Here is a 115343-nt window from a genome sequence, read left to right on the forward strand (position 1 = left end):
TGAATATTTGCACATTCAAGGCGCCTGATACAAAGCTCCTCCGCTCAAGCGTCGAGGAGCTTTTTTGCGTTTCTGCCAAGTGTCCAGCTCGACGGATGCGATCCTGGTCATCAAATCATTCTGTGCGGCGGTGATGAACTGCTGCTCCATCAGGTCCAGAACCTCCATCGAGGCCATGATGTTGGCGATCGAGCCGTGCACCTGCAGACCGGCCGGCTGATGGCCCGGGGTCTTGCCGATCACGGTACCCGGTTCAGGCTGCCAGCAGCCAGGGGAGACGAGTTTACTCATGGTGGCGGGCCGGATCCACGCGATGCATCGAAGCCGATCGTGCGACCGAAGGCGATGGATGAGCCCGATCTGAGGATCGAAATGCTGAAGGTCAAGGCGCGGAATTTTCACTAGTGCCCTCGCGGCGGACGGCGAGCTACGGCTGCCTGAAGACAATCATTTTTTCTGCCGTCATCTCACGCGCAGTATATGGAATACCGCCGACCCCATAGCCTGATGTCCGCCGACCGGCAAACGGCATCCAGTCGGTCCGAAACGCGCTGTGGTCATTGACCATAACAGTCGAGGCATCAAGGCGCTCGGCCGCCTTGAGCGCAACGGCGAGATCACGCGTGAAGATGCTGCTCTGAAATGAGACCGGCAACGAATTTGCCTCATGAATGGCCTCATCGAGACTGGAAAATGAAAAGATGCAGGTGACCGGGCCGAACGCTTCTTCGTGTGATATCGTCGATTTTTGGGGCGGCTCCATGAGAACAGCAGGCGCCAACGTTGTGCTGCTGAGGCGTCCACCTCCGACAAGGCGCGCACCGTCCGAGGCGGCTTGCGCGACCCAGTCTGCGACCCGGTCGGCTTCTTCAGGCGTAATGAGTGGGCCGACTTCGGTTTGGGCAAGCAGGGGGTCTCCTACGCGCAGTCGCCCGACACGCTCGGCGAACCGTTCGACGAAGGCATCCTTGAGAGACCCATGGACATAGATGCGTTGGACGGAGACGCAAACCTGACCCGCATGATAGTAGCCGCCCTTCGCGAGCGGTTCGATGATTGCGTCGATATCGGCAGTCTGGTCGATGATAACGGGGGCCACGCCGCCGTGCTCGAGTGCGCAGCGGGTTCCCGGCGCCAGATTGGCGCGCAGATGCCAGCCCACCGCGGCTGAGCCGATGAAGCTCAGGAAGGCGATCCGCGGATCGCTTGCAAAGGCGCTCGACAGATCGCGGCTCTCGGGGAGCAGGGTCTGGACCCAGCCATCCGGTATGCCTGCTTCATGGACGAGCTTGACCAGCTCCAGGCAGCTAAGCGGCGTGGTGGCGGCGGGCTTGACGATGACAGGACAGCCCGTGGCGATCGCCGGCGCGATCTGGTGAACAATGAGATTGAGAGGATGGTTGAACGCCGAAATTGCGGCAACCACGCCGATGGGTTCCAGGATCGTCCAAGCGCGGCGGCCCTCGCTGGCCGGGGTGACGCCCATCGGTATCTCGGAGCCACCTCGGCTGCGAAGCAGTTCGGCGGCGTTTTGAATCCCATCGATCGCCCGATCGGTTTCAACCAATGCATCGGTGTAGGGCTTGCCGCCTTCTCGTGCGATGCGTTTTGCGAACGTCTCGCGTTGCTGCAAAACCAGATCGGCAAGGCGGAGGAGAACCGCCCGACGCTGGTGCGGCTGCAGCCAGCCGCGCCTGTCCTCGAAGCGTTTGCGGGCGAGGGTCAGCTTGCTTTCAAGTGCTGTGGCGTCGTCCGTCGGAAGATCGGCGATATGTTCGCGATCATAGGCTTGCACGACTTCAAGCATGAGATCCTCCGTTCCAGTTACTCTCCGAGCGCGACAGCTTCGAGGACAAGCGCCGAGCGATCCGCCAACGCCGGAACACGGGCGAGATAGGCCTGGTAGTGCTGCGTCTGGCGATGGGCTTCGACCGCCTCCGCGTCACGATAGAGCTCATCGAGCACGTAGCGCGTGGGCATTGAGGTGTCTCGCCATATGTCCCAGCGCAGATTGCCCGGCTCTGCCCGGCAATGCGGGATCATGCCGATCAGCAACTCGCGCAGTTCATCCGCCTTGCCGGGATGTGCAGTCAGGCTGGCGGTGATTTTCACGAATGATTGCGGCATGATGGTTCTCCCGTTTGACGTTGCTGCCTAGGCCAAAGAGGCGCGGTCTCGCAGGGCCGCAAGCAGCTTCTTTCCGAGTTCGCCTGCCGAAGCGGGATTCTGGCCCGTGATCAAACGTCCGTCGACGACGACATGCTCCTGCCAATTGGCAACCGACGAATAGTCGGCGCCCTCGGTTCTGAGCGCGTCCTCGAGTTCGTAGGGCACGTCCTCGCGGGCATAGTCATATTCCTCTTTCGTGGAGAAGCCCGTGAGCTTTTTGCCATGGACGAACGGTTTGCCGTCTCCGACGTCCACACCGAGCAGCGCGCAGGGTCCGTGGCACACGGCGGTCACCAGCTTGTTCGTCGTCCAGGCACGCGCGACCGCCTGCTGCACCTGCGCATTGCGCTGTATGTCGACCATCGGCCCCAGGCCGCCGGGCACAAGAATGGCATCGTAGTCGGCCGCATCCACCTCGCTGAGTTTACGACTGCGATTTAGCCGCCGAAAAGCCTTGCTCTCGAAGAACGCCTTCTGGGCGAGGTCCTTTTCGTCATAGGCGTCGTAAGGAGTCCAACCGCCGGCAGGAGAGGCGAATTCCACGGCGATGCCGGCGGTGTCGAGGACATCGAACGGATGGGCAACTTCCGCAAAGAAGAAGCCGGTTTTCCGGTTGTGCGGTCCGATCACGGCTGCGTTGGTGACGATGAACAGGACATGCTGGGTCATGATTGTCTCCTAGACATATGGTTCGGTTGGTTCTCGCGGGCCGTCCCGTCAGAATGTGACCACGGCACGCCCGACGATCTTGTTGTCCCGCATGAGATCGATGTATTCGTTGATATTCTTGAACGAGATCGTCTTGATCGTGTGCTGGATCTTGCCCGCGGCTGCCAGCGCCATGACCTCGATCAGATCCGCGTTGCTTCCCCAGAACGAGCCGTGAAAGGTTTGCTCGCCGGAGACACGTGGAAACAAAGGAATGTTGATCCGGTCGCCGATGAAGCCGACGTCGGCATAGTGCCCGCTGATCGCCAGGCGTGAGAAGGCTAGTTGCATCATCTCCGTAGCACCGGCGCAGTCGATGATCGCGTCGAACTTGTCCTGGCCGGTCGCCTTCTTGAGCTCTTTTCCGACATCCTCCGACGACTTGCCCTCGATCGCGATGATATGGTCGGCACCGTATTTCTTGGCGACCTGAAGCTTTTCCTCGTTCCGCGCGACGGCAACGACCGGGCCGCCCGCGCCCAGCAGCTTGGCATATTGGACGGCATAGGTGCCAAGGCCGCCGATGCCGAATACGCCGATGACCTTATCGGGTCCCAGGCCACCGGCATCGCGGATCTTCTTGAGTCCGCGATAGGGGGTCAGTCCGGCATCCGTCAGTGGTGCCAGCTGCTCGAACTTGAGATGTTTGGCAACTTTGATGGCATAGCGGGCTGGCACCGGGATGTATTCGGCAAAGCCACCATAGGTACCGAAGCCCGGCCAGCGGACATTGGGGCAGATATGCGTATTGCCGACCTGGCAATGCTTGCAGACACCGTCACCCCATCCGGGCGAGACGACGACATGATCACCTTCCGAAAGGCCAGAGGCTTTGGCCACCACGCCGCCGATCTTCTCGACCGTTCCGGTGATTTCATGACCAGGAATGACGGGGGGCGGGATATCGCCATAGCCCTGGAAGAAGCCATCGATGAGGAGCACGTCCGAGCGGCACATGCCACAGGCGGCGACCTTCACGAGCACCTCGTCGGGCTGAATATCGGGAACCTTGATGTCCTCAAGAACGAGGGGCTTGTTGTATTCGAGAATACGCGCGGCCTTCATAACAGGTCTCCTTCACCGTGTTGGATTTCTCATGATCGCGGCTGCCGCCGCCTCGGCGACCGCGATGTCCTGCTCGACAGAACCGGCGCTTGCGCCCACCGCACCGACGATCTGATCGCCAATCGTCACAGGCAGACCGCCGCCGAAAATCACGACACGGCCATCGTTGCTCTGCTCGATCCCGAACAGCGGTGCGCCGGGCTGTGCCAATTCAGCGAGATATTCGGTCGTCTTGTTGAACATCCGGGATGTCTTTGCCTTGCCGATGGCAAGATCGATGCTGCCTTCGAGCGCACCGTCCTGGCGTGCGAAGGCGATCAGCGCGCCACCCGCATCGACCACGGCGATGTTGTAGGGAATGCCAATTTTGGCCGCCTTGACCTCAGCTGCTTGGAGCATCTGCTTGGCGTCCGACAAAGTTAGCGTGCTCAGCGCGCGAGGCATGGTCCCTCCTCGATCCGATAGTTCCTCGACCAGTCACGTCCAGGCGCAAGCAGGCATGGCCAACAACGACCACCGAAAGCTAGAACCTGTTGATGCTGTCGGGCCGTAACCTGTGGGATTTCGTTATCCGACGACCCCCACCTTGATATCACCGCTCAAGGAAGGTCGCCGGTTAAAAAAGGTAAATCTCCGATCAGGGCGAGCGGGCTCGGTTGGGATGGCCGCAATTCGCCTTCATATCCGTTTTGGACATGGTGGCCGTCGTATCAACGCAGCGGCCACTGTGGAGACAGCCCATTTCTCATCCGATCGGCCACCTTCCAATAGGTTCCGCTGGTGTTACGACTGTGGTCAACCGTGCATGAGTTGCAGACATAGATAGGTTGCCCATACACTTTTGCGCCGTGACGCGGTTGCCGGACAATTGGTTTCGACGAGGGAAGTCTTTATGAAGGGAACGGACTTCTCCGAATTCAGGAGCGGCTGGCGGATCGTTCTGGCCAGCCTGCTTGGAACGGCTTTTGGCTTGCCTGCCGTAGTGTTTTACACGATCGGCGTTTTCGCTCCGATCTTTGCGCGGGAATTCGGCTGGTCGTTCGCGACAATTTTTGGCGGCCTGTCGTTGTTGGCCGCTTCGGTCCTGGCTGTCGGGCCATTTTTTCGCGATCTTGATCGACAAGTTTGGAGCACGGCTGGTGGCGTCGACCTCTCTGTCGTGCCTGGGCCTGAGCTATATGACGCTTGCGGCATCGAGCGGCTCGATTGGACAGTATTATCTCTCGTGGCTGGCCATCGCGATCTTCGGGCTGGGGGCGACGCCAGTCGTCTTCACGCGGGTGATCAACGGCGTATTCGAGGAACGCCGGGGGCTTGCCCTTGGCATCGCGTTGTCAGGCGCGGGGCTGTTCGCCTTCGTGGTGAAGCCGCTGGCGCAATTTTTGATCGAGACGGGCGGCTGGCGTGTCGCGATCCTCATCGTGGGCACAATGCCGATAGTCATGGCATGTCCGATGGTGCTTTGGGGCTTTGCCGGATTGCGCAGCAGGAATGTCGACGCGGGGTTGGCACCAAGGATTGCGTCGGAAGGCATGACCGCACGCGAGGCCTTCCGCTCACGCTCGTTCTGGCTTCTGGCCATCGTCTTCATTCCGATGTCCCTTGCCGTCGCGGCTCCGCTTCCCAACATCGAGAACATCCTTCGCTCGCTGCATCTGTCGCCGACCGAAGTCGTCCAGCTCGCCTCGCTCGTCGGCATAGCGGCTGTAGCCGGTCGGCTGCTGGGCGGCGTTCTGGTCGACAGGTTCTGGGCGCCGGCTGTTGGTACGGTCATATTGACGCTCGGCGCGGTCGCCTGCTTCACCCTGTCACTGGACGATGTGAGCTTCGCCATGGCTTGCATCGCCATTCTATTGCTTGGCCTGGTATCCGGGGTGGAATTCGACCTGATGGCCTATCTGGTTTCCCGCTATCTCGGGATGCGGAGCTACGCCACGACATATGCAACACTATACGGTATCTTCGTGGTCGGGGCTTTCGTGGGCCCCAGCCTGTTTGGCTACGCGTTCGACAGCACCGGCACCTATTCGGGCATCCTCAAAGCCTGTGCGCTGCTGCTCATCGGCGGCGCGACAGTGGTTCTTTTCCTGGGGCCTTATCCAACCCGGAAAGCCTAGCAGCGCCAGCGGGCCGATCCCGGTGGTTGTGTGACCGCGTTCGATTTTTACGTCTTTTAACCAGCCGAGCCGCAACCCTCACGATATCATCTCCGCAGTTTCCAGGACGGCCGGCATCGGTCCGCCGCCCATCGCGAGACATCAGGAGTTCGACACGATGAAACCCACAATCTGGATATTGTCCGCGGCCATGACTGCTTTTGCTCCAGCGGCCTCTGTCGCCGCCGAAAAACCCGTCTCGATCGTTCTGGTGCACGGCGCGTTCGTCGACGGCTCCGGCTGGCAGGCGGTGTTCGACACCCTGAGCAAGGATGGGTATGAGGTGCTGGTGGTTCAGAACCCGACGATCAGCCTCAGTGGCGATGTCGCGGCCACGGAGCGTGTGATCGCTAAGGCGAAACATCCGGTGGTCCTCGTTGGCCACTCCTACGGTGGGATGGTCATTACCGAGGCCGGCGATAACCCCAAGGTGCAAAGCCTGGTCTATGTCGCGGCGTTCGCGCCCGACGCCGGGGAGTCGGTGGCATCGCTTGCGGAACAGCCGGTTCCGGCCGGAGAATCGGCCGCACCGCTGTTGCCGCCCAGTGATGGCTACCTAACCGTCGACCCGTCGAAATTCCCGAAGGCATTTGCCGCCGATGTCGATGCCTCAATTACAGGCTTCATGGCCGCAGCCCAGGTTCCCTGGGGACTGGACGCTGTGAAGACCCCAATCAGCAAGGTCGCGTGGAAGGCCAAGCCCTCGTATTTCATGGTCACCACGAAAGACATGATGATCCCCCCAACCTTCCAGAGGGGATTTGCCAAACGGGCCGGCAGTGTGACCACCGAGATCGACAGCAGCCATGCCGTCATGCTTTCGCATGCCAAAGAGGTCGCAGCCTTCATCGAAACTGCGGATAAATAGCGGAACCGGATCATGCCCTACATCAAGATCATGGCCAACTTGCTTGCCAAGCCGGGCAAAGCCGAAGAACTTGAGGCGCTGCTCTTCGCCATGGCACCCGAGTGCAGGATGGAGCCGGGGAACCTGAGATGGGATGTCTGGCGGGATCAGGCGAAAGCCGACCGCTATGTTCTGGATGAACTCTATATCGACAACGCCGCGGTGGCGGCGCACCGCGAGACGCCGCATTTCAAGAATTACCTCGCCAGCATCCATGATCTCGCCGAACGGAGCGCCTTTGTCCTCGACCCCGTAATGGTTGCGAGCAAGAATGGCTAGGGTCAAAACTCAATCAGGATAGGTGTTTTGCCGGAGAGCTTCGAGAAGTTGACGCGCCTTCACCACGGTCACGCAGGGTAGTACGTCATCGAACTCGGCGCAGACGGGCGACAGCAGTTCGGCCGCGGCGTCGCGCCGGTCGGCTTCGACCCATAGTTCCGCCAATGCCGTCGATGCCCGAAGCCGGAAGAAAAGCGCGCCGCTTTCCCTTGCTGTTTCCGCCGCGAGCAGCAGCGTTTCCGACGCGCCCGACAGGTCGCCATCCAGTCGCTGCAGCATGGCGCGCACGCGTAACAGCTCCGGTCGAGACCAGTGTTCACCCTGTCGGTCGGCGCGGTCGAAAGAGGCACTCAGGCTGTCGCGGGCCAGCGCGATGCGCCCTTCGCGCAAGGCAGCCTCGGCGAGAGTGGCGAGATAGAACGGCACCCGAACAAGGAAGTTGTTGGCGACGAGTTGCTCGATCGCGAGTTTCATCGTGTCGACCCCTTCCGGGTCGCCGTCCGTGCTCCCGACGACGCCGCGGTAGAACAGGCAGACCGGCCGCCAGATCGCGATTTCGCGTAGAGTAAGATTGCGGGCAAGCGCCGCGACATGCAGGCGTGCGATTTCGGTATCGCCGGACCAAAAGGCGATAGGCAAGGCGGCCTGCGCCAGAGCGTTGGAATGCGAGACCGTGTGGTTGAGTGCGACACTATGGTCGAGCGCGTCCTGCAATGCTGCCGCCGCTTCACGGCGATCTCCGGCTACCCAGGCCGTCATCGCCAATGCCACCCGGATCGACACGAACCGGTCCATCTGGAAGCGGGCAACAGCCGAGCGCTTTGCCGAGGTGGCATTGTCGCGCGCGAGCCGTTTCAGGCCGGAATGCGCGCGCCCGATATCGCCGCGATAGAAGACGGCCGTGAGCCTTACCCGTTCTCCCTCTACGATAGCCAGCCGTTCATCATCGCCGCCTGCGAGTTTGGCAAACTGCTCAAGCGTCGCGATCGCCTGCCTGTGTCGCCCGGTGAAGCTCTGCAATATGCCAAGCCCCCACAAGGTGCGAAGTTGATAATCGACATTGCCGATCTCGCGCGCCAGTCGGTTTGCCTCCGTCCACGCCGCGTCGGCTTCGGGACCGAGATTATCGGAGAAATTGAGGCCCGAGGCATAGGACGCGATGAGCTTCATCTTGATAGCGGGGTCGCAACGCGACAGTGCTTCCGTGCATCTCAGCGCACGCTCGACACATTGCCGGCTTTCAGCGACGGTCGACAATTCGTCCCAAAGCGGAATTGCAGCGGCGGTAAGGCGCACGCCCACCTCCGGCTGGGCGCCGTGACCGAGTGTCCAGTCGATCGCCTTGCGCAAGTCGTTCGTCCGCTGTGCGTAGCACGCGGTCCATTCATTTCTCGGCCTCCACAGCCACTCCGCTTCGGCTTGCTCGAAAAGCCGGAGCAGGTAGCGCGCGTGGCTGGATCGGGCATTGGCGGCTTCTCCACTCCTGTCCAACTGCTCGGCCGCAAAGCTGCGAGTGCAGTCGAGCAGACGATAGCGTAGTCCTTCGACGTCGTGCGCGGCCGACAAAAGCGATTTTGCCGCAAGGTTTTGCGTACAAGCGGCGATCTCCTCGATTGCTAGGCCAATGTGGTCGGCCACGCCGATGACATCGGAGAAAGAGAAGCTTGCCGAAAAGACCGACAGGAAGCGTAGAAGCTTGGCCTCCTCCTTGGACAGGAGCTGATAGCTCCACTCCAGGGTCGCGAGCAGGGTCTGGTGTCGTGGCGGGGTCCCCGCGGAACTGGCGACAAGTGGCTCAAAACTGTGCTCGAGCAGAAAGAGCAGGGTTGTCGGTTTCAATAACGGCAGCCGCGATGCTGCGAGCTCGATTGCAAGCGCAATACCGTCCAGACGCCGGCATATTGCTGCCACGACTGGTGCGTCAGCGTCATCGAGTTGGTATCCGCAGGCTTCGTTGACGCGTTGAACAAAGAGTTGGACCGCGGGGAAGGTCAGGGCATCTGCTCGGTTCTCTCCGCGGTGTTCGTCTGGATAGGGAAGCGGAGACAGGCGATAGACGCTCTCCGACCGTGATCGAAGCGGCTCCCGGCTTGTGGCGATGATGTGAAGGCCCGGAAGCGCAAGCGTAAGGTGTTCCGCGATCGCCGACGCGGTGCTGAGAACATGCTCGCAGTTGTCCAGCACGAGCAGCATTTCGTGACTGCGCAATGCCTCGACGATCCCGGCAAGCGTATTCGCCGATCTGCCGCCGATGCCCAGCGACGTCGCTATCGTCACCTCCACAAGCTGGGGATCGCCGATGACGGCAAGATCCACAAAACAGACACCGTCCCGATAGTTGTCCAGAAGGCTTTTTGCCGTGGCGACAGCGACAGTCGTCTTGCCGACTCCCGCTGGTCCGACAACGGTTACCAGTCGGCTTTCCGGAAGCCTGGCGGCGAGCTCCGCAACGACGTCGTGGCGACCGACAAGTTGCGGCAGGCGGGGCAACTCGCGGATGAAAGCGTTGGCCGCATCGAAGGAGAGGTGCGGCTGGCTTCCACCATAGATGCGCAGGGGCGCAACGAAGCGGTAGCCGCGGCCGGCCACGGTGGCAATGCACGACAGGCCTGAGGCCGTTCGTGGAAGGGCCCGGCGCAGCGCGGCGATGTTGACTTTCAGGTTGCTTTCGTGAACGAAGGTGCCCGGCCAGGCGAAACTCATAAGCTTGTCCTTGCCGACGACCTCTCCCGGGTGGCTCACGAGCAGGTGGAGCAGATCGACGGCCCGGCTTCCCAACCGCAACGGCTTGTCGCGAAACATCAGTAGTTGCCGGTCCGGAATGAACCGATAGTCACCAAAGCAATATGTCTTGCCGTCTGATTTGCCGGATCGTTCCATGCGCTCTCAGATGATTTCGCTGTGACCGTGCTGTCATGAGTTGCGCCGAACGAATTCAAGGCTCAAACTGGCGCTTGCCAGCGAATTTAGCCGCTTTTCGCGCCAGGGTCACCCACCCGTGTTGGCTCAACAAGTGAAGACGTTCATCATGACTGAGCGCACGATCATGCCGCACTCGGGCGACAATATCACCTCGCGGTAAAGTGCTGGCATTGCTGGACCTGTTGCGCCGTGGCAGCAATAACGACGCAAGGCATGCAACCTCGCAGCCGAAATTGAATTCCGTCTGATTGTGACGTTGTGAAATATATTTCACAATATGAATTATATTGACAAGTATTTCATCTTCGCCTTTATTGTTCCCATCGAACTTCGAGGAGGAAGTTCGGTTTCAACGCGATCAGCGGCGTCGGTTTGACGCCCTCGGGCTTTTGGGAGGGGCTTCGGCCTCGAGGAGGAATCTTGCGCAAATTTTTAGGCTCGACCGCATTGGCGGTCCTTGCAACAACGCTTTTTGCCGGCACGGCGTCGGCGGAGACCGACAATCCGTTCCGCTGTAAGCCGGGTGAAAAATACGTCATGAACGTCATGGTTTCGGGCGTCGAATACTGGTTCCCGGTCTATGAGATGTTCAAGCAGGCCGGCCAGCAGTTCGGCTGCGAAACGGCCTATACAGGCACGCCGGAATATGACGTCAACAAGCAGATCGCCACCTTCGACCAGGCGCTGGCCCAGAACCCGGCCGGCATCCTCGTCCATCCGATGAACTCCGATCCGTTCATCGAGCCGATCAACCGCGCCATCGACCAGGGCACGGCCGTCGTCACCTTCGCCGCCGACTCGCCGCTTTCCAAGCGCGTTTCGTTCATCACCTCGGACAACAACCGCGAAGGAGTCTATGCCGCCGATGCGATTGCCGAGAAGATGGGTGGCAAGGGCGAATATGCGGTTCTGGAAAATCCTGGTCAGGACAACCACGACAAGCGCATCACCGCCTTCATCGGCCGCATGGAAGAAAAGTGGCCGGACATGAAGCTGGTTGGCCGCGCCGCTTCCAACCAAGACCCGACCAAGGCCTATCAGGGGCTTTCGAGCCTGATTCAGGCCAATCCGAACCTCGGTGCAGTCTTCATGCCAGAGGCGAACTCCGCGATCGGTGCCTCGCAGGCGTCCAAGGAAAACGGCGGCAAGGTTCTCGTGATGTGCGCCGACGTCAACGCCAACATCCTCGACATGATCAAGGCCGGCGAAGTCTTCGGATCGATCAACCCGAACCAAGGCATGCAGGGCTATATGGGCTTCATGCTGCTGTGGCTTGCAAAGCACCCGGAACTGATCGACCCGATGAATGACGCCAAGCGCTCGGGCTTCAACCCGATGAGCATCCCGGTGGTGGACAACGGCCTTTCGATCGTCACCGCCGAAAATGCCGACGACTTCTATTGGGACAAGTACCTGAAGCGGCGTGGCACGAAGGGAATCGAGGAATAAGGGGCTCTTCTCCCCGGGTGGATGAGGGGCTGGCTCTGAGCATGCCGCACTGTCCCTGTCCCGTCATCGCCTCGCAAACTTGGCACTTCTCCCCGCTGGGGGAGAAGCGTCAGATTACAGCGGCCGCCTCGATCTGTTGCCGGCTATGAAGTAAGGGAAAATGACCAATGACGGAGCCGGTGCTTACCATTCACGGCATGACCAAGCATTTCGGGGCGGTGAAGGCCTTGACCGATGTCAACTTCACGCTCGAACGCGGCGAGGTTCATGCGCTGTGTGGCGAAAACGGCGCCGGAAAGTCGACCCTGATGAACATCATCGCGGGCGTGCTGCAGCCGACCGAAGGCGAGATCCGCGTTGATGGCAAACCCGTGCGTATTGCTTCGCCGGCTGCCGCGCAATCGCTGGGCATCGGTCTCGTGCATCAGGAAATCGCACTTTGCCCGGATGCGACAGTGGCCGAAAACATGTTCATGGCGGCGACCAACCGGCGACGCACCCCTTTCATGAATTACCGTGCCCTGGAGCGCGATGCCCAGGCAGTGATGAACCGGCTCGCCGCCATCGATGTGCGCCAGAAGGTCGCGGACCTGCCGATTTCCAGCCAGCAGCTTGTCGAGATCGCCAAGGCGCTGACGCTAGACTGCCGCGTTCTGATCCTCGATGAGCCCACTGCTGCGCTTACCGAAACGGAGGCGCAGCGGCTCTTTTCCATCATCCGCGACCTCAAGGCGAACGGCATCTCGATCATCTATATCAGCCATCGCATGGCGGAGATCTTCAGTCTCTGCGACCGGGTGACCGTGTTCCGTGACGGCCGTTATGTCTGCACCGACAACATCGCCGATGTCACGGCTGACGACGTGGTGAGCCGCATGGTCGGTCGCGAGATTACGCAGCTCTATCCCGACAAACTCGGAGCGGGCGAGGCATCCAGCGAGACGATCCTTGAAGTCGATGGCATCAGCGACGGTGCGCGTTTTCATGACATCAGCTTCGATTTGCACAAAGGCGAAATCCTCGGCATTGGTGGCCTGATCGGCTCCGGCCGCACGGAAATCGCCGAGGGCATTTGCGGCCTTCGTGCGCATACATCCGGCGAGGTCCGCCTGCATGGCAAGTCTCAGGCGATCCGCGCCTATGCCGATGCCGTTAAGGCCGGTATCCTCTATCTGTCGGAGGATCGTAAGGGCGCGGGCATTTTCCTGGAAATGTCGATCGCCCAGAATATCTCGGTGCTGAACCTGAAGGCGCTCACCAATCATGCCGGTCTGCTCAACGGTCGCGCCGAGGCGACGGTGGCGGAGGATTTCGCGCGGCGGCTGGCGGTGCGCATGCTCGGCGTCGAGGCGCCGGTCAAATCGCTTTCGGGCGGTAACCAGCAGAAGGTGGCGATCGCCAAGCAACTTGCCGTCAATCCCAAGGTGATCCTGATGGATGAGCCGACACGCGGCATCGATGTCGGCGCGAAAGCCGAAATTCACCGGCTGCTGCGCGACCTTGCGCGCGGCGGTATCGGTATCGTCGTCATCTCTTCGGAAATGCCCGAGCTGCTCGGGCTCTGCGACCGCGTGATGGTCGTGCGGGAGGGGCGCATCGCGGGCGAGCTTGGCCCGCAAGACATGACGGAAGAAGCCGTGATCCGCCTTGCATCGGGGGTCAGCGCGGCGAGGACGGCAGATCATGCCGCTTAAGGAGGGGGAGACGGGAATGGCAATCGACACGATGGCGGCGGACATGCCGAAAACGGGGCATTGGAAACGCATCGGCACCATGCGCGAGGCGGGGCTGATCGCTATCATCCTAGCTCTCTGTGTGATCATGAGCTTTGCCTCTCCGCACTTCCTCACGTTCGGCAATTTCCGCGCCATGCTGATGAGCTTTTCTGTGGAGGGCATCGTCGTCGTCGGCATGACGATCCTCCTGATCGTCGGCGGTATCGATCTCGCCGTCGGCTCGGTGGTCTGCTTTGCTATGGTGCTCTCCGGCTCGCTGTTCCTTGCCGGATTGGACCCGTGGACGTCCTCGCTAGTCGGCATTCTCGCCAGCGGTTTCATTGGGGCGATCATGGGCTTCTTCGTGACGGTGGTCGGGCTCAATCACTTCATCACCTCACTTGCGGGCATGGTGATCGTACGCGGGCTTTGCCTGATCATAACCAAGGGCACGCCGCTCTCGCTTTTCACGCTGCCGGCAAGTTTCAAGGCCGTGGGGCAGGGCACGTTCTATGGTGTTCCCTACGTGATCCTGATCTTCGTCGCTGTGGTCATCCTGTTCGATTTCCTGCTGCGCCGGGCGACTGCCTTCCGCAAGGTCTTCTACACCGGCAGCAACGAGAAGGCGGCACTCTATTCCGGCATCCGCACCAACCAAGTGAAGTTCTGGGTGACGGTTCTCTGCTCAACGCTGTCAGGTGTCGCAGGTGTCATCTATATGTCCCGCTTCGGTGCCGCGACGCCCACTTTCGGCGTCGGCATGGAGCTGAATATCATCGCGGCGGCGGTTATCGGCGGGGCTTCACTGAACGGTGGCTCGGGCACGATCTTCGGCGCCATCCTTGGCATTGCGCTGCTCTCGGTCGTCACCTCGTCGCTGATCCTGCTCGATGTCTCCGTCTATTGGCAGGACATGATCAAGGGGTGCATTCTGCTCGCCGCCGTTTCCATCGATCATTTCCTGCACAAGCGGAAGGCCGTCTGATATGCCGATCGCCAAACTGAAACCCAAGACCACAGCGCCACGCGAGGAAATCGTCATCGCGCGCCAGATGCACCAGGCGCTCGTGCTGCACTTCCTCGAAGGTTTGACGCAGTCGCAGATCGCCGACCAGCTCGGCATCTCGCACGCCACCGTCAACCGGCTGATCAAGCGCGGCCGCCAGCTCGGCCTTGTCGAGATCAAGATCAAATCGCCGGTCGAACCGCTGGTGGACATGGAAGAACGCCTGCTTTCGCTCGGCGGCATCCGCCGCGCCGTGGTGGTGCCGACAGTCTCCGACAATCCGCAGACGGCGTTGCAAGCGGTTGGGGAAGCGGCGGCTCGGCTGCTGCTGGAGGAAATCGCCGATGGCGACACGATCTGCATCACCGGCGGCAAGGGTGTCGGGGCAGTCGTCGCCGGCCTGCAGCCCGCCCGCCGTTTCGACGTCGAGGTGATCCCCGCGACCGGCTGCGTTCAGGGCAAGCACTATACCGACGTCAACCACGTCTCGACGCTGATGGCCGACCGGCTCGGCGGACGCTCCTACCAGATCCACGCGCCGCTCTTTGCCGATGATGCCGTGCAGCGGGACATGCTGCTCAACATGCGCGCCGTCGCGGATGTCTTCCGGCGGGCGCGGGAAGCCAAGGTCGCGGTGGTTGGTATCGGCTCGATCCTCAGCGCAGACTCGACGTACTACGATCTGCATCCTTCTTCGAGCGAGGACCGCAAGGCCATTGAACATTCCGGCGCGAGTGCGGAACTGCTCGCCCATCTGCTCGATGGCGAAGGCCGGGTCTGCGATTACAGCCTGAACCGGGCGCTGGTTTCGCTGACGCTGGAAGAGTTCGCCTCGATCCCGACGAAGATCGGCGTGGCAAGCGGCCTCAACAAGGCCAGCTCGATCCTGAGCGTCCTACGCGGCAACCATCTCGATACGCTCGTCACTGACGAGGCCACCGGGGCGCGCATTCTTGAAATTGCATCCGGGGAAGGGTTTTCGGCATGAGCGGCGAACAGTTGATCCGCGAGATCGGGCGCTCCGGCGTCAGGGCCTCGGCCGTAGGGCTGGGCACGTGGGCGATCGGCGGTTGGATGTGGGGCGGCACCGACGAGGCGCAATCCATCGCCGCCATCCACGCCTCGCTTGATGCCGGCGTGACCCTCATCGACACGGCCCCGGCTTATGGCCTCGGCCGCTCTGAGGAGATCGTTGGCAAGGCGCTCACCCGCCGGCGCGACAAGGCTGTCATCGCCACCAAGTGCGGCCTCGTCTGGCATACACAGAAGGGAAAGCATTTCTTCGACCAGGATGGCAAGCCGGTTCACCGCTATCTCGGGCGTGACTCTATCATTCACGAAGTCGAGGAAAGTCTGCGCCGGCTCGGCACGGATTATATCGACCTCTACATCACCCACTGGCAGGACGTAACGACACCGATCGAGGAGACCGTGCGGGCGCTTGAAGAGTTGAAGTCGGCTGGCAAGATCCGTGCCATCGGCGCAAGCAACGTCGATAAGGCCGGGCTTCAGCAATATGTTCAAACTGGATCGCTCGATGCGATCCAGGAGCGGTTCAGTATGATCGATCGCGAAATCGAGGCGGACCTGCTGCCACTTACTGTTCAAAGCGGGATTTCGACGCTCAGCTACTCCTCGCTGGCGCTCGGTCTGCTGTCGAGCACCATCGGACCGGATCGCATCTTCGCAGGCGACGACCAGCGCAAGGGCAATCCGCGCTTCTCCGTCGCCAACCGGCAGAAGGCGAAGGCGTTTTCCGACGCGATCGGGCCGATAGCGGAGCGGCATGCGGCGAGCGTCGCGCAGGTGGTGATCGCCTGGACGCTTTCGCAGCCGGGCGTCACCTTTGCTCTCTGTGGCGCACGCAATCCGGCGCAAGCACTCGACAATGCACGAGCCGGAACGCTCAGGCTTTCTGCGGACGATCTTTCGGCCATTGACGCGGCGCTGGCCGCGAAACTGGCTAACATGGACGGATAACAGGCTGTCATCATGAACCGTGAAGAGACATTGGACGGGCTCCGCAAGAGCCCGAAGGTGGACGTGTGCGTCCTCGGCGGCGGTATCAACGGGCTCAGCGTCTTTCGCGAGCTGGCGCTGCAGGGCGTGAATGTGCTGCTGGTCGAGAAGGGCGACTATTGTTCCGGTGCCAGCGCCGCGCTCTCGCGCATGGTGCATGGTGGGCTGCGCTATCTCGAAAACGGCGAGTTCAGCCTGGTCCGGGAATCGCTGGTCGAGCGCGACCGGTTGTTGCGCAACGCCCCCCATTACGTCGCACCTCTGCCGACCACCGTTCCGATCTTCGACGTTTTCTCGGGTCTCGGTAATGGCATCGTGCGTTTCCTCGGCCTCACCCGCCGCCCGAGCCGCCGCGGCGCCATCGCCATCAAGGCGGGGCTCAGCATCTATGATTTTCTGACACGCAAGCGCGCCCTGATGCGGAAGCACCAGTTTCGCGGCCGCCGCAGCACGCTTGCCAAATGGCCGGCGCTCAACCCGGCGATCCGGAGCGCCGCTACCTATTACGACGCCTGGGTCAGCCACCCAGAGCGCGTCGGTATCGAGATCTTACGCGACGGCCTCTCAACCGACACGAATGCCTCCGCTCTGAACTATGCGACGATCGAGCAGGCTCCAGCCGGAGGTTTTCTGCTGCGTGACGGGATTTCGGGCGAGACGCTGACAGTCAAGCCATCCCTCGTCATCAACGCCACCGGCGGCTGGATCGATATCGCCAATGACACGCTCTTTCCGCAAGAGGCTCCTTCCGCGCCGCTGATGGGCGGCACCAAGGGGTCACATCTGATCATCGACCATCCCGGTCTGCGCGACATGCTCGACGGCCACATGATCTATTATGAAAACGAGGACGGCCGCATCTGCATTCTCTTTCCCTATCTTGGAAAGGTGCTGGTCGGCTCCACCGATATCCGGGTGGATGACCCCGAAACGGTGCGCTGCGAGGCAGACGAGCGGGATTATATCCTACAATCACTGGCATTCGTGCTGCCGGGCATTTCGATCCGGCCCGAGGAGATCGTCTTCCAGTTTGCTGGCGTTCGGCCCCTGCCGGCAAGCAATGACAGCTTCACCGGCCGTATTCCGCGCGATCATTTCTGCACGATGCTTGAAGGCCGCGACGGCGAGCCGCCGGTCCTCTGCATGATTGGCGGCAAGTGGACCACTTTCCGTTCCTTTGGGGAACTGGCAGCCGATATGACGCTGGAACGGCTCGGCCGAAAACGTCGCATTGATACCGCCGAGCGTACCTTCGGGGGTGGGCGCGGCTTTCCAGGCAAGCCGAACCTCTGGGTCCATCAGCTCGCTGAGGCGACGGGCATCACCCTCGATCGCACGGAAACGCTCTTTGAACGCTATGGCACGGACGCGCAGGAGGTCGCCCACTTTATTGCGCTGGAACCGGACTATCTTCTGCCTCATGCCGGCTACAGCACCCGCGAGTTCATCTATCTCATGCGTCACGAAGCCGTGGAGCATCTGGACGACCTGCTCTTGCGGCGCACAACACTCGCCATCAGTGGTGAACTTTCGCTCGACATGACCGACGCCGTGCTCGCCATCCTCTCGGTGGAAAAAAGCTGGCCGCCCCAGCGCGCCGCCGAGGAGCGAACCCGTTTTCTGACCCTCCTGAACGACCGTCACGGCGTTTCGGAGGAAGCCCTTTCCGCAAGGAACGAACAAAGGAGTGAATTATGCGAGACAACCGCAAGGTCCGGATGAACCGGCTGTTCGGCAACGGCCGTTGCCTGGACGTGGCGATCGATCATGGCGTCTGCAACGAGCCGTCCTTCCTCGATGGGCTGGAGAACATGCCCGCCGTGCTGAAGGCGCTGGTCGACGCGAAGCCCGATGCGATCCAGATGAACTATGGTCAGGCCGACCTGTTGCAGGACCTGCCCGGCAAGGACAAGCCGGCACTCGTCATGCGCATCGACATGGGCAACCCCTATAACCGCATCCGCCACCGGGATATGTGGGCCGTGTTGCAGAACGAGGCCGAGCCGCTGATCGGCGCGCTGCAGGCGGATGCGGCCTGCGTTGTCGTCAATCTGTTCATGCTGCCGGATGAGCCTGATCTTTTCCGCCAATGCGTCCAGAACATTGCCCGTGTTCGCGCCGATTGCGAGAAATACGGCATGCCGCTGATGATCGAGCCGCTTGTGATGCAGCCGGTGACTGAGCACGGCGGCTACATGGTCGATGGCGATGCCGACAAGATCGTGACGCTGACGCGGCTTGCCCGCGAGATGGGTGCCGATATCGTCAAGGCCGACCCGACGATCAACCCGGAGGATTTTCACCGCGTGGTCGAGGCGGCACGCTGCCCGGTTCTCGTGCGCGGCGGCGGCAAGGAGGACTTGTCCGCCGTCTTCGCCAAGTCCGCCGCCTTGATGCGGCAGGGTGCGGTGGGCATGGTCTATGGGCGCAATGTCTACCAGCATGCCAATCCGAGCGCCGTCGTGCGCGGCCTGCTGGCGATCATCCACGAGAATGCGACTGGCGAAGAGGCGTTTGCACTTTATCGGAAGGGGTGATGGAGCTGGGCCTGTGTTTTCAGCCAGAATCACGCAAGACTCTACCAGAACCTTGGGAGGGGTTCGGAATGGAAAAATATCTGTTGGGGCTCGATGCCGGAAACACGGTCATCAAGGCTGTAATCTTTGATCTCAATGGCCGGGAGGTGGCTTACGCCGGGGAGGAGGGGCATAGTCGTATGCCGTACCCCGGTCACGTGGAGCGCGATCTCGGCGAGCTCTGGGCCAATGCCAAACGGGTGATCCGCACCTGCCTCGACAAGGCCGGCATCGCTGCCACGGATATCGCCGCGATCGGCTGTGCTGGCCATGGCAATGGTCTTTATGCGCTCGATCGCGATCGTCAGCCGCTTCTCGGTATCCAGTCGCTCGATACGCGCGCGACCGGACTTGTCGAGGAATGGGCAGCGGAAGGGGTCGGCGACCGCACAGCACCGATCGCGCGCCAGCGCCCTTGGCCCTCCCAGACGCCGACGCTGCTTGCCTGGCTGAAGCGCCACCGGCCGGACATGTTCCAGCGCATAGGCACGGTGTTCCTCTCCAAGGATTTCGTTGTCAACCGACTGACCGGTAGCCGCGTCAGCGAAGTTTCCGACATGTCCGGAGCCGGCTTGCTCGACCTTGCGGCCCGCCGCTATGACAGGACACTGATGGCGGCCTACGGCCTCGCAGACAGCATGCACATGCTGCCGCCGCTGATAGAAAGCGCCGATATCGCGGGACATGTGGCGGAAGAGGTGGCGGCCGAAACCGGGCTCGCGGCAGGCACACCTGTCATCGGCGGGCTGTTCGACGTCGTGGCCTCGGCGCTCGGCTCGGGCGTGTCGCGCACCGGCAGCGCCTCGATCATCGCCGGCACCTGGAGCATCAACCAGGTGATCATCGACGGTCCCGATCTCAATGGTCCTGTCTTCATGTCCTCCACCTTCGATCGCAGCCGCTATATGGCGATGGAAAATAGCGCGACGTCGGCCGCCAATCTCGAATGGCTGGTGCGAGAGTTCTTCGAAGGGGAGCATGAGGAAAGCGTCTCGCCCTTCGATGCGGCTTGCGCGCTTGCAGCCGCGGTCAAGCCGGCGACTGACGATCCGCTCTATCACCCCTATCTCTATGGCGCCCAGCAGGATGGCCACGCGCGGGCCGGCTTCTACGGCATGGCCGGCTGGCATACCAAGGGGCACCTGATCCGGGCGCTTCTGGAAGGCGTCGCCTTCGGCCATCGCCAGCATATCGAGACGATCCGCAAGGCGGGCGCAACCTTCGAGGAGGCTGTGCTCTCCGGCGGCGGCTCGCGCAGCAAGCTCTGGCCGCAGATCTTTGCCGATGTCCTCGGCGTTCCTGTCACCGTCGCCGTTTCGCGGGAAACCGGGGCGCTCGGGGCTGCGATCGCGGCGGGGATGGGCGTCGGCCTGTTTGCCGATTTCACCGAAGGGGCCACCGCCATGGTCCGCAACGATCGGCATTATCAGCCGAACGGCGCGCTGTCGGCCCACTACGACCGTCGCTATGGGCTCTACAAGGATATTGCTGAGGCGATGGCGCCGCTGTGGCGGCGCCTTTCGGAAGCGCAAAGTCCCGCGACAGGAGTTGCAGCGTGACCATGCCCATGAATGAAATGCCCGTGGATGAAGGCAGCTACGATTTCATCGTCGTTGGCGCGGGGTCGGCTGGTTGCGTACTGGCAAACCGGCTCTCGGCCGATCCGAAAAACCGGGTGCTGCTGCTCGAAGCCGGCGGCTCGGATCGGTATCATTGGGTGCATGTGCCGATCGGTTATCTCTATTGCATGGGCAATCCGCGCACCGACTGGATGATGAAGACGGCCGCTGAAAAAGGCCTCAACGGCCGCGTCCTCAACTATCCGCGCGGCAAGGTGCTCGGGGGCTGCTCCTCCATCAACGGCATGATCTACATGCGGGGGCAGGCGGCCGATTACGATGGCTGGCGGCAGGCGGGCAACGCCGGCTGGGGCTGGGATGACGTGCTGCCGTATTTTCTGAAGTCGGAAGACAATTATCGCGGCAGATCGGTCATGCACGGCGCGGGCGGCGAATGGCGCGTCGAGCGCCAGCGGCTGTCCTGGCCGATTCTCGATGCGTTTCGCGATGCCGCGGAAGAACTGGGTATCCGAAAGACCGACGATTTCAACGACGGCGACAACGAAGGGTCCGGCTATTTCGAGGTCAATCAAAAGGGCGGGCTACGGTGGAACACGACGAAAGCCTTCCTGCGGCCGGCGATGAAGCGCCGGAATTTGCGCGTGCTGACGGGCGCCGAAACCGAGCGGCTGGAATTTGACGGGAAGATGGTAACGGGCGTGCGTTTCCGCCGGAAGGGCCGATCCTGTGTTGCGCGGGCGTCACGCGAGGTCGTGCTCTCGGCCGGGGCGATCAACTCGCCGAAAATTCTGGAGCTCTCGGGGGTCGGCCGGCCGGATGTTCTTTCGGCGCTCGACATTCCTGTCTTGCACGATCTTCAAGGCGTTGGCGAAAATCTGCAGGACCATCTGCAAATCCGCACCGTCTTCCAGGTCGAGGGCGCACGCACGCTGAACCAGCTCTATCACAACCTCTTCAGCCGGGCCGGCATGGGCCTGCAATATGCAATCAGCCGCTCCGGTCCCTTGTCGATGGCGCCGAGCCAACTCGGCATTTTCGCCAGAAGCGATCCGGCAGTTGCGACGGCCGATCTCGAATATCACGTACAGCCGCTCAGCACCGACCGTCTCGGTGAACCGCTTCATCGTTATCCTGCCGTAACTGTCTCTGTCTGCAACCTCCGGCCGGAAAGTCGCGGCGCGGTGCACATGACGACTCGTGATGCCTCGGTCGCCCCTGAAATCCGTCCCAACTATCTGTCGACCGCGGGCGACCGGCTGCTGGCGGCAAATTCTATCCGCCACGCGCGCAGCCTTATGGAAACGAAGGCTATCTCCCGTTTTCGACCGCAGGAGATGCTGCCGGGCCGGCAATATCAGAGCGATGACGAGTTGATCCATCGTGCCGGTGATATCGCGACCACGATTTTTCACCCTGTCGGCACCTGCAGGATGGGAAGCGATCCGATGGCGGTGGTGGATGCAAATCTGCGCGTGCATGGGCTTGAGAAGCTGCGCGTTGTTGATGCCTCGATCATGCCGACGATTGTGTCCGGCAATACGAACTCCCCGGTGATCATGATCGCGGAAAAGGCAGCGGAGATGGCGCTGAGGATGCAATAGCTGGACGATGCTTTCTTCCATCCGCCTAGACATTCAGGAGCATCTACCAGTGCCCGAGATGTTCAAGTTCAGCACTGTGCCAATGGTCAACGCCCCGCACACATCTGTCGCGATGCAGGCTTTTTTGTAAGTCGCTGTGTGATCAGGCGCCGCAACCAAACTTCCCTATGCCAAGCCCGCTTTATGCGGGCTTCTTACGTTTATGCTAATCGCCGCAGCGGCGCTCCATCAAGGTTCAAAAGACGGCCTTGACGGGCCCGACGCAACGAAGGCTCGCCGCCCGCCTGCCGTATCGCTCGTCTTTGCGGCGCCTGCCAAGCGTTAAGGTAACGCAATATTCGGGCCGAAAACGATATGCAGCTCGCCTGCAGACTAAGTCACCACCGACGACACCATATCGCTTTCGCAAAAGACCATGTTTGGCCTGTATCCGTTGTCCAGGAAAGTGTCGCGCCCAGCAGCACTTGACGTAAATACTGCTGCTGCGGACGTTATTTCGGGGGTGTGCTCGGTTGGCGCCGGAAGTATCGTGATGTTATTGTTGAGGCCAACCTCGAGAAGAAGGCTTGCGAGCGAGTCGACGGACGAGACCTGATCAAGGATCAGGTACTTCAGGCTCGACGCGGCATTCACTTTTTGTGCCAACGTTTGAACCGCCACCATCAGGGGCAGCCTCTCACGGAGGCCTTGGATCTCGGGATGTTGGCTGCCGCCCCCATAGCACATTCGCGCAAAAATCTCGTAAGCCTTGATATATTCGCCTCGTTCGAACCACATGCGCAATGCCACCGACATTCGTCGCATTGTAAAGACCTTGCACGCCTCCTCGTATTGCGTCGATTTTGCTGGCGAGAGGTCAATCTGGCCCCGTTTTGAGCCCAAATAGAGAAAGTATTCGAGGCCACCCCGATAGCGGTCCCATCCTGTCATTGCCTCGTCGTTACCGGCCTGCGCACGGTCCCGCACGACAGCGGTCCGCACGACGGATCGATAGAAAGGCTTGTCGAGAAAAGCGACTGCGCCGACATCGAGCAAATGGGCAAGATGGGAGAATGCCCAGAAGCAAAAGTCTTTCGGCACGAAGGCCGACCTCAAGGCCGACGTTCTATAGATAGCGATTTCAGGAAAAATGTGCCGCTTTGTCATGAAGTCGAAGACGTCGCTGAAGCTTCGGCGAGAGAATTTGCGATTCTTTTCAATGGTGTAGAACAGACTAAGATCGACCTGATCAATGGCATCGTACATCGTCCACGGGGCATAACAGGCGACCGTTTCGGGATTGATGTTGAGGTAGACGATGGCCGCCCGCAGGTTCTGGAAATTCAGAAGATCGTCGTCGGCAAGATAGAGTGCGTACTCTCCGACCGCTTGCTGATAGGCGTTTGCGAGGTTGGGCCAACCTCCGCCATCTACGTCACGCCGGCAATACTTGATCGGCAAGCCCTGAAGGAGAAACTCCTCGACGACCGTCGCCGTGTCGTCGGTAGAAGCGTTGTCCGAGATGACGATTTCATACGGAAAATCGATAACTTTCTGTTCTACGAAAGTGGTCAGCAGAAAGCGTAGGAAGGCCGCGCGATTGTACGTCGGTATGCAAATGCTTAACTTCGTCTTTTTTTCCATTGCTGCGTTCCGCTGTCGTATTCGCGCGCTCAGCGCTGTCCTGCTTAGCCCTTTGGCCGCTCATCCAAGGTGGCGTCCACGTGGACGACCAGACGTGAGATCTAGTGCCCGGCGTTCCCTGTCGACGTCACTTGACCACCCATGCTCCCGGTGCGTTTGCCCAGGGGAATCTTGATAAGGGTTTGTCGATCTTCCTGTTGCGCGCGAATTCATCCCAAGCGAGCGTTTCGCCTGGCCACTTGCTTGTCGCATATTCATCGAGGATCAGCACGCCGCCGGGCACCAAGCGGTCCCAGCATTGCTCGAGGATGATGCGCGTCGGCTCATAGATGTCGACGTCGAGATTGAGCAGACAGAAGCGAGCTTCGGGATTTTCTTCGAGCCAGCGAGGCAAGGTCTTGCAGATATCGCCCTTGACGATCGAGCCACGATTGCTGGGGATCACTCCATCTTCGTTGTGGAGCTTGAGCAGCGCCTGGAATTCCTCCAGGAAGCTGCCGGAGCTAAGGCCGCCGACTTCCTTCTGGATGTTCGCATCAACCGCACCGTCTTCGCTTGCAAGCGTGGGAAAGCCATCGAACGTATCGAAACCGATGACCTTCTTATGCGTGGCCGTTGGTGTAAACGTCTCGAGGAATTTATGCCAGCTGAAGAACGACTTGCCGAAATAGACGCCGAAATCTGCATAGTGTCCGGGCAGATCTACAGTGAGCTTGAAAAGCTCATAGTGGGCAAGCTGGCGAATGAAAGAACGGCGGCTCGCATAGACCGGGAACAGATCCAGGTAATGCCGAATTTCATGCGGCCATCTCTTTGCGAGTTCATCAAGCTTCGAGAAGAACACGCTCTCGCCGCCGGAAGGATAGTAAAAAGTATCGGTAGCCATTCAGTTTTCCTGCTCGTTACGGGATCGCTTCAAAACGTCGTTACTTTCGAAGCGGAGGTGCTGCACGGTGACAAACGGATAGAGCGCTTTCTGCCTGTGGGCAGCGTTTAAATGCGGCGCAAGAATCCGTCAGCCGATGCCGTAATCATGATCTTGTTCTCGATGATCTTGTCGGTTTCGAATGACAGCTTTCCACCCTCCGAACCGGTCCGTCCTTCAGATGACAGGAGTTCGAGATACGCCCTGACGGCGGTCTTTGGGTTGTTTCCTTTGCCCCAAGGTCGATCGCCGCACATATCTTCGGGCAGATCCTCGACACCAGTGTCCCACACGACGCAATAGGATCCCTTTGACGTCAACGGCGCATAAAGCTCCAATTCAGCGAGGACGTGGTCATGCGTGTGGTTGGAGTCCAGAAAGACCATGACCCGTTCGTAGCCTTTCGCGTGCGCAGCTACCTGGGAAAAGACGTCCGGTGCGGTCGACGAGCCTTCAATCGTGACGATCTTATGAGCGAGCGGATGACTCTCTATTCCCGCGCGGTTGTGTTTTCGGATATCGATGTCGACAGCGACGACCTTGCGGCGGCTCGCCTTGGGATCGAGAACACGCCCATCGGCAATGGCGTCACAATAGTCGAGCATGGCGAGCATCGACGCGCTCATGACGAGCGATCCGCCATGTGCGATGCCTGTCTCGATGATGAGGTCAGGCCGGCATGCCCAGATCAGTTCCTGTATGGCATAAATATCCTGCGGCACCTGGATGATCGGGCGGCCCAACCACGTGAAGTTCTGAACGTAGTTGTGACGGATGCATTCGCGGACCCACACTTGTGAGAGGCCGATGAAGCCTGCATCCTTACTCGCACTCTCGATGTTGCCGGCGACGTATGCCGCAAATTTCTGATCTTCAGTCATGATGCTTCTCTTGGGGCGTACGCGTGCAGTGGATGTCCCACCACTGCGTGCGCGGGGCTAGTCTGTTTCCATTGAAGTCGCGGACAGTGTGCGAATAGCTATCGACAACAGAGCCGTACGATGACCATGCGCCAGGAACGTCATCGCCGAACGGCCCAGACGAACCCACCGGAAAATTGTGGCCAAGCGAGCTATCGCGCAGCGACGGAACGGTCGATTGATCGAGCAACTTGAAACCGTCGTAGCCGCATGCAGCGAGCGTCTCCAGATACTGGAAGCCGAAACGACAATCCTCGACGCTGACGTACAAAGGGAGGCTCGGGAGTTCCTTCAATTGATCGAGGACCACGTGGTCGACGCCCTCGACATCGATCTTTAGATACAAGGGTACGCCGTACGTGGCGAACAACTCCGACAAAGTCACGCAGCGAACGGTGATCTCACGGCAATTGCCGTCGTTGCGCCCAGCCCAACCGATATCAATGCTGCTCCAATGATCGTTTTCGAGGTTAATGTGGAAGACCGCTTCGCCTGAACGCTCAAAGATTGCCGCGTGAACAATGGTCAGTCGCCCGTCGTTCAGTTCCATCTCGAAACGCCTGGCGGCCCTTTCGCAAAGCTCCGGGTTGGCTTCAAGCGAGACCACGCGGAAGCCGCGTTTCAGATAGTAGTCCGTGTCGTCACCGTTGTTCATCCCGAGATCGAAGACGAGTTGGCTGCCGCTTGCGAAGTGTTTCATTGGATACGGACTTTTTCCTGAGGAACTGCATAGACGACCGCTCCGGTGCCACACCAGCTATGAAGCCGCATAAAGAAGCGGTACGCCGGAAGCTGCTCCATCAAATACTCAGGGGTGCGCCATAGACCGTCGCTGTTGTGGTAGGTTGTGACGGCAACGATGGGCCGATGCCGCTGCAGCGTTTCGGATGCACCCATAAGGGCGTTCAGTTCCGCCCCTTCTAGGTGCAGCTTTAGAAAGCCGGGGGAGAGAGCCAAACTATCCAGCGTTACAGTCCGAACATGCTCTCGACCCGTATCGGATAGTTGGGAGGCGTATCCGAGCCCGTTGTGGAAGCAGCGTTCATGCTCCATTGAATCAAGTGCATATGGCAGCAGCGTCACATCGCCGGCGCCCTTGGCGTCCAGAGATGCAAGCCTTCTGCTGAAGGCGGCGGCATTCTTCGCATCCGGCTCGATTGCAACGATAGCGGCCTGACGAGGCCCGGCGTTGGCGATCAGCTTCGCAGTAATGCTTCCGTCATGCGCGCCGCCATCGACAAAGACCGACACTGCATTCAAGCAATGCCGTATCTCCGGAATGAAGAAACGATCGTCGCCGGTGACCGGTGCGCCTTCAAAGGTCCATTCATCGCGTAGACGTCGCCATGCCAGAAATTGCAGGTGGTGGGCACGCGAAAGATCATCCTCCCATCCCAGCAGGACTTTCGTTGTCGTGGCGAATTCTTCCGATGTCAGCTTTTCGGCGAACCAACCGTTCGAGAGGGGATGCTGCTCCCGGTAGCTCTCGGCGATATCGTAAAACGGCACAACGTCATGCCAGCCCGCTTCACGCAAAGCCGTTTCCAAAGGAACGAAGGGCGTCGTGGCGATGCTGACCGCCAGCAGCGCCGAGCGCATCATGTCGTTAGGCACCTCGGACGGGTGAAGAACCTGCACGTCTGCCCAAAACGCGTCGTTACGAAGTGCGACTGCATTCCTGTCGACGACGAACGCAAAGTCATGCCCTATTGAGCGAAGGTAATCACGCGCAAGGCGTCCCATGTCGCCGGCGCCGTAGAGCACCAGTGGATCGCGCAGCGGGCGCGCTGAAAAGCGGCAGGTGGCATCATTAATTCGACGCAGAAGCTCTTGTGCAGCCAACCCGTCCGGCAGTGCAGGAAAGTGAAGCGCGCCGTGCGCGGCAGACGCTTGTGCGACCTCTTGCGATCTCGCTCCTTGGTGATGAAACATTGCCGTCACGTGACCTTCATCCTTCTTTCCTGGTCACGCGACCACACACTCACGGTCTCGAGAAAGGCAATTGAAACGATCCCGTGACCAATCTTCGTCCATCGGTTCGGCAACCAGCGAGAGCAGCGACGTGTCTTCGGGAAAGCAGGTGAGAAAATGATCAATCGTTCCCTTTGCTGCACGCCCACCCGTCCGAAGATCGAGCTTTTCGAGCGTTGCAGTGGCCAGGGTCTTGGTCGACAAGAACCATTCAGCGGCTGTATTGCCAAGCCTGCTGCGGAAATCAGTGCGCCGCTTTTCGACCTGCAGAAGGTCAGCGTAAATTTTCTCAAACGCCATGGCGCTAGAAACGGGCGTCCGCGTCGTGGCTATATGGTCAGCTGCTTTCCTGCCCATTTCTGCGACAGCTTCCGGATTTCGCATCATCCAGCGAAGCCGTTCCGTGGCCTCCGCGATGCTGCTCACGATAAATCCTGTTCGACCATCTTCGACGATGGCCGCTTCCGCGGGATTGTTAAACACGACCGGCACACACCCCGATGACATTGCCTCGGTCAGGGCGTTTTCCGCCGTCCCAAGATGTTCCGTCTGCAGCAAGTAGAGAAAGATGCTGGTTTGCGCGAAGACATCCGCCGGATTGTCAGTATGACCCATAAAGCGGACGCGTCGCGGGTCCTTCATGGCAGCCGCCGTATGAACGACTTCGCTCAATGGGCTGACTTCGCCCCATAGACGGACCGGTGCCTCTGACGTGGCCGCCTCGTCGGCGACACGAAAGATATCCGGGCTCATCTTGGCGAAATCGACTGTCCCCAGGTAGCTGATGGAATTGCCGTTTCGCCGTACACCGTCAACTGTCCGAGGTGGAAGGCCAAAGCCGCTGTTGACGACACCAAATCTGTTTCTTGTCGCGGGAGGAAGCGTTGCGACGTTAGGCGCAGCGAATGAGCACTCCGACGAAAACACGAATCGATCGTCACCGGTCAGAAGCCCAGTCGGCAGATAAGGAGCCGCAATACCCGAGATGTGCGACCAAAACAGTGTCCGCATCTTCGGCCAGGCGGTTTCGCACAGGCATTCGTACAATCTCGGATGGTTCCACCATTCGACCTGAACGATATCCGCCTTTGCCGCCATCGACGATATGGTTTTGCGATCCGGTGCGACCACAACATCGGCGCCGACTTGCTTAAGCAAGTCGACATGGCGGAGGTCGCGGGGAGCCTCGAGTAGAAGGTAGGTTCGCTTGATGGAAGTTGGATCAACGCTGCACAGGCTGCTGTGCGCTTTGCCCACTCCACCTCCGAGATGAGCCGCAATGTGTAGAATGTTCATTCGGCCGCCTCGACTGCAAGTCTGCGGCCGCCGGGAGCCTGAGCGCCGGGATCCATGGTCACAGCAGACTTGAATTTCTCGAGTAGCATCGGGCGAAACGCGTCGATGTTGTCGGGGAGGCAATGGGTCAACTGGCCACAATTGCCGCAGGTACCGTTTTCACATCGACGCCCCTCCAGATGTTGCAGTCGCAGGGCATTCATGGTGTCCGAGTTCCATATCTCCCTCATCGTCTGCTTTCGGACGTCACCGATGATGAGTTTTCGTCCCCAATCAAGGAAGCATGAGCTGACGAGGCCGTCGGCGTTTACGGAATAGCCGTAGAAAATGTAGGGACAGGTGTCGGTATTGCCGATCTCCTGCTGGTAGATGCCGCCGGTGATTTTGACACCCGTATGCTTTTCGATATCGAATTCCGGCCAGCACGGTGCAAAATTCTCAATGAAGATGCGGTCACAATGATCGCCGAACGTATCGAAGAACTCTTGCCTTTGGGCTTGGGTGATCAGTTCTCCAGGGATCTTGATGGAGATCTCCATGTTTCCCTTGTTGGCATAGAGCCATTTGACGTTCTTCACGAAAGCGTCGAAATCGAACTTGAACCCTGTAAACTGGATGTACTGCTCTCGCGTCATTCCATCCACGGAGATGTTGAGCTTATCCAATCCAGCTTCAATAATCGGCCCCATTCGCTCTGGGGTGATGAAAGTGCCGTTCGTCGTTGAATCGATATAGTCTGCATGTCCGCTTTGCTTTGCGTAGGCAACCATGTCAGCGAAGCGCTTGTTCAGAAGCGGCTCACCATCCTTGTACATCCTTAGGACTTTGATTTTTTGTGGAAACTCGCCAAGATTGTCGACGACTTTCTGAAAAACCTCATACTTCATCGCGCCTTGAAAGCGGCCGGTATCGGCGATCAGGTCGCGGTGTCCCGTCGGACAGAATGTGCACTTAAAGTTGCAAGAACTGGCCGGATCAACAAAGACGATGAAGGGCGTGTCGAGGGGTATAACCGTCTCCAACGCAGTACGATCATCGAGATTGATTCTGGGCTTAAGCTGCGCCTTCATTAAACGTCTCCGGTCTCTCCGGCGTTGAAAGGCTGCAGGCGCGCACGACGACAGGACGATATTGGCCGGCCTTGGTTTGGCCCCCGATATTCCCACGCCAGCACCCGCAAACCGCTCACAACGGCTGGATATCACGGCTCAACTCAATCAAACGTTGGTTGCGCCAAGCTGACCGCGCTCGCGGCAGCGGTGGCTGAGGACAGACGGTAGTCTCAGGCTGGCACGGCCATATTAGGTGGTTGGTTGCCCGCGTCCGATGTGCGACCGGCGAGCGGTCGTCGAGAAAGTCGCGGGACGCGATCCCGTTCGGCCCTCAGACCAGATTGAAGCATCTTGTCCTCACAGTTCCAGGTTCACTTCGATCGGCAATGTGAAGATGAATGTAGCGCCGAACGGCTTGTTGTCCTCCGCCCATAGCCGTCCGCCATGCGATTCGACGATCGAACGACAGATCGCCAGTCCCATGCCCATTCCCTGTTCCTTCGTCGTGAAGAACGGCTGGAAGATCCTCTCGGGAAATTCGACGCCAGGGCCGTGATCGCTGATCTCGGTCTGCACGACGCCCTTCATGCGGCGCAAACGCACGCTAAGGACTCGATCGCCTGTCGTCATGTCCATCGCCTCCATGCCGTTGCGCATCAGATTGATCAGAACCTGCTGGAGCTGGACGCGATCGACCGCGACGCGCGGGAGGCCGTCTTCGACTTCGACGAGCAGACGGACGTGACGTCTCGAAGCTTCCTCGGCTAAAAGGTCGCGCGCCTCCGCGATGACCCCTTCAAGGTCCGTAAGGCTGCGGGTCTCCACGGATTGTTTGAACAGCGCGCGAATGCGGGTCACGACATTGCCTGCGGAGTTGGCGCTACGCATGATGCGCTCCAGAGCCATCCGGGCGCGCTCCATATTGGGTGGGTTCGCGGTGAGCCAGCGCTGGCAGGCGTCCGAACTGGATACCAAGGCCGCCAGCGGCTGACCGACTTCATGGGCAATGGATGCCGAAAGTTCGGCAAGGCTAGCGGCCTGGCTCGCGCGCGCCATGTTCTCGTGAGCCATCCGCAGATCCTCCTGCGCCTTGATGCGATCCGTAGCGTCGAGAAAACTGCCGATGCTGATGCCGAGGCTGGCGAGGGCCGACGGGAATACCGTGGTGTGGAGACCTTCGAGCGCGCGTCCGTCATAGGTCGTGAACTTTGCATGCTCGGCGTGAGACTGCTCGCCACGGAAGCGTGCTTCGAAACTCCGCCTCACCCTATCGGATGGCGCCTGCCAATACGGGGTGATCGGCCCCGTCAGGTCGATGTCGTGCTTGGCGCCGAAGAGCTCGATGGCGCTCCGATTGACTTCTTCGATCACAGTGAGGTCCATGGCCTCCTTCAGGAAGTCGGGATGCTCGTTCATGTACCGGCCGAGGTCCGTTACGCCCTGCGAGCGCACCTGATTCAATAGCTCATCGAGGCGGGAAGTATTCACCCGCCAAAGAGGAATAGGTGTGTAATGGAACACAGCGCGATAAAGCTGCTCGCTTTGGCGCAACGCCTCCTGGGCGCGCACCTGGTCATCGATGTCGTGGGAGAGGCCAAACCACTGGGTGATGCGCCCGCTTGGGTCCCGCAGCGGCTCGGCACGACCATCCACCCAGCGATAGACGCCATCCGCGTACCGCATGCGATACTTCATGGAGAAATGCTCGCCTGTAGCGAGGCAGCGGCCGAGCGCCTCCTTCAGACCCGCGACATCATCGGGATGCGCAATAGCCTCGATAATCGTAGGCAGTCGGTTCCCTTCCGGGTTGTCGAGGTCTGGTATCCCCGGGCCGAAAAAATCCCCGATACGCTTGTTGAAGAAGGTCGTCCGCCCTTCGGGGTCCAGCCGCCACAGGAGGCTGGGCACCATGTCCACCAGTTGCGAGAGTTCGCGCTCGCGCTCGCGCAGGGCTTCCTGGGTGCGCATCTCATCGTCGATGTCGACGCTCACGCCGTACCATTGGACGATCTTGCCTGAGTCATCGCGCAGGGGCTCGGCACGGCTCTCGACCCACCGATGGCAGGTACCGGAGCGGCGCTGACGGTACCTCGCCGTGAAAGAAGTCCCCGTCGCGATTGCGTGCGCCAAGGTCCTATCCACCCCATCCCGCTCATCCGGATGGACGACGGCCAAATATCGCGCGCCATCAGGCGCGACCATATCCTTCAAAGTAATGCCGGTGATATCCGTTGTTCGCTTGTTGAGGTAACAGGGTGTTCCTTCCGGTGTCATGCACCAGATCATGGCAGGCACGGTGTCGATCATCTGCTGCAACTGCCGCTCGCTTCGCCGCAGCGCGTCTTCCGCGTGCGTCTGATCGTCGATATCGTGACAGAGGCCGTACCACTGGACGATGCGTCCACCGTCGTCCCGCATCGGCTCTGCCCGGCTCGACATCCAGCGATAAACACCATCGGCACGCCGCAAGCGGCATTGCAGAGCGAAACTGTCGCCGGTGGCGAGGCAGCGTCGCAGACTCTCCCTAACCTGAGCCGCATCGTCCGGATGCACGGTCTCTGTGAACGCTTCCAGTCGGCTCATGCCGGGCCTATCTGTGTCTTCTACGTCCATGCCGACATAGTCGACCATGCGCCTATTGAAGAAGACTGGTTCTCCGTTCGGGCTCAGCCGCCAAAGGTGGATGGGAACCATGTCGATGAGCTGCGATAGCTGCCTCTCGCTTTCACGCAATGTCGCCAACGCGGTATGGTGCTGCCGGGATATTGCCGCCACGACGAGCGCCGAAAGGGCCGAAATCGCCAAAAACAGCTGCAGCATGATCTGCTTTTGATGCTGGGATTCGGGATCGCCGGCAAACTGACTGACGCCGGTGATCGTGAATGCTGCCGTGATCAGAGCGAGGAGAGCCAAGGCGATGACCGCACCCTTAAACTCAAAACGCACAGCGGCCCAAAGTAGAGGCGGCATGATGAGGTAGGCGAAGGGCAGGTAGCTGCTCAAGGAAAAGGCGGCGACAACCAGAAAGATCAAGCCGACGGCGCAAGCTTCGATCCATCGCGGAGCTGCCGAGATCGGGTTCTCACGACGCCAGTTCTGGACTAGAACCAGAGCTAGCGGTGCGACGATCAGCACCCCGGTGGCGTCTCCGATCCAGAACAATGGCCAGGCCCCCGTGAAGGACTGCATGCCAAACCACGCGAGAGTCGCACTTCCCACGGTCGCGCTGACAATGGGCGCAATTCCAGCGCCCACCAAGGCCAACACGACAACCTCGCGCAAGGTTTCCAGCCGAACCGGACGCCTGCAGGTCCGCTGGATTAGCCATGCGCCGAGTACTGCCTCGAGTGCGTTGCCGGCATTGATCAGCACGGCGACTGGCAACTGATTGTGGAACCACAGGAGGTTGCAGGTCAGTTCGGCCAGGAGGCCCGCCAGCACCCACCAGGGCCAGCTTGGCGGCGTAGCAACGACAAGCGTAGCGATGAACACACCGCTCGGCGGCCAAATGGAGATGCCTGTTCCGGGCACGACGGCGAGCAACTGAGCGAAACCAGCGCCCAACACGTAAGCCGCTATGAAAAGCCCCATGTGCAGGAAGCGCGGGCGGTGCCACCCAATGCGAGACCACCTGCTTTGTTCAAGTTCGCTGATCATATTGTCGCCCAGTTCGTTCAGCGCGAGAGATCCTTTTTCCGGACAGTCCAGATTGCGCATTGAGGACGGTCGCCGCAGCCTTCAAGGCTGCGCTGACGCCCAAGAGCCGCCCGACCATCCTGGTCCGCTATCGCACCGAACGGTTGCCAGCCTAAAGCAATGCAAGCGAGCAGGCCGAGCGGCGCATGAGCCGGGAAGCCGCCTGACCGGCGGCGGAGGCCAGCATCGTATGCACTGGGCGTTGGCAAAACCGCCCATAGTCAGGGCTCTCTGCCAGAACAAGACCGAGAGTCCTCAGATCTTGTTTCGTATTCGGGCTCGGCTTCAACGCCAGCGCCGCCGCGGTCAGGCATCAATGCGCATGGCCGGCCAACAACGCTTGCCCGTTCCCGCCGACTGCCCGACCAATATCCACCACAGGACCGGAACCCGTTTGCCCCCGTGCCCAGCCCAAACGGCACTCCCCGCCAGCATCACGACCGGCTGACGCCGATCTTCATGATTGGGGCGTAGGTCGACAGCCGTCAGTGTGCTTACGACGGTTCGCCAGCGCATCCCCTCCGCATGTCGACCTATGCTCAATAACCTTGCAAGGGTTGCTGAGATCCTTTTTGCGCCGAGGAGCCAATCGCGTGGCGAGCCGCCCAAAGCGTTGCAACAATACCGAAGATTGCCGGAAGGCTAACGGCCGGGAAGTCCCGCAAGATCACGGCGGGGCCGCAGATACCAACCGCCACTTCCCAGTAGTGGAAGGTGGCGTGAGCGATTAGCCACAGCGTCCCGCCAGCCCAAAGCTCCAGGCGGCGGGCGGGCTTCCAGAGGCCGATCGCAAAGGCGAGCGCGACGAAACCCTGGATGATTCCGATATCTCGAATGAAATGCTGGTTGAACATCCCGGTATCCGTGACGCCCGGGACGAAATAGTACCAGCCTTCGGGGTCGTAGAGCATGTGAATGCACAGCCAGGTCGACAGCAGCGCGTTGAACCCGACCATGCCATAGACGAAATATCTGGTTGCCTGCATTGTGACCTCCAACACAAAATTGTTGCCAAAATTAGCACCAGCGACGACCGGCTTCTTCCCAAACGAAGGTATGGGGGTGCCAAGTGCCCGTTGTTGAAACGGGAGGTGACGAACATCGCGCGTGTTCAACTCCGCATCCGTTGAGCGAAACACCGCGGAGCATCGATCGCGCTGGAATTCCTTTCCGCGACCTGACGGCGCAAACAAAAACAGCCTCCGAATGAAACCGGAGACTGTCGCAATCCTGAGGAGATTTCTTTTGGCCTGCTCCTTTGGAGTGCGAAATCTTCACGATGGCGGATGATATCTCTGGCGCGTCGTTGGATTCCTAGGCCTTCAAAAAAGCGAGAAGGTGGGCGTTGATGACATCCGCATGCGTCGTTGCCATGCCGTGCGGCAAGCCTTTGTAGACCTTAAGCGTCGCAGTCTTCAGCAACTTTGCCGAAAGAAGCGCGGAGTCGGCAATCGGCACGATCTGGTCGTCGTCACCATGCATAACGAGGGTCGGTACATCGATCACCTTCAGGTCTTCGGTGAAATCCGTTTCCGAAAATGCCTTGATGCCTTCGTAGTGCGCTTTTGCGCCGCCCATCATGCCCTGGCGCCACCAATTCTGCACCACCGGCTGTTGGACCGGTATACCCGGACGGTTGAAGCCGTAGAACGGACCGCTGGAAAGATCGACGTAGAACTGAGACCGGTTGGCCGCAAGGGCCGTACGCAAACCATCGAATACTTCGATCGGCAAGCCGCCCGGATTGGCTGGCGTCTTGACCATGATGGGTGGCACCGCTCCGATCAGCACAAGTTTCGCGGCCCGTCCCTTGCCATGACGGGCAACATATCGTGTCGCTTCACCGCCACCGGTCGAATGTCCGACATGGATCGCATTGCGAAGATCGAGGTGCTCCACGACAGCCGCCACGTCGGCAGCATAGTGGTCCATATCGTGACCGTCGCTCACCTGGCTTGAGCGACCGTGCCCACGACGATCATGGGCGATCACCCGGTAACCCTTGCTGAGAAAGAACAGCATCTGGTTGTCCCAGTCATCGCCGCTGAGCGGCCAGCCGTGATGAAAGACGATGGGCTGGCCATCCTTCGGGCCCCAGTCCTTGAAGAAGATTTTGGTGCCATCCTTCGCGGTGACGTATTCGGTGGTCATTTCAAGCGTTCCTTTTGGTGTCGTCGGTTTGGCAATGGCTTCGGTGGAAGAGGTCTGAAATGCGACCGCCGCGGCGGCAAGGTTGAAGGTGCCCGCCATAACGTCGCGACGCGTAGCTTCAGTGTATTTCCGATCCATATCGTCTCCTGTCCCGCGTGGTCTCTACGCGGCAGATCGTCGAGTTTTCTGCTGATCCTGTTGCCGAACGGCGATACCAACCTAGCGGCCCCGGGAGGCTGGCGGAACTAAACTTACGTTTTGGATCGATGTCTGGCGCACGTGGAAGTCATCGTGCCGCTTCAAAAATCAGACAAAGGTGTGAGCTGGAAGGCGCAGCGCGTGAACTTCTACCGGCTCTTCAAATCCCCTCAGATTGTGGAGTCCCATGCGCTCGGTTCGCTCCGAACAGTTTGCCAACTTGACAAACTCGGACGAGATCAAGACCGGGCGCTGGAGCTCCTTTGTGAGATTTTCGAGACGAGAAGCAAGGTTCACGGCCGGTCCGATCACGGTAAAGTCGAGCCTCTTCTGCGAGCCGATATTGCCATACATTACTTCGCCGACGTGTACGCCGGTGCCGTAGCGCAGTTCATCCGCGAATCTGGTCCCCTGAGCCTTCGCAATCGCTTCGTGGGCGTCGTAAACGGCTTGCAGGAGGTTTTCGCACGCTTTTGGCTGTTCTAGTGGAAAAACGGCAAGCAGCCCGTCGCCGATGAATTTCAGGATCTCTCCGCCATGCCGGTCAACCGGACCGGCAACGGCATCGAAATACTGGTTCAGTATGGAGATGACTTCATCGCGCGGACGACGGTCCGACAGTTTGGTGAAGCCGCGCAGATCGCAGATCATGATCGCCGCGTTGATTGACACGCCGCTTCCGCGCGTCGTCGCCCCGTCCAGTATCTGCTCGCTGGCATGCGGTCCGACATAGGTCTCAAGTAACGTGCGTGCCAGCTGATTCTTGACCCGGATTTCGCTGACCAAAGAAAACAGGGGCAGTATTTCGCGCAGAAATCCAATGTCACCATCATCGAAGCCACTCGGTCTGGCTGTCGAAAATGTAATGAGATGCCGCTTGCCCTGCGTGTGATCGATTGGCCAGCCGGTATATTCAGAATGACCCTGCTCGCGCAGCTCCTCGTACAGCGGAAAGGCGTGCGGCCCGTGGATCTGAAGCTTTTGACGGATTTCCGAGCCTGTGCTGAAGACGACGCGATAAGGGCTCTGGAGGAAGGTAGCGGTTGCCTCAACTTCGTAGCCCACGATCTGTACATCCGGTCTCGATTGCCCCCTGGCCCATATGATCCTCGTCCCGAGCCACTGCGGATGGTAGACGCGGATATGCAGGCTCGCCCGGCTGAGCGCGACGCCACAGTCAACGAGCCGAGTGCAGAGCTGCATGAATATCTGCGCGATATCGCGTTCCTCGCGAACGCCAGCGAGCAACCACTGAACGAGCGAATCGCGGCGGGGGTTATTCAGAAGACTCATCTTGTTCCTCCCGATCGAGCGTCTGAACTCATCGACCGAAACCTTGACCTTCGCACTGATACCATTTCAACGGTTATCGGTGGGCGGATCTTGGCAGGACCGCCAGCGGCCGCGCGGTTCTGGGTATTTACGTCTGCATTTGGTACTGCACGGCGCCCGGAGGCGCCAATGGCGGCAGCCAGAGACGCTCGCGAGAAACACGTCCGTGCTGTCTTTCTTCAACGCGACGTGGCTTGCGCAACAAACTCGAGCAGATCCTGCGAGTTCAGAGGCTTCGCCAGAAACAACGCTGCGCCGGCCGACAGCGCGTGCTGCCTGATGGTGCTCTCAGCAAAGGACGACATCATGCAAACCGGAGGGCCTTCAGCCCGAACCACCGCATCGAGAAGCACGAGGCCGCTGGTCCCTGGCATTCTTACATCGGCGAGCACGCAGTCCACACGGGACAGGTCGCCCGAGTCCAAGAAGGCGTCGGCCGAGCCGTAAATCAGACTGGAGACGCCGACGGTTTCGAAGAGGTCACGGAGTGCCTCCAGCAAAGCGCAATCATCGTCTATGATGGCGATCGTCGTTTGTTTCGTGGCCTGCATGGAGCATGGAACCTCAGAAGAGTGGGCCGGGGCAGTTCCCGGCGGTTAAAAGAAAATTTCGTTCTAAAAGCACTGGATAACGACGCTCGGCCTTTCAAACATTCCGGGCGGTGAGATCAGCCAGACGGTGCTCATGCGCACGCCTTGGTCAAAAGGCTGTGGCGACCCTATGACCTCTAGTTCGCAAGCGTCGGTTCCAACGCTATCTGTCGAAGACAGCTGCTGCGTGCTCGTCATTCTTCGCTCGAAGGTATTTCAGGCTCCCGCCAAGATCGCGGCACCTCTCCGCCCGATGACGAGAACTCCGGTTACATCTCATGGTATCAGACCGGTAAGGCGATACAATTAAACGAACGTTTGGTCGCGGACCGAAAGTCTTTGATTCAACGCTGAGCGGGGCTCTGTGCGCGCCACTCGTTACCCGATTCATCTCTGCGCTCACTGAACGCACAAAATCCCCCAACTCAGGTTTGAGTCGACCGCTAGCACCCCCGACAGAGGGTCCGCGACGGTCCTGAACCGGCACGTCTCGACCCGGCAAAGCAGAAGCGAAGGCACAAACACGATTGAACAGCTGGAGTGGCCGAGGTTTTGCGGCAAACGCTGCCCCTCTTTGCAATTGCCGTCGTGATGTTAGGTGCGGCTTCGTGGCTCTTTCGACGTCGTCTCGAATAGGGACGCCTCTCCAATTTCGTTCGTTTCCCGATTGAGCCGCATGGGGCGGTACGCTACAGTACCGTTACCATTTCAGAAAGACTTCGTTTGCGATCAACTATGAACCAGACGACGGTGTTTTTCGAGAAGGGCTTCTCCCGGACGTCGATGGATGACGTCATCGGGATCGTCGGCGGCTCCAAGCGGACCCTGTATAAGTACTTCCCAAGCAAGGACGAGTTGTTTTTTGCGGTTGCCGTGCGCGTTTCGGACCGCACTGTGGAAGAACTAAGGGTCAAGCACAGCGGCGATCTGCAGGAAACATTGACAAAGTTCGGAATGAGTTACCTGCGAACTGTTGTCTCGCCAGAAGGGCTGTCTCTTTTCCGCGCAGTCATTTCGGAGGCGCCGCGCCTGCCGAAGCTGGGGGAAGGCTTTTTACGTCATTTAACAAATCGCATTTCTCAGCTTCTGGTGGACTACTTCGAGACACAGGAAAAGATTGGCGATGCAATCTCGGCTGCGGAGCAGTTTCTAGCCCTTGTCCGGGGGCCGACCCACTATGTGGCTTTGCTCGGTGGTAGACCGCCGAGCGATGAAGAGATCGCATTCGCGGTGAGGCAAGCGGTCGCGACGTTCCTCTATGGAGCTATTGGTAGCCCAGATACCAACGTCTGACCCCAACGTCTTGGGCGACCGCATTCAGCTTCAGCAAGTCATCGTGAACGTGCTGCTGAACGGTATTCAGGCCATCTCGCATGCCGGGACCGACCGGCGCCAAATCGTTGTTGAGACATCGTATGGTTTGGACGGAGTGACAATGCTGAGTGTGGAAGACACCGGTGGTGGCATAGCTTCCGACCATCTAAGCCGGATCTTCGACGGATTCTTCTCGACGAAGGCGGACGGCGTTGGCATCGGCCTAGCCATATGTCGTTTCATCGTGGCAGATCACCAAGGAGCGATCAGCGTCGAAAATGAAGCGGGCGTAGGCGCACGGTATTTGGTCACACTTCCCGCTATATCCGACGGAGAGGTTTCGAACGACGGTGGCAAGGTTGCGGACAGCAGTGCACTGGCGCCGACACGGACAAGGGACAATCGATGAAGAAGCAAATTGCATTCACTTGAGGAAAAACGCATGAGCATTCAACTCTTCAGCTTGAAGGGCAAGCGGGCCCTCGTCACCGGCTCCTCGCAGGGCATCGGCTATGCCCTGGCCGAGGGCCTTGCAGGCGCCGGCGCAGAGATCGTGCTCAATGGCCGCGACGAGGCGAAGCTACAGGCGGCCGCCCAAAGCCTCGGCGTGAAGCGCACGCTTGCCTTCGATGCTACGGATCACGAGGCCGTGCGCAACGCCGTCGACGGCTTTGAGGCGGAAATCGGCGCCATTGACATCCTTGTCAACAATGCTGGCATGCAGCACCGCACGCCATTGGAGGACTTTCCGGCAGATGCCTTCGAGCGGTTGCTGAAGACCAACATCTCCACGGTTTTCAATGTCGGCCAGGCGGTCGCGCGTCACATGATCAAACGAGGCGCCGGGAAGATCGTCAATATCGCCAGCGTCCAGACCGCGCTTGCTCGCCCCGGCATCGCGCCCTATACGGCGACCAAAGGCGCGGTCGGCAACCTGACCAAAGGCATGGCGACCGACTGGGCGAAATACGGTCTGCAATGCAATGCGATCGCCCCTGGCTATTTCGACACGCCACTAAACGCCGCTCTCGTCGCCGATCCGGCCTTCTCAGCCTGGTTGGAAAAACGCACGCCGGCTGGCCGCTGGGGCAAAGTCGAAGAGCTTGTTGGCGCCTGCATCTTCCTTTCCTCCGACGCTTCCTCTTTCGTGAACGGACATGTGCTCTACGTCGACGGCGGCATCACGGCTTCGCTCTGAGGCATCCCGGCGCATTGCGGTAAGGCGGTCGGGTACGAGCCGCTCGCCCAACCAGTTATTCCAAAGATCAGAAACTGCCCGGAACGCGATCGTGCCGCCGCGATGGGGAAAGGCCGCCTTTCGGCGGCCTTTCCGCTTCTACGAGGATGCCTTGCCGATTCCTCCGGAAACGAGGCGGCCCTTGTGGAAGGTGGCGCCGCGGGCCGGCATGCGGGCGACGGCTTCGGCCGAGCAGCTCGCGGTCGTCAGCGTAAAGCCCGCATCGTCGCCGGGTTTCGGCCAGGCGCGATTGCCGTCATTGTCGAGTGGCAGGACGCCGCCGGTGGAAATGGCGAGCGAGCGGGACAGGTGGTACTCGTCGGAGCCGCGGTAGAGCTGGGCGTAGAGATTGGCCTTCTCCAGCATGTCGCCGCTGCCGAAGGGCGACCAATGGTCGATGACGCTGTCGGTGCCGGTCATCACGAAGACGCCTGCCTTGCTGAGCTGTGGTAGCGGCATCATCAGCCCGCCGATCGGTACGGTCGATGCGATCGTCATGCCGTTTGCGGCAAGCCGCGCCGCCGTCTCTTCGAGGACTTCGGGGCTGAGCGTCGTCAACGCGAAGGCGTGGCTGATCGTCACCTTGCCCTTGAGTGCCGGGTTCTTCTCCACCGTGTCGATCATGTAGTTGACCGCGGCAACGCCTGCCGGACTTGTCTCATGCAGGTGAATGTCCACGCCCTTGCCGGTGTCGAGTGCGATCTGGAACATCGCGTCGAGCGATTTTTCCATGGCGCCGTCGACATTCGTCGGGTCGAGGCCACCCACATATTCGACGCCCATCTGCATGGCTTCACGCATCAGGCCATCGACCTTCGAGTGCAACAGGCCGTGCTGTGGGAAGGCGACGATCTCGCAGATGAAGTCGTCGTTGTGTTTCTCCAGCGCAAGCTTCAGGTGCTCCAGGCTTTTCAGGCCGCTCACCGGATCGATGTTGCAATGGCTGCGGGCAATCGTGCTGCCCTTGGACTGCAGGAGCGCGATCAGGCCTTCGGCGCGCTGGACCGAGGTCGGCAGCAATTTCGGCAGCAGCTTTTCCTCGAGTGCGATCATATCCATGATCGTCTTGCCTTGGCGTGGTAGCGGCGCCTGCCACGCGCCACCGTAGAATGTCTTGTCGAGGTGGATGTGCATATCGCGCATGGTCGGCAGGGCGAGTTGACCGCCTGCCTCGTAGGTCGGCAGGCCCGCCGGTAGCGTGGCCCCGGCGGCATGCAGCGCGGCGACCTTGCCGTCTTTGACTTCCAGTGTGTATAGCGCCGTTCGGGTGGCGACGATGACATCACCATCCCTCTCGAAACCCTCTTCGAGGCGTACGTTGCCGAGCAGGTAGTGGCTGTCTTTCACAGTAGTTACCGTGGCGCTCTCTACGCAATTCGTGGTCTCGGCTGCAGCCTCGCGGCTCATGCCGCCGGTCAGCCCTGTGACTGCCGCGACTGTTGTCAATTGACCGGTGCGGCTTAGGAAGGCCCTGCGGCTCTGCGATACAGCGTGTTGCACTATCGTCTCCTCATCGTCGTGCATGGAAGGGATGACGTATTTTAGGAAATGTCCCCGTTGCATGGCAGCGACATTTGAAAATGCTGGCTATTCGATTTGCCAATGACGTCAGCGTGTCAGACCACAGAAAGCAATGAGCCGATCAGCGAGGTCGAGCGCCAAGAGGGAGGCGTTGTCCCGGTAGAACAGAGCAAGCTCGAAGTCCTCGACCGGTGGCAAATGCTCGGCGATACCGAGCACACGATGCGCCGGCAGCCGGCAGCTTGCCGGTAGCAGGCTAACGCCGAGACCGGCGGCAGACGCGGCCGCAAGGGCTGCGAGGCCCCCGCCGCTATAGCTGACGCGCCAGCGAACGCCGAGGCTGTCCAGCGTCTGACACAGTTCCTCGCGGTAAAGCCCGTTAACGGGAAAGACGGCGATCGGAACCGGCGATTGGTCGATAGCTGGGTGCTTCTGGCTATCGAGCCAGAGCAGTGGTTCGGCCCGTGCGGCGCGTGGCAGATGTACCCGTCGCTGCTTGACCAATACGAGGTCGAGTTCCTCTTGAAGGTAGGCTCGGTGCAGGTCGCGGCTGAGGCCGCTGGTGACGTCGAGTCGGAGATTCGGATGCTCGCGCTTGAAGGCTGCAAGCAACTCGACCGTCGGCACGGTGAAATCCTCAGGCATGCCGAGTCGCAAAACGCCGTCTCGCCACGGGCCGGTCAGCGCATCGTGCGCCTCCTCGTTGATCGCAATAATGCGTCGCGCATAGCTCAGAAGCTTGATGCCCTCTTCGGTTAGCCGCACCTCGTGGGAGGTTCGCTCGAAGAGCGCCTTGCCGAGAAGTTCCTCCAGGCGGCGCACCTGCTGACTGACGGTGGACTGCGATAGCGACACCCGGTCGGCCGCGCGTGTAAAACTGGCGGTCTCGCTCACGGCCACGAAGCTGATCAGAAGCTGCGGGCTGAACATGGGATAGCGATTCATAATTCCGCCGTCGCGCGTTGGACCATTATCACTTCTAACCGGACGCGAAGGACTCCACAATGTTCGCATATTCGAAGGCGTAGGCAGACAAATGAAGCGTCCGAACCGCAATTGGGCACGGACGCTTTCCATCACAGTTACTTCAACCTGTCGGCCAATTTCTCGATGGCTTTGACGGCGCAGGCTTCATCGAGGTTGCCGCCCGGTGCACCGCCGACGCCGATCGCGCCGACCGTGTCCTTCCCGACCTTGACCGGCACGCCACCGGCGAGCACCAGGAAGCCTGGGATATCTGCGAGGCCAGCGGCGGCACCGTTCTTCTGCACCGTCTCGGCCATGCCGCTGGTCGGATTCCGCGAGGATGCGGATGTATAGGCCTTGGCTGTCGCGGCATTCGCGGTGTGAGCACCTGCGCCTTCAGCGCGGACGAGCGCCAGCAAGATGCCCGCGCGGTCGGTAACGGCGGCTGCGACGTTGTAGCCATCAGCGGCGCACGCGCTGACGGCAGCTTGAGCAAGATCGACTGAAAAAGCAGTGCCGAGGCTGGTTTGCTTCGCGATATCTTCCGCAACAGCCGGGGCGGCGATAACGGTGCCAAGAACAATAGAAAGAAGGACGCTTTTCATCATGGGAACCTCCAGGTGTTCGTTTTCCCGGAAGAGGGTGTATCCAGCGTGGTGCCGTTCCGAAATTCGCACGGTCACGGAAGCTTATCGGTAGGATTACCGATACACGCCGAGCCAGATGCGCGTCTGCTCGGCGACAGCGGGCGTTCCAAGCTTCATGGCGATGCTTGCTCTGTGGCTGTCGACGGTGCGGACGGAGACGTCGAGGGTTGTTGCAATATCTTTGCTGCCCAGCCCCTTTGACACGAGCTCCATGACCTCGCGCTCACGGGCAGTGAGCTGGTCGAGCAGGTTGGCGGTTTCCTGTCGGGCAAGCAGCTCGGCAAGTTGCGCCTCGCACGAGGCAATCGCCTCGATCAGCACATGTTCATCAATGGGCTTGACCAGGAAGTCTGCCACGCCGGCCTTGAAGGCCCGGCGGCAGGCTTCGACGTCGCCATGCCCGGTGATCATGATTGCGGGCCACGCAATGCTCATCTCGGCCAGCTTCTTCAGCAGCTGCAATCCGCTCGTTGCCGGCATGCGCAGGTCAAGGATCAGTATGCCGGGCTTTGCCTTGTCCATATGGGCGAGCAGGTGCGCCGCATCCGGGAAAGCCGTTACTTCCTTGCCATAGGTCGAAAGCAGCAGCACCAGAGCCTCGCGCACCGAGGCGTCGTCATCGACAAGATAGATCATTGAGCTCCTCCCGACGGCAGGCGAATGATGAAGCAACCACCGTCATCGTTGCGTGCCTCGATTGTGCCGTTCATTTTTTCGATCAGGCGCGCACAAAGAGGCAACCCAAGACCCATACCGTCCGGCTTGGTGGTAAAAAATGGCTCGAAAATGCGGTCCAAGGCAGCGACATCGATCCCCGGACCGTTATCAGCGACAGCAATGATGACGTCTTGGCCTTCGGATCCGGTCCACAGGTTGATGCGCGGTTCAGGCCGACCAAAGAGAGCTTCGACCGCATTGCGGATCAGATTGTGGATGACCTGCTGGAACGAGATGACATCGATTGCCACCATGCAGGACCGGTCGGAGATCGCGATGTTCAGCGCGATGCTCCGTTGTACCAGGTCCGCTTCGACGAGCCGCACCGCATCAGTCAGCGCATCGGCAAGCGCCACCATCTCGATCCGTGCCTTTGCTCCAGAGATATAGGCCCGCATACGGCCCAGAATGTCGCCTGCGCGTTTTGCTTCACGGACGTTGGCGTCGAGCGCCTGCAACAGGATGTCATTGTCCTGGATCACCAGCGCCCGTCGCGCGGCTTGACTCTGGCTCAGCAGGGCGGCAACCGGCTGGGCCAGTTCATGGGCGATGCCCGAAGCCATCTCGCCAAGTGCGTTCACCCGCCCGGCGTGGGCAAGGCGCGCCTCCTGCTCCAGCAGGGCCGCGCGTCGCTCCTGACGATGTCTTTCTTGCCTAGCATTGCGATATCCCACCACCAGCCAAACGAGCGCCGCCAAACCGAGCATCAGTGGTGCAATGAGACGCGGAGGCATGAGCTCGCCGAGGCTGAAGCGCCGTCCCAAGGTGAGGTGCAACGGTTGACCCGGATTACTGGCCGACAGGCTCGTCGCTGCGCTGAGGCGTGATGCCTCGTTCGCTCCACTGGTGAATAGTTTGATGTCATCGAGCGACAGGCCGACGAAATAGCCAGGAGAAATCTCGTCGGCCGGTAACAACGCGCTGGCGTTGATGCGCAACCGTAGCAGCCGGTTGCTTTCGACCAGCTTATAGATGTCGTAGGCATTTTTTCCGACGATTGCTCGGATTGCAGTTTCGCCGGGCTTATTGAATCCCGGCAACTCGGCACCAGCAGGGTATTCGGCAACCGTTGGGCCGGTGGGCTTTCCGTAGGTGACCACATGGGCCGTCGGACCATCAACGTGGATCGTCGCGATGTCGTCGATGCGCGGGTAGAAGGCGGTAATCGAGTTGGCAAGCCCCTGAATGGTAGGGGATGGCTCGGTCGGCGACATGCGGATTACGGCCGCAAGTGCGGTCATGTGGGCATCATGCTGTGCCAGCTTTTCAGCGAGCAGCGTATCGGTCTGCCGCGCCAGCGCCGAAAGTTCTGCAAGGCCTGCACGATATTCGATCGCAGCGACCGTGGCGATGCTGATCAAGCTGCTAATCAGCCAAATTGCGAGCGGTAGGATCCACTGAGTCGAGCGATTTCTTTTCATTGTGTAGCGACGAGAAGGACAGGCCTTTGCATACTAAAAAACCTCAGGATCATTCACCCTGTCCGGAAGGGCGGCCGCGGAGCAAAATGACGCCGCTATGCTAGAGCTGCACCTCCTCCTCATTAGAGCAGGAATTCACGTGATTAACCGCCTCTGGCGCGCAAAGCAAATTCGCCCAAAATCAAGGGGTTTCATTCGACCGTGAAGCTTGTGTGGGCCAACCCGTGATTAGTCACGCCTTGCATCCAAGCTCTGGACCATCCGAGTCTGAGGGCGGAGAGAAGGTTTTGGTGACCAAATACGGGTGATCATGGCGCCTATCTTCTGTACTTGCAGATAGAGCGCCGGCACGAAGACGAGCGACAGCGCCGTCGAGGCGACCAGTCCGCCGATGACGAAGATCGCCATGGGAGCGCGGAATGCGCCGCCGTCGCCAGTTCCGAAGGCGACGGGCATCATGCCGGCAACCATGGCAACAGTGGTCATGACAATCGGCCGGAATCGCCGTTCGGCGGCCAAGACGACGGCCTCTCGGGGCTCCTCGCCCGCCTCGATTATCCGACTGGCCAGATCCACGATCAGAATGGCATTTTTAGCGACGATGCCCATAAGCATAAGAGCTCCGATCAAGACTGGCATGGTCACGCCATGGCCAGTCGCGGCGAGCGCGATGAGCCCGCCGGACAGCGCCAGCGGTAGCGACAGAAGGATTGTCAGCGGTTGAAACGGACTACCGAAGAGAACGAAGAGAATGACAAAAACGCATGTCGAGCCGAGAATGCTCGCGTCAACAAAGCTCGCAAAAAAATCTTCCATCGAGCGCGTTTCCCCGGCCGTTTGCAGGATTACACCGGCCGGTAGCGGATGTTGTTCAATCAGTGACTTCACGAGCGCGAGCGCCGTCCCCGGCGAGGCGCCCGCAGCAAGATCGGCGTTGAGTTCGATCCGGCGCAATCCGTCCTGGCGAAGGATCTGGCCGGGTCCATAAGCTGTCGCGATGCGTGCAACTGCCCCCAAGGGAACCACCTTCCCGTCTCCTGTTCGCAGGGGAATGGTCTCGACCACCGACAGTTCATTGGCCGATTTTGCGGCCTCAACCCGAACGGGGACGCTCCGGCCATCGATCTGGATGGAGCCGAGTTCCCGATCCCTGTCGCCCATCGTTGCAACGCGCACCGCATTCGACAGCGAATGCAGGTCGACACCCAAGGAAGCGGCAAGATCAAGGTCCGGGATGATTTGGAGCTCCGGCCTGTGCGCAGCGCCGAAGGATGAGACATGACCGACTGAGGGGATGGTTGCCATTGAGGATGCAAGCCAATCGGACGCGCGCTCCAGTGCCGCCGCGTCCTCTGACAGCAACGAGACGGAAAACTGCCGCCCGCCCGTCAGCCCAAGTTGATTGACCCCGATGTCGGCAACCGATGTTAGTTTCCGGGCGATATTGGAGGCGATGACCTGTCGCGTTTGTGCGCGATCGGCAGGGTCGGTGAGTTCAATCTGGATGGAGAAGGCCTGTCGGGTTGCGACGCGGCCAGCGGGGGCAGATCTGTAAGCGTAAACATGCATGACATTTTCATCAGCGGCGAGCAACCTGGTCACTTCGCCAGATTTCTCCCGCATGGAGGCGTTGCTCGTGCCGCCCGCCATCTCGACCGTAAATCGCAGTTGTGTCCCGTCCTCTTCCGGAATGAAGCCCCGTGTCAGGCCGGGCAGGACGAAAAAGGCAGTCCATGCGAGGGAAGCAATGCCGAGAGCAATCGTGATGAAGGACATGTCAAGCGTCATGGCGCGGCGAGGCAAGCCCGCTCTTGATCGTCCAAGTGGAATGCGGTGGCGGCCGGTCGCAAATCTCAGCAGTCGGGAGTAGCCGCTGGCAGGCAAGGCGGAGTTGCGTAGAGCGGGCGCCCTCGGCCGGAGCATTCTCGAGGCGAGAAGCGGCGTCATGAGACGGGCAACGAGCAGAGACGCCACCGTTGCCGCTGCTACCGTCATGCCGAACTCGCGAAAATATTGACCGGGCATGCCGCCGATCATGGCAAGCGGCGCAAAGACGGCAACGATCGTCAATGAGATCGCAATAACGGAGCTGCCGATTTCGTCCGTTGCATCGATAACCGCCTGAAACGGGGTCTTTCCCATTTCCAGATGCCGGGCCGTGTTCTCGATTTCGACGATGGTGTCATCGACAAGCAGGCCGATCGCCAACGTCAATCCGAGCAGCGAGACGAGGTTTAAGGAGAAGCCGAGCGCCTCCATCACGAAGAATGTCGGAATTACGGCAAGCGGTAAGCTGATTGCTGCGATCGTGACTGAACGCCAATCTCTCAGGAAGAGGAACAGCACCGCAATCGTGCAGACCGCGCCTTCGATCATGGCACTCACGGTGCTTGCAACATTGTTGCGGGTGTAGCTGGCATTCTCGTCCAGTAAGGTGAACTGCAAGCGCGTGTCTTCAGCGGCGAAATTGTCAATCGCCGCGCGGATGCGGGTGAATGTTTCGACCTCGTTTGCCCCTTTCTCCGTGAAAAAGGAGAGAGCCAGGATGGGTTCCCCGTTTAGTTGGGCGAAGCCGTTGGCCTCGGCCCAGCCATCTTCGATCCGGGCGATATCCGAAAGCCTCAGAATGGAACCGTTGGCATCCGGCAATACGACGTTGGCGAGTGCGGCAACGGCCGAAGGTGCCGATACCGTTCTTATTGGCCGATCGATGTCATTGGTGGACGCGATGCCCGCGGGGGAATTGGTGATCGCAGTGCGAAGCGCGGCGCTTACGGCACCAGCGGACAACCCGCGGGCGAGCATCTCGTCAGGGTCGAGCCAGACCCGAACCTCACGGTCGTCACCGCCTCTAAGGACGACCTTTCCAACGCCCCGAATTCGCTCGAACCGGCGCAGGACATCATCGCTAAGCAAGCGGTTGAGCGCCTGAAGAGACATTGTGTTCGACTGCACGGCGAAGGTCGCAATGGCGATCTCCCGCAAGTTTGATATCTCGATCGCCGGCTCTTCGACCGCCGCTGGAAGGTCGCCTCGAATCGAACGGATAGCGCGATCGGTACGCTCGAGCGCCAACTGTGGGTCAATGCCGCTATCGAACTCCACGTTGAAGGTCACAGCGCCATCCTCAATCGTAGTATCAAGGCGACGGATACCTTGAAGTCTGAGCAAGGCATCTTCGGATTTCTGCGCAACGTCATATTCGAGATCGCTGGCCGAGGCCGCTTGCTGCCGAAGCACGACCTTGACGATTGGAGACTCCATTTCGGGAAAACGGTTGATCGGCAACGCATGCAGCGACAGAAGGCCCATCACGACCAGAAGAACGAAAATCGCAATGCTGTAGGCGGGCCTTTCGATCGACCAGCGGGAAAGGTTGAACGACATGAGCAACCTCACTTGCTCGAGGCGAGAACGGAGGCGACGGGCACCTGTCGCACACGCATACCCGCCTGGACGATTCCGCTTGCACGCAGCACGACATGCTCGCCCTCGCGCAGACCTGACAGGATCTGGATCTGCTCAGCCGTCTGCTCCCCGGTCACCACGCTTCGCCTTTCAACGACACCTGAGGTCACCACATCCACCTGCGCTCCTTCAGGCGCCTGACGGACGGCAGCGACAGGCAGGACAAGCGACGTTCCTTCGACATAAGGCAGCTCGGCGCGCGCGAAGGCGCCGATCTTCAAAACATCGGATTGGGGAAGGGCGATGCGAAGGCGCGCCATCCTGGTGGACGGATCAACGCTGGGCGCGATATGCCGCAGCGTGCCAGAAACGGCTGTGCCCATACCTTGAACCGTGACGAGGACAGGCGAATCAGTTTGGACGCGCCCGACAAGACGCATTGGCGCCATGGCCTCGAACTCGACGAGACCATCTCTGACAAGCCGGAATAGCGGCGCGTCGGCAGAGGCGATGTCGCCGAGCCTTGCGATCCGCTCGGTGACGATGCCGGTGGCGGGCGCCCTGATCCGGTTTTTTTCGAGGCGGGTCATCAGCTCTCGGCGTTTGACGTAGGCAATCGCGCGTTCTGCGATGGCAACACGTCTCGTTTGCTGCGCGGTCCTCAGCTTGGCTTTGGCTACCTTCACGTCGGCCTCGCGCTGCTCGAGCGCGTCAAGTGATGTCACCCCACTGCGTGATAGCGGCTGGGCCCTTTCGAGTGCCTTGCGGGCCAGGTCCAAATTGGCCTCTTCCAGCGCGATCGAGCTTTCGCTTTGGAGGAGGAGGGCGCTCGCGCGCTCGATCTCGACCTCGTTCATCGAGACAGCGATTTCATCGAGATCGGACGCCAGGATGGCGAGTATCTGCCCTTCATGGACTTGATCGCCTTCTTCCACGAGGACCGCCTGAATTCTCGCGTGTTGGCTCTCGGTTCCAACCGACACCTCCTCACGCGCCACAAGCGATCCAGAGACGATCGTGCGCGTCTCGAGACGCCGGGTTTCGGCCGTGACCGTTGTGACGGTCGGCGCGTTGTCGGCATTTGAAACGAGGCCTATATCCGAGACAAGTTTCGGCGAACCCGCCCCCAAACGCGACTTTCCGACAAGAAGGGGACTGACGAGCACGGCGGCGGCAATCGCCGCAAGCGCGATCGCCGATGCCATTTTCCGCAGCCAGGCGACGCAACCTTGCACGGTGGCGTCGAGCCGAGATTTATTCGTCCATCGCCGTCTTCCGTTCATGACGGTGCCCTCTACGCCAAGGTGGCACTCGCAATCGCAGCGCGGTCGCCACCGGTGGAACAGTTGCTCATGGCCAAGAGGGTGCGACAGCCGGCGCAGATGGCCGGTTCCTTTGGCTGCCAAGCCGGTATCGGTACCCTTGTCGGCTGCTTTCTGATCCCCGAAGCGCGAGCGAGCCCCATCTGCTCCCAAACCTCGTCCAGGGCCGCGACCAGCCGATCGATGTCTGCCCGGCTATGGAGGGGCGAAGGGGTGATGCGCAGCCTTTCTGTGCCGCGGGGAACGGTTGGGTAGTTGATCGGCTGGATATAGATGTCGAAATCGTCGAGCAGCAGATTGGCGACGGTCCGGCATTTCACGGGATCGCCGACCATTACCGGCACGATGTGGCTGGGGTTGGCGAGGTGCGGAATGCCCCGTTCGTCGAGGCGCTCGCGCAGCATCCGAACGTGACGCTGTTGAGCTTCCCGTTCCCGTTGGCTCTCCTTCAGGTGCCGTACGGAGGCAAGAGCTCCGGCCGCAAGCATCGGCGGAAGCGCCGTCGTGAAGATGAAGCCGGAGGCGAAGGATCTGACGAAGTCGACCACCGGAGCGCTGGATGCGATGTATCCCCCAACGACCCCGAATGCCTTGCCGAGCGTGCCCTGGATGATTGTCAGACGATTCATCACCCCGTCACGCTCTGCGATCCCTGCACCATGCCGGCCGTAGAGGCCGACGGCATGGACTTCGTCCAGGTAGGTCATGGCGTCATACTGTTCAGCCACGTCACACAGTTCCGCGATCGGCGCGATGTCGCCGTCCATGGAATAGACGGACTCGAAGGCGACCAGCTTTGCGCGGCCGGGTTCGACTTCGCGCAGAGAGCGTGCCAGATCCTCTGGGCTGTTGTGCTTGAAGATCCGGTAGTCGGCCCGGGAGTGACGAATGCCTTCGATCATGGAGGCATGGTTGCCGGAGTCGGACAGGACGACACAGTTCGGCAGCTTCGCCGCAAGGGTAGAAAGGGCCGCCCAGTTGGAGACGTAGCCCGACGTAAACAGCAGAGCGGCCTCCTTGCCATGGAGGTCGGCCAATTCGCGCTCCAGCAGGACGTGACTATGGTTGGTGCCGGCGATGTTGCGCGTGCCGCCGGCGCCGGTGCCGCACAGGTCGATCGAACGATGCATGGCTTGCCGAACCTTGTCGTTCTGCCCCATGCCGAGATAGTCGTTGGAACACCAGACAATGACATCACGGACGCGCTCGCCATCATGATAGCGGGCGCGCGGAAAGGCGCCCGCCACTCTTTCTATGTCGGCAAAGACGCGATAGCGCCCTTCCTGACGTAGCCCATCCAGGGCGTTGGTGAAGAACGCACGATAGTCCATTGCCCCCTCCTTGGTCGGATCCCAATCCTCGGTACGAGGTTCCGACTTGATTCCACCTTGTATGGTAAGGGAGTTCACGGGCTGTCAGGGACCTACTTAGGTTGAACGAAGTTTGCGACGTAGGTGCCGTTGGACTGGACGAAAGTCCCATAGTTTCCTGCGACCTTTGTAGTTGGTCTCGGAGACGCCCCCTCAAATATGGGCTCTGTCTCCAACCGGCAGCCGGAGGTGCGTGCGGACCACCCGTTTTGGGCTGGCAAGAGTGCCAACGGACCGCGCTTACACCGTTCCGTGGCTTGCCTTTTTCTCTGCGCCTCTAGCTACCACCTGATCGTGTTTCAGGAATGATTTTGTGGAGAGGGTGATGTCTGTTCCGGACGATCAGGTTCTAACGCTGCAAGTTGCCAACATGAGGCCACAGGACGCCGGAGCGAGCATCGCGCGGCTATCCGCTACGGCAATGAATAAGGTTGGCGTGCGCGAGGGCGATCTCATCGAGTTGATAGGCAAGCGTCACACGGCCGCTATTGCGATGCAGCCTTACCCGGATGACGAAGGGCTCAACATTGTGCGCCTCGATGGCTTGCAGAGGGTCAATGCAGGTGCGACGAGCGGCGATCACATCGAGGTTCGCAAGGTCGAGGCGAGGGCGGCCGCCAAGGTCGTGCTCGCGCCCGCGCAGAAAAACCTCGTTCTCCAGGGCTCCGGCGAGGCATTGCAGCGAACGTTTCTGCATCGGCCCATGGTCGCAGGCGACGTCATCTCGACCTCCGTCCAGCAGCGCGCAAGCGGACGAGATCCGCGGGATCAGGCGTTGCGAAACCTTCTCGATCTGCCGGCATACGGCCTCCAAGAAATCAGGCTCGTGGTCGTGTCGACGCAGCCGCGCGGCATCGTCCAGATGACTGAGCAAACCGTCGTTGAGCTTCGCCCGCAGTTCGAAGAGCCGAAGGAAGCACGCAGGGCAGACGTTACCTACGACGATATTGGCGGTTTGGGGTCTTCTGTGGACCAAGTCCGGGAGATGGTCGAGTTGCCATTGCGCCATCCTGAACTGTTTCAGCGGCTCGGGATCGATCCGCCGAAGGGTGTTCTTCTTTACGGCCCTCCAGGGACCGGCAAAACGCTGCTTGCGCGAGCCGTTGCCAACGAAACGGAAGCCAACTTCTACCATATCGCCGGCCCGGAAATCATGGGCAGCCGATACGGTGAGTCCGAGGAGCGGCTGAGGCAGGTGTTCCAAGAGGCGTCGCAAAACGCGCCGTCGATCATCTTCATCGACGAAATCGATTCCATCGCCCCAAAACGCGAGCAAGTCACCGGCGAAGTGGAGCGGCGCATCGTTGCTCAACTATTGACCCTGATGGATGGGTTGGAGCCGCGGCAGAACATCGTGGTGATCGGCGCGACCAACAGGCGCGATGCTATCGACGAAGCGCTTCGTCGGCCGGGGCGCTTTGACCGCGAAATCGTCATTGGTGTGCCGGATCAGAATGGAAGGCGGGAGGTTCTTGCCATCCATACAAGAGGAATGCCGCTCGCTGAAAACACCGACATGGATGAGATCGCCCGGACGACCTACGGCTTTGTCGGTGCCGATCTCGGTGCATTGGTACGCGAGGCGGCCATGGACGCGTTGCGGCGCGTTCTGCCGGACATCAATCTGAGGGATGGCATCCCCGCCGAGGTCCTCGAAAGACTCACGGTATCGCAAGATGATTTCATGTCCGCAATGAAGCGCATACAGCCATCGGCATTGCGCGAAATCATGATCCAGGCCCCCAATGTCCGGTGGGAGGATGTTGGCGGCCTTGATGAAGCGCAAATGAGGCTGAGAGAAGGGGTGGAACTGCCGCTTCGATCTCCCCAGTCGTTCAAGCGCATGGGCATCCGTCCGGCGAAGGGCTTCCTGCTATTCGGACCGCCCGGAACGGGCAAGACACTTCTTGCGAAGGCGGTCGCTCGCGAGGCCGAGGCCAATTTTGTCGCAACCAAATCGTCCGATCTCCTGTCTAAATGGTACGGCGAATCCGAGCAGCAGGTGTCCCGCCTTTTCGAACGCGCCAGACAGGTCGCGCCGACCGTGGTCTTCATCGACGAGATTGACTCGTTGGCACCTGCGAGAGGTGGAGGCTTGGGCGAGCCCGCTGTGACAGAGCGCGTCGTCAATACGCTTCTGGCTGAAATGGACGGCCTCGAAGACATGCAGGGTGTCGTCGTCATGGCTGCCACCAATCGCCCGAACCTGCTTGATCCGGCTCTGCTTCGCCCGGGCCGTTTCGACGAGTTGGTCTATGTTCCCGTTCCCGATGCGAAAGCGAGACGGAAGATCTTGGGCATTCATACGAAGAAGATGCCATTGGCTGGCGACATCGATCTCGACGACCTGGCTGAAAAGACGGAGCGCTTCACCGGAGCCGATTTGGAGGATCTGACGCGGCGGGCAGGGCTGATCGCGCTTCGCCAGTCTCTCGACGCATCGACGGTCACCAACGAGGATTTCACGAGAGCGCTGCAGGAGGTGCGGCCGTCTGTAACGCCGGAGATGGAGCGAGAGTACGAGGAGATGCTGCGCACACTTCGCCAGGAGAATCCGCAGAGAATGCAGATCGGCTTTACAGCTCGGCGACAAGCGGCCGAGTAGCCTGCCGCCTGTCCAGCGGACCGCTTGTTTCGGTTGTCATGCGCGAAGCCATTCCTGGCCAGGCGGATCCATCGGGATCGCTCTTGGAAACTCTGCCTTTGATCTCTACACTTACTCTGTGCTCGGAAGGGCCATGGCGAGGGGAGGGAGGAGCCCGCGTTCGTGAAGCAGCGATTTCGTGTTCTTGTCGGACTCTGCCTTTTGTCGGCTGCTTGCTACGCGGCTATCTCTTCCGGCAGGGAATTCGCGACGCGAAGCTATATGAACGAGGCGTCCTTGCAGGCTGGTTCCGCCTTGCGCCTGGCCGTTTCGGCGCTTGCGGGACATCTGAGCCGATATGAACCGCTGCCTGAATTGATTGCCGATCATGACAATATCAAGCAACTGGTGAACGATCCCGGCAATGAGGCTCTCCGCAGTAGAGCAAACACTTATCTCAAGGAAATCAATAGCCTGCTTGAATCGTCCGACATTTATGTGATGCGGATGAACGGCGATACGATCGCTGCGAGCAACTACGATGGGCCGACCAGCTTCGTGGGGGAGAACTTCAGCTACCGCCCCTACTTTCAAGACGCTGCAAGGGGGAGTCAGGCGCGGTTTTACGCGCTCGGCACGACGTCGTTGAAGCGAGGCTACTACTTCGCCTCTCCCATCCAGGTGAACGGGACCGTACGCGGGGTTATTGTCTTCAAGGTCGACATCGACTCGATCGAGGGGTCGTGGAAGGGCGGTGAGTACAAGATACTGGTGTCCGACCCGGAAGGCATCATCTTCATGACCGGTAGCCCCGAGTGGCTATATTCCTCCGTCCTGCCATTGACAGAGGAGCGCCTGCGACGCACCCAGGCATCGCGCCGCTATGCCGAGGCTGTTCTCAGGCCACTTCCAATTAGCGAGCAGTATGCTGATGGTCATCGGCTGCTTACAGTCGCCGACGGCGCCGCGCCCAGGGAATATCTGACGCTCTCTCACTATATGAGGGATGCCGACTGGACCGTCAGTGTGTTGATGGACACAAGTTCGGTGCATGCGCAGGCGCGGACCATGCTCATCGCAGTGCTGCTTTCAATCGGTCTGATGGGGCTGGTTGTCGCGATCGTGCTGCAGCGTCGCGCCCGGGCGCAGGAGCGGATGCGCATGCAGATCGATGCGCGCAATGAACTTGAGGAGCGCGTGGAGGAGCGGACCGCCGCTCTCGCGCACGTCAATCAGCGCATCGAAGAGGAGATCGCCGAGCGGCGCCTGACTGAACAGAAGCTTCGCCAGACACAGGCGGATCTCATCCAGGCAGGAAAACTTGCTGGCCTCGGACAAATGTCAGCCGCGCTATCGCATGAACTCAACCAACCGCTTGCTGCCGCCAAGACCTATGTGGACAGTGCCGCAATGCTGATTGCGCGCGATCGAGTCGACGAGGCCCGCGATAACCTCTCTCGCATCTCCGGCCTGATAGACCGGATGGCGTCGATAAGCCGACACCTGCGCAATTTTGCGCGCAAACCAAATGAAAAGGTAGGGCCGGTTTCGCTCGCGACTGCGATCGCCGATACGCTCGAAATCGTTTCCGCGCGTTTGAAAGTGGCAGACGCGACACTCGTCATCGACCTCGGCGAACCTTCCGCCGCCGTGCAGGCGGGCTCTGTGCGTCTTCAACAAGTTCTCGTCAATATCATCACCAACGCCGCTGATGCGGTGGAAGGTCTTGATGACCGACGTATCCATGTCGTGGCGGTTCAGGATGGCGCCAAGATGATCCTCACGGTCCGCGATCATGGTCCGGGTGTTTCCCCCGCGATCGCCGAGCGCATCTTCGATCCGTTCTTCAGCACGAAGGGCGTTGGCCGCGGCCTCGGACTGGGCCTGTCGATCTCCTACAATATCATCAAGGATTTCGGTGGCACCCTTTCGGTCAGCAATGCAGAAGACGGGGGCGCCGAGTTCCGTATCGTGCTTGATGCCGCGCCCGTTGTCAGTGAGGCGGCCGAATGAAGGAAGGCCGGATACTCCTGATAGACGACGAAGAGGAGATGCGTCGCTCTTCCGCCCAGGCGCTCAGCCTGTTCGGACTCGACGTCGCGACATTCGCGAGCGCCGAGCCGGTCCTGGAGCGGGTCGGCTATGGCTTCGACGGCGTGGTGATCAGCGACATCCGGATGCCCGGAATGGATGGCATGACTTTGTTGCAGCGCGTCCGCGAAATGGATTCCGAGATACCGGTCATTCTGGTGACGGGACACGCAGATGTGCAGCTCGCCGTCAGCGCCATGCACGCCGGGGTCTATGACTTCGTTGAAAAGCCCTTCGCGGCCCAGCATCTGGTTGGCATCATCCGACGCGCGCTGGATCGGCGCAGTTTGGTTCTCGAGAACAGACGGCTGCGCGCCGTGGCCGGCAAACGCGACGACATCGAGGCGCGCCTGCCGGGACGCACCCAGGCCATGGTGGACCTGCGGTATCGACTGCGTGCAATAGCAGCGACGGATGCCGACACACTGATCATCGGTGAGACGGGCGTCGGCAAGGAGGTGGTAGCCCGTGCGTTGCACGATACCAGCGCCCGCGCAGAAAAGCCGTTCATCGCGATCAATTGCGCTGCGTTGCCGGAGACTCTGATCGAAAGCGAGCTGTTTGGACACGAAGCCGGTGCTTTTCCCGGAGCTCTTCGGCCGCGATACGGCAAGTTCGAGCACGGCCGAGGTGGCACGATCCTGCTCGACGAAATTGGTTCGATGCCGTTCGATCTTCAGGCTAAATTCCTGCGCGTGCTGCAGGAGCGCGTTATCACGCGCCTGGGCTCCAACGAGGCTGTACCGCTCGACGTGCGCTTCATCGCGACGAGCAAGGTTGATCTGGAGATCGAAGTCGCGCAGGGCCGCTTTCGTCCAGACCTTCTTTACCGTCTCAATGTCGCTACTATTCACGTGCCCGCGCTTGCGCAACGACAGGCGGATATTCCGCTTCTGTTTCTCCAGCTTGTTCGAGAGGCGGCCGCCCGCTACGGGCGCAGCGACGTGGAGGTGCGGCCAGAAACGATCAGCAGGATAGGCTCGCGGACCTGGCCGGGCAATGTGCGTGAATTGCGCAACGCCGCCGATCGGCTGGTTCTTGGTCTCGATCTCCAGCCGGAGGACACAGCGGAGCAAAATCAGAAACTCGCAGACAGGGTTGCCGCCTACGAGCGTGGCCTCATTGCCAGTGCGCTTGCCACCCACGGCGGCAGTCTCCGTCCGGTCTATGAGATGCTCGGCGTTTCGCGAAAGACGCTCTACGAGAAGATGCAGAAATACGGGCTTGAAAAAGGCAGGAGCGACGATGAGGACGAAGCGTGAATGGGTGGAAATCCACCCACGATCCCGTTCGTTTGTCCCCTTTCCCACCCGTCTCGTGTGGTATCATGCAGGAAAATGCAAGGAGCTATGCCTCTGCCGGTTGTCCGGCGCACTAGGCGTTCCACAGTGACAGTTCGTGACCGGAGCGGGGGGAGCCGTTCCGGCGGGTTACTGGGAGGATGAAATGAAAATATTGAATGCCTTGCTGGGCGTGACGGCCATCGCTGCCGCTTCGCTCGTTTCCGCATCCGCAATCGCTCAAACCTACCCGGAACGGACGATCACGATGGTCGTCCCGTTTGCCGCTGGCGGCCCGACGGATACTGTGGCCCGTCTGGTTGCCGAGTCGATGTCGAAGGACCTCGGCCAGCAGATCGTCGTTGAAAATGTCGGCGGCGCTGGCGGTACCCTTGGTGCAGGCCGCGTCGCTCAGGCTGATGCAGATGGCTACACGCTGCTCTTGCACCACATCGGCATGGCGACCAGCGCCACGCTCTATCGCAAGCTTGCCTATGACACCCTGAATTCCTTTGAGTATGTGGGCCTTGTGACCGACGTGCCGATGACGATCGTTGCGCGCAAGGATTTTGAGCCGGCCGACCTCAAGGGCCTTGTCGAATACGTCAAGGCCAACAAGGATAGCGTCACCGTTGCGAATGCCGGCATCGGCGCGGCTTCGCACCTGTGTGGCATGATGCTGATGAGCGCAATCCAAACGCCATTGACCACCGTTCCATACAAGGGCACCGGCCCCGCCATGACTGACCTGCTCGGCGGCCAGGTCGACATCATGTGCGACCAGACCACCAACACGACCAAGCAGATCCAGGGCGGCACGATCAAGGCTTACGCTGTCACTTCGCCTGCACGCCTGAAGGTGCTTCCCGATGTACCGACGGCAGTCGAAGCGGGTCTTGCCGACTTCCAGGTCGGCATCTGGCATGGGATCTATGCGCCCAAGGGTACACCGATTGCGGTAACCGAGCGGCTGTCGAAATCGCTGCAGGTTGCCCTCAAGGACCCGAACGTTGTGGCCCGCTTCGCCGAACTCGGCACCGACCCATCGCCGGAGGCGGATGCAACGCCGGCCGCCCTCAAGGCTAAACTCGAAGCAGAGATTACCCGCTGGAAGCCGGTGATCGAGGCGGCGGGTCAATACGCCGACTAGCTATGTCGATTGCCGCCCGGAATGGGTTTCGGGCGGCGCGATCGCTGCGGCAGTCGGCCGTGCTTTTCGCGTCGGGACAGCCGGCGAGCCGCGCCACGACCATCGCCAAGGGGGACATATGAAATCGCTGACGTTCGACAGCACCAACGCGCTTTGCGGCACGCTTTTCATCGGGTTGGGCTGCTTCTTCATCTATCAATGTCTTAATCTTGAACTCGGCACCGCCCTGCGAATGGGGCCGGGCTACTTTCCGCTGCTGCTTGCTGTCGTCCTGACGCTTCTTGGCCTGATCGTGCTGATCCAGGCAACACGGGTGCACGGCGAACCATTGGGCCCGATGGCGCTGCGCGGAATGGCTTTCATCCTGCCGGCACCGATCGTCTTTGGATTGACGGTGCGCGGGATGGGCTTCGTACCGTCGCTGTTTCTGGTGTCGCTGGTGGCGGCCTTCGCATCTTCGCGGATGAAGGTGCCGCTGGCGTTGGTGCTTGCGGTCGCGATAACCCTCTTCTCGGTCATTGTCTTCAGCTATGCGCTTGGCTTGCCGTTCGAGCGGTTCGGCCCTTGGGTTCGGTTCTAGGAGGCGGCGATGGATCTTGTCAGCAATCTCGCCTTGGGTTTCAGCACCGCGGCCTCACCAGAAAACCTTCTTTTCTGCCTCATCGGTGTGCTGCTGGGTACGTTGATCGGTGTCTTGCCAGGGATCGGGGCGACTGCGACGATCGCCATGCTGTTGCCGATCACCTTCCAGCTGGAGCCTGTCTCCTCGCTGATCATGCTGGCGGGCATCTACTACGGGGCACAGTATGGCGGCTCGACCACGGCGATCCTCATCAACATGCCCGGCGAGTCCTCCTCGGCGGTGACGGCGATTGACGGCTATCAGATGGCCCGTCGCGGCCGGGCAGGAGCGGCACTGTCGATTGCGGCGCTCGGCTCTTTCTTTGCCGGCACCGTCTCGACCTTCCTCGTCGCGATCTTCGCAATCCCCCTCACCGCACTTGCCCTGAAATTCGGTGCCGCCGAATACTTCTCACTGATGATCGTCGGCCTGGTGTCCTCGGTTGCCCTCGCCCACGGCTCGATTGTCAAAGCTCTCGCCATGGTCGCGCTAGGCCTGCTGCTTGGACTGGTCGGTACGGATATCTATACGGGAACGCCCCGCTTTACCCTCGGCATTCGCGAATATGCCGACGGACTGAATTTCGTTGCCGTTGCCGTTGGCGTGTTCGGTGTTGCGGAAATCCTGCGCAACCTGGAGGGAGAGAAGACCCGCACGGTGCTGATGGCCAAGGTTAGCGGCCTCTGGCCGACGCGCGAGGACTTCAGGCGGATGATCGCCCCGGTTCTGCGTGGCACGGCGATTGGCTCAGCACTCGGGATCCTGCCGGGTGGCGGCGCCATCCTTGCCGCCTTTGCCTCCTACACAGTGGAGAAGCGCATCTCCGACCGCCCGCAGGAGTTCGGTCACGGCGCCATCGCCGGTGTGGCCGGGCCGGAATCGGCCAACAACGCCGGTGCTCAGACCTCATTCATTCCGTTGCTGACGCTGGGCATTCCGGCAAATCCGGTGATGGCGCTGATGGTCGGCGCCATGATCATCCAGGGGATCGTGCCGGGTCCGAATGTGGCCACCGAGCAGCCGGCGCTGTTTTGGGGGATCATCGCATCCATGTGGATCGGCAACCTGATGCTGGTTGTGCTCAACCTGCCCCTGATCGGCCTTTGGGTTAAATTGCTGACAATTCCCTATTACGTACTTTTCCCGATTATCATGGCCTTCTGCTCGATCGGGGTCTACAGCGTTAACAGCAATGTCTACGACCTCTACGCGGTCGCCTTTTTCGGGTTAGCCGGCTACCTGTTGGTCAAATTGCGCTGCGAGCCGGCACCGTTGCTCCTGGGGTTCGTGCTGGGACCATTGCTGGAGGAAAATCTCCGGCGTGCGATGATCCTGTCGCGCGGCGATCCGATGACGTTTGTCACACGTCCAATCAGCGCCATTTTGCTTCTGATCGCCCTTGCCGTCCTGCTGGTGGTGTTCCTGCCTTCGGTGAAGGCGAAGCGTGAGGAGGTTTTCCAGGAAGAAGACTGAACCAACGAAATAGCATCGCGCCGACAAACAGACCGCAACGAGGAGGAATAAGGATGACGAAACTGAACCTGACCCGACGCAGCACGCTTGCTGCGGGCCTTGCTGTGGCCGCGGCGTTGGTCGCCGCATCACCATCGCGAGCGGCAGATTTTCCTGATCGGCAGGTGACGATGGTCGTCCCGTTTGCAGCCGGCGGATCGACTGACGTCGTTGCCCGCATCCTCGCGCAGAAGATGTCCGAGGATCTGGGCCAGCAGGTGATCGTGCAGAACGTCGCAGGCGCAGGCGGAAATCTCGGCGCAGGCAATGTTGCGCGCGCCGATGCTGACGGCTACACGATTCTGATGGGGACCGTCGCGACCCACGCGCTCAATCCGTTGATCCTGAAGTCAACCCCATACGATCCTGAAAGGGATTTTGCGCCGATCTCGCTGTTGGTCGTCGTTCCGAACGTTCTCGTCGTCAATCCCGAATTGCCGGCCAAAACGATCGCCGAACTGGTGGCGCTCCTCAAGGCCAATCCAGGCACATATAGTTATGCCTCCTCCGGCAATGGTACGCCGCTGCATCTATCCGGTGAGCTTTTCAAGGCAATGGCGGGAGTGGAAATGGAGCACATCCCGTACAAGGGGTCAGGCCCGGCGCTGAACGATGTCCTCGGCAATCAGGTTCCGATCATGTTTGACAACCTGCCGTCCTCGTCTGGCCACATCAAGAGCGGCACGCTGCGTGCACTTGCGGTCACCACCAAGGAACGCGCGCCATCCTTCCCCGATGTGCCGACCGTTGCCGAGACTGTTCCCGGCTACGAAACCTATACCTGGAACGCATTGTTCGCTCCCGCCGGCACCCCCGCGGATGTCGTAGCCCGTCTGAACTCGGCAGCCAACAAGGCGCTCGCCGATCCTGAAGTGGGCAAGCGAATGACCGAGTTCAGTGCCGTTATCGTGGGTTCCACACCGGAAGAGCTCGCTGCCCACGTCAAGGCGGAGATTGCCAAGTGGACACCTGTCGTGCGTGACGCCAAGATCGAGCTCGAATAGCCATCGCGAATCTTTTACGCCGTCTGCACAACGCGAACTGAATGTCGTGCGTTGGAAATCCGTCGCTTGTTGCTCGAAGGGTCGGAACTCCGAAAAGATCGTCGGTTGGCTGGTACTCTGCTCAGCGAATACCATTCTTCAGGCGTGCGTCAGCTTTGCGACCCAAAAGCAAACGCCACACCTGAGGGTTGGGACGGCGCCTTTGCCGACCGCCTGGAACATTTTATGGGGCTCAATACCGGCTAAACGTCGGCGGTTCGCGCAGGCAAGCACAATCGGTCAAAGTGCCTGAAGGCGCCGCTAGGAATTCCTTTCTGTTGCCGGAGTGGCGCGCTTGTTAACCTGAAAAATGAACTTGGAACACTCATGACAACCGTTACCAGTATATCGTCTACGATGACGGCCTCGTTCCTTGGTTCGCTGGTTGAAGTCGTAGAGGCTTTCACGATTATCCTGGCGGTTGGCGTGACGCAGGGTTGGCGGCCGGCTTTCCTCGGCACCGGCTTGGCGCTGGCGGTCCTGGCGATCCTTGTGCTCACGCTTGGACCACTTCTTGGGATGATTCCGATCGGGCTCATGCAGTTTGTGATCGGGACGTTGCTCATTCTGTTCGGAATGCGATGGCTACGGAAGGCGATCCTCAGGGCATCGGGCTTTATTGCTTTGCATGATGAGGAGAAAGCCTTCGCCCAAGAGACGAACAAACTTCGCATGCAGACCTCCGATCGCCGCGCAAATCTACTGGCTGCCATCACCGCCTTTAAGGCGGTTCTCCTCGAGGGGGTCGAGGTCGTGTTTATTGTCATTGCGACTGGCGCGGGCCGAGGAATGATCGGCTATGCAAGTGTTGGCGCCGTGGCGGCTTGTCTATTGGTTCTTGTCGTCGGTTTCGCTGTGCACAAACCCCTGTCGACTGTCCCGGAAAACAGCCTCAAGTTTGCTGTGGGAGTGCTCCTGAGTGCATTCGGAATTTTTTGGGCGGGCGAGGGGATCGGCGCGGAATGGCCGGGAGACGATCTGGCGCTGCTGCCAATCCTTTTGGTGCTCATCCTGGCCTCTTTCGCGTTGGTAAGAACGCTCCAACGCTATCATGCCTCTCACGTCAGGCAGGTCGTCAGATGAAAATCCTGAGGATGGCCATAAAAGAAATCGTCGGCATGTTCATCGATGACGGTGCCCTGGCGCTTCTGACGATCGCGCTGATCGCGTGCATCGGGTTAATGGTGAAGATCGAGGTGATCGGAGGACTGACAGGCGCCTGCCTGCTTTTCCTGGGATGCGTGTTTATTCTTGCTGAAAGTGTTGCTCGGGCGGCTCGACGCAAGGTGAAGGGGATGGTCCACACCCAAAGCCTCGATAGAAACCATGCGCCTGAGAGTGCGCGTCTACCTTGATTTTTAAGGAGACCCCGCTACGCGCCGCCTCTCCACTGTCAATCGTTGGTATCGGGATGCGTTGCTGCCTTCAGATCGGCAAGGCCACGATTGGCGTCCTTGTTGCCCGTCGCAGCCGCAGCCGTGAATATCCGCTCAGCGTCGCCGTACATACTCATACTCAAATAGGCATATCCGCGCAGCACCATCAGGTCGATCGGCTCCTGCCGGAGTTGTGCACGCTGATCGAGGTATATCAGGGTCTCGCGATAGCGCTTGGCGCCGAAGGCGGCGACGGCTCTGTCGGCCAAGATCGCGACCTGCAGTTCGGCCGCACGCTGTTGTGTCTGCGGCGCCTTCGTGGCCGCGACGGCGGCGTTGTTGGACAGACCGGCGCGTAAATACGCGAGGCTTTGGCCATAGGCTGCGTCTTCGCGTGTCTTGCGGTTCGGACTGGCCAGCGCCGCCTCGAACGCCTTTGCTGCCTCCATGGGGCGATTGATGTCCATCAGGCACCAGCCACGCGACAGCGCCGTTTCCGGATCGAGCAACTGCGCATTCACCGTGGTCGTGCATCCGCGCAGTTGCCGCGCGCCGCGGCGAACCGTTACCGTTTGCAGCGCGGGTTGGCGCGCGACCGGTGGGCTCGTGCCCTCAATTCGCTCGGTCGGGACCCTAACGATCTCCGGTGGCGAAACGGTTTCACCCTGCGGCACTGTCTCGCTGGGCGCTGGAAGCGGAGCTTGCGTGGCTGGCCGCTTGTTTGTTTCGCCCAGCTGCGCGATGCGCTCGGACTTGCCCGCCCACAGGCGCTGGATCTCAGCCACGCCCGCCCGATCCCGTAGCTGTTGGCGCGTGATGGCCAATCCGTAAGCAGACGGTTCGTCGTCCGGTTTCCAACGCAAGGCCGTCTCGAACCAGCGCGCCGCCGTCTGCGGTTGGTTGAGCGTACGGGCAAACCAGCCGAATTGCTGCGCCGTCGGGACGTATTTCTGCGCAATGACCTCTGCGGCGATACGCGAGAGCACCGCTTCGCTGAGGTTAGCCGGCGGCTGCAGGGCCATCAGGTTGGCTGTCGCTGCGAGATAGGTCGCGGTCGCGTCCTTGGAGGAGGCGCGCCACTTGTAGACCACTTCCTCCGCCTCCTGGGGCCTTTTCTCGGCGATTAACGCCAGCGCCAGGCCTTGGGAGGCAAGAGCCGTGTCGTCCTTCTCATGTGCTGCCCGGAACCATTTTTCCGCGTCCGCATAATTCTCCCGGCGAAGCTGGTACCAACCAAGCAGAAGGCTGTCGGCTGCAAGCCCTTCAGTTTCGGCGAGTCGTTGGACAATCTGGAGATAAGCCGGGGCCACGGCGAGATCGGGGTCGTCGTTACCAGCGGCGACAAAGCGGCGCGCCAAGTCGTTTCGAATGCTGTCGAATTCGCGGCCGCCGTTGCCGTCAGGACGTTCGAGCGCCAGGAGATCCTGCATTGTCGCGTAGGACAACAAAGCGGACGCTTTCTGGATGGTCGCCAGACGTTCCTGCGGATTGGTGCAGTTCTTCAGAATATAGACGTAGTCATCCCGGGCGCGGGGTGCGCGATCCGTCCTTGCAAACGCTTCTGCTACTCTCCAGAGCACGTCGATGTCGCTGCATGTCAGAAGGCTCGGCGTATTGGCGCCGATCTGAATGACGGTTGCGTATTGCTTCAGGTCGGAGGCATTGACGAGGCGCGCGCGGGCCTCGGCGACATCCAAGCGGTCAAGCAAATCCGGCGGCGGCTGCCATGCCGAGTCGGAGGCTTGCCGATCGGCAATGGCCTTGCGGAGTTCCGCATAGCGCCCCTCCGAGTACAGTTGCCACATTTGCTCCAACTGCGGGTCGCCTCCCTGGGGAACGGCCAGAGGATCGGCTGGCGGCACCCAGTTCGGGTAAAGCGCCTGCAGCCGCGCGATCTCCGCCTGCAGTCGCGCCTTGTCGCCGCGGCTGGCAAAATAGCGCAATGCGCTCTCGTCGACTTTTGGCTGCGCGGGCTTTGCTGGCGGGGCGGCGGTTGGCTGCTGCTGCGGTGCCTGGGCAACAACCAATAGGCCTCCGGTCACGCCGCTCTCTTGAGATGCCGGCGGCGGAACCGTGGTTGCTGCCTGCAACCGATCAGTAATGGCCTGGACGTCAATTTGCGGTTTTGAGCTGATCTCCGGCCCCTTGACGCGACCCATAAGCATGAATTGCGGTGCAGGCGCCTGCTCCGGTGCGAAGCCCAGCATCTCCTGTAGCGCTGCGCGATCCTTCAGGGCGGCCACCAGACCGGCCACCGCCACCGCAACAACAATTGCAACGGATGAGGATTTCACAGACACTCCGGATGCTTCTCCCCGATAAATGCCAACCCAAGTAGATGAAGGGTCGATGGATAGTAGAGCGATGGCTCAAATCGCTGCGACGACTCAGGCAGCTTCGTACCGTTTGTCACACAGGCCACGACATCGTTAACAATTCGATAACCGGGGTCCGGCAGCAGCGTTTTCGGCTTGCCGGACGCGAGGTCGATCGTCGCCGGCACGCCGTCCTCGGCGGTCATTCCCTCGCGTAATCTTGCCAGCAGAGCCTTGTCCGAAACTCCCGCGCGAACGAGGTAGAGCGGGATTCGCAGGCTATTGTATCCAAATTCAGCGTCGAAGCCGGCGGCGGGCTCCGGCATACGATTGAGGCTCACCCAGTCAGCGGGCAGCTTACGTGGGCCGAACTGCATAGCACGCAGCAGCGCCAGACCGTCGTCGGATAGTTTCTGCCAGGCGCTTGACGGCGCGAGCAGCGCCATCACCGGGATTGCTTCATAGACCCAGTAGGAGGGATTGATTATCGGGCCATCCTTGCGATCGGGAGAATCGAAACCGCTGGCGCCCGGCAGCAGCAGAGTGCGTCCACCCGAATTGATCACCAGGTGCGACAGTAGCGCCTGCGCCATCTTCGCTGCCGCCTCGATATATTCGCCCTTCTTCCAAGCTGACCCCGCAAGGGCCAAGGCATAGGCAATCAGGAGATCGCCATCCGACGCATTGTTGGTATCGGTGATGTGAGGCGTGACCGTGGGATCCCATTTCCAGGCGGCAAGGCCATCGTCGCGCAACAAGAGTTCGGTGCGGGTGAAATACCATATTTGCTCGAAGTCGGCGGGGCTGTTGGCAAGGTAAGCCAGGAGCAGACCATAGCCTTGACCTTCGCTGTGGCTGATATTGCCGTTTGCGTCATCGACAATGCGGCCGCTCGCATCGAGAAACTTCGCCTTGTACGCGCCCCATGCTTCCGGGGTGATCCCCGGACCTTGCGCCTGCGCGGACTGGCAGAAAGCGGCAACCGCAAAGCTTGCGGCACAGATCAGTTTTAGAAGTCTCTTCATTCGCGCCTACCCAGCCTGGAAAGCATGCCAGCCGTTGTCACTCCGATCAGCAGCGAAAGGACGACCAGGAGGAACGCGTAAGACAGGATGTTGGTCGACAACCAGTTTGCGGCAATCAGGCGGTAGTTTGAAATTGACCACGGCTGAGAGGTCACGAAGTCGAAGCGGCCAACCGGGACGCTGACGATCTTACCGGTCTTGCTGGAATAGGTGGTGATATGACCGGCGACCTGCGGCCAGTTGACTTGTGCGGTGAGTGCCTCGGCGCCTTCGCGCAGATCGGTGGCGGAGGGAGCCGTGACAACGGTCCAGGTCGATCCCCCTGCTGCGCTCTTGCCCTGAGCGATCAGGAAGCTCTCGGCGTTAGAAGGCGTGAAGACTTCTTCCGACCCTGGCACGAACTGCAGTGAGCTCAGCGAAATGTCGAAGTTGCGGCGTAGCCACTCCTGAAACGATGTGATTTGGCCGCGCCACACGCCGCCACTGACTTTCGAGCGCCAATCGTCGAAGCTCACCGAAGGTTCTGTCTGATTTGACTGCGTCGCTGCTGGAGGTTGCCAGGATGCCTGGCTGGTCGTCGCAATGTTCAGTTGCGTCAGCACGGCTGCCGGCATCTGCGAAATGGAGCCGATGAAAATTGCGTCCCGTTCGCCGATGGCACCCGGCGTCGCGGCCGGCTCCATGTCGAGCGGGCGGCCAGCAGCGACGGCCATTCGGCCGAGCAGCGTCGCGGTCGCAGACAAGGTGTCGCTATCAATCATGTCGATGAAAAGCGGCGTTGGCTGTGTCGCTCGATTATAAGGATATGCGGTACCGGACAGACCGGCAAGGTTCGGCCGCTGCCCGATCCGGGCAAAGTCCGGTATGTGAATCTCGCTGGTGTCGAAGAGTGCAAAACGCGGTGCTGCTCCAGCAGTCGTGCCAGGCACGCACACCTCGTCCTCCTTCGTCATCAGGATGGCTTCAAGCGACAACGTATTCAAGCCCGGCTTGAAATGCCGCATTGTCACGCGAATTGGCAGGTGCCGGAAGATGCCTCCACCTGTCGACGAGATCGGCACAGTCGAAGCAATGTTGCCATTGACATAGATGTCGATATGGCTGCCGGGCAGGATGTTTTGTGTGTAGGCTGCGTCCAGCAGGACGGTGGCATCGCCATAAGCGTTCGCATAGAAATCGGACGGCACGCCGATATTGAAATTGGTCCGGAAGCGGCGTCCGGAAAACTCCGCCGTCTTCACGCCGAGCTGCGAAAAGGTGAGGTTCGTGTCGGAGAGAACCAGCGGCGCATCCGGAGCACTCCAGCGCTGCGTTGCCAGCGTGTCGCGAACAGCCGTCGCGGGGCGGTCGGTAGGCGAAACGATCGTGTCGATCGCGGACGAAATTGCGGGCCAGGATGGGCCGCTGATCAAGAGAATCGGGGCCCCCGACTTCGGGTCCGTCACGAAAGAGGCCGACGGCGCCGTCTGGGCGGCCGGCGGCGGAGTGATGACTGGCTGGAGTTCGGCCGGCGTTCCCACGACAACGGTCATGCGCCCGGCTCCAGGCTGAGGAAGCGAGCTCGGGCTGAAGGAAAATGTCTGGTTCGGCATGCCGCTCAGAACCGCAAGTCCCTGCGCTAGGCGTAGCAGCGGCTTTGTTGTGCCTGGCTGCTGGAGCGCCGGCACGACGAGATTGAACTGCGTCCTGCCGGTTTCATCGACACCGATGGCGCGAATGGCATCCGTGCTGGAAAACTTGGCTGCCTCTTGCCCGCTGAAGCTTAGATAGGTCTTTGCGGGGTCGATGTCCGACCAAAGCTCATAGGTGGATTGAACAGTACAGTCAGTGCGGTGGCGCTGGGTTGCTTCAAATGTGAGGAGATTCGCGCCCGGTTGCAGCAGCCCTACGGGCACGTCGAAGGAAACGTTCGATGGTGCGTCCGAGGAGCCAATCTGCTGTTGTCCGACGATCCGATTGTTCAGAAGAACCGTCAGTTCAGACGCCTCCGGAGCAACGACGACAGCATTCTGATAGGAGAAATTGAACTTCGCCGGTGCTGCGGCCTGCTCCGGTGTGATGTAGACCGACCACGATTTGCGATCATACTCGCCATCCAACCCAAACTTGGTGAATGGAATAACAAATCTCCGGAGCGCATCGGCGGTTCGCTGGCGAACGGGTGGCGGCGCTTCTGCGGGCGCCGGGCCGACGGGTGCAGCAGATTGGGGGCGAGGTGGTTCCGCCTGCGCGGGCGACGCTGCCGGTGACGGCGCCGGAGATGGTGAGGCAGGTGCCATCGAGAACGGAGGAGTCGCGGGCGTCGCCGAGGGTGCCGGGCTCGTCGGTGCAACGGAGGTCTGTGGGACCGTCGCCGGTGCAGGCGCCGCCGGCAATGTCAATCTCGGCACCATTGGCGTGCTGCCTTGCTCGCGCTCGCCCGACATGTCGAAGGGCGCCGTCTGCGCATAGGCAATTGTTGAGGCGGCGAGAACGAACGCAGAGATCGATGCGATCTTCTTCATCAGCTGCCTGCCTTCGCGGCCTGATGTTGCCGCTCGCGCTCGGGCCTCATACTGCGGAAAAGATACACGAGGCCTCGGCTCGTCTGGTAGAGTGAAAGGCCGAGAAACCAGATCGTTCCGCGAATAAGACCAGGATTGTGGCGGCGTGCCTGCTGGAACTGCGTCCACTGGTCGGAGTTCGCAAATATCAGGTCGGCGATCAGCCGATGGTCGAGGGCATTCTTCGGAACATATTGGCAGCCAACGGCCAGAATCTCGCCGGAAGGCTGGATGTTTCGGACGATGAGCGGCAGCGTTTCGATGCTTGCGCCGCTGTGTGGCTGGAAACGAATTTCCCCCTCGGAGCCAATCACCATCGGGTCCAGCTGCTTGTTGAACACATGCAGCCGGGCGCCGTGTACCGACACATCCTCGATCGATGCAGTGTACCACTTACCGCCGACCCCGAATTCGCAGCGACGGTTCACCCGTACGCGGCGGGACGCGGCCCGCTCGCCACGTTCGGAAACGACTCCGAGGGCGCACCCGGCCATAATCAGGTTGATCACGTTCCAGCCGCCGACCACGAGGGTGACGTCTGCTTTGTACGGTTCGGCATAGATCCGATAGAATGTTACCGCCAGAGCGACCAGCTGTACGGCAAAGATGACGAAGAACGGTCGGCTGATCTCCGAGAGGCGGCTGACGGCAATGGACTCGTCCTTCGCCGTTACTTTGAAGGTTGGCTTTCGCGGATTGAGCATGACCGAAACCACCGCCGGGAGCAGGTGAACCGTCTGAACGTATTCGTAGAGTTCCGAGATCCACGGCCAGCGGAACGACCCATAGAGGTAGTTCTGCATCATCAGGTTCACCAGCATGTATGCCAACGTGTAGGCCAAGAACTCGCCGCCCGATGCCGTAAAGATCTCCAGATCAAAGAAGAGATAGAAAAGCGGTGCGAACAGGAAGATCGTGCGGGGAAACGGGAAGAGCCAGAAGAGCGTCGACGACATGTAGCAAAGGCGTTGGGGGACCGTCAGGCCGCGCTTCAGCAAGGGGAAGCGGAAGCGCAGAATTTGCATCATCCCCTGTGCCCAGCGGCTGCGTTGGCCAATGAAGCTTGCAAAGGTCGCCGGCTGCAGCCCGGCGATCAGCGGCTTGTCCACATAGATGCTGTTCCATCCGCTGCCATGAAGGGCAAGTGCGGTCTCGCAGTCCTCGGTGATGCTGATGCCGCTGAATCCCCCTTGGGATTCCAGTGCCCTCCGGCTGAGAACGGCGGCAGAGCCACAGAAGAACGCCGCATTCCATTTGTCGAGGCCACGCTGGATGATGCCGTAGAACATCTCGTTTTCGCTCGGCATTCTTTCGAAGGTTCGAAGATTGCGTTCTAGGGGATCCGGGTTGATGAAGAAATGCGGTGTCTGAACGAGGAACAGCTTCGGATCGTCATCGAAATAGCCAACAGTTTCGAGCAGAAAGTCGCGTGCTGGCGCGTGGTCGGCATCGAAGACGGCGATCAACTCGCCGCTCGAATGCTTCATTCCGTTGTTGAGGTTGCCGGCCTTGGCGTGTTCGTTTCGATCGCGCGTGAGGTAGCGAACGTCGAGATCCTCACAAAGCTTCCTGAGTTCGTTGTGACGCGCCACAGCCGCCTGGGCCTCGAGCAACTTGTTGGAGTTGCGCTTCTGTAAGGTTCCGCCGTCGTCCAGCAGCCAGACATGCAGTCTTTCGGCTGGATAATCCATGGCCTTCGCCGCGGCCAGCGTGTTGGCGAGGAGATGCGAATCCTCGTTGTAGGAAGGGACGAACACGTCGACATGCGGAAAACGCTCTTCCTTGCTCGCGCGCGATGGGCGCGGAGGCAAGGGCGTGGCTACGATGAACAGGCTGAGCGCCAGCATTGCCACACTGTACATTTCCGCAAGATAGAGCAGCAGACCGGGGATGAAGTTCTCCGGCTGGTTGATCGGCGGCAGTGTGTTGGTCGTGCGCCAATAGACATAGCGAAGAACAATTGAGGTGCCGAAGGCGAGGGCGATCAGCCTCCATGTGCCTTCAGCCTTCAACCCCTTGATGATCGCCATCACGGCGACAACGACAATGCTCGCGATCAGCTGGGTCTGCAGGTTCACTGGCAATGTGATCAACGCGATCACGCACAGAGAAACGATGGCCCACGTAATGATGCTTCGGGCTTTATGCATCAATATCCCTTTGACAATGCAGGCTGGGCGCTTGGGAACACCACAGCCCCTTCACGTCTATCTCTGGCACGCGGCCGTCATGGCCGAATCCCCTATACACTCTGGCAATGGCACAGTGACGCCGCTTGCCGTCACGGTTCTCTGTTGTGTCTGTTCGTTCGAAGGCGCTGCTGACATGTCTGGTTGCGGCTGACCGCTGGAGCCGTCCGGCAGTGGTACGCGAGGACCTGTCGGGGGCGGCAATTGCAGAGGGGCCTCTTCGGCTTTCGGCTGAACGCTGCGTACGCGAACGACACGAGATTGGATTTCCGGACGGGCAGGTTCATAGCCGAAGGCCATCGGTGTGTTCCTGTAGCCGCCCTCATCGGGATAGATCGGATTGCCGGGGCGCCCGAGTGTTGGATCAGCGCCATGCGGAAATCCAAACGGATTCCAGATTTCTCCATTGAGCGTCCCAACGATTGTGTAGCCGTACATGATGCCCAGCAACTGCCTTTCGGTTGCTCGTGCATCGCAAAGGCGCAATCGCACCTGGATCATTCCGAAGTTGCGCGCTTGTGTGTGGGCCGACCGGCTGGAGCGGATCTGCTGCCAGCCGTAAATGCACGTGTCGCCCGAACCGCTCTCGCCCGACGCGTAGCTGAACGGTCCATAGCTGTTTTGCAGATAGGTCGCCGATCGGGCCATCTGCACACCGGGCACGGCGGCAAATGCTTCGCGGATTATCCCGTTCTCACTGATCATCTGGTAGGAAGCGCTTCCGATGCCGGGATTGGCGCCCGACGCACCAAGGAACTGCACTTTAAGAAAATTCTGCCCGGACACGGAAGATGATGTGTAGAGCGAAATCATCTGCTCCGTGCCGTTGCCGCGCTTGTGTTCGACGACGCTGACAATCGAAGGGCCGCCTGGCGGAGGCAAGGCCAGTGCCCTTTCGGCGGGGACCGTTTCGGAAATGTTTGGTGAGCTAACATTTCCCGACGACTGACATCCGACCACGAGCCCGGCAAGCAATGCCAAGCCTAATGCCTTCAGCAGACTGAACGTTTTGGGTCGCCGCAATCGTCTTTCCTCACCTCCATACGCAAATTTCGCGCTGGACTTGCGAATCAACGACCCTTGGGGCCGCTACCTATGGTAAACGACGATTATGGTTAACCCAACGTTAATGTGCGGCGATAGTTGTCGGTAAGGTTGACTTCAACTCGACGGTGCAGTCAGTCCGGCGACAGGAAGGATACGAACTGTCACCGTTCTCGCGGGCGGACAACGGCCTTAGCGCCGCAACCTCAACTGAATGATAAAAGCGCGACCTCAAATTCAATTATAAGCTGTTGGCGACTTCTCTCAAGGTTGCAATAATATATACCCCTATTGTCGTAGTAAATGAATAACTATTAAGCATTTTACAACAAGAAGGCGCATGCTATTCTTAGAAATCTCTAGGTTTTTAGGGGTGATGTCGGGAATATTCTCGACATAACATACTTCGTTGCGTGCCGTTTTGTCTTAAGAGAGCCAAATGAGCGCGTTGCTTGTTTTTGGCGTGGGCCGCACGACTTGAAGACATAAAAACACAATCTGGAGGAGACATTCGATGTTTCGTACAGAGACGTGGCATCTCTTCGGCTTTTCCTAGAAGCCGCCGAGACATGGAGAGCAGGCAGTGGCTGGGAACCACCTTCGACCGCACGGTCGGACCGGGATGAAGGTAGCCTGAAACATTCATGAGAGGTGAAAACGCGGCAACAATGCCGCTGCATAGCTCAGGTGGACTGCGTTCTGAAAAATGACGCGGCCGGACGTGAAAGCTTTGGAAATTCGCCAAGCATTGGAGTGGGTCCGATGATCAATAGCTTTGGTGAAGATATCTGCTTGCCGTTGGTGCAGTTGATCTACGAAACCGTTGTGAGCCCGCCGGAGTGGGAAAAGGTCATAGCGGAGCTGATCGACATCACCAAGGCCGCGGCGGGAGCTGTCGTAGGCTTCAAGGGGGCGGAAGATCGGCGCGCGAGCGTGTTCGCAAAAGGCGTTCCGAAAAGCGCACTCTCCAATCCTCCGATGATTGCCGCATTGCATGCGGCAACGCTTGCCTTGGGGCAAGGAGCATTCCTGACGATCGATTTAAAGGCGAGGCTCAGTCCTCAATGGGAAGTACCCGTGCGAGACTGCTTTGGTACGGAAGGTTGCCTTCTGACGCTCGTTCTTGTCAAGGAAGGCGGACGCCGGATTACGCTGATGCTCCATTTCGATCGCCCAGGTCGAACCGAAACGGATAGAGCGGCCGAAATGCTGCAGAAATTGCTGCCGCATTTTCAGACGGCCTTTGCCATCCAAAAGGCGACCCTCCTGGAGCGGGAGAGGTCCGCGCATATGGAGAGCGCCTTCTTCAGTTCTTCCGCACCTTCGGCGATTATCACGGAAGACTATCAGGTGCGTCTCGCCAACGGTAGTTTCGAGAAATTTGTCGAGGCATCGCACCTGCTTGTCGAATACAGCGATTCGGCGATCGATTTCGTCGATACGGCCCTTCAGGATGAAGTTGCGCGTCTGATCGGCCTGGCGACATTGCACGGGCGTGTTCGGCACGTTGCCTGGGTCGAGGACAAGGTGAAGAATGTCAAATGGTTGGTAAGCGTCGATGCCCTGTCGGGGCGTGTAGGCCTCGGATCGCAATTCAAGAACGTCTTTGCCACCAACGAGCGTGTTTACATGCTGACGATACGCGAACTTGGTGGAAACAGTCTGTTGGCACCCGACACGATCAAGTCCATCTTTGGCCTGACCCCGACAGAGGCCGATCTCGCATATTGCCTTCTGAGGGGAGAAACGGCGTCGGAGATCGCGCGCCAACGTGGCGTCTCAAAGAATACGGTCCACAACCAGCTTGCCTCCGCGATGGCCCGCGTCGGGGTAAACCGGCAGACGCAATTTCTGCACTGCCTGTCGATGCTGTCCGCGATGTGCTGATCTCTGGCTCAGAAGCGCCAGGTCACGTTGACGGAGACGTTATAGTCGATCGCATGACTCATGCCGATCGTCGGCGATACACCGCCGCCGGCATCCGCGACATAGTCGATCGTCGGCACCTTGTTGACGAAGTTCACGCCGGTGTCCAAGCCGATCACGACGTTTTCCTTGGGTGCGTAGCGCAGCCCGGCGCCGAGGCCAGCAAGAAGACTGGCGTCGTCGCGTGTCTCGGAAATGAAGTCGAAGGGACCCGTCGTCATCGTTGGCAGAATTGCCGAATAGTGGCTTCGATAACGCGAATGCAGGTAGGCGCCGCCCAGCCTGGCGTCGAACGAAACACTGAGATCCGGCTGCAGGGCTTGGGTTACAGCCAGCTCGGCGATGGCACCGACATAGCGCGCGTCGAGTTCGTCGGTTTGCGTGAAGCCGACCTCAGGCACCACGATGCCCGGTTGATTGGCGGTTATACGGAGCGTTCTGCGAAAATCCACGTCGCGATCGATGGAGCGGTACATGGGGCCGAATTTAGGAGTAACCGTCCAGCCGCCCTGAAGATCGATCGGAGCGCCGAGAAGCAGTTCCTGATCGATCACGAAGGCATCCTCGCTGCGCTTGTCGATGAACGCGCTGCTGCTGAGGTCACCGGTCGCGGCCAGGGTAAAGCCGGTGTTGTCACCATAGGCTGCGTAGGCCGCGGCGCTCTGGGTCGAACCGTTAGTCAGGGTAGCTGCGAAAGACCCGCCGGTCACCCCCGTTTGGGATGCAAAGTGGGTCACACGCCCGCCCGCGGGCGACGAATCCGAGAGAAAGGTGTGACCCGTCGCGCTTGCACTGTCGGTAAACGTGACATCAGCGGTGGCGGTCGCGGGCAGCGTTCCTATAGGCGACGCGGTCAGTAGGCTCGGATCGATGCGACCGTTCGCCGAATTTCCTAAGCTGAAGTTCAGGGAATTTTGGCCGGCAAGGCTTGTTCGGTCGGTCGAGCTGGACGACAGGTCGGCGATACCGCCATTCCATTCCAGAAACAGGGGCTGCGAACCGATTTGCCCGAGCGGCAAATCGAGGCTGATGCCAAAGCCAATGCCATCGTCAATGACTCTGCTGTCGCCGGTTCCAAGAAAGTCGGGTCCCCGAGGAGCCCAGCTTGGCAAGCTGAACCAGTTGATACCGGTGCCGATCTGCACGCCTGTCGCGGGCTCGACACTCTGCGCCGTCGGCGCTGTTTTGATGTCATCGGCGACTGCAATCGATTCGCTGCTTGCAATGCTTGCCAGTGTCGCAACAAGGATAGCAGCCAGTTTGTGAGACTGAACGGCCCAACAAATCCGCATTCCCTATCACCTCGATATGGCCGCCGAAGCACGCCGGCACGACACACTGAGGTCTATTTCTATTATAATTTAGTATACAATCAATTAGCCTGGTTTCCTCCATTCGGAAGATCACCCGAACGGTGCATAAATGTCACGGCACCGACACGACGCAGAGTTTCTCGCCGCTCGGACCGTAAACCGTCAGCCGGGCGCTCCAGCCATTCGGCGACACGGAGACGGTTGAGCGCGAAAGCGCAAGCCGTCCCGGGTCATCCTTCTGGAAATCGCCGCCTTGAACGTTGCTTGAGGTGTTGCCATTGGCATTCGAGAAAATCTCGAACTGATAGCTTCCTTGGCCGCGACCGTCGCTTTCGATCGTCGGGACTAGGGTCATAGCGCCCCCTTTATCATGGTGCTCGATGATGCAATGGACGGGAGGGAGGGCAGCCATCATTGTAGGACTCCAAGGCAAAAGAGGCCAGCGGCGGCGCCGCTGACCTTCAAAGATACTCGACTAATGCTGGATGGTCACAGAGTTGTTGCCAACGCCGGACTGATAGGTCTGCGAGTTGTTGCCGCGGCCAAACTGCAGCGTACCAGAAACGTTTCCCAGGCCCTGTTGTACGGTAAGCGAGTCATTGCGGCGGCCGAACTGGGCTGTTCCGGATTCATTGAATGCGCCATGTTGAATGGTCGTCGAGTTGTTTCGAACGCCCACTTGGCCAGTACCGCTGAAGTTGCGGAAGCCACTCTGGAACGTACCGGCGCTGTTGCCCCAGCCGGTTTGGTCTGTGATGGATTCATTATCCGCTGCGAAGACAGCCGTAACTGATGAAAGCGCGAACACGGTTGCGATTACTAGGCCCTTGATTTTCATCGTATCTCTCCTCTTCCTCCCGTCGGGATTGACGGTTGAGAGACACTACCGCATCGCCAGTCGCGCGAGTGCTTCAAAGCTTACCTACCGGGAGAGGGAAGTCTCTAATTCAAGCAAGGCAATATGGTCCCTATTTGGCGAAACAGCGCAACCAATGATCTGTTGTGCCATCCCGATAGTGATCATCACCAGACGATTGGGACAGGAAGCAGCACGGAGATTTGAACCACAAATTGCAAACTCTGAGAACAGCGATCGGTTGGAACGTGTCCAATTCTTAGCTCCAACGTCGGAAGAGGGCGCTTGCGTTGACGCCACCAAAACCGAAGCCGTTAGTGATCGCATATTCCGTGACAAGTTCACGTCCCGACTTGCCGACAATGTCGAGCCCTTCGGCAGCGGGATCGGTTTCATCGAGATTGCGGGTGGGCGGCGCGATCTGGTCGCGCAATGCAAGGATCGTGAAGATCGCCTCAAGCCCACCCGCGGCGCCAAGCAGATGGCCGGTGGCGGACTTCGTCGCACTTATGGCAATCTCGCCGTTACGGCCGAAGACGGTGCCGATGGCCGCCATTTCGCCGCGGTCGCCGACGGGGGTGGATGTCGCATGAGCGTTGAGGTGCTTGATCTCCGACGGTGCTATCCGCGCCTGCCGGATTGCTGCCTCCATCGCCCGGCGCGCACCATCGCCGTCCTCCGGTCCCGCGGTCATATGGTAAGCGTCGGCCGCAGTGCCATATCCGACAAGCTCGGCCAGCGGCGTGGCGCCCCGGGCGAGAGCATGCTCCAGCGACTCGATAACCAGGATGCCCGCGCCTTCGCCCATGACAAAGCCATCGCGGCCGGTATCAAACGGACGCGAGGCAAGCTCCGGCCGATCGTTGAAGCCCGTCGAGAGTGCCCGCGCCGCAGCGAAGCCGCCGAGGCTGACTCTGTCGATGCAAGCCTCCGCGCCGCCGCAGATCGCAATATCCGCTTCGCCTGAGCGGATCAGCCGTGCGGCATCTCCGATCGCCTGCACACTGGCGGCACAGGCTGTGACGGGAGCGCCGAGCGGACCCTTGAAGCCATAGCGGATACTCACCTGGCCTGCTGCTAGGTTGACGAGGAACGACGGCACGATGAAGGGCGAGAGTCGACGAACGCCGCGCGTCTCAACTGTACGGACCGCATCCGTGATAGCGGGAAAGCCCCCGACGCCGGAGGCAATGATCGTCGCTGTGCGCTCCCGCGCGACCGTATCGTCAGGGGTCCATCCGGCCTGCCGGACTGCTTCGTCGGCAGCGCCCATCGCAAAGTGGATGAAGCGGTCCATTTTCTTCTGGTCCTTGGGCTGAATATAGCGGTCCGGATCGAATCCGCCTTCAGCGTCCTCTGCGGCCGATGGCACGACACCGCCGACCTTGGCGGAGAGGTCGCCGACGATGTCGTCGCTGAGAACCCTAAGCCCGGAGCCGCCGGCAAGCAGCCGTTGCCATGCCGTTTCAACGCCCGTGCCAAGCGGCGACACGAGTCCCATGCCAGTCACGACGATCCGATCCATCTGTCTTTTCCTTGTTAGGCATCGATGCCGAGATACCATGCCCTCGCGCGTGCAATGCGGTCGCGATCGCTTTCCGCAGCCGCCGGGCCGGGAAGCAGGCAGGTATTTCGAGGGGTAAGTTCTTCGCCGGTTTCGACGTCGACGAGTTTGGTATGCCGCTCCTTGCCGGAGGCAGAGTCGCCGAGCAAGAAGGCTAGATCTTCCTCCGGCACATGGCGGCGGCCCCACGAAAACAACGCCATCAGAACCGGAAAGAAATCTTGGCCCTTTTCCGTCAACACATATTCGTGCCGGGCGGGGCGATCGCTGTAGCGCCGTTTCTGGAGGAGGCCGGCCTCGACAAGATGTGCAAGCCGACGGGTGAGGATGTTCGGGGCAACGCCGAGGCTCTTCTGGAATTCGTCGAAGCGTGTGAGGCCCTGAAACGCATCGCGCAAGATCATAATACTCCACCAGTCGCCGACGCTGTCGAGCGCACGGGCCACCGGGCATTTGAAATTGGCAAAGCTTGTTCGTTGCATAATGCAAGCCACTATAAGAATGACTTCCATTATGCAAGTAACTTCTGGCGGAGCCGTCAGCGGTGTCGATCCCTCGGCGAAGCGCGGCAGGGCGGGCTTGCAATCAAAGGATTGAGAAAGCTACCCGGCAAGCCGGTGATTGGGGGACCCGTCGGCACCATCGATCAAGGTGATGTTCCTGCCCTTCGATTTGGCGCGAAGGAGCGCCGCGTCTGCCCTTTGCAGCAGCGTGGCGGCTGGTTTGTCATCATCCGCCAAGGCAATCCCGATCGATACAGTTACGGTCCCCAGCGGCCGCCCCTGATAGGTTATGGGTGCGGCCTCGACCGCGTTGCGAAGTTTTTCCCCAATATCGAATGCCGATTCCCGCGTCCCTTCGGGGAGAAGGACCGTGAACTCCTCGCCGCCGAACCTGTAAACGGAACCCGACTTGCCGGCCGTCTCGGCCATCAGGGTCGCAACTTGCCGCATGACGTGGTCGCCGGCATCATGGCCAAACTCGTCATTGAAGTGCTTGAAGTGATCGATGTCGACCATCAGGCAGGCCGTCGGGCGGTCAACGGTGTCTCGGCGCAGCCGGTTCATCTCGTCGTCCAGCGAGCGTCGATTGAGAAGCCCTGTCAGGGGATCGCGCACGGCAAGCTGCGTCAGCCGCTCCCTGAGCTGAAGATTGGCGATCGCCAGCCCGATATTCTCGGCGATGATCTCAATGTAGAGCCTTGCGGTCTCCATCGCCTTGCCGCCATCGGTGCCCTCGAAATACAACAGACCGACTGTGTCGCCATGGGCGGAGAGCGGTATGCAGATGCAGGCGTGTTCCCCTTCCTCAAGATGTTGGCAGGGCACATCGTCCCGCGAATGGTCGCTCACATGCGGCCTGCCGCGTCTCAATCCCCAGCATTCCGCCGGCGCCAGGACGTCATGCGACCGGTTCGGTTGAAGCCAGCGGCTGGCGGAGGTAAGGGCCGACCGGCCACCGTTCATGAGGTACAGGTGTCCGGCGAGATGTGGAAAGATCTGCGGCGCGAAAAGTGAAACGACATCGGCGAGTTCCTCCTGTTGCTGGCAGGCCTGAAGCCGATGCATCATCTGAAGAATGTGATCCTTCGTTTTCTGATCGCGCCGTCGCTCGGCATCCAGGCGCTCTCGCTCCAGGCCGTTGTCGCGGAAGATCTGGATCGCTTCGTTCATTTCGCCGATCTCGTCGTGCCGCCTGTCAGGCAGCACCTCGACGTCATAGTCCTGCTTTGCCAGTCGATTGACGATCCCAGTCATTCTGAGCAGCGGCGTTGCCACCCGACGCTTCAACACAAAATAAAGGACGCCGATGAAGACGGCCGCCGTCAGCCCCAACATCGACTTCGCTATATTGTCCCAGAGGTCGGTTCTTGCTTTTGCAGCAGCGAGTTCGTCGTCGGCACGGGTCGCCACGAGATCGGTAAAATGCTGAACGCTGGCGAGCAGATCAGTCTGCAAGCGCTCATGCTCGGGTCCAAAAAGGGTTTGCCTTGCACCGTCGCGATCGCCGTTCCCATAATCAGCAACGGCGCGTTCCTCGATTTGGTCCAATGCCTCCGCGTCACTTTCCAACCGGCGCAATGCGGCAAGTTCCGGCGATGACAGATCGGTCAACTTCAAGCCCTTGATGGCTTCCTCGCGAGCGCGTTCCTCTCCATCGGCGCTGCGGAAGGCCTGAAGGTGACGGTCCTCGCCGCGCATCACGTAGAGGCGGGCATCCTCCGTTGTCTGTTCGGCTGCTATTGCGAGCTGATCAGCAAGCTCGTCGAGTTGCTGGCGCATCTCCACCGCCGACCGTTCGCGCACGGCGCTGTAGGCAGACAGAATGAAGGCTCCGCCCGAGAGAACGGTGAGTACAACCGTCACGGCATAGGCCCAATTTGTAATCGTGCTGATCCGCATTCTGTCTCGTACCTTCGCCCCCTGGGTGGTCCTTCTGCGATGCTAAGATAGATGAATAAATGAGCACTTAATTGTATTTGCCGACCGAATTCTGGTAGCGCCAATCGATCTGCAACGGCAGTCTACCATGTTACGCGCGGAGCCGCCCTTTGTATGCTCGCGCGACGTGCTGCGCTTTCACCCGCCGAGTCGCCACCACTATTGACCACTACGCGAGAAAAAGTATTCCTTTTGTCGACAAAAGGATTCTTCAATGGCTGACACAGATTCGAACTCCACCCCAGAGCGCAAGCGCGGCTCCGGCGTCAAGATGGTCTACGACCTCTTGCGCGACGAGATCCTTGATCTTGTATTGCCGCCCGGCAGCCCCATCGATGAAGTGCAGTTGGCCGAGCGATTCAAGATGTCGCGTACGCCGATCCGCGAGGCATTGGTTCGGCTGGCGGGCGAGGGGCTGATTGAGACGCTGCCAAACCGTTCGACTATGGTATCGAATATCGACTTCCTGAATCTCAACACCTTCTTCGACGCGTTGGTCCTGATGTACCGCGTGACGACACGGCTTGCGGCGCGAAACCACCGCCCGGAGGATTTGGCGATTATCCGCGGCTTCCATGCAGACTATGCGGCGGCCGTTGAGGGACGCAATGCACTGACCATGATCTCCACCAATGCGGCTTTCCACGCAGCAATCGCCGAGGCGGGCCGCAATCCCTATTTCACCAGCCTGTTCCGTCGTTTGCTGGATGAGGGGAGACGCATTCTGCGACTTTACTACCGGTCTTACGACGAGCAGTTTCCGCAACGCTTCGTCGATGAGCATGCGGAAATCATCGCTGCTATCGAGGCACGCGACATCGAGGCGGCCGACCGCTTGGGCAAGGCGCACGCGGAGCAGATCGTTGCCCAGGTGCAGAAGCTTTTCAGCCGTGATGTCGGGATCGACATAGCGCTTTAAAGACTGCGGCGGCCTTTGCGTTTTTCTTGTCGACAAATAAAATACAAGATGATATATCACCTGACAAAGAGGGAGGCTCTGCACGTTTGTGTCGGCCGACTGATCAAACGGCCGAAAGGAGACCGATATGAAGGCTAAGATTTTCTCGGGCGTGATCCCCGCCCTGATGACCCCCTGCAAGCAGGATCGTACCCCCGATTTCGACGCCCTTGTCCGCAAGGGACAGGAACTGATCGTCCAGGGCATGTCGGCAGTCGTTTACTGCGGTTCGATGGGTGACTGGCCGCTCCTGACCGATGCGCAGCGCATGGAAGGCGTCGAGCGCCTGGTAAAGGCTGGCATCCCGGTCATCGTTGGGACCGGTGCCGTCAACAGCGCCTCGGCCGTTGCACATGCAGCGCACGCCCAGAAGGTAGGCGCCCAGGGCCTGATGGTCATCCCGCGTGTCCTGTCGCGTGGCTCGGTGATCGGCGCCCAGAAGGCGCACTTCAAGGCAATCCTTTCGGCTGCCCCCGATCTTCCTGCTGTCATCTACAACAGCCCCTATTATGGTTTTGCCACCCGCGCTGATCTGTTCTTTGCGCTCCGGGCCGAGCATCCTAACCTAGTCGGTTTCAAGGAATTCGGCGGCGCTGCCGATATGCGTTATGCGGCCGAGAACATCACCAGCCGCGATGATGGTGTTTCGCTGATGATCGGCGTCGACACGGCCGTCTTCCACGGCTTCGTGAACTGCGGTGCGACCGGCGCCATCACCGGCATCGGCAATGTGCTGCCCAAGGAAGTGCTGCACCTCTGCAACCTCTCGCAGGCAGCGGCTGAAGGCGATGCGGATGCCCGCCAGCGGGCGCTGGAGCTCGAGCAGGCACTGGCAGTGCTCTCCTCGTTCGACGAAGGCCCGGACCTCGTCCTGTTCTTCAAGCACATGATGGTGTTGAAGGGTGACAAGGAATACACGCTGCACTTCAACGAAACCGACGTCCTGACGGACAGTCAGCGCGGTTACGTCGAATCTCAGTTCAAGCTCTTCAACAACTGGTACGCAGAGTGGAGCAAGCTCCCCGGCGCAGTGGCGAAGTACAAGGCTTGATTTTCTAAAGCTCTCAGATCGAAAGGCCCTCCAACGGAGGGCCTTTTTGCGTTTCCGGCGGTCTCAGGTGGTGGCTCAGGCCACCGCCTCCAGGCCGAGTGCGAGCAACCGCTCGAGCTGCTTGATTTCGGCCTCGGTCAGCGTGACGCCATTGGCTTCCGATTTTGCACGCGCCACATACCGGCGCTGTGAGGGCAGGCGGGCGCCTTGGCCGACGATTGCCTCAAACAGCATCTCTGCACGCGCAAACTGATTGCCCGGCCGGCCGGCGGCGAAGGCCTCCGGCGAGAATGCAATGATCAACTCGCCGTGGAAGGGCGCAAGTGTTGTCGTGCCGAGATAGTCGAGCACCTCTGGGCTTGTCAGGTCGCCGATCATGATGCCGGCGAGCAGCTCGATCATCGTGCCGATGGCCGAGCCCTTGTGTCCGCCGAATGGCAGCATGGCGCCAGCAAGCGCAGCTTCCGGATCGGTCGTCGGGTTGCCGTCGGCATCGATCGCCCAGCCGTCCGGCAACGATTTTCCCGCCCGCCGATGCAGCTCGATTTCCCCGCGCGCGGCAACCGAGGTGGCGAAATCGAAGACATAGGGTGGCTGGCCGGCGCGCGGCCAGGCGAATGCAAAGGGGTTGGTGCCGAGCAGGGGTTTGTTGCCTCCTGTCGGTGCAACTGTCGCATAGCTCGGGCACATGACGAGACCCGCAAGTCCTTGTTCGGTAAGCGCTTCTGCTTCTGGCCACAGGGCGGAGAAGTGGGTGCAGTCGTTGATAACGAGTGCTGCCAGTCCGCATGCTCGAGCGCGCTCCGCGAGTGCCGGAAGGCCGAGTTCGAAGGCCGGATTGGCGAAGCCGCCCTTGGCGTTGACCTTTACAATCGCCAAACCCTCCTGCAGCAGCAATTCCGGAACCGCATCCGGCTTCACCTTGCCCGCTTTGACGGTACGCAACGCACCTTCGATCCGATAGATACCGTGCGACTTGCAGGCATCCCGCTCACCGGCGACAATTACGCGAGCGAGCGCACCGGCTTGGATCTCGTTGAGGCCTGCCTTGCGGAAAATTGCATCGACCCTCTCCTGCAGGGCCGCGACGGTCAGGGTGGTGTTCTCGCTCATCTTGTGTCTCTCATGGCTGGCCCGGCCGCCGAAGGCGATCGAGTGTTGAAGTTATAAATACATAGAGTATACAAAGATCCGGCATGCGCAATTCGCCTGCAGATGGATTTTCGCAAGGCGCCCCCGGCTTTCAAGGAAGGAATAGCAAATGGTCTTCACTCCCAATGGAAAACACCTCGTCGCGGGCGAATGGCTCGACGGAGCGGGTACTTTTGCATCCGCACCGGCGCATGGTCCAGTGCATCAGTTCGCCGTTGGCACGGTCGACCTGGTGAGCCGCGCCTGCGAGGCGGCCGAAGATGCCTTCTGGAGCTACGGCTACTCCACACGCGCAGAGCGGGCCGCGTTCCTTCGTGCGATCGCTGACGAGATCGAGGCGCGGGCCGAGGCAATCACGGAGATTGGTAGCCAGGAAACGGGTCTGCCGGAAGCGCGCCTGCAGGGCGAACGCGGCCGCACGACCGGCCAGTTGCGGCTCTTTGCCGATCACATCGAAAAGGGCGAATATCTTGACCGCCGCCGTGACGCGGCGCTGCCTGACCGTCAACCCGCGCCGCGGCCGGAGATCCGCCTCATTCAGCGCCCGATCGGCCCGGTGGCCGTCTTCGGTGCGTCGAACTTCCCGCTGGCCTTCTCGACTGCTGGCGGTGATACGGCCGCCGCACTAGCCGCGGGTTGCCCTGTCGTGGTCAAGGGTCACTCGGCGCATCCCGGCACCGGCGAAATCGTCGCCCAGGCGATCGAAGCTGCCATCCGCAAGACCGGTATTCATCCCGGCGTCTTCTCGCTGATCCAGGGCGGCAATCGCCAGGTCGGCGAAGCCCTGGTGCAGCATCCGCGTATCAAGGCTGTTGGCTTCACCGGCTCGCTCGCCGGCGGTCGCGCGCTCTTCAACCTATGTGCCGCACGGCCTGAGCCGATCCCGTTCTTCGGTGAACTCGGTTCTGTCAATCCGATGTTCCTTTTGCCCGAAGCGCTGAAGGCACGCGGCGAAACGCTCGGCCAGGGCTGGGCGGGATCGCTGACCATGGGTGCCGGGCAGTTCTGCACCAATCCCGGCATCGCCGTGGTGGCGGAAGGCGCCGAAGCCGATCGCTTCGTGGCCGCAACGGTTGAAGCACTGGGCAAGGTGGCGCCGCAGACCATGCTCACGGACGGCATCGCGAAGGCCTATCAGGATGGACAGGCGCGCTTTGCAACCCGCAATACGGTCAACCCGCTGTTCACCGGCGAGTCCTCCGGCCGGACGGCTGCACCCAACCTTTTTGAGACGACCGGTGCGCAGTTCCTGGCCGACCACGCCCTCGGTGAAGAGGTCTTCGGGCCGCTTGGCCTTGTGGTTCGCGTTAAGACGATTGATGAGATGGAGCAACTGGCGCGCGGCTTCGAAGGTCAGTTGACGGCGACGATCCACATGGATGCCGGCGACATCGCCGACGCCCGCCGTCTGCGCCCAGTGCTCGAGCGTAAGGCGGGGCGCGTCCTTGTCAACGGTTTCCCGACGGGCGTCGAGGTCGTCGATTCCATGGTCCATGGCGGCCCCTATCCGGCTTCGACGAACTTCGGAGCAACCAGCGTCGGCACGATGTCGATCCGCCGCTTCCTGCGGCCGGTCTCGTACCAGAATATGTCGGAAGATCTTCTGCCTGAGGATTTCCTCGGCTGATTTTCATCGAGAGGTAGAAAAGCAAAGGGCGGCCACTACTTGGCCGCCCTTTTTGTCGACATGATCGCTATTCGTCTTATACTTTTTGCATACTTGATGTATTTTAAGATTGATTTGCGCGCGCTGAAGAGGAATAGTGCGCCTCGCTGTCCATCGACAAATCCAACTCTGGGAGAGAGAAAAATGAAAACCTCGGTCCTCGCTTTCGGCCTTCTGGCCGCCGCCACCCTCCTGACCAGCCCGGCCAAAGCCGACAAGCTGGACGACATCATCGGTTCGGGCACGCTGCGCTGCGCCGTTGTGCTGGACTTCCCACCGATGGGTTCGCGCGACGAGAACAACAATCCGATCGGCTTCGACGTGGACTACTGCAACGATCTGGCCAAGGCGCTCGGCGTAACTGCCGAAATCGTCGAGACCCCGTTCCCTGAGCGTATTCCGGCGCTGATGTCCGGCCGCGTCGATGTCGGCGTCGCCTCCACCTCCGACACGCTGGAGCGTGCCAAGACCGTCGGCATGACCGTTCCCTACTTTGCCTTCGAGATGGCGGTTACCGCCAACGAGAAGTCGGGCGTGAAGTCCTTCGAAGACATGAAGGGCAAGGTTGTCGGCGCAACCGCTGGCACCTACGAAGCGATCGCGCTCGAACAGCAGGTGAAGGCTTGGGGTGTCGGCGAGTTCCGTCCTTACCAGACGCAGGCCGACGTGTTCCTCGCACTGAGCCAGGGCCAGCTTGACGCCACCGTCTCGACCTCGACCGTTGCTCAGGCCAACGTCAAGACCGGCAAGTTCCCGGGCATCGCAGTGGTCGGCAAGGCGCCGTTCGATATCGACTACGTCGCGCTCTTCACCAACCGTGAGGAGTACGGCCTGGTCAACTACCTGAACCTGTTCATCAACCAGCAGGTTCGCACCGGCCGCTACGCCGAGCTCTACAAGAAGTGGGTCGGCGGCGACGTCCCGTCGCTCGCGGTCAACGGCGTTTACCGCTAATCTGGACCGTTTCTCCCGCGGCGCGAGGTCATCCCTCGCGCCGTAGCTTTACGACAAGGTGAGACGGTCATGTTTAACTACACCTTCCACTGGAACCAAGCGCTCAAGGCATTGCCACAAATGCTCGACGGCGCGCTGGTCACGCTGCAGATCGCGCTCCTGTCCATGATTATCGGACTGGCGTGCGCGCTTGCACTGACCTTGTTCCGACTCTCCGGCAACCGCATTCTCGCTGGCTTTGCCACTGCCTGGGTCGAGATCGCGCGAAACACACCTGCGCTCTTCCAGATCTACATGGCCCATTTTGGCCTTGGCAATTTTGGCATTCACCTCACGCCGTTTACCGCGCTCCTGGTTGGCATTGCCTTTAACAACGCCGGTTACTTGGCAGAGAATTTCCGTGGCGCACTGAAGGCGATCCCGGACACACAGACACGCGCCGGGCGCTCGCTTGGCATGACGTCCATGCAGGCGTTTCGACTGATTGTCCTTCCGCAAATGCTGCGCGTGGCGTTCCTGCCGGCGACCAACCAGATGGTCTGGGCAGTTCTGATGACCTCGCTCGGCGTGACCGTCGGCATGAACACCGATCTCGCCGGCGTGACGCAGGAGCTGAATGCGCGCTCTTTCCGCACCTTTGAATTCTTCGCCTTGGCCGCGGTGATCTACTACGTCATCGCCAAAGTTCTGACCCTTGCCGCCCGGGCACTTGCCTGGCGCATGTTCCGCTACTGAGAGAGGTGAGAGATGTTTGGTACTGCCCTCACCTGGGGTGATCTGGCCTTCCTGGCGCAAGGCGCGGGGATGACGCTCGCGGTCACCGTTGTTTCGGTCGCGGCCGGAACCGTCCTCGGGATCCTCTTCGGGATGATCCGCGTCGAACTCGGACCCTACTGGTCCGCACCGCTGACCTTCGCTCTCGACGTCTTCCGCTCGGTGCCTTTGTTGATCCAGCTTGTGCTCGGCAATGCCTTGCAGTCGATCATGCGGCTTGGCTGGCCTCCGTTCACGACCTCCTGCGTTGTGCTGTCGCTCTATACGGCTGCCTACTGCACGGAAATCGTCCGCGGTGGAATTTCTTCGGTGCCGCCGACCACACGGCGTGCTGCCCGGTCGCTCGGCATGACCTGGTCGCAGGATATGCGCTACATTGTCATGCCGCTTGCGACACGCGTTTCGCTGCCGTCCTGGATCGGCCTGACGCTTGGCGTCATGAAGGATTCCGCGCTGGTACTTTGGCTCGGCCTGATCGAGCTGCTGCGCGCCTCGCAGATCCTCGTGACCCGGCTGCAGGAACCGTTGTTCATCCTGATGATCTGCGGCGCCGTCTACTTTATTATCAGCTTCCCCATCGCCCGGATTGGCGGGTATCTCGAAAAACGGTGGTCCCCCAATGATTGAGATTGAAAACGTCCGCAAATCCTTCGGCTCATTGGAGGTCCTGAAGGGCATCAACCTCACTGTCCCCAAGGGCGAGGTACTGACCATCATCGGTGGTTCCGGCTCGGGAAAGTCGACATTGCTCACCTGTATCAATGGTCTCGAAGCCATCGATAGCGGCCGTATCGTTGTTGACGGCACGGATGTCCATGCCAAGGCGACCGACCTGAACAGGCTCCGCCGCAAGCTCGGTATCGTCTTCCAGCAGTGGAACGCGTTCCCGCATCTGACGGTGCTGGAAAACGTCATGCTCGCGCCCAGAAAGGTGCTCGGCCTTCCCAAGGCAGAAGCCGAAGCGATGGCTGTAAAGCAGCTTACCCACGTCGGCCTGGGGGAGAAGCTGAAGGTCTATCCGAACCGCATGTCCGGTGGCCAGCAGCAGCGCATGGCGATTGCGCGCGCGCTCGCCATGTCGCCGGAATACATGCTGTTCGACGAGGTCACCTCGGCGCTCGACCCGCAGCTCGTCGGCGAAGTCCTCGACACGCTGCGCATGCTCGCCTCCGAAGGGATGACGATGATCTGCGTCACGCACGAAATGAAGTTTGCGCGTGAGGTTTCCGATCGCGTCGCTTTCTTCCACAAGGGTGTGATGGCTGAGATTGCTCCGCCGGAAGAGCTGTTCGGTGCGCCGAAGGATCCGGAGCTGCAGGCATTCCTCGCTGCCACTCACTGAGGCGATGATGAACGATCAAACCCAACCTGATGTGATCGTGATCGGCGCTGGAGTCGTTGGGCTTTCCGCGGCGATCGCAGCGCAGGCACGGGGCCTTTCCGTGGTCGTACTCGATCGCGAAGGTCCCGCTGCCGGAGCATCGGCAGGCAATGCCGGAGCCTTCGCCTTTACCGACATCCTGCCGCTCGCCTCACCCGGCATCCTGAAGAAGGCGCCGAAGTGGCTGCTCGACCCGCTCGGGCCGCTTTCGGTGCCGCCGGCCTATGCCTTGCAGATCGCACCATGGATGTTTCGGTTCTGGCGGGCCTGTGCGCCCAGTTGTGTTGCCCATTCGACCGCAGCGCAAACCGCGCTGATGGATCTTTCGAAAGCCGAGCTCGAACCGTTCCTGCAGCAGACCGGCACCGCCGCCATGCTGCGCAAGGACGGTAATCTTCAGGTCTATGAAGGCGGGGCCGAGTTCAAGGCCTCGCTTCCCGGCTGGAAGGCGCGCGAAGCGCACGGTGTCGAGTTCCACCACCTCGATGCGGCTGGGATCGCGGAGATCCAGCCCGGCCTCGCGACGCGTTTCACCCATGGGACCTTCACGCCCGGCTGGTACTCGATCGCCGATCCCAAACTCTATACCCTGGCTTTGGCAGATCACTTCCGTGCCATGGGCGGCACGATCGAGCGCGTCGAAGTTACAGCCTTGCGTCCCGCCGAGGGTGGTGTCGATGTTCTGAGCGTCGGCGGCAGTTTGCGACGGGCCGCACAGATCGTGTTGTCGGCAGGCGCCTTTTCCCATCAAGTGGCGCGCACGATCGGCGAGAAGATTCCGCTCGAAACCGAGCGTGGCTACAATACCACGCTTCCTCCCGAGGCTTTCGACCTGCGCACGCAGATTACCTTCGGCGGTCACGGTTTTGTCGTTACCCGGCTATCGACGGGGATTCGCGTTGGTGGCTCCGTCGAACTCGGAGGGCTGAAGCTGCCGCCGAATTTCCAACGCTCGGAAGCGATGCTGGAGAAAGCTCGCAGCTTCCTGCCCGGGTTGAAGCCGCACGGCGGTGTGCAATGGATGGGGTTCCGTCCGTCTTTGCCCGACAGCCTGCCCGCCATCGGCCACGCCCGCGATACGCAGCGGGTGATCCATGCTTTCGGCCACGGCCATCTCGGCCTCACGCAGTCGGCAGGCACCGCACGCATCGTCGCGGATCTGTTGACTGGCAAGAAGCCCGCGATCGACATCGCGCCCTTCTCGCCCCAAAGATTCTGACGGGGATCAAGGCGAGCGAACCGTGACGTTTGCTCGTAACATCCCCGTTGGTGAATGCCATCTCTCTCCTTGAGGCTTCGCCGACATGAAACACTCTGTACCCGATCGCAGCATTCTCGCTGGCTCTGCCCACGGTCCGGTTATCGCCACCGATGAGGCTCTGAGCTTCTGGGGTGGAGTCGACCCAGCGACCGGCTGTGTGATCGACGTACACCACCCGCTTCACGGGGCGTGCCTGACAGGCAGCATCTTGATGATGCCGTCGAGCCGTGGGTCCTGCACGGGCTCCGGCGTTCTCCTCGATCTTGTGCTGACAGGGCGCGCACCGGCCGCTCTGGTTTTTTCCGAGGCCGAGGATGTGCTGACGCTCGGTGCGCTGATCGCGTCTGAAATGTTCGGAAAGCCGCTGCCTGTCCTGCGGCTTGGGCCCGACGCCTTCTCCGCACTCTCCCGTGCGAAAACCGCCGAGATCAGCGATAAGGCCGTCGTGGCAGACGGGTTGGAGATTCCGATTGCATCTCCGGCAACCGCTGCACTCGATCTTAGCGAAGCCGACCGCGCCATGCTGAACGGACAGCAGGGAGTCGCCGTGCAGCAGGCCATGCGCATCATCAGCGCCATGGCAGCGCAGCAGGGCGCGCACGGACTTGTCGATGTCACGCAAGGCCACATCGACGGCTGCATTTATGCGAGCCCGGCCAATCTCACCTTCGCGGAAAAGATGGCCGACATGGGGGCGCAGGTTTGCGTGCCGACCACGATGAACGCCATTTCCGTCGATCGCGCCAATTGGCAGACGCAGGGCGTGCCGCAAGCCTTCGGCGACCCGGCGGCCCGGCTTGCCGATGCCTATGTCCGCATGGGCTGTCGACCGACCTTCACCTGCTCTCCTTACCTGCTTGACAGCGCGCCGCAGCCGGGCGAATCCATCGCCTGGGCGGAATCCAATGCGGTGATCTTCGCCAACACAGTGCTCGGAGCCAGAACGGCAAAGCACCCGGATTTCCTGGATCTCTGCATCGCGCTGACCGGTCGAGCGCCACTTTCCGGGGTCTATCTCGACGAGCACCGGAAGGCACGGCGGATCATCGATGTGGAGTTGCCGGCAGAGGTCGACGACGCCTTCTGGCCACTGATCGGCTATCTCGCCGGTCGCGCGGCGCCGGACCGCATTCCGCTTCTGCGCGGCCTTGGTCCCGCACAGCCGACGCTGGATGATCTCAAGGCCCTGTGCGCCGCCTTCGGCACCACCTCTGCTGCACCCATGCTGCATATCGAAGGCGTCACGCCCGAAGCTGCCGGCGCTGCCCGCGATAATGCCGACCATGCATCGATCTCCCGTGCCGACATGGCTGCGGCCTGGACCGCCCTGAACGGTGGGCCGGAGGAGGTGGAACTCATCGCTATCGGCAGTCCGCATGCCTCCTTGACCGAATGCCGCGCCTTGGCTGAAGTTCTGGCTGGTCGTCGCCGACATGCCAGCGTCGCGGTGATCGTCACTGCCGGTCGCCAGGTGATCAGTGATGCCCGCAACGAGGGTCTGCTCGGCAGGTTGGAGGATGCGGGCGTGCAGGTTCTCCCGGATCTTTGCTGGTGTTCGATTTCCGAGCCGCTGTTTCCGACGCGGACCCGTGCCCTGCTGACGAATTCCGGCAAGTACGCCCACTACGGCCCAGGGCTCTCCGGCCGCGCCGTTCGCTTCGGCAGCCTTGCTGATTGTGTCGAAGCGGCTCTAACGGGTCGCGTCCCCCCGCGGCTCCCCAATTGGCTTTCCTGAGGAGGTATCATGCGCAGTACCAAGACCATCCATGTCGTGTCCGCCCATGCCGAGGGCGAGGTGGGCGATGTCATCGTTGGCGGCGTCACGCCGCCGCCCGGCGAAACCATATGGGAACAAAGCCGCTGGATCGCCCGTGACGGGACGTTGCGCAACTTCGTGCTGAACGAACCGCGCGGCGGTGTCTTCCGCCACGTCAATCTGCTGGTGCCTCCGAAGCATCCCGATGCCGATGCCGCCTTCATCATCATGGAGCCCGAGGACACGCCTCCGATGTCCGGCTCGAACTCAATCTGCGTCTCCACGGTGTTGCTGGACAGCGGCATTCTGCCGATGCAGGAGCCCGTTACCGAGATCACCCTGGAAGCCCCCGGTGGCCTCGTTCGCGTGCGCGCCGAATGCCGGAACGGCAAGGCCGAGCGCATCTTCGTGCAGAACCTGCCGAGCTTTGCGGAACGACTCGATGCGAAGCTGGAGGTCGAGGGCCTGGGCACACTGACCGTCGATACTGCCTATGGCGGCGACAGCTTCGTCATCGTCGACGCCGCGGCGATGGGCTTCAGCCTGTCGCCCGACGAGGCGCATGACATTGCGAGGCTCGGCGTGCGTATCACCAACGCGGCCAACGCTGGGCTCGGATTCCACCACCCGGAAAATCCGGATTGGAAGCACTTCTCCTTCTGCCTCTTCGCAGGTCCGGTGGAGCGGACCGCCGAAGGTCTACGTGCGGGTGCAGCCGTCGCCATTCAGCCCGGAAAGGTCGACCGTTCGCCGACCGGAACCGCGCTTTCGGCGCGCATGGCGGTGTTGCATGCGCGTGGTCAGATGACGCCTGAAGATCGCCTGACGGCTGTCTCGCTGATCGGGTCGACCTTCTCCGGCCGCATTCTAGGCACCACGAAAGTTGGCGATCGCGCGGCAATCCTGCCGGAAATTTCCGGCCGCGCCTGGATCACCGGCACCCATCAGCACATGCTCGATCCGTCCGACCCCTGGCCGGAAGGGTATCGATTGACTGACACGTGGGGCGCCCGTTAACGGCTAGGCATCTCGCAGGCATGAATCCGGCAAATTGTCTTGAGCGGGAGATCTCGCTCAAGGTGTCGACCGAGTCCCACTCTGCCGCTTTGATTGTCTAATAAACGTGATAGGCTCTCGGCACCAGTTGGGGGCAGATCATGCGACATTTCCTTTTCAGCCTAGTGCTCGCAACTATGACCGTATTGTTCGGTCAGGTTGGTACGTTCGCCCAAACGAAAATCGAGATCGGCAAGATCATGCCGAAGCCGAATACAGGCGATCTCGACGCGATGACCAAGATCCGGCTTATCCGTATTCTGGTGCCGTATAGCAAGACCATCTATTTCATCGACAAGGGCCGCCAGTACGGAACGGCCGTGGAGTTCGGGACGGCCCTCGAGGCGGAGCTGAACAAGGGTAAGAAGAAGGAAATCGAGCGCATCCGCATCGCCTTCATCCCAACCGGTCGCGATCGACTGATTTCAGCCCTCAAGGAGGGCTCGGGCGACATCGTCATGGCCAATCTGACGGTGACGCCGGCGCGCCTCCAGGAGGTCGATTTCAGCGCGCCGCTCTACAGCGATGCCAGCGAGGTTTTGGTTTCCGGACCTTCTGCGGAACCGATTGCAAGCATCGATGACCTCGCCGGCAAGGAAATCCGCGTCCGCCAGACCAGCAGCTACTACGAGCATCTTCTGGCGCTCAATGAGCAATTCAAGAAAGATGGAAAGCCAGAGATTCAGGTCAAGCCGATCGACGAGAACCTCGAAGATGAAGATCTGATGGAAATGGTCAACGCCGGCCTGCTCGCCTGGACCGTTGTCGATGGATATAAGGCCGACATCTGGGCGAAGGTGTTCACGGACATGAAGGTGCATGCTGACGTCGCCGTGTCGGCGCATGGACAGATCGCCTGGGCAATCCGCAAGGGTAGCCCGCAGTTGAAAGCCGTCCTCGACAAGTTCGCCGAACAGCACAAGGTCGGCACAACGTTCGGCAACATGCTGCGCAATCGCTATTTCAAGAGCGATACGATGTTGCGGCGAGCCTATTCGCCGGCTCATGTCGAGCGCTTTAAGGACCTGGTCGAGATATTCCGCAAACACGCAGGGACGTATTCGTTCGATTATCTGATGCTCATGGCCCAGGGCTATCAGGAGTCGCAGCTCGATCAAGCGCGCCACAGCCCGAGGGGCGCCGTCGGCGTGATGCAACTGTTGCCAGCCACGGCGGCTGGCAAGGAGATCGGTATCACCGGCATCGCAAAGAGCGAGGATCGTAACGTCGAGGCCGGCGCGAAATATCTACGCTATCTGGTCAAGGTCTATATCAATGATCCCGGCATCTCAGCCCGTGATCAGCAGCTGATGGCATTCGCCGCCTACAATGCTGGTCCGGGGAATCTCCGGAAATTTCGTGCCAAGGCGAAGGATATGGGGCTCAACCCTGACATCTGGTTCGGAAACGTCGAAAACGCCGCTGCGGCCATTGTCGGGCGCGAAACGGTCCAGTACGTCAGCAATATATTCAAGTACTATGTCGCCTACAGCCTGCTGACGGAACGGGTCGAAGCGCAACGCGCTTCCATGACGGTAACGACACCAGTGAAAAACTAGCAGACTGAGCACCTCTTACGCCGGATAAAGAACAAAGGGGCCCGCGCGATGGCGGGCCGCTTGGCGTTTGTGTTAATGCCCTGTCAGCGGTCCATGTGATAACAGGCTGCTGTCTGCTCTGGCCGAACCAGCTCCGTCGGCGGCATTTCCTTGCGGCAGATATCCGTGGCCTTCCAGCAGCGCGGAGAAAACACGCAGCCTGGCGGGGGATTGAGCGGCGAGGGCGGGTCGCCTTGAAGCCGGATGCGTTGTCGGTTGCGTGCCAGCTTCGGATCAGGCACTGGTGCTGCCGAGAAGAGCGCCTGTGTGTAAGGATGCGCCGGCCGGTCAAAAACGGTGGCGCAATCGCCAGCTTCGACTACCTTTCCGAGATAGAGCACAAGCACATCGTCCGAGATCAGCCGCACAACCGAAAGGTCGTGGCTGATGAAGATCAGGGTCAGCCCGAACTCTTTGCGGAGTTTGCGCAGCAGGGTGATCACCTGCCCCTGGATCGACACGTCGAGTGCCGAGACCGGCTCATCGCAGATGATGAGCTTCGGCCGCGTCACGACAGCGCGGGCGATGCCGATACGCTGCGCCTGCCCGCCCGAGAATTCGTGCGGATAGCGGTTGATCATCTCCGGCACCAGGCCGACGGCACCCATGATTTCCCGGACGCGCGCCACGCGTTCCGCTTTGGTAAGCTTCGGCTCGAAGACGGTCAGCGGTTCGGCAATGATATCACCGACGGTCATGCGCGGGTCGAGGGAGGCGATCGGATCCTGGAAGATGATCTGCATGTCGCGGCGCGCTGCCCGCATCTCTTCGTCCGAAAGATCGAGGAGATTGCGTCCCTGCCACAGGATGCGGCCTTTCTGCGACTTCAAAAGACGCAGGATCGAGCGCCCAAGCGTGGACTTGCCGCAGCCCGACTCGCCGACGATCCCGAGCGTCCGACCTTCGCTCAGGTCAAAGCTGACATTGTTCACCGCAGTCAGCTTCATCGGTGGTCTGAAGAAGCTCTTCGACGGAATTTCAAACTGGGTGGTGAGGTTCTCGACCCTCAGAAGCGAACGGTCAGCCATGGCTCAGAACCTCCTCACGGCGCGGGAAAGGATGGAAGCAGGCCGCGGAATGGCCCTTCGCCAACATCTCAAGTTTCGGCGACGCGTCGATACAGTCGTTCTGGACCATGGGACAGCGCGGCGAGAAGCTGCAGCCCTTCGGCAGATGCTGCAGGTTGGGCGGGCGGCCGGGAATGACGGCGAGCTGATCGACGTCTTGGTCTGGCCGCGGGATGGAAGCGTGCAGCGCAGCCGTATAGGGATGCGCCGGTACCTCGAAGAGCTCGTCGACCGGTGCTTCCTCGACGATCCGCCCGGCATACATGACCGCAACGCGATCCGCGAGGCCGGCGACAACGCCCAGATCATGAGTGATCATGACAAGCGCCGTGTTCATTTCCGCGGTCAGGTCGTTGAAGAGATCAAGGATTTGGGCCTGGATCGTAACGTCGAGCGCGGTCGTCGGCTCGTCGGCAATGAGCAGCTTCGGTTTCGTCAGCAGTGCCATCGCAATGACGATGCGCTGGCGCATGCCGCCCGACAGTTCGTGTGGATAAAGGTTGAAGCGTCGCGTTGGATCAGGGATGCCGACCCGCTTCAGCATATCGAGCGCCTCGTTGGAGGCAGCGCGCGCCGTGAAGCCCCGGTGAACCTCAAGCTGCTCCGTCAATTGCCGGGAGATCCGCAGCGACGGATTGAGCGCGGTCATGGGGTCCTGGAACACCATGGCCATGTCCTTGCCGCGGACATGGTCGAGTTCCCGCGGCTTTAGCGCCAAGACGTCCTTGCCTTCCAGCAGTGCCTGGCCACTGGTGCGGCCGTTCTTGGCAAGCAGCCCCATCACGCCGAGGAAGGTCTGGCTCTTGCCCGACCCCGACTCGCCGACGATTGCGACACGCTCGCCGCGACGGATCGACAGGTTCATGTTGGATACGGCCTTTACCTCGCCATCCGGCGTCGCAAAGGTGATCGAATAGTCTCGCAGTTCGAGAAGCGTATCGTTTTTTATTTCTTGTTGCATTTATCGATCCTTCGGGTCGAACGCGTCGCGCAGACCGTCGCCGATGAAAAGCAGGCTCATCAGCAGGGCGACGAGGAAACAGGCCGGGAAGACCAACAGCCACGGCATGCTTTCCATGGCGTCGGTGCCCTCGGCAATCAGCGTGCCGAGCGATGTCAACGGTTCCTGAACACCGAAACCAAGATAGGACAGGAAGCTCTCCGTCGCGATGATTTCTGGGACCGTCAGCGCAGCAAAGATCACCACCGGCCCGACAAGGTTCGGGATGATGTGCTTGAGGATAATCTTGAAAGGCTTCTGGCCGGATGCCCGGGCCGCCTCGATGAACTCGCGGTGCTTGATTGACAGCGTCTGTCCGCGCACGATTCGGGCCATCGTCAGCCATTCCAGCGCACCGATTGCTGCAAACAGCAGGTAAACGTTGCGGCCAAACACGACCATCAGCAGGATGACGAAAAGGATGTAAGGCAGCGCATACATGATATCGACAAAGCGCATCATGATCGCGTCGAGCCTGCCGCCGATATAGCCGGAAATCGCGCCGTACAGCACCCCGATCACCACCGAAACGATGGTGGCGGTCGCCGCAACGGCAAGCGAAACACGGGTGCCGTAGAGCACGCGGGCCAGCAGGTCGCGGCCGTTCGGATCGGTTCCGAAATAGTGGCCGCTTTCCATATCAGGCGGCATCCGGAACGCCGCCCAATCCGGCTCCTCATAGTCGAACGGAATGAGGTATGGCCCAAGAAATGCTGCGAGGATGAGAAGCAGCAGCACAACGATGGCAACGACGGCCGCCTTGTTGCGGGAAAGACGACGCAGGGCATCGCCGGTGAGAGAGCGGCTCTTGTGCGAGAGCCCTTCGGCCTCGAGAAGTTCGGCCGCAAGCAGCTCTCTTTTTGCGGGATTGAGGATCATCGGTTTCTCACTTTCGGATCGAGCCACGCATAGGCGATGTCGACGAGAAGGTTCAGGATGACGATCAGCACCATGTAGAAGATGACCGTGCCGAGAACCATGCCGTAGTCGCGATTCAGCGCGGCGTTGACGAAATAGCGGCCGATGCCGGGCAATCCGAAGATGCTTTCAACGACGAGCGAGCCGGTGAGAAGGTAGCTGGCCGCCGGGCCGAGATAGGAAACAACCGGCATCATGGCGGGCTTGAGAGCGTGGCGCATGACGGTCAGCCGCGGGCCGATGCCCTTGGCTTTTGCCGTGCGGATGTAGTTCTGGTTCATCACTTCGATCATCGAGCCGCGGGTCATGCGCGAGATACGGCCCGCATGCGGCAATGCCAACACAACGATTGGGATGACGAGATATTTGAACGAGCCGTCGCCCCACCCGCCTACAGGCAACCAGCCGAGGTGGATGCCGAGAATCAGCTGCAGGATGGGCGCGATCAGAAAGTTCGGAAGAACCAGGCCGACGAGAATAAGCAGGCCGAGGACGTAGTCAGGCGCCTTATTCTGATAAAGCGCCCCAAGACAGCCGACTGTTACGCCGATGAGGATGGCAAGGATGAAGGCGAGGCCGCCGATCGTGAACGTGTAAGGCAGGCCGATCATGATCTGCTGGGCAACACTGAAGTCTTCGTTGGCAAAGGATGGGCCAAGATCGCCCTTCAGGACGTCGAAGACGTAGATCAGGTATTGTTCGATCAGCGGCTTATCGAGATTGTAGTGGGCCGCGAGGTTCTTCAGGATCACCGGCGGCAATGGCCGCTCGCCATCGAAGGGGCCGCCGGGAGCAAGGCGCAAGACAAAAAAGCTGAGTGTCACGGCGATCCACATCACGGGGATCGTCGACAGCAGGCGACGGAGTGCGTATTTGATCATGGTCGTGGATCGGCCCTTCCCACATCGAGCGGGAAGGGCCGGTGTTCCTTATTCTTTAACCGACAGCCAGCGCGTGCGATGGATGTCCTGAATGTTGTCGACGAAGCCCTGGACCTTCGGCGAAACGACGTTCTTGGAGACGTAATAGTAGAGCGGAATGGCGGCACTGTCATCGAGTGCCAGCTGTTCGGCCTGCTTGAAGATCTCCGCACGCTTCTTCAGGTCGGTCTGTGCGTTCGCTTCCTTGACCAGCTTGTCGTAGTCGGCGTTGCTCCAGCGGCCATAGTTCATCGAAACGCCGGAAACGAGCAGACCGAGGAAGTTGTCCGGATCGTTGTAGTCGGCGATCCAGCCAGCACGGCCGATTTCCACCTGGCCATGCTGCATTTCGTCGTAATGCACCTTGGTTTCGGTGTTGTAGAGCTCGATCTGGACGCCGAGCGGCTTCCACATCGAGGCGATCGCGACAGCCACGCGCTTGTGGTTGTCGTTGGTGTTGTAGCGGAGCTGTGCCTTCAGCGGGTGGTCAGGTCCGAAGCCTGCTTCCTTGAGCAGCTTCTTCGCCTCTTCCACCTTGTCCTTGTAAGGCATGTCCTTCCAGCTGACATAGGCCGGATCGCCGTAGTTCGACGTGCCCGGCGGGACCCAGGAATAGGCCGGCAGTTCGCCGGTGCCGAGGATCTTCGGGCCGATGACTTCGCGGTTGACGGCCATGGACAGGGCCTGGCGGACGCGCTTGTCGTTGAATGGCGGCTTGGTGGCATTGAGCACGTAGTAGTAGCTCGCCAGGAACGGCGTGACGTGCGCCTGACCCGGCAGGTTCTTCTTCATCCACTCGTACTGGTCGGTCGGGAAGTCGGTCATGATGTCGAATTCGCCGGCGCGATAGCGCTTCAGAGCCGCTTCCTGGTCTTCCAGCGTGAAGAACTTCACGCCGTCGATCTTCAGGTCCTTCTCGCCGTAATACTGGTCGTTCTTGACAGTCGTGACCGACGCACCCGGAATCCATTCGGTCGGCTTGTACGGGCCATTTGTGACGATGTTGCCGATCTTCACCCAGTCGGTGCCCTTTGCTTCGACCACGTGCTTTGGCAGCGGGTAGGCGGTGTAGTGCATCAGCGAGTTGATGAAGTAGGGCGTCGGGTTCTCGAGCGTGATCTCGAGCGTCTTGTCATCGATCGCCTTGACGCCGAGCTGGCTGAAATCGGTGATCTCGCCCTTGTTGATCTTTTCCGCGTTCTTGATGGTGAACTGCAGATAGGCGTATTCGGCGGCGTTCTTTGGGTCAACGAGGCGCTGGAAGGCGAAGACGAAGTCGCCCGCCGTTACCGGCTGTCCATCCGACCACTTGATGCCGTCGCGAAGCTTGAAGGTATAGACCTTGCCATCGGGGGAAACCGTCCAGCTTTCCGCCTGTCCCGGAACCGGATCATCCTTCGGATCTTCGGTGACGAGACCTTCGAAGATGTCGCCGGCAATGCGGTTTTCATAGTCGCTCGACAGCTTCTGTGGGTCGAGGGACTGCGGGTCGCCACCATTGTGGATGTTGAGTGTGGCCGCATGGGCCGAAACGGCCAGCAGCGAGCCAAACACTGCTGAAGCCAGGAATTTCTTCGTCAGAAAGTTCATATGGGGGCCACCTTTCTAGGCTTTGCGCCTTTTATTAGTCGTTTGTTCCCGTGACCAGTTTACGTTCAGGTCAGCGCGCAACCTATCGTAAAGGTCTGCCGTTGCAAGCCCCCAAATGAAATGGCGAGCGACGCCTTCTGTAGCCGTAATTTTTACGGCGCAGTCCCTCAGCCGGCTACAGAAAGAGGGATTTTGAGCCGTTCCGGCCGCGTTAATCAACAACGGCCATACTTCGGAAAATCAATCACTGGTTGAATAAGCTGACGCTAGCCGGCTCAACATTTTCTGCTGTTGCAGAGAATTGCACTGATAATTCAATGGCAAATGCGTCCCTTTGACATCTGTTTGCGACATGTAGTCGCCATTGTTTTTGAAATGTGGCGTTGTCTGAGGAGGTTCGGCGAAAGGCGCCACGCCAGAACATGCAAAAGGACTTCCGGAGGCGAAAAAGACAAACGGCGGAAACATGCCGCAGGCACGGCTGACTGCCCACTAGAGTTGCCCAGGCGATATCCACACCCGAAGAGGTTCGGCAATCTTTCGGACCTCAAAGTCCTAAGCGCAGGCGTGCGACAACAAGGGACAAGCGGTACCGTTCAGGCGCCGCTTTGCGCCGAAGGTCAAAGGATCCGCAGCGTCGGAATCGCGACGACGAAGCGTCCGCCCCATTCCCGGATGTAGCCGTTCGACCTAACGATCTCCTCCGTCAGATTCCAGGGGAGGATGACGAGATAGTCCGGCTTTGCGGCTTCTAGGTGGCTCGGCGGATGGACAGGGATATGGCTCCCAGGCAGCAACTTGCCTTGCTTGATGTCGCTGCGGTCGACCACGAAGGCGATGTCGTCGGCGGTGACGCCGCAGACGTTGAGAAAGGTGTTGCCCTTGGCTGCGGCGCCATAGGCGGCGACCGTCTTCCCCTCGGCCTTGGCGCGAGCAAGGAAGGCCTTGAACTCCTGGCACACGCCTTCGATCCGCGATCCGAACCGCTCATACGTCGCCATCTGCTTGAGACCGAACGCCTCTTCCTTTTTCCGGAGGGCGACAAGTCTGTCCGTCACAGCACGTGTGCCCTCTGCCTTCTGTGCGAACACGCGCAATGAACCGCCGTGCGTTGGAATTTCTTCGACATCGAAGACCTTCAGTCCGCAAGCACCGAAAATGCGTTCGACGGCGAGCAGCGACATATAAGAGTAGTGCTCGTGGTAGATCGTATCGAACTGGATTCCATCGATCATCGTCAGAAGATGCGGGAATTCGAAGGTCGAGACGCCGTCGGGTTTCAACAGGATGGCGAAGCCGCCGACGAAGTCAGCGATATCAGGTACGTGCGCCAGGACATTGTTGGCGGCCGTGACGTTGGCGCGCACGCCGCTCGCGACCAGCGCCGTGGCAGTCTCCTTGCCGAAGAAAGCGACCTTGGTCGGCACGCCCCGGCTCTCGGCAATCTTTGCGGCATTTGCGGCCGGCTCCACGCCGAGCACGGTGATGCCCTTGGCGGCGAAGTATTGCAGGAGATAGCCGTCATTCGAGGCGACTTCGACCACCGTCGAATCCGCTGAGAGCCCGAAGCGCTCGGCCATCATCTCGGCATAACGCTTGGCATGCTCAAGCCAGCTCGTCGAGAACGAGGAGAGGTAAGCGTAGTCGGCATTGAAAATTTCGTCAGCCGGCACGTTCTCGGTTGTCTGAACCAGAAAGCACTCCGAGCAAACCATGACCTTCAGCGGAAAGGAGCGCTCCTTCGCAATCGCGGCCGCGTCGGGCAGAAAAGAGTTGGACCACGGTGTCGATCCAAGATCCGCGACAACGGTCGTCAGCGGCGCTGAGCAGAAACGGCATTGGTGAGACATGTGGTTAGGCGCCTTTCGTGAAAGCATCAATCTGGCCAGTGACGAGCGAGAGCGCATCTTCGCCCCGGCGCCACTGATCGTACCAGCGCGCGGCCCAGTCTATGGCTTCCGCTTGGCTCAGCCTTGCCCGCCAGGAAAGAGAACGGCTAGCCTCAGCGGGATCAAGGCCCAGCGCGTGCATCTCGCGCGGCTTGTCTGCCGCTGACGTATCCTGCCAGGTTTGCCCGAGCCCCATGGCTGTCTGGACGGATGACGCCACGACACCAACGGGGATTTGCGCTTCATCAGGCGAAGGCCCGAAATTCAGCGATTCCGCCGACGCGGCCCCGCTGTATAGCGCTTCGCAGAACAGGAAATAGCCGTTCAAGCAGTCGAGGACGTGTTGCCATGGGCGCGTCGCCAGCGGGCTGCGAATATCAAGAATCTTGCCGGCGATGGCGGCGCGGACGATGTCCGGAACCAGGCGGTCTTCCGAGAAGTCGCCGCCGCCGAGCACGTTTCCGCCGCGCGCGGTGCCGACATGCACGCCTTTTGAGCGGAAGAAGGAGTCCCTGTAGGTCGCGGCTGCAATCTCGGCCGCAGCCTTCGAGCCGGAGTAGGGGTCGTGCCCACCAAGCCGATCGGTTTCGACGAAATGCCGTCCGCTTTCGTCGTTGCTGTAGACCTTGTCGGTCGTAACAACCAGGACGGCCTTGAGCGCCTCAAGCGAACGCGCCGCCTCCAACAGGCGTACCGTCCCCATGACATTGACGTCGAAAGTGTCGACCGGCTCAAGATAACTGCGCCGAACCAGCGGCTGTGCCGCCATATGCAGGATGATATCGGGATTGCAATCGTTCAGTGCTTTGGTAAGCGTCGTTCCGTCGCGGATGTCGGCGATTGTCTCGGCGGTGAGACCAGCGCTGCCGGCAAGCCCATGCAGTGATGGCGTCGTTGCTGGTGAAAGCGCATAGCCGACCACCTCGGCGCCGAGCCGGGAAAGCCATAGCCGCGCCCACGTTCCCTTGAAGCCGGTGTGACCCGTGAGGAAGACACGCTTTCCCGACCAGAAGCGCTGATCCGGAAGCCTGCTCATGACCAGACTTTCCATGGGGCATGGCCGCTCTGCCACAGCTCTTCGAGCTGGTTCTTGTCGCGCAGCGTATCCATGGGCCGCCAGAACCCGTCATGCGGGAAGGCCATTAGTTGGCCGTCGGTGGCGAGGCTTTCGAGCGGCGCTGCCTCGAACGGCGTTAGGTCTCCCTCGATACGATCGAGCACGGACCGGTTGAGCACGAAGAAGCCGCCATTGATGCGCCCGTTATCGCCCGCAGGCTTTTCGGTGAAGCTCGTGACTTTTCCATCGTCGGTCAGCAGGGCGCCATACCTTCCCGGCGGCACGACGCTCGTCACCGTCGCCTCGCGTCCGTGCCTTAGATGAAATTCCGTCAGAGCCTTGATGTCGACGTCAGCCACGCCATCGCCGTAGGTGAGGCAGAATGTGTCATCGAGATAGTTCGCGACACGCTTCAGGCGCCCGCCGGTCATCGATCCCTCGCCTGTTTCGACAAGTGTCACGCGCCAGGGCTCGGCCTTGGTGGCGTGGTAGGTCGTCTCGCCGCGCTCCATGTCGAAGGTCACGTCTGCCGAATGCAGGATGTAGTTCGCGAAGTATTCCTTGATCATGTAGCCGCGGTAGCCAAGGCAGATCACGAAATCATTGAAGCCGTAGTGGCTATAGATCTTCATGATATGCCAGAGGATCGGACGACCTCCGATCTCGATCATCGGCTTGGGCCGCAGATGGCTCTCTTCGGAAATGCGGGTGCCGTAACCACCAGCGAGAATGACGATTTTCATGTAGGGTTCCTGGCCTGAGAACGCCGCCTCTGGGAGTTCTATCTGTGTCGCTTCAGAAAGCCGTCGGGGGCCACGGTGATCATAAGCTTCTGATCGATCGCCCGGTCGATCTCGAATTCAGGATGCGTTTCGAGATACTTCCACACAGCCGTTTTCGGATTGTCGCCCGGTCCCCAGGATCGGTCTGGATACGCGTCTTCAGGCATATCTTCGATTAGCGTGTCGAAGACGACGCAATAGCTGCCGACCGAGGTCAGGGGCGCATAGGCCTCGAGCTCCGCCAGCACGTGGTCATGGGTGTGGTTGCTGTCCAGGCACACAAGAACGCGCTTGAAGGGCTTGGCGATCCGATGGACCTCGTCGATGACGGTCTGGTCTATGCTCGACCCTTGAATCATCTGAATGCGCGACGCCATCGGATGCGCTTCGATTGCCGTCCGGTTGTGCGTGCGGATATCAATATCGATGCCGAGAACACGTCGGTTCGAAGCGCGTGGGTCAAAGCTGACGCCGGCTTCCATCGCATCGGTCATATCAAGGAGCGCAAGCATGGATGCGCTGAGGATCAGCGATCCGCCATGTGCGATCCCGGTTTCGATAATCAGGTCTGGACGCGTCTCCCAGATGATCTCCTGCATGGCGACCATGTCCTGGGGGTACTGGATAATTGGGCGACCCATCCAGAAGTAGTTATAGGAATATTTCGGCTCGACGGACTTGCGCAGGAAATCGGAAGCGCTTCGTTTGAAGTCCTCGTTGCCTTGGATCGCGACAATGCGGTCGGCGACTTCGCTCTTGAAATCAGCCACGGTCGACCTCGACATAGTTGTAGGCGTTGTTGGACATTTTCTTGATCTCTTCAGAGTAATTGCGATTCATCACGTAGATATCGGAGCCTGGCGGCAGTCCGGGCAGCACCGCGTTCGGGGATTGAACTTTCAAGCCGGTCAAAGGCAGGAACTTGCCTTGCTTTGAAGGGTTGATGTCAATCACGGCGGTGACGGGACGGCCTTTTCGCTCCCGCAAAAGCGAAAATATCACGCCCTTCGAAGCACCACCCCAGACCACCGCTGTTTGGGTTTCGCCGGGGCTGATGCTCTCCAGCTTCTCGACGAAGTCCGCGGGCATTTTTACGCGGTCGTTCTGGTCGATCATCGGTTGGCGCAAAGTTGCCAGGTCCGCGACGACGTAGAGATACTGGCCGCCGAAGATTCTTCCGCTTGCTACAACGGTCCCGAACATTCGGTGGAAATCCGAAAGTCTGAAATAGTTGACGTGTTCGTAGAAGACGTCAAACCATGCCCGCTGCTCGCAGATCCAATCAAAGCAGGGAACCTCGATGTAAATGTATCCGCGCCCGCCGTTGGCTTCCTTCAGTTGGCCGAGGAAAGCGACCGGGTCCGGAATGTGTTCCAGGACATGCCGGAGGATGAGGCCGTCGCTCTCAATACCGCTGCCGGGCTGGAAATACTCCTGGCGAATTCGGCTGTTGGTGCCTTCATACGCAGGATCGAAGCCGGTTATCTCGACCCCGCGCTCTTCCAGCATCTCAAGGAAAAGCCCCTTGCCGCAGCCGACCTCAACGAGGTTCTTCTCGCCCATGTTCGCGGTAATGATTGACGCGACTTCCTCCAGATGGCGACGAAACATTGGGCTCAGGCCCTGCTCGTTCTGGTAAGATGTGTCATAGACCATCAGGTCGGGTTGGAACGCTGCGTTGCGGACGAGACCCGTGCGCACATCTTCCACCAGGCAGATGTCACCTTTCGGCGAGCCGAGGGCATCCTCCAAGGTGTCGTACATTCTGTTCTGAAAGATCGGCAGACCCTGCTGCTCGTAAAGCACGCGGACATCCGTTGGTGCTGCATTCAAGGCTATGGCACTCCCAAGACGACGGGCGGATCGACAAGATTGTCGGGCCGCGCCCCAAAATTTAGTAGGTCTCGCCGACCATACTGATCGGCGATTCGTTCCGCGAGTTCCCGCACCGTCACAGGAACGCCGGAGCAGACGTTGATAGCGCCCGTGGCTTTTCCGAAGATGACGTCGCATATGCGTGCGGCAGCATCATGGACATCCATGAAGTCGCGGACCTGCCTTCCCTCTGTGAGGTCTGCCCGCTGCCCCGCCTCGAGCGATTTTTTGAGATATGGCACGAAGCGACGCTCATCTTCGCCGTCTCCATACAAATAGAACAGGCGACACCACGCAAACTCGACGCCTTGGGCCGGCAGCCACTGCGAGAGCGCCATGAACGCCGCCGCTTTGGCAGCCGCATAGGGCGTAAGCGGCTTCAATGGTGTGTCAATCGAAAGCTTGCCGAAGCTAACGTCATATTCAAAGCACGTGCCAATGCCGACAAATCGGCGCACGCCTACCCCGGCTGCGGCCCTTGCCATCGTCAGCGTGCCGGAAAGGCAGTCCAGATTTTCCGGCGCCGTGAGATATTTTCCAGGCTCCGCGTACCACGCCAGGTGAATGATCGTATCGATCCCGGCAAGGGTATCTTTCCACCAGCCTTCGCTCTCGGAAAAAGGAGACGGGCTTTCCACGATCTCAATCGCTTCGACGTCCCGCAGCTTTTCGACGGCTTTCGGTCGAAGGACCACACGCAAGTCGGTCCCCTGCGCGACAAGTGTGCGCAGGACGTGTTGGCCCACGAACCCGGAGGCTCCGGTGATAAGTACTTTGCCCAAATCAGTGCTCTCGAACAGTGGCTGCTAATGAGCCCTTTTTGGGTGTGAGGTCAAGTTTGCGCGGGTTGAAACAAGGCGATAAAGCATTCTGTCGGCTATCCTCAAACGTTCCGGTCGAGTTCCATGTCCCGTTTCAATCGCATCCCGACTGCCCTCAGCAATCTCCTCGTCGTCGAGCGTCAGCGGCTTGGCGATGAGCGCGGCTTTTTCTCGCGCTTCTTCTGTACCGAGGAGCTTTCGGATTTCGGCATCGGTCGCATCGCGCAGATCAATCACACGATGACGCAGGCGAAAGGGGCCATTCGCGGAATGCATTTCCAGCGTGCCCCGCACGACGAAGCGAAGTTCGTCTCCTGCCTCGCCGGGGCCGTCTTCGATGTCGCAGTCGATCTTAGGCCGCAGTCGCCAACCTATCTCATGTGGCATGGCGAGGTTCTCTCCGCCGAGAACGCGCGGTCAATGATGATCCCGCCGGGTTTTGCCCATGGTTTCCAGACGCTGACGGAAAACTGCGAACTGATTTACCTGCACGACAAGCCATACGCGCCGGGAGCCGAGGGCGGCGTCAACGCGCTCGATCCGAAGATCGCCATCGGCTGGCCGCTGCCGGTCGAGCAGATGTCCGAGAGGGATCGCAATTTCCCGATGCTCTAGGGGAGCATCTGCCGGTGCGTTTGTCGTTCGCGGTGGGCGGGTTTGACGCCGGACTGACTGCCGCTAGATTGAGCACGGCGAAAAAGGAGGACGTGATGAGTGAAGTCGATCTGCCTTGGGAGGGCGGCTGCCGATGTGGGCGCGTGCGATTGAAGATCAGCGCCAAGCCGCTTTTGACCATGGCCTGCCATTGCACGGGCTGCCAGAAGATGTCGTCGAGTGCCTATTCGCTGAGTGCCGCGATCCCGGCGGAAGGCTTCGCGATTACGGAAGGGGAGCCAGTGGTCGGCGGTTTGCACGGCGCCGAGGCGCACCATTATTTCTGCGGCCACTGCATGACCTGGATGTTCACGCGATCGGAAGGAATGGACTGGTTCGTCAACCTCCGCCCGACGATGTTGGACGATCCGCGCTGGTTCAAACCGTTTATTGAGACCTGGACGCGTGAAAAGCTGCCCTTTGCCGAAACCGGCGCAGCCCGCAGCTATGAGGCGCTACCGGAGATGGACGCCTATGAGGGATTGGTGAAGGAATACATGGCCTGCAGCTGAGGCATGTCGCAGCCCGGCCATGCGCGCCGGCCGGGCTGGATGTTGGTTCCTTACTCGTCGCCCATCTTGAGCGCGGCGATGAAGGCTTCCTGCGGAATCTCCACCTTGCCGAACTGGCGCATGCGCTTCTTGCCTTCCTTCTGCTTATCCAGAAGTTTGCGCTTGCGGGTGGCGTCACCGCCGTAGCACTTCGCCGTCACGTCCTTGCGCAACGCCGAGATCGTCTCGCGGGCAATGACGTTGCCGCCGATCGCGGCCTGGATCGGGATCTTGAACATGTGCTTCGGGATCAGCTCCTTCAGCCGCTCGCACATGTCGCGACCGCGCTTTTCGGCAGACGCGCGGTGGACGAGCATGGACAGCGCATCGACCGGCTCGCCGTTGACGAGGATCGACAGCTTCACGAGGTTGCCTTCGCGATAACCTTCGAGGTGATAATCGAACGACGCATAGCCCTTCGAGATCGACTTCAGGCGGTCGTAGAAGTCGAAGACGACTTCATTGAGCGGCAACTCATAGGTAACCATGGCGCGCGTGCCGACATAGGTGAGTTCGGTCTGGATGCCGCGACGGTCCTGGCAGAGCTTGAGAATGCCGCCGAGATAATCGTCCGGCGTCATGATCGTCGCCTTGATCCACGGCTCGCGGATCTCGTCGATCTTGACGACATCCGGCATGTCGGCCGGGTTGTGCAGTTCGCGCTCGCTGCCGTCGGTCATCGTCAGCTGGTAGACCACCGAAGGCGCAGTGGCGATCAGGTCGAGGTCGAATTCGCGCTCAAGGCGCTCCTGAATGATTTCAAGGTGCAGCAGGCCAAGGAAGCCGCAACGGAAGCCGAAGCCGAGAGCCGCGGACGATTCCATCTCGAAGGAGAAGGAGGCGTCGTTGAGGCGAAGCTTGCCCATCGCGGCGCGCAGATCTTCGAAGTCGGCGGCATCAACAGGGAAGAGACCGCAGAAGACGACCGGCTGTGCTGGCTTGAAGCCCGGCAAGGCCTGCGCGGTCGGGCGCTTGTCCTCGGTGATGGTGTCACCGACGCGCGTGTCGGCCACTTCCTTGATCGATGCGGTGATGAAGCCGATCTCGCCGGGGCCGAGGCTGTCGACATTGACCATCTTCGGTGTCAGCACGCCAACACGTTCCACCTGGTACTTGGCGTCCGTGCCCATCATGCGGATCGTCTGGCCCTTTGTCAGAACACCGTCGATAATGCGGACGAGAACCATGACGCCGAGATAGGTGTCATACCAGCTGTCGACGAGCAGTGCCTTCAGCGGAGCCTTCTCGCCGCCCGGGCTCTTCGGCGCCGGCAGCTTCGCAACGATGGCTTCGAGAACGTCGGGGATACCGAGACCAGTCTTGGCCGAAATCAGCACGGCCTCGGAGGCGTCGATGCCGATGACTTCCTCGATCTGTTCCTTGATGCGGTCCGGTTCGGCCGCCGGCAGGTCGATCTTGTTGAGGACGGTGACGAGCTCGTGATTGTTGTCGATCGCCTGATAGACGTTGGCAAGCGTCTGGGCTTCCACGCCCTGCGACGCATCGACGACCAGCAGCGAACCTTCGCAGGCCGACAGCGAGCGCGAGACTTCGTAGGCGAAGTCGACGTGGCCGGGCGTGTCGATCAGGTTCAGGATATAGGTCTCTCCATCCTTGGCCTTGTAGTGCAGGCGCACCGTCTGGGCCTTGATGGTGATGCCGCGCTCGCGCTCGATATCCATGTTGTCGAGCACCTGCTCGGACATCTCGCGCTCGGCGAGGCCGCCCGTCGATTGGATCAGGCGGTCGGCAAGTGTCGATTTGCCGTGGTCGATGTGGGCCACGATCGAGAAGTTGCGGATATGGGAAAGCGGAGTGGTCGGATTGGTGCTCATGCGCGCCATATAGCAGCGCCGCCCCTTGCCGCAAAGCGGAAAAGCAGGGGTTCGTTTACGATAACTCGCTGTTTCTCAGGCGGAAACTTGGCGCTTGATTCCATGATCAGACTATGTATTTCTATTATAGTAGAAATACTGGATCGAATAATGGAACAGGAACTGGAAAAGGCGATCGCCATTCGCATCCGCAAGCTGCGGGTGCAGAAGAATATGACGCTCGACGACCTCGCCAACGCCTCGGGTGTCAGCCGTGCGATGATCTCGCGGATCGAACGTGGTGAAGCTAGCCCGACAGCCTCGCTGCTCGCGAGAGTTTGCGCAGCGCTCGGTTTGTCGCTTTCGGCGTTCTTTGCCGAGGAGGGTGAGGCCTCGCCGCTGTCGCGCCGGCAGGAGCAGCAGGTCTGGAGGGATCCGGAGACGGGCTACCTCAGGCGCTCCGTCTCGCCGCCCGGCGCCGCGTCCGATGTCGACATCGTGGACGTCGAGTTTCCGCCAGGCGGTCGCGTCAGTTTTCCTCCGCACGCCGCAAGCAGCGGTATGGCCCAGCACATTTGGTTGTTCGATGGCGAGATGGAAATGACGACGGGTGACACGGTCTACCGGCTGCTGCCGGGCGACTGTCTTTTCATGCCGGTCGGTGAAGGCCATGTTTTCCATAACCCCGGCAACATTCCTGCCCGCTATTGCGTCGTGCTCGACCGGCGCGGGCGCTAATTCATTTCAGGAGAAAAAGTGATGACAGCAATGATCCGCCTTCTTGACGCGGCACAGGCCCGCATGGCGATACCAGACCTTTGCGAGGTGCTGACCGACTGCGTCAACGGCGGCGCCTCCGTCGGCTTCATGCAGCCCTACACCCATGCCGATGCGGAGCCCTATTGGCAGGGCGTTGCAGATGCCGTTGCTTCAGGCGCGACGCTGCTCTTCGTCGCCGAGATTGAAGGCCGGAGCGTCGGCACGGTGCAGGTCGGTGCGGCGCAGATGCCGAACCAGCCGCATCGCGGCGATCTGAAGAAACTGCTGGTGCATCGCTCCGCGCGCGGCAAGGGGTTGGCGCGCGTGCTGATGGTTGCGGCTGAACGCGAAGCGGCCGCGCGCGGCAAGACGCTTCTGGTGCTTGACACCGCAACCGGAAGCGACGCCGAGGCGATCTATCCACGGCTTGGCTGGGAGCGGGTGGGGGTCATCCCGGACTATGCGCTGTGGCCGGAAGGTGGCCTCTGCGCCACGACGTTTTTCTACAAGCGTGTTGCCTGAACTGGCTTAGGCGGGCTTCCGCTTCGGATCGTCGAGCGCCGGGTTGTAGAACAGCGATAGCGTCAGGCTACGGGCGATCCGCTCCGCGGTTGCCATGAACCAGGCTTTGGCCTCGGGGTTCGGGGCGATATCGCTAAGCGTCTCGGAAAACAGCGCCAGCCATTGGGGGAAAAGATCGGCAGACAGGTTCGCGACACCGGTATGCGCCTGCACTGGCTTGCCGCCATAGGCGCCGCTGCGCAAAGCGACCGACGACCAGAAACTCTTCATTTTCTGCATATGCTCCGGCCAGCGACCGGAGAGCCTGGCATCGAATACTGGCCCAAGCGTCGGATGCTGGAGCACCCGGCCGTAGAACGTCTCGACCAAGTGATCGATGAACGCATCATCGATCCCCATCGCCTTCATTTCGGCTTCTGCGCGCTCGCGGATGGCGGCCACATGCGCAGCACGGCCCTGTATTTCGGTATCCATCATGAACTCCGGCACGTCGCAACCCGCGACTCCGGACATATAGACGGTCGACGCCCCAAGATGAAGGCACTGCGACGCAATGCAGCATTGCGCGTCAATAGACGTTTCTGTTTTCGCTTCTGGGATCATCGACGATCTTCTCGCGATAGATGTCGCCCGCTCGCGCCTTCAGCCGCCAAGGCCGGGCCTTCCGCAGCGGGATGTCGTAGACAGGGTCGTCGCGATCGAGAACCGCCGTCACCAGGCACGGTTCGGGCGTTGCGGGACACTGCGCCACCCATTTTCCGTCCGGGCCGATGATGCCGGCCGGCCCTTTGGGTGCCTTCTGGACCGGCGTCGCAGCGCCGATCCAGATGCAGTTCAGCCCCGCATGAGCGCGAAGCGCGATCTGGAAGTACTCGGCAAGGCCATACGAGGAAAAAAGCACGGCATCGACGCCGAGCGTCTCATATTCTTGAAACACCTCCTGAAATTGAGATTCGATGCAGATAGCGCAGCCAAATCGATATTCGCCTACGGCGAAAGTGATGGGTGCGGTGCCTGGAGAATACCAACCGCCGAGTTCGCTGTTCGACAGCTACCTCTTGTCGTAGCGGGTGAGAAGCGCTCCTTCTTCGGAGAAGACGTAGAGGCTGTTGTGCGGCGGGCGGCCTTCCGCCAGCCGATGCGCTCCGCCGACGACCGCACAGATGCGAAGGTTGCCGCAGAGATCGGCGATCGCCCTCAGCTCCGCCTCCTGCCTGCTCCAATCGAAGCTCCTCCAGTCGTCGGGATGCATGATCTGGAACTTCGAGTAGCCCGAAAGTGAGCCCTCACAGAAGTTGATGACACGCACGCCGCCGGCGGCCGCGGCTGCTATCATGCTCCGGATTGCGCTGCCGTTCGCCGCAATGTCGGGAGAAACCAGGGTCTGTGCTGCGGCAATCTTCAACGGTCCGCCTCTCATGATTCGGCCCGCATCTTCCGCTGATTTGACGCAGCGTGGAAGCCGGCTATGGCGTGACGCCACGCAGCACGCCGATCAGTGCCTTTCCATCGGTGAAATAGGGATCGCCGCCGCCGTTGCGACCGGCCTTGGTGGCACCGATCCCGGCAATCTCGTAGGTCGACGACACTTGCCCGGCCGTCTGAAGATCTCCAATAACAAGATTCCGCTCGGCATCGACATCAGGAGCGATGTGATGGGTGATCTGGCCGGTGTCATGGCTGAAACCAACACCGCGATCAAAGCTCGCCGAGCCGAGCCACACCGGGCGCCCATCTTCACCGCTCTTCTTGGTTTCCCAGAAACGGACGTGATGGCGTTCGTCGGCGCTCTTGCCGACGGCCTTTTCAAACGCCAGATCCTGTTGGCGTCCCTCGAACAGCAACGGGCTCACGGGAGCGTCGAGGTCGGGCCGATCGAGCACGACACTCAATCCAATTTCTGCCGATGTTCGTAGCGTGATCTTGTCAGCCGGATCCCATCCAGCCGACGCGAATGCCCGGAGCACGTCCTCCTTTGCGCCGACAAGCCCGACATTGATGGGATCGCCGGGAATGTCCTGTTTGGTGGTGGTCACCATTGGGCCAAATTCCGCGACGCGGCTGGCGTCGCGATGAATCCATATTTCAGGCATGAAGAAATAGGCGACGACCAGATACGCAACCAACAGGATCGCCACACCGCCGCCCACTATCCGCGTTTTCGTCAACTGTCTCATCGAAGTCCCCCCGGCCTCGGCGTTATCATACGACCCTCTGACGATGACGCCAACGTGCACTCTTCCGTCGCGTTGTATCTGTAGCGGCGTCGAACCCTTGCCATCCGCTCTCGTTGCGCTTAGCTCTCGGACACCACGAATCCGGATATCGAATGCCGCACAAGGTCTCCCTGTCCCGTCTGAAGTTGACCGACTTTCGCAATTACGCGTCTGTCTCGCTGTCGTTCGACGGTCGGCATGTGGTGCTGACTGGAGACAACGGCGCCGGCAAGACCAACCTGATGGAAGCCGTCTCGCTTCTGTCGCCGGGTCGCGGCCTGCGCCGCGCCACTTATGGCGACATCACCCGTGTTGGCGCGACCGCCGGCTTCTCGATCTTCGCGGAGCTCGCTGGCATGGACGGTGAGGTGGAGATCGGCACCGGCGTCGATACCACCGACGACAGCGCCTCCCGCCGGCTGCGGATTAACGGCACGCCGGCAAAATCAGCCGACGAACTGACCGATCACCTCCGCCTTCTATGGCTGACGCCCTCGATGGACGGGCTGTTCACTGGTGGCTCGTCCGAGCGCCGTCGTTTCCTTGATCGGCTCGTCCTGTCGCTCGATCCGGCCCACGGCCGCCGTGCCAGCGATTTCGAGCGCGCCATGCGCAGCCGCAACAAGCTGCTCGACGAACGCCGCTTCGATCCTGCCTGGCTTTCCGGCCTCGAGCAGCAGATGGCGAGCCTCGGCATTGCGATGGCGATGGCACGGCAGGAGATGTTGGGCCTTCTTGCACGCCTCATCGACGAAACGCACGAAACCTCGCCCTTTCCCGCCGCGACGCTGGAGCTTGCCGGCTTCATGGATGGCCAGTTCTCGCGCCCCGCCGTCGATCTTGAGGATGAGTATGCCGCCATGCTCGCGGAGAGCCGCTACCGCGACGCCGCGGCTGGTCGCACGCTCGACGGCCCCCATCGCGTCGATCTGCTTGTCCGCCACCAGCAGAAGCAGATGGAAGCATCGCGGTGTTCCACCGGCGAGCAGAAGGCCCTGCTGGTCGGGCTGATCCTCGCCCATGCCCGGCTGGTCGCCAATCTCACCGGCCACGCGCCGGTCCTGCTGCTTGATGAAATCGCCGCACATCTCGATGAAGGCCGGCGGGCCGCCCTCTTCGACCTCATTGACGCCCTCGGCGGTCAGGCTTTCATGACGGGAACCGACCGTGCCATGTTCTCGGCCCTTGGCGAGCGCGCGCAATTTTTCACCGTTGCTGACGGAAAGGTTTTCGAATGACCTGTGCCGCTTCCCCCTCAACCGAAGGCCGTGCTAGCATCGCGCCCATGGAGCCCCTAAGCCCGGAAGAAATCGCGCGATATCAGCGTCATATCCTGCTTCCCGAGATCGGCGGTGCAGGCCAGCAGAAACTGAAGGCCGCCCGCGTGCTCGTTATCGGTGCGGGCGGGCTCGGGGCGCCGGTCCTGCAATATCTCGCAGCCGCCGGCGTCGGCACGCTCGGCATTGCCGATGACGATCGGGTTTCGCTTTCCAACCTGCAGCGGCAGGTGATCCATGATTCGGGAACGGTGGGCGAGCTGAAGACAGACAGCGCCGCCTTCGCGATTGCCCGCTTGAACCCGCACGTCAACGTGATCCGTTTTGAGGAACGCTTTTCGCCGGATTCTGCGCGCCGCCATCTATCCGGCTTTGATCTCCTGATCGATGGCTCCGATAATTTCGATACGCGCTATACGGCAGCTGACGCTGCCGAGGCGGCGCAAATCCCGTTGGTGACCGGCGCTGTTGGTCGCTTCGATGGCTCCGTCACGGTTCTGAAGCCTTATGCGGTGGCCGAAGACGGGACGCCGAATCCGACCTATCGCGATCTCTTCCCCGAGAAGCCGCCCGCGGGACTGATCCCGGCCTGCGCCGAGACCGGAATTATCGGCGCGTTGACCGGAGTGATCGGCACGTTGATGGCGATGGAAGCGATCAAGCTCGTAACCGGCACCGGTGAGCCGTTGATCGGCCGGCTATTGCTCTACGATGCGCTTGCCGCCCGCTTCGACACGATCCGCTACAAGCGCCGCCGCTCAAGGCAGAGCCAGGCATCATGAACATCGTCCGCATCGATGAGGATTTTCAGCGTTGGGACGAGCTGCTGGCGCTGATCCTGTCGTCGTTCGCCTATATGAACGATCGCATCGATCCACCGTCCTCCGCCTCGAACCTCACGCGGGCGACGCTTGCCGACAAGGCCCGCGTTGAAATCGCCTATGTGGCGATGGAAGGCGAAACCTTGTCTGGCTGCGTCTTCTTGCGACCGGAAGAGGGCTGTCTTTACATCGGCAAACTGGCGATTGCTCCGGTTTCGCAAGGTCGAGGCATTGGCCGTAGGCTTTTGGCGGTCGCGGAGCAGACGGCACGAGACCGGGCACTGCCGTCACTCCGGCTCGAAACACGAATCGAACTCGTCGAGAATCATGACGTTTTCGCGCGCTGGGGATTCGAGAAGACCGCTGAAAATGCCCATCCAGGCTTCACAAGAACAACGTCGATCGAGATGCGCAAGGCGATCTCGGCTTAGCGGCCCGGCAGCACCCGGTTTGGCGGGCGGTGACCATCGATGAAGGTCCGTATATTGATGATGACCTTA

The 115343-nt window shown here is 60.3% G+C and carries 97 protein-coding genes and 1 pseudogene (1 of these 98 running past the window's edge); 43 read left to right on the top strand and 55 right to left on the bottom strand.

The window, feature by feature from the left end:
* Positions 1 to 15: 15 nt before the first annotated feature.
* The 6 genes from FHT97_RS14300 to FHT97_RS14325 form a co-directional block, all read right to left on the bottom strand.
* Complete coding sequence (locus FHT97_RS14300) at positions 16 to 291, bottom strand: hypothetical protein (RefSeq protein ID WP_183863043.1); 276 nt, start codon at positions 289 to 291, stop codon at positions 16 to 18.
* A 136-nt stretch (positions 292 to 427) separates the two neighbouring features.
* On the bottom strand, positions 428 to 1807 hold the full coding sequence (locus FHT97_RS14305) for an aldehyde dehydrogenase family protein (protein ID WP_183863045.1): 1380 nt from the start codon (positions 1805 to 1807) through the stop codon (positions 428 to 430).
* 17 nt (positions 1808 to 1824) lie between these two features.
* Positions 1825 to 2127, bottom strand: a complete 303-nt coding sequence (locus FHT97_RS14310) for a putative quinol monooxygenase (RefSeq protein WP_183863047.1) — start codon at positions 2125 to 2127, stop codon at positions 1825 to 1827.
* Between the two features lie 27 nt (positions 2128 to 2154).
* On the bottom strand, positions 2155 to 2838 hold the full coding sequence (locus tag FHT97_RS14315) for a type 1 glutamine amidotransferase domain-containing protein (protein WP_183863049.1): 684 nt from the start codon (positions 2836 to 2838) through the stop codon (positions 2155 to 2157).
* Positions 2839 to 2886: 48 nt separating this feature from the next.
* Positions 2887 to 3942, bottom strand: coding sequence for an NAD(P)-dependent alcohol dehydrogenase (locus FHT97_RS14320; protein ID WP_183863051.1), 1056 nt, complete (start codon positions 3940 to 3942; stop codon positions 2887 to 2889).
* Positions 3943 to 3954: 12 nt separating this feature from the next.
* Positions 3955 to 4386: a heme-binding protein gene (locus FHT97_RS14325; protein ID WP_183863053.1), complete on the bottom strand. Its 432-nt coding sequence runs from the start codon at positions 4384 to 4386 to the stop codon at positions 3955 to 3957.
* A gap of 668 nt (positions 4387 to 5054) precedes the next feature.
* On the opposite strand from FHT97_RS14325, the gene FHT97_RS14330 reads away from it, so the two are divergent.
* From FHT97_RS14330 to FHT97_RS14340, 3 genes are all read left to right on the top strand, one after another.
* Positions 5055 to 6059: an MFS transporter gene (locus FHT97_RS14330; RefSeq protein ID WP_246712635.1), complete on the top strand. Its 1005-nt coding sequence runs from the start codon at positions 5055 to 5057 to the stop codon at positions 6057 to 6059.
* A gap of 190 nt (positions 6060 to 6249) precedes the next feature.
* Positions 6250 to 6966 carry an alpha/beta hydrolase gene (locus FHT97_RS14335; protein ID WP_183863057.1) on the top strand — a complete coding sequence of 239 codons (717 nt, stop codon included), beginning with the start codon at positions 6250 to 6252 and terminating at the stop codon, positions 6964 to 6966.
* Positions 6967 to 6978: 12 nt separating this feature from the next.
* Complete coding sequence (locus tag FHT97_RS14340; protein ID WP_183863059.1) at positions 6979 to 7284, top strand: putative quinol monooxygenase; 306 nt, start codon at positions 6979 to 6981, stop codon at positions 7282 to 7284.
* 9 nt (positions 7285 to 7293) lie between these two features.
* Here FHT97_RS14340 and FHT97_RS14345 read toward each other — a convergent pair whose 3' ends face one another.
* Positions 7294 to 10164, bottom strand: a complete 2871-nt coding sequence (locus FHT97_RS14345; RefSeq protein ID WP_183863061.1) for a winged helix-turn-helix domain-containing protein — start codon at positions 10162 to 10164, stop codon at positions 7294 to 7296.
* A 462-nt stretch (positions 10165 to 10626) separates the two neighbouring features.
* On the opposite strand from FHT97_RS14345, the gene FHT97_RS14350 reads away from it, so the two are divergent.
* The 9 genes from FHT97_RS14350 to FHT97_RS14390 all read left to right on the top strand — a co-directional run bounded on the left by FHT97_RS14350 (position 10627) and on the right by FHT97_RS14390 (position 22152).
* Positions 10627 to 11655 carry a substrate-binding domain-containing protein gene (locus FHT97_RS14350; protein ID WP_183757651.1) on the top strand — a complete coding sequence of 343 codons (1029 nt, stop codon included), beginning with the start codon at positions 10627 to 10629 and terminating at the stop codon, positions 11653 to 11655.
* A 167-nt stretch (positions 11656 to 11822) separates the two neighbouring features.
* Entirely contained in the window at positions 11823 to 13349 is a 1527-nt protein-coding gene (locus tag FHT97_RS14355) for a sugar ABC transporter ATP-binding protein (protein ID WP_183863062.1), read from the top strand.
* Positions 13350 to 13365: 16 nt separating this feature from the next.
* The gene (locus tag FHT97_RS14360; RefSeq protein ID WP_183863064.1) at positions 13366 to 14355 is read left to right on the top strand and encodes an ABC transporter permease; all 990 of its coding nucleotides are present in this window, start codon (positions 13366 to 13368) and stop codon (positions 14353 to 14355) included.
* A 1-nt stretch (position 14356) separates the two neighbouring features.
* Positions 14357 to 15364: a sugar-binding transcriptional regulator gene (locus FHT97_RS14365; protein WP_183863066.1), complete on the top strand. Its 1008-nt coding sequence runs from the start codon at positions 14357 to 14359 to the stop codon at positions 15362 to 15364.
* The gene (locus FHT97_RS14370) at positions 15361 to 16356 is read left to right on the top strand and encodes an aldo/keto reductase (protein ID WP_183863068.1); all 996 of its coding nucleotides are present in this window, start codon (positions 15361 to 15363) and stop codon (positions 16354 to 16356) included. The genes FHT97_RS14365 and FHT97_RS14370 overlap by 4 nt, the downstream gene beginning before the upstream one ends.
* A gap of 12 nt (positions 16357 to 16368) precedes the next feature.
* Positions 16369 to 18117 carry a glycerol-3-phosphate dehydrogenase/oxidase gene (locus FHT97_RS14375; protein ID WP_183863070.1) on the top strand — a complete coding sequence of 583 codons (1749 nt, stop codon included), beginning with the start codon at positions 16369 to 16371 and terminating at the stop codon, positions 18115 to 18117.
* Positions 18090 to 18932 carry a class I fructose-bisphosphate aldolase gene (locus FHT97_RS14380; RefSeq protein ID WP_183863072.1) on the top strand — a complete coding sequence of 281 codons (843 nt, stop codon included), beginning with the start codon at positions 18090 to 18092 and terminating at the stop codon, positions 18930 to 18932. The genes FHT97_RS14375 and FHT97_RS14380 overlap by 28 nt, the downstream gene beginning before the upstream one ends.
* 68 nt (positions 18933 to 19000) lie before the next feature.
* Positions 19001 to 20530: an FGGY-family carbohydrate kinase gene (locus FHT97_RS14385; RefSeq protein ID WP_183863074.1), complete on the top strand. Its 1530-nt coding sequence runs from the start codon at positions 19001 to 19003 to the stop codon at positions 20528 to 20530.
* Between the two features lie 2 nt (positions 20531 to 20532).
* Positions 20533 to 22152: a GMC family oxidoreductase gene (locus tag FHT97_RS14390; RefSeq protein WP_210296714.1), complete on the top strand. Its 1620-nt coding sequence runs from the start codon at positions 20533 to 20535 to the stop codon at positions 22150 to 22152.
* A gap of 372 nt (positions 22153 to 22524) precedes the next feature.
* On the opposite strand, the gene FHT97_RS14395 is transcribed toward FHT97_RS14390, so the two are convergent.
* From FHT97_RS14395 to FHT97_RS14450, 12 genes are all read right to left on the bottom strand, one after another.
* Complete coding sequence (locus tag FHT97_RS14395) at positions 22525 to 23775, bottom strand: glycosyltransferase family A protein (protein ID WP_183863077.1); 1251 nt, start codon at positions 23773 to 23775, stop codon at positions 22525 to 22527.
* 127 nt (positions 23776 to 23902) lie between these two features.
* On the bottom strand, positions 23903 to 24661 hold the full coding sequence (locus FHT97_RS14400) for a TylF/MycF/NovP-related O-methyltransferase (protein WP_183757669.1): 759 nt from the start codon (positions 24659 to 24661) through the stop codon (positions 23903 to 23905).
* Between the two features lie 107 nt (positions 24662 to 24768).
* A complete protein-coding gene (locus FHT97_RS14405) occupies positions 24769 to 25581 on the bottom strand; it encodes a cephalosporin hydroxylase family protein (protein ID WP_183863079.1) in 813 nt (270 codons plus the stop codon).
* On the bottom strand, positions 25574 to 26320 hold the full coding sequence (locus FHT97_RS14410; RefSeq protein ID WP_183863081.1) for an FkbM family methyltransferase: 747 nt from the start codon (positions 26318 to 26320) through the stop codon (positions 25574 to 25576). The genes FHT97_RS14405 and FHT97_RS14410 overlap by 8 nt, the downstream gene beginning before the upstream one ends.
* Positions 26317 to 27552, bottom strand: coding sequence for an FkbM family methyltransferase (locus FHT97_RS14415; RefSeq protein ID WP_246712648.1), 1236 nt, complete (start codon positions 27550 to 27552; stop codon positions 26317 to 26319). Before FHT97_RS14415 ends, FHT97_RS14410 begins: the two co-directional genes overlap by 4 nt.
* Positions 27553 to 27585: 33 nt before the next feature.
* Positions 27586 to 28887 carry a glycosyltransferase family 4 protein gene (locus FHT97_RS14420; RefSeq protein ID WP_183863085.1) on the bottom strand — a complete coding sequence of 434 codons (1302 nt, stop codon included), beginning with the start codon at positions 28885 to 28887 and terminating at the stop codon, positions 27586 to 27588.
* Positions 28884 to 29957, bottom strand: coding sequence for a radical SAM protein (locus tag FHT97_RS14425; RefSeq protein WP_183863088.1), 1074 nt, complete (start codon positions 29955 to 29957; stop codon positions 28884 to 28886). Before FHT97_RS14425 ends, FHT97_RS14420 begins: the two co-directional genes overlap by 4 nt.
* A 339-nt stretch (positions 29958 to 30296) precedes the next feature.
* Positions 30297 to 33596, bottom strand: coding sequence for an MASE1 domain-containing protein (locus tag FHT97_RS14430; protein ID WP_183863090.1), 3300 nt, complete (start codon positions 33594 to 33596; stop codon positions 30297 to 30299).
* Positions 33597 to 34174: 578 nt separating this feature from the next.
* Positions 34175 to 34621, bottom strand: coding sequence for a hypothetical protein (locus FHT97_RS14435; protein ID WP_183863092.1), 447 nt, complete (start codon positions 34619 to 34621; stop codon positions 34175 to 34177).
* 328 nt (positions 34622 to 34949) lie between these two features.
* Positions 34950 to 35924 carry an alpha/beta hydrolase gene (locus FHT97_RS14440; protein ID WP_183863094.1) on the bottom strand — a complete coding sequence of 325 codons (975 nt, stop codon included), beginning with the start codon at positions 35922 to 35924 and terminating at the stop codon, positions 34950 to 34952.
* A 168-nt stretch (positions 35925 to 36092) separates the two neighbouring features.
* Complete coding sequence (locus FHT97_RS14445) at positions 36093 to 37277, bottom strand: adenylate/guanylate cyclase domain-containing protein (protein WP_183863096.1); 1185 nt, start codon at positions 37275 to 37277, stop codon at positions 36093 to 36095.
* 218 nt (positions 37278 to 37495) lie between these two features.
* Positions 37496 to 37867, bottom strand: a complete 372-nt coding sequence (locus tag FHT97_RS14450) for a response regulator (protein ID WP_183757684.1) — start codon at positions 37865 to 37867, stop codon at positions 37496 to 37498.
* A 774-nt stretch (positions 37868 to 38641) separates the two neighbouring features.
* Here FHT97_RS14450 and FHT97_RS14455 point away from each other — a divergent pair.
* The 3 genes from FHT97_RS14455 to FHT97_RS14465 are packed head-to-tail and all read left to right on the top strand — an operon-like array spanning position 38642 to position 40418.
* Positions 38642 to 39199 (top strand): TetR/AcrR family transcriptional regulator, encoded by a 558-nt coding sequence (locus tag FHT97_RS14455; RefSeq protein WP_183863098.1) that lies wholly within the window; start codon positions 38642 to 38644, stop codon positions 39197 to 39199.
* A 10-nt stretch (positions 39200 to 39209) separates the two neighbouring features.
* Positions 39210 to 39629 (top strand): ATP-binding protein, encoded by a 420-nt coding sequence (locus FHT97_RS14460; protein ID WP_246712636.1) that lies wholly within the window; start codon positions 39210 to 39212, stop codon positions 39627 to 39629.
* A 33-nt stretch (positions 39630 to 39662) separates the two neighbouring features.
* Positions 39663 to 40418: an SDR family oxidoreductase gene (locus FHT97_RS14465; protein WP_183863100.1), complete on the top strand. Its 756-nt coding sequence runs from the start codon at positions 39663 to 39665 to the stop codon at positions 40416 to 40418.
* A gap of 138 nt (positions 40419 to 40556) precedes the next feature.
* Here the strand turns inward: FHT97_RS14465 and FHT97_RS14470 are convergent, their stop codons facing one another.
* The 8 genes from FHT97_RS14470 to hemA form a co-directional block, all read right to left on the bottom strand.
* Entirely contained in the window at positions 40557 to 41957 is a 1401-nt protein-coding gene (locus tag FHT97_RS14470; protein WP_348649620.1) for an amidohydrolase family protein, read from the bottom strand.
* Positions 41958 to 42065: 108 nt separating this feature from the next.
* Positions 42066 to 42923 (bottom strand): LysR substrate-binding domain-containing protein, encoded by an 858-nt coding sequence (locus tag FHT97_RS14475; RefSeq protein ID WP_183863102.1) that lies wholly within the window; start codon positions 42921 to 42923, stop codon positions 42066 to 42068.
* Between the two features lie 137 nt (positions 42924 to 43060).
* On the bottom strand, positions 43061 to 43552 hold the full coding sequence (locus FHT97_RS14480) for a heme-binding protein (RefSeq protein WP_246712637.1): 492 nt from the start codon (positions 43550 to 43552) through the stop codon (positions 43061 to 43063).
* A gap of 93 nt (positions 43553 to 43645) precedes the next feature.
* The gene (locus FHT97_RS14485; protein WP_183863104.1) at positions 43646 to 44227 is read right to left on the bottom strand and encodes a response regulator; all 582 of its coding nucleotides are present in this window, start codon (positions 44225 to 44227) and stop codon (positions 43646 to 43648) included.
* On the bottom strand, positions 44224 to 45522 hold the full coding sequence (locus tag FHT97_RS14490; protein WP_183863106.1) for an ATP-binding protein: 1299 nt from the start codon (positions 45520 to 45522) through the stop codon (positions 44224 to 44226). The genes FHT97_RS14485 and FHT97_RS14490 overlap by 4 nt, the downstream gene beginning before the upstream one ends.
* A gap of 435 nt (positions 45523 to 45957) precedes the next feature.
* Entirely contained in the window at positions 45958 to 49116 is a 3159-nt protein-coding gene (locus FHT97_RS14495) for an efflux RND transporter permease subunit (RefSeq protein ID WP_246712638.1), read from the bottom strand.
* An 8-nt stretch (positions 49117 to 49124) separates the two neighbouring features.
* Positions 49125 to 50342, bottom strand: coding sequence for an efflux RND transporter periplasmic adaptor subunit (locus FHT97_RS14500; protein WP_246712639.1), 1218 nt, complete (start codon positions 50340 to 50342; stop codon positions 49125 to 49127).
* Between the two features lie 89 nt (positions 50343 to 50431).
* A complete protein-coding gene (hemA, locus tag FHT97_RS14505; RefSeq protein ID WP_183863110.1) occupies positions 50432 to 51790 on the bottom strand; it encodes a 5-aminolevulinate synthase in 1359 nt (452 codons plus the stop codon).
* Between the two features lie 364 nt (positions 51791 to 52154).
* On the opposite strand from hemA, the gene FHT97_RS14510 reads away from it, so the two are divergent.
* From FHT97_RS14510 to FHT97_RS14550, 9 genes are all read left to right on the top strand, one after another.
* Positions 52155 to 54434 (top strand): CDC48 family AAA ATPase, encoded by a 2280-nt coding sequence (locus FHT97_RS14510; protein ID WP_183863112.1) that lies wholly within the window; start codon positions 52155 to 52157, stop codon positions 54432 to 54434.
* 162 nt (positions 54435 to 54596) lie between these two features.
* Positions 54597 to 56426, top strand: a complete 1830-nt coding sequence (locus FHT97_RS14515) for a sensor histidine kinase (protein ID WP_259126318.1) — start codon at positions 54597 to 54599, stop codon at positions 56424 to 56426.
* Positions 56423 to 57766 (top strand): sigma-54 dependent transcriptional regulator, encoded by a 1344-nt coding sequence (locus tag FHT97_RS14520; protein ID WP_183863113.1) that lies wholly within the window; start codon positions 56423 to 56425, stop codon positions 57764 to 57766. The genes FHT97_RS14515 and FHT97_RS14520 overlap by 4 nt, the downstream gene beginning before the upstream one ends.
* Before the next feature lie 184 nt (positions 57767 to 57950).
* Entirely contained in the window at positions 57951 to 58934 is a 984-nt protein-coding gene (locus tag FHT97_RS14525) for a tripartite tricarboxylate transporter substrate-binding protein (protein WP_183863116.1), read from the top strand.
* Positions 58935 to 59052: 118 nt separating this feature from the next.
* Positions 59053 to 59514, top strand: a complete 462-nt coding sequence (locus tag FHT97_RS14530; RefSeq protein WP_183863118.1) for a tripartite tricarboxylate transporter TctB family protein — start codon at positions 59053 to 59055, stop codon at positions 59512 to 59514.
* 9 nt (positions 59515 to 59523) lie between these two features.
* The gene (locus FHT97_RS14535; RefSeq protein WP_016552143.1) at positions 59524 to 61029 is read left to right on the top strand and encodes a tripartite tricarboxylate transporter permease; all 1506 of its coding nucleotides are present in this window, start codon (positions 59524 to 59526) and stop codon (positions 61027 to 61029) included.
* A gap of 53 nt (positions 61030 to 61082) precedes the next feature.
* Positions 61083 to 62072 carry a tripartite tricarboxylate transporter substrate binding protein gene (locus tag FHT97_RS14540; protein ID WP_183863120.1) on the top strand — a complete coding sequence of 330 codons (990 nt, stop codon included), beginning with the start codon at positions 61083 to 61085 and terminating at the stop codon, positions 62070 to 62072.
* 366 nt (positions 62073 to 62438) lie between these two features.
* Positions 62439 to 63194, top strand: a complete 756-nt coding sequence (locus tag FHT97_RS14545; protein ID WP_183863122.1) for a COG4280 domain-containing protein — start codon at positions 62439 to 62441, stop codon at positions 63192 to 63194.
* Positions 63195 to 63205: 11 nt separating this feature from the next.
* A complete protein-coding gene (locus FHT97_RS14550) occupies positions 63206 to 63466 on the top strand; it encodes a hypothetical protein (protein WP_310503123.1) in 261 nt (86 codons plus the stop codon).
* Between the two features lie 38 nt (positions 63467 to 63504).
* On the opposite strand, the gene FHT97_RS14555 is transcribed toward FHT97_RS14550, so the two are convergent.
* The 5 genes from FHT97_RS14555 to bcsN are packed head-to-tail and all read right to left on the bottom strand — an operon-like array spanning position 63505 to position 72582.
* A complete protein-coding gene (locus FHT97_RS14555) occupies positions 63505 to 65781 on the bottom strand; it encodes a cellulose synthase (protein WP_183863126.1) in 2277 nt (758 codons plus the stop codon).
* Entirely contained in the window at positions 65778 to 66827 is a 1050-nt protein-coding gene (locus tag FHT97_RS14560; protein WP_183863128.1) for a glycosyl hydrolase family 8, read from the bottom strand. The genes FHT97_RS14555 and FHT97_RS14560 overlap by 4 nt, the downstream gene beginning before the upstream one ends.
* Entirely contained in the window at positions 66824 to 69331 is a 2508-nt protein-coding gene (locus FHT97_RS14565) for a cellulose biosynthesis cyclic di-GMP-binding regulatory protein BcsB (RefSeq protein WP_183863130.1), read from the bottom strand. Before FHT97_RS14565 ends, FHT97_RS14560 begins: the two co-directional genes overlap by 4 nt.
* A complete protein-coding gene (gene bcsA / locus FHT97_RS14570; RefSeq protein ID WP_183757715.1) occupies positions 69331 to 71520 on the bottom strand; it encodes a UDP-forming cellulose synthase catalytic subunit in 2190 nt (729 codons plus the stop codon). Before bcsA ends, FHT97_RS14565 begins: the two co-directional genes overlap by 1 nt.
* Before the next feature lie 57 nt (positions 71521 to 71577).
* Positions 71578 to 72582, bottom strand: coding sequence for a cellulose biosynthesis protein BcsN (bcsN, locus tag FHT97_RS14575; protein WP_183757717.1), 1005 nt, complete (start codon positions 72580 to 72582; stop codon positions 71578 to 71580).
* A gap of 783 nt (positions 72583 to 73365) precedes the next feature.
* On the opposite strand from bcsN, the gene FHT97_RS14580 reads away from it, so the two are divergent.
* Positions 73366 to 74490, top strand: coding sequence for a helix-turn-helix transcriptional regulator (locus tag FHT97_RS14580; protein WP_183863132.1), 1125 nt, complete (start codon positions 73366 to 73368; stop codon positions 74488 to 74490).
* Positions 74491 to 74498: 8 nt separating this feature from the next.
* Here the strand turns inward: FHT97_RS14580 and FHT97_RS14585 are convergent, their stop codons facing one another.
* The 6 genes from FHT97_RS14585 to FHT97_RS14610 form a co-directional block, all read right to left on the bottom strand.
* Positions 74499 to 75821 carry a hypothetical protein gene (locus FHT97_RS14585; RefSeq protein ID WP_183863134.1) on the bottom strand — a complete coding sequence of 441 codons (1323 nt, stop codon included), beginning with the start codon at positions 75819 to 75821 and terminating at the stop codon, positions 74499 to 74501.
* 133 nt (positions 75822 to 75954) lie between these two features.
* A complete protein-coding gene (csgH, locus tag FHT97_RS14590) occupies positions 75955 to 76257 on the bottom strand; it encodes a curli-like amyloid fiber formation chaperone CsgH (RefSeq protein ID WP_183863136.1) in 303 nt (100 codons plus the stop codon).
* Between the two features lie 60 nt (positions 76258 to 76317).
* Complete coding sequence (locus FHT97_RS14595) at positions 76318 to 76680, bottom strand: hypothetical protein (RefSeq protein WP_183863138.1); 363 nt, start codon at positions 76678 to 76680, stop codon at positions 76318 to 76320.
* Between the two features lie 277 nt (positions 76681 to 76957).
* Positions 76958 to 78223: a beta-ketoacyl-ACP synthase II gene (fabF, locus tag FHT97_RS14600; protein ID WP_183863140.1), complete on the bottom strand. Its 1266-nt coding sequence runs from the start codon at positions 78221 to 78223 to the stop codon at positions 76958 to 76960.
* A 14-nt stretch (positions 78224 to 78237) separates the two neighbouring features.
* The gene (locus FHT97_RS14605) at positions 78238 to 78744 is read right to left on the bottom strand and encodes a helix-turn-helix domain-containing protein (RefSeq protein ID WP_183863142.1); all 507 of its coding nucleotides are present in this window, start codon (positions 78742 to 78744) and stop codon (positions 78238 to 78240) included.
* A 120-nt stretch (positions 78745 to 78864) separates the two neighbouring features.
* The gene (locus FHT97_RS14610; protein ID WP_183863144.1) at positions 78865 to 80664 is read right to left on the bottom strand and encodes a diguanylate cyclase; all 1800 of its coding nucleotides are present in this window, start codon (positions 80662 to 80664) and stop codon (positions 78865 to 78867) included.
* A 253-nt stretch (positions 80665 to 80917) separates the two neighbouring features.
* Here FHT97_RS14610 and FHT97_RS14615 point away from each other — a divergent pair, with 253 nt between their 5' ends.
* Together FHT97_RS14615 and FHT97_RS14620 are read left to right on the top strand one after the other, a co-directional pair.
* Positions 80918 to 81622, top strand: coding sequence for a GntR family transcriptional regulator (locus FHT97_RS14615; RefSeq protein WP_183863146.1), 705 nt, complete (start codon positions 80918 to 80920; stop codon positions 81620 to 81622).
* 127 nt (positions 81623 to 81749) lie between these two features.
* Entirely contained in the window at positions 81750 to 82712 is a 963-nt protein-coding gene (locus tag FHT97_RS14620; protein ID WP_183863148.1) for a dihydrodipicolinate synthase family protein, read from the top strand.
* A gap of 75 nt (positions 82713 to 82787) precedes the next feature.
* On the opposite strand, the gene FHT97_RS14625 is transcribed toward FHT97_RS14620, so the two are convergent.
* On the bottom strand, positions 82788 to 83825 hold the full coding sequence (locus FHT97_RS14625) for an Ldh family oxidoreductase (protein ID WP_183863150.1): 1038 nt from the start codon (positions 83823 to 83825) through the stop codon (positions 82788 to 82790).
* Between the two features lie 148 nt (positions 83826 to 83973).
* On the opposite strand from FHT97_RS14625, the gene FHT97_RS14630 reads away from it, so the two are divergent.
* From FHT97_RS14630 to FHT97_RS14670, 9 genes are all read left to right on the top strand, one after another.
* The gene (locus tag FHT97_RS14630) at positions 83974 to 85491 is read left to right on the top strand and encodes an aldehyde dehydrogenase (NADP(+)) (RefSeq protein WP_183863152.1); all 1518 of its coding nucleotides are present in this window, start codon (positions 83974 to 83976) and stop codon (positions 85489 to 85491) included.
* Between the two features lie 183 nt (positions 85492 to 85674).
* Positions 85675 to 86484: a transporter substrate-binding domain-containing protein gene (locus FHT97_RS14635; protein ID WP_114710407.1), complete on the top strand. Its 810-nt coding sequence runs from the start codon at positions 85675 to 85677 to the stop codon at positions 86482 to 86484.
* A gap of 69 nt (positions 86485 to 86553) precedes the next feature.
* Complete coding sequence (locus FHT97_RS14640) at positions 86554 to 87219, top strand: amino acid ABC transporter permease (protein WP_183863154.1); 666 nt, start codon at positions 86554 to 86556, stop codon at positions 87217 to 87219.
* A gap of 12 nt (positions 87220 to 87231) precedes the next feature.
* Positions 87232 to 87885 carry an amino acid ABC transporter permease gene (locus FHT97_RS14645; protein ID WP_183863156.1) on the top strand — a complete coding sequence of 218 codons (654 nt, stop codon included), beginning with the start codon at positions 87232 to 87234 and terminating at the stop codon, positions 87883 to 87885.
* Positions 87878 to 88600 carry an amino acid ABC transporter ATP-binding protein gene (locus FHT97_RS14650; RefSeq protein WP_183757742.1) on the top strand — a complete coding sequence of 241 codons (723 nt, stop codon included), beginning with the start codon at positions 87878 to 87880 and terminating at the stop codon, positions 88598 to 88600. Before FHT97_RS14645 ends, FHT97_RS14650 begins: the two co-directional genes overlap by 8 nt.
* Positions 88601 to 88607: 7 nt before the next feature.
* Positions 88608 to 89858 (top strand): FAD-binding oxidoreductase, encoded by a 1251-nt coding sequence (locus FHT97_RS14655; protein WP_183863158.1) that lies wholly within the window; start codon positions 88608 to 88610, stop codon positions 89856 to 89858.
* 85 nt (positions 89859 to 89943) lie between these two features.
* On the top strand, positions 89944 to 91635 hold the full coding sequence (locus FHT97_RS14660; RefSeq protein WP_183863177.1) for an aconitase X: 1692 nt from the start codon (positions 89944 to 89946) through the stop codon (positions 91633 to 91635).
* Between the two features lie 9 nt (positions 91636 to 91644).
* The gene (locus tag FHT97_RS14665) at positions 91645 to 92673 is read left to right on the top strand and encodes a trans-3-hydroxy-L-proline dehydratase (protein WP_183863179.1); all 1029 of its coding nucleotides are present in this window, start codon (positions 91645 to 91647) and stop codon (positions 92671 to 92673) included.
* A gap of 140 nt (positions 92674 to 92813) precedes the next feature.
* The gene (locus FHT97_RS14670) at positions 92814 to 94271 is read left to right on the top strand and encodes a lytic transglycosylase F (RefSeq protein ID WP_183863181.1); all 1458 of its coding nucleotides are present in this window, start codon (positions 92814 to 92816) and stop codon (positions 94269 to 94271) included.
* An 83-nt stretch (positions 94272 to 94354) separates the two neighbouring features.
* On the opposite strand, the gene FHT97_RS14675 is transcribed toward FHT97_RS14670, so the two are convergent.
* The 11 genes from FHT97_RS14675 to FHT97_RS14725 form a co-directional block, all read right to left on the bottom strand.
* Positions 94355 to 95338, bottom strand: a complete 984-nt coding sequence (locus FHT97_RS14675; RefSeq protein WP_183863183.1) for an oligopeptide/dipeptide ABC transporter ATP-binding protein — start codon at positions 95336 to 95338, stop codon at positions 94355 to 94357.
* A complete protein-coding gene (locus FHT97_RS14680; protein ID WP_183863185.1) occupies positions 95331 to 96338 on the bottom strand; it encodes an ABC transporter ATP-binding protein in 1008 nt (335 codons plus the stop codon). Before FHT97_RS14680 ends, FHT97_RS14675 begins: the two co-directional genes overlap by 8 nt.
* Positions 96339 to 97256, bottom strand: a complete 918-nt coding sequence (locus FHT97_RS14685; RefSeq protein WP_114710431.1) for an ABC transporter permease subunit — start codon at positions 97254 to 97256, stop codon at positions 96339 to 96341.
* Entirely contained in the window at positions 97253 to 98176 is a 924-nt protein-coding gene (locus tag FHT97_RS14690; protein ID WP_016552174.1) for an ABC transporter permease subunit, read from the bottom strand. The genes FHT97_RS14685 and FHT97_RS14690 overlap by 4 nt, the downstream gene beginning before the upstream one ends.
* Positions 98177 to 98224: 48 nt before the next feature.
* Positions 98225 to 99805, bottom strand: coding sequence for a peptide ABC transporter substrate-binding protein (locus FHT97_RS14695; RefSeq protein ID WP_183863187.1), 1581 nt, complete (start codon positions 99803 to 99805; stop codon positions 98225 to 98227).
* A gap of 620 nt (positions 99806 to 100425) precedes the next feature.
* Positions 100426 to 101655 carry a class I SAM-dependent methyltransferase gene (locus tag FHT97_RS14700; protein WP_183863189.1) on the bottom strand — a complete coding sequence of 410 codons (1230 nt, stop codon included), beginning with the start codon at positions 101653 to 101655 and terminating at the stop codon, positions 100426 to 100428.
* Between the two features lie 4 nt (positions 101656 to 101659).
* A complete protein-coding gene (gene rfbG, locus FHT97_RS14705) occupies positions 101660 to 102730 on the bottom strand; it encodes a CDP-glucose 4,6-dehydratase (protein ID WP_183863191.1) in 1071 nt (356 codons plus the stop codon).
* Positions 102727 to 103494, bottom strand: a complete 768-nt coding sequence (gene rfbF, locus FHT97_RS14710) for a glucose-1-phosphate cytidylyltransferase (protein ID WP_183757761.1) — start codon at positions 103492 to 103494, stop codon at positions 102727 to 102729. Before rfbF ends, rfbG begins: the two co-directional genes overlap by 4 nt.
* 38 nt (positions 103495 to 103532) lie before the next feature.
* A complete protein-coding gene (locus tag FHT97_RS14715) occupies positions 103533 to 104318 on the bottom strand; it encodes a cephalosporin hydroxylase family protein (protein WP_210296709.1) in 786 nt (261 codons plus the stop codon).
* Complete coding sequence (locus tag FHT97_RS14720; RefSeq protein WP_246712641.1) at positions 104296 to 105366, bottom strand: class I SAM-dependent methyltransferase; 1071 nt, start codon at positions 105364 to 105366, stop codon at positions 104296 to 104298. The genes FHT97_RS14715 and FHT97_RS14720 overlap by 23 nt, the downstream gene beginning before the upstream one ends.
* A gap of 2 nt (positions 105367 to 105368) precedes the next feature.
* Positions 105369 to 106190, bottom strand: a complete 822-nt coding sequence (locus tag FHT97_RS14725; RefSeq protein ID WP_183863195.1) for an NAD(P)-dependent oxidoreductase — start codon at positions 106188 to 106190, stop codon at positions 105369 to 105371.
* Positions 106191 to 106313: 123 nt separating this feature from the next.
* On the opposite strand from FHT97_RS14725, the gene rfbC reads away from it, so the two are divergent.
* Together rfbC and FHT97_RS14735 are read left to right on the top strand one after the other, a co-directional pair.
* The gene (gene rfbC, locus FHT97_RS14730) at positions 106314 to 106844 is read left to right on the top strand and encodes a dTDP-4-dehydrorhamnose 3,5-epimerase (RefSeq protein ID WP_183757767.1); all 531 of its coding nucleotides are present in this window, start codon (positions 106314 to 106316) and stop codon (positions 106842 to 106844) included.
* 95 nt (positions 106845 to 106939) lie between these two features.
* Positions 106940 to 107395 carry a GFA family protein gene (locus tag FHT97_RS14735; RefSeq protein WP_183863197.1) on the top strand — a complete coding sequence of 152 codons (456 nt, stop codon included), beginning with the start codon at positions 106940 to 106942 and terminating at the stop codon, positions 107393 to 107395.
* 50 nt (positions 107396 to 107445) lie between these two features.
* Here the strand turns inward: FHT97_RS14735 and lepA are convergent, their stop codons facing one another.
* The gene (lepA, locus tag FHT97_RS14740) at positions 107446 to 109278 is read right to left on the bottom strand and encodes a translation elongation factor 4 (RefSeq protein WP_183863198.1); all 1833 of its coding nucleotides are present in this window, start codon (positions 109276 to 109278) and stop codon (positions 107446 to 107448) included.
* 141 nt (positions 109279 to 109419) lie between these two features.
* Between lepA and FHT97_RS14745 the strand changes: the two genes are divergently transcribed.
* Together FHT97_RS14745 and FHT97_RS14750 are read left to right on the top strand one after the other, a co-directional pair.
* Positions 109420 to 109986, top strand: a complete 567-nt coding sequence (locus FHT97_RS14745; protein WP_183757772.1) for an XRE family transcriptional regulator — start codon at positions 109420 to 109422, stop codon at positions 109984 to 109986.
* A 21-nt stretch (positions 109987 to 110007) separates the two neighbouring features.
* Positions 110008 to 110529: a GNAT family N-acetyltransferase gene (locus tag FHT97_RS14750; RefSeq protein ID WP_183863200.1), complete on the top strand. Its 522-nt coding sequence runs from the start codon at positions 110008 to 110010 to the stop codon at positions 110527 to 110529.
* A gap of 6 nt (positions 110530 to 110535) precedes the next feature.
* Here FHT97_RS14750 and FHT97_RS14755 read toward each other — a convergent pair whose 3' ends face one another.
* The 3 genes and pseudogenes from FHT97_RS14755 to FHT97_RS14765 all read right to left on the bottom strand — a co-directional run bounded on the left by FHT97_RS14755 (position 110536) and on the right by FHT97_RS14765 (position 112706).
* Positions 110536 to 111003, bottom strand: coding sequence for a truncated hemoglobin (locus tag FHT97_RS14755; RefSeq protein ID WP_183863542.1), 468 nt, complete (start codon positions 111001 to 111003; stop codon positions 110536 to 110538).
* 94 nt (positions 111004 to 111097) lie between these two features.
* Positions 111098 to 111949, bottom strand: a pseudogene (locus tag FHT97_RS31560) (carbon-nitrogen hydrolase family protein).
* A gap of 46 nt (positions 111950 to 111995) precedes the next feature.
* Entirely contained in the window at positions 111996 to 112706 is a 711-nt protein-coding gene (locus FHT97_RS14765) for an LssY C-terminal domain-containing protein (protein ID WP_183753812.1), read from the bottom strand.
* 152 nt (positions 112707 to 112858) lie between these two features.
* Here FHT97_RS14765 and recF point away from each other — a divergent pair, with 152 nt between their 5' ends.
* From recF to FHT97_RS14780, 3 genes are read left to right on the top strand one after another with little or no spacing between them, the layout of a single operon-like run.
* Positions 112859 to 113983 (top strand): DNA replication/repair protein RecF, encoded by a 1125-nt coding sequence (gene recF / locus FHT97_RS14770; RefSeq protein WP_183863202.1) that lies wholly within the window; start codon positions 112859 to 112861, stop codon positions 113981 to 113983.
* Entirely contained in the window at positions 113980 to 114804 is an 825-nt protein-coding gene (locus FHT97_RS14775) for a molybdopterin-synthase adenylyltransferase MoeB (RefSeq protein ID WP_183753808.1), read from the top strand. Before recF ends, FHT97_RS14775 begins: the two co-directional genes overlap by 4 nt.
* Positions 114801 to 115274, top strand: coding sequence for a GNAT family N-acetyltransferase (locus FHT97_RS14780; protein ID WP_183863204.1), 474 nt, complete (start codon positions 114801 to 114803; stop codon positions 115272 to 115274). The genes FHT97_RS14775 and FHT97_RS14780 overlap by 4 nt, the downstream gene beginning before the upstream one ends.
* On the opposite strand, the gene FHT97_RS14785 is transcribed toward FHT97_RS14780, so the two are convergent.
* Positions 115271 to 115343, bottom strand: the final stretch of a protein-coding gene (locus tag FHT97_RS14785; protein WP_114710473.1) for a D-glycerate dehydrogenase. Its footprint extends 929 nt past the window's final position; 73 of the gene's 1002 nt are visible here — the last part of the coding sequence; its start codon lies off the right edge, out of view; the stop codon is at positions 115271 to 115273. The two genes, FHT97_RS14780 and FHT97_RS14785, sit on opposite strands and share 4 nt — an antisense overlap.

The organism is Rhizobium sp. BK399 (assembly GCF_014194695.1).
In the GTDB taxonomy this organism is placed as follows: domain Bacteria; phylum Pseudomonadota; class Alphaproteobacteria; order Rhizobiales; family Rhizobiaceae; genus Rhizobium.

What these genes read in the sequence shown, in the direction of transcription:
- FHT97_RS14630 (WP_183863152.1), top strand. Translation starts at nt 83,974, where the DNA reads ATGGTCTTCACTCCCAATGGAAAACACCTCGTCGCGGGCGAATGGCTC.
- FHT97_RS14525 (WP_183863116.1), top strand. Translation starts at nt 57,951, where the DNA reads ATGAAAATATTGAATGCCTTGCTGGGCGTGACGGCCATCGCTGCCGCT.
- FHT97_RS14415 (WP_246712648.1), bottom strand. Translation starts at nt 27,552, where the DNA reads ATGTTTCATCACCAAGGAGCGAGATCGCAAGAGGTCGCACAAGCGTCT.
- FHT97_RS14360 (WP_183863064.1), top strand. Translation starts at nt 13,366, where the DNA reads ATGGCAATCGACACGATGGCGGCGGACATGCCGAAAACGGGGCATTGG.
- FHT97_RS14535 (WP_016552143.1), top strand. Translation starts at nt 59,524, where the DNA reads ATGGATCTTGTCAGCAATCTCGCCTTGGGTTTCAGCACCGCGGCCTCA.
- FHT97_RS14420 (WP_183863085.1), bottom strand. Translation starts at nt 28,887, where the DNA reads ATGAACATTCTACACATTGCGGCTCATCTCGGAGGTGGAGTGGGCAAA.
- FHT97_RS14665 (WP_183863179.1), top strand. Translation starts at nt 91,645, where the DNA reads ATGCGCAGTACCAAGACCATCCATGTCGTGTCCGCCCATGCCGAGGGC.
- FHT97_RS14635 (WP_114710407.1), top strand. Translation starts at nt 85,675, where the DNA reads ATGAAAACCTCGGTCCTCGCTTTCGGCCTTCTGGCCGCCGCCACCCTC.
- FHT97_RS14430 (WP_183863090.1), bottom strand. Translation starts at nt 33,596, where the DNA reads ATGATCAGCGAACTTGAACAAAGCAGGTGGTCTCGCATTGGGTGGCAC.
- FHT97_RS14495 (WP_246712638.1), bottom strand. Translation starts at nt 49,116, where the DNA reads ATGTCGTTCAACCTTTCCCGCTGGTCGATCGAAAGGCCCGCCTACAGC.
- FHT97_RS14300 (WP_183863043.1), bottom strand. Translation starts at nt 291, where the DNA reads ATGAGTAAACTCGTCTCCCCTGGCTGCTGGCAGCCTGAACCGGGTACC.
- FHT97_RS14560 (WP_183863128.1), bottom strand. Translation starts at nt 66,827, where the DNA reads ATGAAGAGACTTCTAAAACTGATCTGTGCCGCAAGCTTTGCGGTTGCC.
- FHT97_RS14405 (WP_183863079.1), bottom strand. Translation starts at nt 25,581, where the DNA reads ATGACTGAAGATCAGAAATTTGCGGCATACGTCGCCGGCAACATCGAG.
- FHT97_RS14735 (WP_183863197.1), top strand. Translation starts at nt 106,940, where the DNA reads ATGAGTGAAGTCGATCTGCCTTGGGAGGGCGGCTGCCGATGTGGGCGC.
- FHT97_RS14605 (WP_183863142.1), bottom strand. Translation starts at nt 78,744, where the DNA reads ATGCAACGAACAAGCTTTGCCAATTTCAAATGCCCGGTGGCCCGTGCG.
- FHT97_RS14380 (WP_183863072.1), top strand. Translation starts at nt 18,090, where the DNA reads ATGCGAGACAACCGCAAGGTCCGGATGAACCGGCTGTTCGGCAACGGC.
- fabF (WP_183863140.1), bottom strand. Translation starts at nt 78,223, where the DNA reads ATGGATCGGATCGTCGTGACTGGCATGGGACTCGTGTCGCCGCTTGGC.
- FHT97_RS14390 (WP_210296714.1), top strand. Translation starts at nt 20,533, where the DNA reads ATGCCCATGAATGAAATGCCCGTGGATGAAGGCAGCTACGATTTCATC.
- FHT97_RS14395 (WP_183863077.1), bottom strand. Translation starts at nt 23,775, where the DNA reads ATGGAAAAAAAGACGAAGTTAAGCATTTGCATACCGACGTACAATCGC.
- lepA (WP_183863198.1), bottom strand. Translation starts at nt 109,278, where the DNA reads ATGGCGCGCATGAGCACCAATCCGACCACTCCGCTTTCCCATATCCGC.
- FHT97_RS14775 (WP_183753808.1), top strand. Translation starts at nt 113,980, where the DNA reads ATGACCTGTGCCGCTTCCCCCTCAACCGAAGGCCGTGCTAGCATCGCG.
- FHT97_RS14500 (WP_246712639.1), bottom strand. Translation starts at nt 50,342, where the DNA reads ATGGCATCGGCGATCGCGCTTGCGGCGATTGCCGCCGCCGTGCTCGTC.
- FHT97_RS14595 (WP_183863138.1), bottom strand. Translation starts at nt 76,680, where the DNA reads ATGAAAATCAAGGGCCTAGTAATCGCAACCGTGTTCGCGCTTTCATCA.
- FHT97_RS14615 (WP_183863146.1), top strand. Translation starts at nt 80,918, where the DNA reads ATGGCTGACACAGATTCGAACTCCACCCCAGAGCGCAAGCGCGGCTCC.
- FHT97_RS14610 (WP_183863144.1), bottom strand. Translation starts at nt 80,664, where the DNA reads ATGCGGATCAGCACGATTACAAATTGGGCCTATGCCGTGACGGTTGTA.
- FHT97_RS14365 (WP_183863066.1), top strand. Translation starts at nt 14,357, where the DNA reads ATGCCGATCGCCAAACTGAAACCCAAGACCACAGCGCCACGCGAGGAA.
- FHT97_RS14410 (WP_183863081.1), bottom strand. Translation starts at nt 26,320, where the DNA reads ATGAAACACTTCGCAAGCGGCAGCCAACTCGTCTTCGATCTCGGGATG.
- FHT97_RS14545 (WP_183863122.1), top strand. Translation starts at nt 62,439, where the DNA reads ATGACAACCGTTACCAGTATATCGTCTACGATGACGGCCTCGTTCCTT.
- FHT97_RS14650 (WP_183757742.1), top strand. Translation starts at nt 87,878, where the DNA reads ATGATTGAGATTGAAAACGTCCGCAAATCCTTCGGCTCATTGGAGGTC.
- FHT97_RS14580 (WP_183863132.1), top strand. Translation starts at nt 73,366, where the DNA reads ATGATCAATAGCTTTGGTGAAGATATCTGCTTGCCGTTGGTGCAGTTG.
- FHT97_RS14640 (WP_183863154.1), top strand. Translation starts at nt 86,554, where the DNA reads ATGTTTAACTACACCTTCCACTGGAACCAAGCGCTCAAGGCATTGCCA.
- FHT97_RS14755 (WP_183863542.1), bottom strand. Translation starts at nt 111,003, where the DNA reads ATGGATACCGAAATACAGGGCCGTGCTGCGCATGTGGCCGCCATCCGC.
- FHT97_RS14520 (WP_183863113.1), top strand. Translation starts at nt 56,423, where the DNA reads ATGAAGGAAGGCCGGATACTCCTGATAGACGACGAAGAGGAGATGCGT.
- FHT97_RS14700 (WP_183863189.1), bottom strand. Translation starts at nt 101,655, where the DNA reads ATGTCTCACCAATGCCGTTTCTGCTCAGCGCCGCTGACGACCGTTGTC.
- bcsA (WP_183757715.1), bottom strand. Translation starts at nt 71,520, where the DNA reads ATGCATAAAGCCCGAAGCATCATTACGTGGGCCATCGTTTCTCTGTGC.
- FHT97_RS14750 (WP_183863200.1), top strand. Translation starts at nt 110,008, where the DNA reads ATGACAGCAATGATCCGCCTTCTTGACGCGGCACAGGCCCGCATGGCG.
- FHT97_RS14450 (WP_183757684.1), bottom strand. Translation starts at nt 37,867, where the DNA reads ATGCAGGCCACGAAACAAACGACGATCGCCATCATAGACGATGATTGC.
- FHT97_RS14325 (WP_183863053.1), bottom strand. Translation starts at nt 4,386, where the DNA reads ATGCCTCGCGCGCTGAGCACGCTAACTTTGTCGGACGCCAAGCAGATG.
- FHT97_RS14385 (WP_183863074.1), top strand. Translation starts at nt 19,001, where the DNA reads ATGGAAAAATATCTGTTGGGGCTCGATGCCGGAAACACGGTCATCAAG.
- FHT97_RS14765 (WP_183753812.1), bottom strand. Translation starts at nt 112,706, where the DNA reads ATGAGACAGTTGACGAAAACGCGGATAGTGGGCGGCGGTGTGGCGATC.
- FHT97_RS14510 (WP_183863112.1), top strand. Translation starts at nt 52,155, where the DNA reads ATGTCTGTTCCGGACGATCAGGTTCTAACGCTGCAAGTTGCCAACATG.
- FHT97_RS14675 (WP_183863183.1), bottom strand. Translation starts at nt 95,338, where the DNA reads ATGGCTGACCGTTCGCTTCTGAGGGTCGAGAACCTCACCACCCAGTTT.
- FHT97_RS14455 (WP_183863098.1), top strand. Translation starts at nt 38,642, where the DNA reads ATGAACCAGACGACGGTGTTTTTCGAGAAGGGCTTCTCCCGGACGTCG.
- FHT97_RS14565 (WP_183863130.1), bottom strand. Translation starts at nt 69,331, where the DNA reads ATGAAGAAGATCGCATCGATCTCTGCGTTCGTTCTCGCCGCCTCAACA.
- csgH (WP_183863136.1), bottom strand. Translation starts at nt 76,257, where the DNA reads ATGATGGCTGCCCTCCCTCCCGTCCATTGCATCATCGAGCACCATGAT.
- FHT97_RS14440 (WP_183863094.1), bottom strand. Translation starts at nt 35,924, where the DNA reads ATGGATCGGAAATACACTGAAGCTACGCGTCGCGACGTTATGGCGGGC.
- rfbG (WP_183863191.1), bottom strand. Translation starts at nt 102,730, where the DNA reads ATGAGCAGGCTTCCGGATCAGCGCTTCTGGTCGGGAAAGCGTGTCTTC.
- FHT97_RS14530 (WP_183863118.1), top strand. Translation starts at nt 59,053, where the DNA reads ATGAAATCGCTGACGTTCGACAGCACCAACGCGCTTTGCGGCACGCTT.
- FHT97_RS14685 (WP_114710431.1), bottom strand. Translation starts at nt 97,256, where the DNA reads ATGATCCTCAATCCCGCAAAAAGAGAGCTGCTTGCGGCCGAACTTCTC.
- FHT97_RS14340 (WP_183863059.1), top strand. Translation starts at nt 6,979, where the DNA reads ATGCCCTACATCAAGATCATGGCCAACTTGCTTGCCAAGCCGGGCAAA.
- FHT97_RS14485 (WP_183863104.1), bottom strand. Translation starts at nt 44,227, where the DNA reads ATGATCTATCTTGTCGATGACGACGCCTCGGTGCGCGAGGCTCTGGTG.
- FHT97_RS14540 (WP_183863120.1), top strand. Translation starts at nt 61,083, where the DNA reads ATGACGAAACTGAACCTGACCCGACGCAGCACGCTTGCTGCGGGCCTT.
- FHT97_RS14645 (WP_183863156.1), top strand. Translation starts at nt 87,232, where the DNA reads ATGTTTGGTACTGCCCTCACCTGGGGTGATCTGGCCTTCCTGGCGCAA.
- FHT97_RS14345 (WP_183863061.1), bottom strand. Translation starts at nt 10,164, where the DNA reads ATGGAACGATCCGGCAAATCAGACGGCAAGACATATTGCTTTGGTGAC.
- FHT97_RS14680 (WP_183863185.1), bottom strand. Translation starts at nt 96,338, where the DNA reads ATGCAACAAGAAATAAAAAACGATACGCTTCTCGAACTGCGAGACTAT.
- rfbC (WP_183757767.1), top strand. Translation starts at nt 106,314, where the DNA reads ATGTCCCGTTTCAATCGCATCCCGACTGCCCTCAGCAATCTCCTCGTC.
- FHT97_RS14425 (WP_183863088.1), bottom strand. Translation starts at nt 29,957, where the DNA reads ATGAAGGCGCAGCTTAAGCCCAGAATCAATCTCGATGATCGTACTGCG.
- FHT97_RS14745 (WP_183757772.1), top strand. Translation starts at nt 109,420, where the DNA reads ATGGAACAGGAACTGGAAAAGGCGATCGCCATTCGCATCCGCAAGCTG.
- FHT97_RS14305 (WP_183863045.1), bottom strand. Translation starts at nt 1,807, where the DNA reads ATGCTTGAAGTCGTGCAAGCCTATGATCGCGAACATATCGCCGATCTT.
- FHT97_RS14715 (WP_210296709.1), bottom strand. Translation starts at nt 104,318, where the DNA reads ATGTCGAGGTCGACCGTGGCTGATTTCAAGAGCGAAGTCGCCGACCGC.
- FHT97_RS14355 (WP_183863062.1), top strand. Translation starts at nt 11,823, where the DNA reads ATGACGGAGCCGGTGCTTACCATTCACGGCATGACCAAGCATTTCGGG.
- FHT97_RS14320 (WP_183863051.1), bottom strand. Translation starts at nt 3,942, where the DNA reads ATGAAGGCCGCGCGTATTCTCGAATACAACAAGCCCCTCGTTCTTGAG.
- recF (WP_183863202.1), top strand. Translation starts at nt 112,859, where the DNA reads ATGCCGCACAAGGTCTCCCTGTCCCGTCTGAAGTTGACCGACTTTCGC.
- FHT97_RS14550 (WP_310503123.1), top strand. Translation starts at nt 63,206, where the DNA reads ATGGCCATAAAAGAAATCGTCGGCATGTTCATCGATGACGGTGCCCTG.
- FHT97_RS14435 (WP_183863092.1), bottom strand. Translation starts at nt 34,621, where the DNA reads ATGCAGGCAACCAGATATTTCGTCTATGGCATGGTCGGGTTCAACGCG.
- FHT97_RS14695 (WP_183863187.1), bottom strand. Translation starts at nt 99,805, where the DNA reads ATGAACTTTCTGACGAAGAAATTCCTGGCTTCAGCAGTGTTTGGCTCG.
- FHT97_RS14445 (WP_183863096.1), bottom strand. Translation starts at nt 37,277, where the DNA reads ATGAGTCTTCTGAATAACCCCCGCCGCGATTCGCTCGTTCAGTGGTTG.
- FHT97_RS14335 (WP_183863057.1), top strand. Translation starts at nt 6,250, where the DNA reads ATGACTGCTTTTGCTCCAGCGGCCTCTGTCGCCGCCGAAAAACCCGTC.
- FHT97_RS14315 (WP_183863049.1), bottom strand. Translation starts at nt 2,838, where the DNA reads ATGACCCAGCATGTCCTGTTCATCGTCACCAACGCAGCCGTGATCGGA.
- FHT97_RS14660 (WP_183863177.1), top strand. Translation starts at nt 89,944, where the DNA reads ATGAAACACTCTGTACCCGATCGCAGCATTCTCGCTGGCTCTGCCCAC.
- rfbF (WP_183757761.1), bottom strand. Translation starts at nt 103,494, where the DNA reads ATGAAAATCGTCATTCTCGCTGGTGGTTACGGCACCCGCATTTCCGAA.
- FHT97_RS14620 (WP_183863148.1), top strand. Translation starts at nt 81,750, where the DNA reads ATGAAGGCTAAGATTTTCTCGGGCGTGATCCCCGCCCTGATGACCCCC.
- FHT97_RS14625 (WP_183863150.1), bottom strand. Translation starts at nt 83,825, where the DNA reads ATGAGCGAGAACACCACCCTGACCGTCGCGGCCCTGCAGGAGAGGGTC.
- FHT97_RS14585 (WP_183863134.1), bottom strand. Translation starts at nt 75,821, where the DNA reads ATGCGGATTTGTTGGGCCGTTCAGTCTCACAAACTGGCTGCTATCCTT.
- FHT97_RS14370 (WP_183863068.1), top strand. Translation starts at nt 15,361, where the DNA reads ATGAGCGGCGAACAGTTGATCCGCGAGATCGGGCGCTCCGGCGTCAGG.
- FHT97_RS14375 (WP_183863070.1), top strand. Translation starts at nt 16,369, where the DNA reads ATGAACCGTGAAGAGACATTGGACGGGCTCCGCAAGAGCCCGAAGGTG.
- FHT97_RS14475 (WP_183863102.1), bottom strand. Translation starts at nt 42,923, where the DNA reads ATGAATCGCTATCCCATGTTCAGCCCGCAGCTTCTGATCAGCTTCGTG.
- hemA (WP_183863110.1), bottom strand. Translation starts at nt 51,790, where the DNA reads ATGGACTATCGTGCGTTCTTCACCAACGCCCTGGATGGGCTACGTCAG.
- FHT97_RS14655 (WP_183863158.1), top strand. Translation starts at nt 88,608, where the DNA reads ATGAACGATCAAACCCAACCTGATGTGATCGTGATCGGCGCTGGAGTC.
- FHT97_RS14690 (WP_016552174.1), bottom strand. Translation starts at nt 98,176, where the DNA reads ATGATCAAATACGCACTCCGTCGCCTGCTGTCGACGATCCCCGTGATG.
- FHT97_RS14480 (WP_246712637.1), bottom strand. Translation starts at nt 43,552, where the DNA reads ATGATGAAAAGCGTCCTTCTTTCTATTGTTCTTGGCACCGTTATCGCC.
- FHT97_RS14670 (WP_183863181.1), top strand. Translation starts at nt 92,814, where the DNA reads ATGCGACATTTCCTTTTCAGCCTAGTGCTCGCAACTATGACCGTATTG.
- FHT97_RS14780 (WP_183863204.1), top strand. Translation starts at nt 114,801, where the DNA reads ATGAACATCGTCCGCATCGATGAGGATTTTCAGCGTTGGGACGAGCTG.
- FHT97_RS14400 (WP_183757669.1), bottom strand. Translation starts at nt 24,661, where the DNA reads ATGGCTACCGATACTTTTTACTATCCTTCCGGCGGCGAGAGCGTGTTC.
- FHT97_RS14465 (WP_183863100.1), top strand. Translation starts at nt 39,663, where the DNA reads ATGAGCATTCAACTCTTCAGCTTGAAGGGCAAGCGGGCCCTCGTCACC.
- FHT97_RS14490 (WP_183863106.1), bottom strand. Translation starts at nt 45,522, where the DNA reads ATGTCGCCGACCGAGCCATCCCCTACCATTCAGGGGCTTGCCAACTCG.
- FHT97_RS14310 (WP_183863047.1), bottom strand. Translation starts at nt 2,127, where the DNA reads ATGCCGCAATCATTCGTGAAAATCACCGCCAGCCTGACTGCACATCCC.